Below are 115,343 nucleotides of genomic sequence, written 5' to 3'. Positions count from 1 at the left end.
GGACGACGGAGTAGGGGCGGCGGCGCACACGTTCGGTGAGCTGCCCGGCCTCGTCGTAGCCGACGTACCCCGGGGGTGCCCCGACCAACCGGCTCACGGTGTGCCGTTCGCCGAACTCGCTCATGTCGAAGCGGATCATCGCGTCCTGCTCGCCGAACAGCGAGGTCGCGAGCGCCCGTGCCAGCTCCGTCTTGCCCACGCCCGTGGGGCCCAGGAAGAGGAACGATCCCACGGGCCGGCCCGCGTCGCTCATGCCGGCACGGCTGCGGCGGACCGCCTTCGCGACGGCGGACACGGCGTCGTCCTGGCCGATGACCTGCTCGTGCAGTTCCGCTTCGAGCCCGGCCAGCCGCTGCCGGTCGTCCTGTGTGAGTCGTGCGACGGGCACCCCGGTCGCCCGGGAGACGACGTCTGCGATCTGGTCCTCGTCGACGACGAGGACGTCACCGGACGCTGCGGTTCCGCTGTCCGATTCCGCGCCCGAGGCCGTGTCCGCTCCCGAGACGGCACCCGCTCCCGAGGCCGTGCCCGCTCCCGAGACGGCACCCGCTCCCGAGGCCGTATCCGCACCCGAGACGGCACCCGTTCCCGAGGCCGCACCCGAGGCCGCACCCGAGGCCGGGGCCCGGGCTGCGGAGATCTCCTCCTGGACCGCGACGATCTCGTCGCGGATGCGGGCGGCCTCCTCGTAGACCTCTTCCGCGACGGCCGCGTCCTTCGCGGATTCGAGGGCGGCCTCCTTCTCCTTGAGTGCGGCGATGTCGACCTTCGGTGCGCGGGTGAGGCTCACGCGCGCACCCGCCTGGTCGAGCAGGTCGATCGCCTTGTCCGGCAGGAAGCGGTCCGTGATGTAGCGCGACGACATGTCGACGGCGGCGCGCACGGCCTCGTCCGTGTAGCGGACCTCGTGGTGCTCCTCGTAGCGGGCCTTGAGTCCCGTGAGGATCGACACCGCGTCCTCGCGGGACGGTTCCTTGACCGTCACCGGCTGGAAGCGACGTGCGAACGCGGGATCCTTCTCCACGCGACGGAACTCGTCCAGCGTGGTCGCACCGATGAGGCGGAGCTCTCCGCGGGCCAGGCGCGGCTTGAGGATGTTCCCCGCGTCCATGCCGCCGGAATCCCCTCCGCCACCGGCGCCCAGCACCATGTGCACCTCGTCGATGAACACGATGAAGTCGCCTTCGCCGTCACTGATCTCCTCGAGCAGCGTCGTGAAGCGCTCCTCGAAGTCTCCCCGGTACTTCGTGCCCGCGACCATGGCGGGCAGGTCCAGCGAGATGACGCGCTTGCCGCGCAGCTGCCCCGGCACCTCGTCGGCGACGATCGCCTGGGCGAGGCCTTCGACGACCGCCGTCTTGCCGACGCCGGCCTCACCGATGAGCACGGGGTTGTTCTTGGTGCGCCGGGCGAGGATCTCGATGGTCTCCTCGATCTCCTCCGCGCGCCCGATCACCGGGTCCAGTCCGTTCTCGCGGGCTGCCTCCGTGAGGTCGTACCCGAACTGGTCGAGCATCGGGGTGTCCGAGTCGTCCACGATGTCAGCATCGGTCTGACCGATGACGTGGCCGGATTCGGCCGCCTGGGCAGCCGCCTGCTGCAGCGACTGCGGGGTGACGCCGGCACTCGCCAGCAGCTGCCCGACGGAGGATTCCTGGTTCAGCACGAAGGCGAGGAACACGTGCTCCGGGTCGATGTAGGTGGATCCGAAACCGCGCGCCACCTGGTAGGCGTCGAGCAGGGACTTCTGAGTCGCCTGTGTGAGCGACACCTGTCCGGGCACGCGGGACTCCGCAGGTTCCGGCAGGCGGGCCTCCGCCGCCTTCTTGAGCCCGTCCGGATCAGCACCGGTCGCGACGATCTGCGCCCGGATCTGGTCGTGCTCCATCATGGCCCGGAGGAGGTGGAGGACGTCGACTTCCGTGTGCCCGTGTTCGGCGGCGAATGTGCCGGCGGCACCCAGCAGTTCGTGGGTGCGGCGCGTCAGCAGCCGCGTGATGTCGACGGGCCGACGGGCGTGGCCCTGATTCTGCAGTAGACGTGCGAGGAACTCCTCGAAGGAGTCGCCGCCCGCACCGGACGAACCGAAGAAGGTTGCCAATTGAACTCCCAAAAGATTGAGTGGCGTACGCTCAAGTCAACGCATGAGCGGGCCAGATATTCCCGTCCGGGGCACCCTAGGCGGGACCGTGCGGAACACGAGTCGCAGCGAGCTGCTCAGTCGTCGTCGGAGGTGCGCAGGCGCGTGCCCACGGACAGCAGCTCGACCTCCGGCCGCATCGCGACGAGCCGCTCGATGTCGTCGAGCACCTGCACGACACGCGCGCGGTCCGCGGCGACGACGGCGGCACCGATCCCCGCGCGCCGGTACTCGTCGAGGTGCGTTGTCTCCGCAGCGCTCACCTGGAAGCGACGCTGGATCTCCGCGACGATCGGCCGCACGACGGAGCGCTTCTGCTTGCGGGAGTGCACGTCCCCCAGGCGCAGGTCGCATTCGATCCATCCGATCCACATGTCTCCACCCTCCCAGTCCCCCACCACGACGGCCAGTGATCCACCGTCGCCCTCCCACCCCGCGAACGGCCGAGGCCCCGGTCGCCGGCAAGCGATCGGGGCCTCGGGCTGCGGGTGAGCGCAGAAGGTGTCAGAGGATCAGTCCTCCTCTTCCTCCTGCTTCTCCACGACGAGCGTTTCGGTCGTGAGCACCAGGGCCGCGATCGAGGCCGCGTTCCGCAGTGCGGAGCGGGTGACCTTGACCGGGTCGATGATGCCTGCGCCCATGAGGTCGCCGAACTCGCCGGTGACGGCGTTGTAGCCCTGACCGGCCTCCAGGTCCGTGACCTTCGCGGCGACGACGAAGCCGTCCTGGCCCGCGTTGTCCGCGATCCAGCGCAGCGGCTGCACGACGCCCTTGCGGACGATGTTCACGCCGGTGGCCGCATCGCCCGTGAGGCCGAGGTCCGTGCCGTCCAGCGCCTTGGCTGCATGGATGAGCGCGGAGCCGCCGCCGGGGACGATGCCCTCTTCGATCGCCGCACGGGTGGCGGACACTGCGTCCTCCACACGGTGCTTGCGCTCCTTGAGCTCGACCTCCGTGGCTGCGCCGACCTTGATGACGGCCACGCCGCCGGCCAGCTTCGCCAGACGCTCCTGGAGCTTCTCGCGATCCCAGTCCGAATCGGTGTTCTCCACCTCGGCGCGGATCTGCGCGACGCGTCCTGCGACGTCCTCGTCCGCTCCGGCGCCGTCGACGACGGTCGTGGCGTCCTTCGTGACGGTGACGGTGCGTGCGGAGCCCAGCTGCTCCAGGTTGACCTGGTCCAGCTTGATGCCGATGTCGGGGGTGATGACCTCGCCACCGGTGAGGACTGCCAGGTCCTCGAGGATCGCCTTGCGGCGGTCGCCAAACCCGGGCGCCTTGACCGCGGCGACATTGAGGATGCCGCGGATCTTGTTGACGACGAGGGTCGACAGTGCTTCACCCTCGATGTCCTCGGCCACGATGAACAGCGGCTTGCCGGCCTGCTGCACCTTCTCGAGCACCGGGAGCAGGTCCTGGATGTTCGAGATCTTGCCCTGGTTGATGAGGATGTAGGGATCCGCCAGGACCGCTTCCTGACGGTCTGCGTCCGTCACGAAGTACGGGGACAGGAATCCCTTGTCGAACTGCATGCCTTCGGCGAATTCGAGCTCCACCGAGGATGCCTGCGACTCGTCGATCGTGATGACGCCGTCCTTGCCGACCTTGTCGAAGGCATCGGCGATGAGCTTGCCGATCTCCTGCGACTGGGCGGACAGGGCCGCGACGTGCGCGATCTCCGCCGAACCGTCGACTTCGCGTGCGTTCTCACGCAGACGTGCCTCCACAGCCTCGACGGCTGCTTCGATGCCGGCCTTGAGTTCGCTGGGTGCCGCGCCGGCCGCCACGTTGCGGAGGCCTTCGTGGACCAGCGCCTGTGCCAGCACGGTGGCGGTGGTGGTGCCGTCGCCTGCGACGTCATTCGTCTTCGTGGCGACTTCCTTGGCGAGCTGAGCGCCGAGGTTCTCGTACGGGTCGTCGAGCTCGACCTCACGGGCGATGGTCACGCCGTCGTTCGTGATGGTCGGTGCGCCCCACGCCTTGTCGAGGACGACGTTGCGGCCGCGCGGGCCCAGCGTCACCTTGACGGTGTCGGCCAGGACGTTCACGCCGCGCTCGAGGGCCTTGCGGGCCTCGTCGTCGAACTGAAGGGTCTTTGCCATGTGTGTCTTCTTCCCTCTGAAGTGTGTGTCTGTCAGCGAATGTGCTGCGATGCGCGCCGTGGGCGCGCGAGGGAGTCAGGAGATGACTGCGAGGACGTCACGAGCGGACAGGACGAGGTACTCGTCGCCGCCGTGCTTGAGCTCCGTGCCGCCGTACTTCGAGTAGACGACCTTGTCGCCCACCTGGACGTCCAGCGGGATGCGCGTGCCGTTGTCGGCGACGCGGCCGGGGCCCACTGCCACGACCTCGCCCTCCTGGGGCTTCTCCTTGGCGGTGTCAGGGATGACCAGGCCGGAAGCGGTAGTCTGCTCTGCTTCGACCTGGCGGACGACGATGCGATCCTCGAGCGGCTTGATGGAGACCGACATGCGGACACTCTCCTTAGTAGATATGTCGTGACTGCGTGCGCCGGAACGGCACGTCCGTGAGGACGTTCGTCGCGGCCCGTCGTCGCGGGTGCCGGGCTGCGATGCCGAGTGCGCACTCTTAGCACTCACGTGGTGCGTGTGCTAACTCGAACTCTAGTAACGCGCTGGCACTCGGTCAACCCGAGTGCCAATACAGTAGGACGTCGCGCCGCAGTTCACTCGCTCCGACAGCCGTGCGCTGCGCCGCGATGGCTGTCAGCCCTCCGGGGCTTCCTCGAACGCCTCACGCAGCAGATCGCCCAGTCGTGCGGCGCCGTGCTGCGACATGACGACGGTGTAGTGGTTGAGGCCTTCGAGCCGTCGGTGGTCGATCGCGGGACTATCCGCCAGCAGTGTGTCAATGTACTCAGGAGCGTACAGGCCGGGCTCTTCGTCCTGCAGCCCCCGCGGCACGGTGTAGAACCGGACCGTACGCTCAGGTCCGCCCACAAGACGCGCGAGTGCGGCGGGGAGTGTCGCGCCGGTGTGGAGGTCGAACGTGTCCTCGATCGTCGTCCGGAGACTGGTCGATGGGTGCAGGCCCGTGTCCGCGGGCACCAGGTCGTACGCGAAGTACTCCTCCACCTCGTCGCTCCAGGCGTCCTGGAACGCAGGGTGGTCTCGCCAGAAGTCGAGGTAGTCCTCGACGTCCGCGAACTGCATGGACAGGCGTTCCGCTGTCGGACCCAGGATCGCGTGGACCAGCTGCTCCGGAGCGAGGTCGGTCGACGCCGGCAGATCGAACGGCAGCCCGCCGTCGACGAGCACGAGGTGCGACACGCGGGCAGGCGCGGCATCGGCGAGCACCACGGCGACGAAGGCGCCCATCGAGTGCCCCACGACGGCGGCGGTCTCCGCACCGCAGGCGTCGAGGACCGCGAGCATGTCCTGCGCGTGGGTGCTCATGCTCGACGCACCGCCGACGTGCCGGCTGCCCCCGCGACCGCGGAGGTCCGGTGCGATGAGCCGGTGTCCCGGCAGCTGTTCGACGACGAAGGGCCATGCCAGGTGGGAGGCGGTCACACCGTGGATGAGCAGCGCGGTCGGGACGTCCGCCCCCTCCCCGGGCTCCACCGGATCCCAGATCCCCACACGGAGCGTGCCCCCGTCGGACGGGCCGTCGTCGGGTCCTGCCCCGGTCCCGCTACCGGCAGGCTCTGCCACGAACGAACCGTCGTCAGGTCCTGCCCCGGACCGGTCGCCTGTGGGTTCCGCACCCTTCACCGCGACATCGATCGTGCGGTACGTGTGAGTCCTCACCGGCTCAGCCGACCCCGACCATCCCGGCGCACTCCCACTGGCTCCAGCCGTAGCGCTCCTGGAGGATCTTGGCGCGCAGGAACTGCTCCTGCGGGCTCGCGTCGGCCGGGTTGCCGCTGCCGCCCACACCCTGCCAGGTGGGGACGCCGAACTGGAAGAGGCCGAAGTACTTGTTGTTCTGCCGGTTGACGGCTCGCGGGTTGAACTCCGATTCGCACTGCACGATCTTGTACCAGGGGCTGCCGGGGCCGCCCAGCATCTCCTTGATCGCGTCGGTCGACATGGCTGTGCCGTCGTCGGGCGGGACTTCGTAGCTGTCCGGGTCGTTCGGGTCGCCGGTGCCCACGAGCACGACTTCCGTGACGGGCTCTTCGAGGATCTCCTCGGACTTCTCGACGCGGCTCACTTCCGTGCCGTCCACGGTGCCGACCTCGTAGACGACCTTCCGCGTGCCGTCCTTGCCTTTCTCCTCGACCTTCGTCTTGCCGTCGAGCAGCTTGTCCGTCTTCTTCTTCTCGACGGGCCTCTTCACCGTCTCCTCGACCTCTTCGGTCGTCGTCGCGGTGCGCATCACGTCGATGTTCTGGCCCGTGACGACGGGTGCGCTGAGCGGTGCGGTCACGAAGTCCGTGTCCGCCACGTCGACGCCCGCGTGGGCGAGGACTTCCGCGACCGAGGCCGCGGTCGCCTCGACGGGGATCGTCTCCCCGTCCGCTCTGACCGTCAAGGTCTTGGGGGTGACGACCGTGAGTCCGGTCGATCCGCCCCCTTCCAGGGGCGTGTCGAGCCCCGGGGACACTTCTGCCCCTGCAGGGTCGATGCCGAGGTCCGCGAGGGCCTGCGCCACCGTGTGCGCGGTGGTCGTCTCCGTCGATGCGATGCCGTCGACCGACAGGTCGATGTCCTTCGCCGTGTTCACGACGATGTCTATGCCGCGGGAGAGGTCCGCGTCGACTCCGGGGCTGACCTCGTCGCCCGCTGCCACCTGTACGCCCTCTGCCGCGAGCGCGTCGGCGACTGTGTGACCGAAGGTGCGGGTGGAGACGGCCTGCCCGTCGACGGTGAGGTCGACCGGTGTGCTGAGTCCGACGAAGGCGCCCGTGCCCGCGACGAGTGCGGAGATCACGACGGCCTGCCCGACGACCTGGAGGGTGCGGACGCGGGACCTCGGGGCCTTCGCCTCGGTCGCCGAATGCGCGCTGCCCACCGTGGCCGTGTTCGCGACCGGCGCCGCCGGTGCGGGCGCTGCGGTCATCTGTGCCGTGGCCCGTTCCCGGGCGAGTGCTTCACGACGGGTCAGCGGAGGGTGATCCGCCACGACGGCCGACACCGCCGATGCGGTGGCGGCTGACGCGGACGGCGCCGAGGCCGTCGTGACGGGTACTGCTGAGCCTCCGGTGGGCTGGACGCCCCCGTGCAGCTCGTGGGTGTCGCGCTGCCTCACGCGCAGGCCCACTGGCCCCAGCCAGCGCGCTCCTGCAGGATCTTCGCGCGCTTGAACTGCTCACGGGGGTGTGCGTCGACCGGGTTGCCGGAGCCACCCACCGACTGCCACGTGGCGAGCTTGAACTGGAACAGTCCGAAGTGCGCGTTGTTCTGCTTGTTGACGGCCTTCGGGTTGAACTCCGACTCGCACTGCACGATCTTGTACCAGCGGCTGCCGGGGCCGCCCAGCATCTGCTGGATCTCTGCCTTCGACATCGGGCTGCGATCCCCGTTGTCCTCCGTGCCGCCGGAGTCACCGGAATCGCCGGAATCACCCGATCCGCCGGAGTCACCGCCGTTGTCGCTGTTGTCTTCAGGAGCCGGAGCAGGTTCGGGCTTCTTCGTGCCGATGAGCACGACTTCGTCCTTCGCCTCCGCGACGACCTTCTCCGACTTCTTCTCCTTCTTGACCTCCGCGCCGTTGACGGTGGTGACGGCGTAGACGACTTCGCGCTCACCGTCCTTGCCCTCTGTCTCCACCTTCTTCTCGCCGCGCGGCAGGGAGGAGTCGTTCTTCTCCGTGACCTTCTTCTTGATGGCCTCTGTCTCCGTCTTGTCCTCCGTGTTCTTGCGGAGGACCTCCACGACGGCCCCGTCGGAGATCGGAGCGGACAGCGGAGTGGAGACGGTGTCCTGGTCGCCCAGCTCGATGCCGGCCTCGTCGATCACTTCCTGTGCGGTCGCGGCGGTGAGGTCCACAGCGGTGCTCTCACCGTCGGCCACGACGGTCACGGTCTTGGGTGTGACGACGGTGAAGGCGGTGTTCTGGACGTCGGCCAGCGACGCGTCGAGGTCCGCGGAGATCTCCGCCCCTGCCGGATCGATGCCGAGGTCCGCGAGGGCTTCCGCCACGGTGTTGCCGGTCGTCGACTCTTCGGACGCGATGCCGTCGAGCGTGAGGTCCACGTCCTTGACGGTGTTGACGATGATGTCCATGCCGCGCGTGACCTCCGCGTCCGCGCCGGGCTGCACCTGGTCGCCTTCTGCGACGTCGACGTCGTTCGCGTCGAGGACGTCCGACACGGAATCCGCGAAGGTGCGGACCTGCTGGGTCTCACCGTCGACGGTGAGATCGACCTGCTTGTTGAGTCCGACGAAGGCGGCCGTGCCACCCACCAGAGCGGTGATGACGACGGTCTGGCCGGCGATCTGCACCTTACGGTTGCGCAGAGCAGAGAACACAGATGTTCCAATCGATCGAGAAGATGACGACTGCATGAGTGTAACCGGTTCGTTATCTTCCGGGCAATCCCTGTTACATTCCCGTCGCAAACGTCACAGGTGCCCCTGCGACGGCCGGTCGTGCGGCCTGATCACAGCTCCCAGCGCCCGAACACGCCCTCCGCGTTCGCGACGACCGCTTCGCACATCTGGGCGAGATCCTCCCCGCGCAGGTCAGCGAGCAGCCGCGCCGTGACCGCGGTGAGATACGGGCCGCCGGGACGACCACGATGGGGGTGCGGGGTGAGGAACGGGGCGTCCGTCTCCGTGAGCAGCAGCTCCTGCGGCACGAGCGCAGCAGCCTCCCGCAGTCCCTTCGCGTTCTTGAAGGTGACGTTCCCGGCGAACGACATGAAGTAGCCGCGGGAGGCGCATTCGCGGGCCATCTCCGCGTCACCGCTGAAGCAGTGGAACACGGTGAGCTCCGGCGCACCCTCTTCCCGCAGCACCCGCAGGACGTCGTCGTGGGCTTCGCGGTCGTGGATCTCCAGCGCCAGGCCCAGCCTCTTCGCGATCTCGATGTGCGCGCGGAACGATTCCTCCTGGAACCCGCGCGCCGTGTCAGCGGGGACGGGCACCCCGTCGACCTCCGCCTGCTCGAGCCGGAACCAGTCGAGCCCGGTCTCCCCCACGACACGCATGCGGTCGCGGCGGCACAGCTGCTCGATCTCCGTGAGGGATTCGTCGAGCACCCCTGCCGCACCCAGTCGGGGTGCCTCGTTCGGGTGGATCGCAGCCCCGCCCAGCATCCAGTCGCGACCGGCGGCGGCCTCGGCGGCGACGAGGTCCGCGGTCCAGCGGGCGGCTCCCATCTCACAGCCGATCTGCACGATGCGGGTCACACCGGCGGCCAGCGCCGTCTCGTGGAAGAAGGACACCGGCGGGAACGACTCGTCCTCACCGGGCCCCATCTGGGGCTTCGGCTCACGGGCCCGCAGCGGACCGCGTGCACCCGTGCAGATGTCGAGGTGTGTGTGGGTGTCGACGATCGGGTACGGCAGCGGCTCCGGGATCGCCGGGTACTCGCCGGCCGCCCGCGACCCCGCCATCAGGCGCCCTCCGCGACCGGCTCCACGTGCTTGGGGAACACCGGTGCGGGTGCCGGCAGCTGTGTGCCCGGCGCCACCGGCGTCCCGAGGTCCGCGAACGTCCGCGCGCCCTCGTCGACGCCCAGCAGGTCGAGGATGCGGGTGGTGGATTCGGGCATGACCGGCTGGACCAGCAGCGTGACGATCCGCACGACCTCCAGCACGACGGCGAGCACGGTGCTCATCCGTGCCGGGTCCGTCTTCTTGAGCTTCCACGGCTCCTGCGCGCTGATGTAGCGGTTCGCCGCGGACAGGACCTTCCACGCGTCGCCCAGGTAGAGGTGGAGGTTCTGCAGGCGCACGTGCTCCCGCACGACCGGCAGGAGCCCGCGGGCGGACGCCAGCAGCTCCTCGTCCTCGGCCGTGAGGTCCGCAAGCTCCGGCATCCGGCCGTCGAGGTTCTTCGCGACCATCGACAGCGACCGCTGGGCGAGGTTGCCGTACTCGTTCGCAAGATCCGTGTTCTTCCGCGTGATGATCCCGTCCGCGGAGTACGAGCCGTCCTGGCCGTAGGAGATCTCGCGCAGCACGAAGTAGCGCAGCGTGTCCAGACCGAACGATTCGACGAGGTCGTAGGGGTCGACGACGTTGCCGACGGACTTCGACATCTTCTCGCCCTTGTTGAAGAGGAAGCCGTGCGCGTGGACGCGCTTCGGCACCTCGAGCCCTGCGCTCATGAGGAACGCGGGCCAGTAGACGGCGTGGAAGCGGGAGATGTCCTTGCCGATGATGTGGACGTCCGCCGGCCACAGCTGCTGGAACCGCGCCGAGTCGACGTCCGGGAAGCCGGCGCCGGTGAGGTAGTTCGTGAGCGCGTCGACCCACACGTACATGACGTGGCGCTCGTCGCCGGGGACGGGGATGCCCCAGTCGAACGTGGTCCGGGAGATCGACAGGTCGTTGAGGCCGCCGGCCACGAAGGAGGCGACTTCGTTCCGCCGCACGTCCGGTCCCACGAATTCGGGGTGCTCGCGGTAGAGCTCCAGCAGGCGGTCCTGGTAGGAGGACAGGCGGAAGAAGTAGGACTCCTCCTCCGTCCACGTGACGGGGGTGCCGGTCGTGATCGAGCGGCGCTCCCCGTCGACCAGCTCTGTCTCGTCCTCCTGGTAGAACGCCTCGTCGCGGACCGAGTACCAGCCGGAGTAGGCGTCCAGGTAGATGTCGCCGGACGCTTTCATCCGCTCCCAGATCGCCTGCGAGGCCGCCTTGTGGTCCGCGTCCGTCGTACGGATGAACCGGTCGTAGGAGGAGCCCAGGAAGTCCTGAAGCTGCTGGAAGGCCTTGGCGTTCTTGTCCGCGAGTTCGCGCGGGGTCACGCCTTCCTTCTCCGCCGTCTGCTGCATCTTCAGTCCGTGCTCGTCCGTGCCGGTCATGAAGTAGACGTCTTCGCCGTCCAGACGGTGGAAGCGCGCGAGCGTGTCCGCCGCGATGTATTCGTACGCGTGGCCGATGTGCGGGGTTCCGTTGGGGTACGCGATCGCGGTGGTGATGTAGAAGGTCATAATGACGCCAGTCTACGACGGGCGCGACACTGCGCTTCACGGGCCACACGCGTCGCCGCCCGCGGCTCACCGGCCATTCATGGCCGCGGGGTCACTCCGCGTGGAGGTACGCCTCGTAGACCTCCCGGGTGCGCAGGCCGTGGGCGGCGGCGACCTGTGCGGCCGCCGCCTTCGCCCGGAGCCCTTCGCGGGTGAGGCGGGCGACGTCGTCGACCACCGCCTCGGGCGCGGGGGCGGCACGGACGGGGGCGGGGCCCAGCACGATGCAGATCTCCCCGCGCAGTCCGTCCGCTGCGGCCCGGGCGAGGTCGTCCAGCGTGCCGCGCAGCACCTCCTCGTGGAGCTTGGTGAGCTCCCGGCAGACGACGGCGGGACGGTCCGGCCCGCACGCGTCCCGCATGTCCGCGAGCGCGTCGCCCACGCGGTGCGGGCTCTCGTAGAAGACGAGGGTGCGGCGCTCGTCGGCCAGCTCTGCCAGCAGGCGGCGGCGCTCGCCGGGCTTGCGGGGCAGGAACCCCTCGAACGCCCACCGGTCGCTGGGCAGTCCGGACACGGCCAGTGCCGTCACCGCCGCCGAGGCCCCGGGCACCGACGTGACGGGCAGTCCCCTCCCGGCGACCTCCTTCACGACCCGGTAGCCGGGGTCGGACACCGCGGGCATGCCGGCGTCGGACACCAGGACGACGGTCTCGCCCGCCGCGACGGCGTCGGCGAGGTCGTGGGCGCGGTCGGCCTCGTTGTGGTCGTGGACGCTGAGGACGCGGGCCGTGGGCGTGAGGTCGAGCCGGTCGCAGAGTGCGCGGAAGCGGCGCGTGTCCTCCGCGGCGACGAGGTGGGCGGTGAGGATCACGTCCCGCATGCGGGGGCTCGCATCGCCCAGGTTGCCGATGGGGGTGCCGACGAGCACGAGCTCCCCCTCACCGGGGGTGGGTGGGTTCGGGGTGGAGGTGGTGGAATCGGCAGGGCTGGCCTTGCCGGGAGTGGGGCGGGGTGCGCCCGGGGTCGAGGTGGTCACGGCGCGCTCAGGCGGCTGCCGCGACGAAGATGCCCAGGAAGAGGAGGTAGCCGACGAATACCAGGACCCACAGTCCGATGAGCCCGTATCCCGTGAGGAGTCCGGCCAGGGCCAGGCCGGCCCCCTGCTCGCCCGTCCGCTTGATCTGGTTGCGCGCGATGTGCCCCAGGATGATGCCCACGATGCACGTGACACCGGAGGTGACCAGCCCTGCCAGCGAGAAGACGAGCGACAGGATCGCCATCGTGTTCGTGGCGTTCGAGGAGGCGACCGTCGACGGGTAGGCGCCCGCGTAGGGGTCCATGGTCTGCGGAGCGCCGTACGGATGCGCCTGCGCGTACGGATCGGACTGACCGTAGGGATCCGCCTGGCCGTAGGTGTAGGACTGGCTGTAGGGGGCTGGCTGCCCGTAGGAAGTGGGCGATGCCGGCACCATGTGCGAGGAGTCGCCGTATGGCCCGCCGGTCGACGGGATGCTCGAGGACCCGGACGTGAAGGGGCTCGACGAGTACGGCGTCGACCCGGGCGACGACGGGGACCCGAAGGCGGACACTCCGCTGCCGTACCCGTAGTCCGCGGAGGATCCGGAGCCCGGCCCGTACCCGTCCTGACCGATGCCACTCATCAGCTGCCTCCTCGTGAACGCCATGGGCGCGCACCATGGACCTCCGCACCTCCGAGCGGACTGCTCGTGTGCTCCCTTCACGCTACTCGCTGGGCGTTGCGCCTTTCAACGAAAGCGTGTGACGGTCCCGTTACACTTGCGGCTGTGACCGCCCCTCCGACCAGCCGCCGCGCCCCCGCAGCCGCCGCACCCGCTGCCGCACTGCCGTGGAGTGCGCGCCTCTCACCCCGCCTCCTGGGCTGGCTGGTCCCCGCACTCATCGCCGCCCTGGGCGGAGTGCTCCGCTTCCTCCGTCTGGGCCACCCGAACACCCTCATCTTCGACGAGACGTACTACGTGAAGGAGGGCTGGTCGCTCGCACAGTTCGGCTACGAGCGCGACTGGCCGGAGGAACCCAACCCGTCCTTCGAGGCCGGCGACCCGTGGGTCGTGCTCGACACCGGCGACTTCGTCGTCCACCCGCCCCTGGGCAAATGGCTCATCGGGTGGGGCATCGACCTGTTCGGGCAGGCCGACAGCTTCAGCTGGCGGTTCGCCGCCGCCCTGTTCGGCACCCTGTCGATCTTCGTCGTCGGGATCATCGCGTGGCGGATGTTCAGCTCCGTGTGGCTCGCCGCGATCGCCTCCCTGCTGCTGGCGGTGGACGGTGAGCACCTGGTCCACTCGCGCACATCCCTGCTCGACATCTTCCTCATGTTCTTCGTGCTCGTGGCGTTCGGGCTGCTCGTCGAGGACCGGATCAGGACGCGACGCCGCATCGACCGCGCGCTCACCGCAGCCGGACCCGGCGCGCCTCCGGAGAGCCTGCGCGCGCACCTGGGGGCCCGGTCCGCCTGGTTCACACCCTCCGCGTGGGGCCCGTCTCTGGGCCTGCGCCCGTACCGGCTGGCGGCCGGGATCGCACTGGGCTGCGCGATGGGCGTGAAGTGGTCCGGTCTCTACGCGCTGGCCGTGTTCGGACTGCTCACCGTCGCGTGGGACTGGGGCCACCGGCGCCGCATGGGGGTGCGCCGGCCATGGCTGGCAGCACTCGTGAAGGACGCTCCCCCGGCATTCGTGTCCCTGGTGCCCGTCGCCGTCGTCGTCTACGTGCTGTGCTGGTCCGGCTGGATCTTCACCCGCGGCGGCTACTACCGCGACTGGGCGGAGTCGAACTCCGGCTGGTGGGACGTCCTGCCGGGGTGGCTGCCCAGCCTCGCGAAGTACCACCAGTCCGCCTACGAATTCCATGTGGGCCTGTCGTCCGAGCACACCTACATGTCGAACCCGTGGGGCTGGATCGTCCAGTGGCGGCCCACGAGCTTCTACTACCAGACCGCCGGGCCGGGAGAGCACGGCTGCACGGTCGAGCAGTGCTCCGCCGCGATCACGTCCGTCGGCAACCCCGTCATCTGGGGACTCGCCCCCATCGCCGTCATCGTGCTGGCCTTCGCGTGGGTGCTGCGCCGCGACTGGCGTGCCGGTGCGCTGCTCGCCACGCTCATCGCGACGTGGGGCCCCTGGTTCACCTACCAGGAGCGGACGATCTTCACGTTCTACACGATCGTCATGGTGCCCTTCACCGTGCTCGCGCTCACCTACGCGCTGGGGTTGGTCTGGGGCCGCAGTGGGGGTCGCGGCAGCGCGGGCCATGGCCTGGGTCGCGGCAGCGACGGCGACAGCGTGTCAGGGCGTCGCCACAGCACCTCCGGTCTGCAGGCGAGGCGTCTCGCAGTCGGTGTTGTCCTCGCCCTGGCGGTGCTCGCGTGCGCGTTCTTCTGGCCCGTCTGGACCGCCACCTACATCCCGCGCGAGGCGTGGGAGCTGCGCATGTGGAACCCCACCTGGATCTGACGACCCTCTGGCTGTTCTCTCCCCCACCCAACCCTCGAAACCGCTCCCCCGCCTGTGCGTTTCGCCACAGAACGAGACGTCCGAGTACCGTTGGTCGCTTATTCACCTTCCGTACATCACCGGCTGTCTATAGTCGTGGCCTATGACCACTTCTCGACCGCCCGCCGTCGCCATCATCCCCGCACGGGGAGGCTCGAAGGGCATCCCGCTCAAGAACCTCCAGAAGGTCGGCGGCCGCACGCTCCTGGCACGTGCGATCGACGCAGCCCGCGGCGCGCACGGCATCGGCCGCGTCGTCGTCTCGACGGACCACGACGGCATCGCGCAGGAGGCGGAACGCGCCGGCGCCCAGGTGGTCCATCGCCCCGACGACATCTCCGGCGACACCGCCAGCAGCGAATCGGCTCTGATCCACGCCCTCGACGCCCTGGGCACGGACGCGGAGATCACCGTCTTCCTCCAGTGCACGTCCCCCTTCATCGACTCCGCATCGCTCGACAGCGCGATCAGCCGTGTGAAGGACGATCACGCGGACGTCGTCTTCTCCGCGGTCGAGGACCACTCGTTCCTGTGGAAGCTCGACCCAGCCGCACATGCGGAAGCCGTCGGCCACGACGCCGCCTTCCGCCCCCGCCGCCAGGACCGGGACCCCCACTTCAACGAGACGGGCGCGTTCTACGTCATGCGCACGGAGGGGCTCCGCGCGTCGGGGCATCGCTTCTTCGGCCGGATCGAGATCGAGGAGGTCCCGCTCGAGCAGTCACGCGAGATCGACTCGATGTCCGACCTCACACTGGTCCGGGCGATCGCCGCGAGCCAGGAGGACACGCACGTCCTCGACGTGGATGCGCTCGTGACGGACTTCGACGGTGTCCACACGGACGATTCCGCGTTCGTCGACCAGGACGGCCGTGAGTTCGTCCGCGTGCACCGCGGCGACGGCATGGGGGTCGGTCGGCTCGCCGATGCGGGCTTCCCGTTCCTCATCCTGTCGAAGGAGCGCAACCCCGTCGTCACCCGCCGTGCGGAGAAGCTGCGCGTCGACGTCCTCCAGGGCATCGACGAGAAGGCCGGTGCGCTCGCGGCGTGGATCGCAGAGCGGGGATTGGACCCGGAGCGGGTCGCCTACGTCGGCAACGACATCAACGACCTCGCGGCGTTCAGCGTCGTCGGGTGGCCGATCGCCGTGGCGGACGCGCACCCCAAGGTGCTCGCCGCTGCGCGCTTCGTCCTCCACCGCGAAGGCGGGCAGGGCGCGGTCCGTGAAGTGTGCGATTTGATACCCGCCAGTACCCTCGCGAAGCACGCCGCGCCATAATGGTCATATCCGGCAATCGAACTTTCAGCCCGCCTCACTACACCCGTGCACGGCTCCCGTCCCATGCCGTGCTGCCACATGCAACCCAGGAGAAGAGGATTCTCATGACTGACGCCACGATCGCCCCCGCCTCGACGATCACCCCCGTCGCATTCGGCGATCTTTCCGTCGGCCCGGGCGAACCGGTCTACATGATCGGTGAGATCGGCATCAATCACAACGGTGATGTCGACATCACGAAGAAGCTCATGGACGTCGCTGTGGAGGCCGGCGCCCAGTCGGTGAAGTTCCAGAAGCGCAATCCGGACGTCGCGGTGCCTGAGGCGCAGAAGTCGAAGATGCGCGACACACCCTGGGGCACCATGACCTACCTGGACTACAAGTACCGGGTGGAGTTCGAGAAGGAGCAGTACAAGGAGATCGACGCGTACGCCAAGGAGAAGGGCCTGCAGTGGTTCGCGTCTCCGTGGGACATCGATTCGGTCGAGTTCCTGGAGAACGAGTTCGACGCCCTTACCTACAAGGTGGCATCCGCGACACTCACGGACATCCCGCTGCTCAAGGCTATGGCGGACACCGGCAAGCCGATCCTCTGCTCGTCCGGCATGAGCGACTGGGCGATCCTGGACGCGGCGGTGGAGGTCTTCGACCGCGACAGGCTGGTGCTCATGCACTCGACGTCGACCTACCCGCTGCCCGTCGAAGAGGCCAACCTGCGGGCGATCCCCGCGATGCAGGACCGCTACGGGGTGCCGGTGGGCTATTCCGGGCATGAGACCGGCACGGAGATCTCCCTGGCCGCGGTCGCCCTGGGTGCGGTGACGGTGGAGCGCCACATCACCCTCGACTCGTCCATGTGGGGCTCGGACCAGTCCGCGTCGATGGAGCCGAACGACTTCATCGAGCTGTGCCGCGGCGTCCGCGTCCTGGAGAAGGCGCTGGGCGACGGCGTGAAGCGCATCATGCCCGGTGAGGAATCGAAGATCGGCTCGCTCCGCAAGTGACCTGATCCATGGGAGGTGGGCGGTGGACAGTGTTCGCCGCCCACCTTCATTCATCCTGCGCACTCATCCTGAGGAAGGCCCTGTGCCCCATTCGCCCCGACTGTCCGTCATCGTGCCCGCCAAGGACGCTGCCCCCTACCTCCCGACGATGTTCCGCTCTCTCGCACTGCAGTTCGATGACCCCGCCGACCTCGAAGTCGTCTTCGTCAATGACGGTTCGAGCGACGACACCCCCGCGGTGCTCGAAGAGTACGGCCCCCGCTTCCCCCATTTCGAGGTCGTCACCCACGCCACCGCGCAGGGGTTGGCGAACGGCCGCAACGCCGGCCTGGCGAGGGCGCAGGCGGAGCGGATCGTGTTCCTCGACGGCGATGACTGGCTGGCCCCCGGGCACCTGCCCGTCATCGACCGCGCCCTGAGCGACCTGGGCGTCGACTTCGTCCGGTGCGATCACACGACGGTGACGGGGGCCGTGAGGTCCTTCAAGCACGCGCCCATGAGCGTGCGGGGTCTTGCGCTGGACCCGCGGGCCGGCATCCTCCCGGACTACGAATCGACGATGGTCGACTACCCGTACGCGTGGGCCGGCGGCTTCCACCGGCGTCTGCTGGATCGGGGTCTGCTGCCCTTCCCCGCGGACTTCCAGACGGCGGAGGACCGCTCGTGGATCTGGAACCTGCACCTGCACGCGGAGTCCTTCGCGGTCGTCGATGCACCGGGGATCCGGTATCGCCGCGGCGTCGCCACCTCGCTCACGCAGATCTACGACCGGCGTCAACTGGATTTCATCCGCGCGTTCGAGGGGATCTTCGCGCTGGTCGAGGCGGACCGCGATGCGGAGCTCCTGTGGCCCAAGGCCGCCCGGAACTGGCTGGCGATCCTCCACCACCACGCCGGTCGGTCCGCCGCGATGGACGGGGACGTCCGCTCCGACCTCACAGCGGGAGCCGTGCGGGCGAGCGCACGCATCCCGGAGGCGGTCCTGAGCCGCCAGCTCCGGGAGGCGTCGCGCAACCGGTTCGCCGCTGTCCTGCCGTACATGCCCCGCCGGTTCGCACACGTCACGGAGGCCGTCCAGTGAAGCAGATCTTCCTCGCGTCCACGTTCTTCCAGGTGGTGAGCCTCGCCGCCGCGATCGATGCGGGCACCACGGACGTCCCCGCCTACCCGGCGGCCGTCCTCGCACCGGAGAGCCTCCCCGCAGCTCACGTGAGCGAACGGATCCTGCTCGCCAGCAATCACGCGCAGGCTCTCGAGCTCACCGCACGGCTGCAGGACAACCGCGCGCTGGCACCGGCTCTGCGGCGCTTCGACCGCGTCATCGACCTCAACGACACGCTGCACCCCCAGCACCCCACGTCGTGGAGGCCCGCGCACGAGGACCTGCCCCTGCTCGAGGAGGCCCTGCGGACCCGCTGGGGTCTGGGCGACGGGCCGGTCGAGCTGGTCGTGGAGTCGCCGCAGGTGAACCCAGCGATCGCGCTGGGACGCGTCTTCCGGTCCGCGTTCATCCGCGTGCACTCCGACGGCCTCATGAGCTATGGCCCCACGCGCAGCACGATCCCCCTCGCCAACGGGCAGCGGATGACGGCGCTGCACCACCTGCCGCTGGTCGAAGGGCTCACCCCGCGTCTGCTCGTCGAGTACGGGATCGCACCGCGCCCCACCCCGCTCCGCGCGTTCACCGCGATCGTCGACGAGATCGCGGCGGATCAGGCCGATCTCCTCGCCCCGCTGCTCGACGACCTGGACGGTGCCACGACCGGGCTGGCGTTCGGCCAGTACCTCGCAGCGCTGGGCCTCATGACGGAGGACGAGGAGAGTGCGCTGCACCGCCGGATGGTCCTGACCGCGGCGGAACGGGGGCTCGCGGCACTCGCCTTCAAACCACACCCGGCGGCACCGCCGTCACGGCTGGACGACATCGCCTCCGCAGCACGCGAGGCCGGCATCCGCCTGCGGGTGCTGGACACCCCGGTGTTCGCCGAGGCGATCGTGGCACGCCTGCGACCGGCCGTGGTCATCGGGTCGTTCTCGACCGCGCTGGCGACCGCCCGCGCGGCATACGGGATCCCGATCGCCGTGCTGGGCACCGGTCCCCTGCTGGAGACGATCGCCCCCTACCAGAACAGCAACCGCGTCCCGGTGACGATCATGCATGAGCTGGCAGCGGTGGGGCCGGCCGCGCCCCTCACAGCGCAGCAGTCGGGCGACCTGCAGGTGATCGTCGACACAGTGTCCTACTGCATGCAGCCGTCGCTCCTCGCCGCATTCCGCGAACGGGCCTCCGCGTTCCTCGACTCCCCCGCAGGTCCTGCGCACCGCCTGCACTTCAAGCGCAGGAGACTCACGCGGCTGGGTCTGCCGGGCGCGCTGCCGAAGAGCCGCAGACCCCGCACCGTCGCGGCGCGGGCCGCGCGCACGGCAGCGACGTTCACGCGGATCTACGGTGAGCGCTGGACGGGACGGAAGCTCCTCCCATGAACGCGACCCTCGCCCGCTCGTCCTCAGACAGCGTCTCCCACGCCCGGCGGCAGCACGCGTTCGTGGAGTCGCCGTTCCAGTTCCTGTCCGGGCTCGAGGCGGTGGCGCCGCACGCGTCCGCCGTCCTCCACTGGCGTGCGGATGCGAAGGGGATGCGTGCCTTCGTCGACGCGTTCGATCCCGCGTGGCTGCCGGCGGGGGTGAGCCTCAGCGCGGGGATCCCCGAAGCGCTCCACGGCGCAGCCCCCGACTGCGAGCCGGAGGAGATCCTCGTGGGCGACCTCGCCTCCGGGCGGATCCAGCGGATGCTGTCCGACGCGTATCTCACGCGCTACTTGCCGCCTGTCACGGTCATCGACGACGGGCTGTCGACTCCGGCGGTCATCCGTCAGCTCATGACCACGCAGACGCCGATCCACCGTCCCCGGCACCTGCCGACTCCCCTGCGCCTGCCGCTGGCGGCCTACGTCTCCTCCCGCCTGCGCGGTCTTGCGCGCAAGGGCCGGCTCACCTGGTTCACGGCGCTGCTGGACGATCCGGACCTGCAGGGGCGCGTCGAAGCGTCGGGCATCCGCGTGCGCACCCACCGTTTCGAGCACCTGCACACCCTCGATGCGTGTGAGCGGCCGGACACCCCCGGTGTCGTCATCGGTTCCGCGATGGCCGCGGACGGGCTCATCGATCCGGAGGCGTACACGGCGTGGGTGCGGGGCGTCGCCCGGTCCCAGCCGGTCACGTACTACCCGCACCGGCGGGAGTCCGCGGACTTCCTCGACACGCTCGCGCGTCTTCCCGGAGTCCGTGTGGCACCCCTGGGGCTTCCCCTCGAACTGCGGCTGTCGACGCTGCCGGACGGCGTGCGGGTGCATTCCCTGCCGTCCACGGCGGCGTTCAGCCTCTCGCTCCTCAACCCCGGGTCGCGGGTCGCGGTCACCGCGATCCCCACCGCATGGTGGCGGCCCCGCGCGTCTGCGGCGTTCCGACGCGAGATCGACGCGTTCGCCGCAGGCTTCCGGCGGTTCAGTCACGTGGAGGGCACGCCATGACCGCTGCGACCGCGTCGCGTCCGCCGTCCGTCCTCGCGATCGCGGACAGCGAGTCGTATCTCAAGTGGGCCGCTCAGCTGCTGGATTCCCTCGACGGGTTCACGACCCGGCTGGCGCTGGTGCGCACGCCCATCCTCCCCACCCCGTCGCAGATCGAGGGGGCTCTGGCAGGGTCCGGCAGGCAGCCGCGGGACGTCCCCGTCCTCGACCGGCGCGGCATCGCGGACACGATCCGCGCCTCGGGCTGCGACGTCGTCCTGGCCGCTGCGACCGGACCGGTGGTCCAACAGGTCTACGGCTCCGCCGCCCGGATGGATCCGCGGCCCGCGCTGGTCTCCGGGCTGCCCGGGGTCGGTCTGCCGGCCACGCGCAAGGGCCAGCGGTATCGCCGGCTGGGCGATGCCTTCCTCACCCATTCCCACCGCGAGGCCCGCGAATACCGGCGGGTGATGGCGGCACTGCGGATTCCCGCCGAGGTCGTCGTCACCCGCCTGCCCATGCTCCGGTCGGAGGGACCGCCCGTATGCACGACGGCGCCCGGTCAGGTGCGCAGCCTCGTCTTCGCACCGCAGGCGAAGGTCCCGCCCGAGGCCGCGGACCGGATCCGCATCGTCCGGACCCTGTCCGCCTGGGCGGAGGCTGCGGACGACCGGGAGGTCGTCATCAAGCTGCGGTCGCGCGAGGGTGAGCAGGAGACCCACCACGACGCGCACCCCTACCGCGACCTCGTCGCCCAGCTGCGGGAGGAGGGGACGCTCTCCTCCCGTGTGCGGCTGGCGTACGGCCCGATGTCGGACTACCTCGTCGCAGGGGCGGGGCTCGTGACCGTGTCTTCGACTGCGGCGCTCGAATCGTTGGACCGTGGGCTGCCCACCGCGATCATCTCGGATTTCGGGGTGGGGCCGGGCATGCTCAACGAGGCCTTCGCCGGGTCCGGCACGGAGCGCACCCTCGCGCAGATCGCCGCCGATGACATGCCCTTCCCCACTGCGACGTGGCTCGAGCAGAACTACTTCCATCCGCGCTCGACGGATTGTGCTGATGCGCTGCGGCTGCTCGCGGTGCGGGCCCGGGAGCGTCAGCTGCCGGACCTGAGCCGGGAGTCCCGTCGGCAGGACCTGCGGCGCATCCGGGCGGAGCTGCGGACCGCGGCACCCGCCCCGGTCGTCCGGGGATACCGGCTGCTCAGCGGGAGGTGTGGTCGAAGCCGTCGGTGACGACGACCTCGGCGGCGGGGTCCTGTTCACTGCGGTCGGGGAAGACCCAGGTGCGGTACGCCCAGAAGCGGAAGATCATCGCCAGGCCGATGCCGATGACGTTGGTCGAGATGTTGTAGGACACCGGGTCGTGGAGGCCCAGCAGGTACCAGGTGACACCCAGCGGCGCGACGACGATGACCATGCCGATGAGGTTGACGACGATGAACTTCCACATGCCCGCCAGAGCGGACCCGGAATTGCGCTGCCCGTAGGTGAGGAAGCGGTTGCCCACCCAGGCGACCGCCATCGACACGATGGTCGACACGACCTTCGCCTTGACGGGACTGGCCACCAAAAGCGCGGGGACGCCCAGGAACCCGAAGAGCAGGACGTTGGACAGCCCCACGTCCACGAGGTACGCGACACCGCCCACGGAGAGGAAGGAGAGGACTTCGCGGAACAGGCGGCGGCGGTCGGCCCAGTGTTCGGACCACGTGGCCCGCAGCCCCTTCCCGGGTGCGTCCACGCGTGCGCGTCGCCGTTCCAACATGCAAGTCCTCTGTCGTCCAGTCGCCCTCCGACCGCAGTGGTGACCGGGGAGCGCGTACCGCAGCACTCTACGCCTTTCGGGTGTGCGGACACACGCAGGCACGCGCGGTCTCAGTGTCTGTTCGGCCTGCGTTCACCCGGCGGGAGGAACGCGGTGGCCGTCGTCGCGATCCGCTTCGCCGGCACTGCGACGGCTCGGTGCACGGGGCGCAGCGCCAGAAGATGTGCGATTCCCAGCGCGGCGCACGCGCAGAGGACCACTGCCCCGATCTGGATCGCGTGGCCGTAGCCTCCGTCGAACAGTTCCGTGAGGGTGGGGGCCAGAGCGATCACCGCGAATCCATGGAGGAGGTAGATGGAGAGCGACCTCTCCCCCATGACCGCGAGCGCGTTCCGTGCGTCGGGCAGGACGGCGGCGAGCGCGAAGATCGCCAGCAGTGCGATGGCGATGAGACAGAAGCGGATGAGCAGTCCCTGGAGTGCCGGGGTGTCGAGGTAGTCGAAGTTCTTGCTGCCGTACAGCCAGCCCCGGCTGATGTCCGCGATGAACAGCGTGAGCATCGGAACGAGTGCAACAGCGCAGAGGCCCACCCCCGTCCAGGTGGGGAGCAGGGTGGTCCTCTTGAGCAGGCGTGGGCCCGCGACTCGCCCCAAGACGAAGAAGGGCCAGAAGACGAGCATCCGTGACAGTGAGAACTCGTAGTCCGCGAAGGGGGCCAGACCCGCACTGATGCTGACCGCCACGGAAACGATGGCGAGTGTGCGCGGGAACCGTTCGACGAGTGGGACGGTGAGCGTCCACCCGATCATGCCCAGCAGGAACCACAGGATCCAGTGCGGGGTCGTCCACGACCAGGCGAAGGGGTCGCCCGCCCACAGCTCCGCCAGGTAGTAGAGGCACTGGAACGTCACGAGCAGCACGGCGAAGGTGAGCAACCGTTCGAGGAGGCGCTTCGACTTGGCTGTCACACCGGCGAGGAACACGAACGCCGGCATGTGGAACGCGTAGATGCACGTGAGGGTGAGCCGGACGAGGCCGTCTTCCCATTCGCCGTCCAGTCCCTCGAGGAGGTGGCCCAAGACCACGAGCACGATGAGGACGCCCTTCGCCCCGTCCAGGCGGTTGTCCCTCACGATGCCTCGCATTTGCGCATGAGGAAGGATTCTCCAGCACGTCGACGAGCCTGTCGAACCGGGAGGGAAAAGATCAGCACGACCAGGGTCAGCAGAGCTCCAATCAGAAGAGCCCTGAGATCGTGCCGTCCTCCGCCACATCGATACGGTAGGCCGCCGGTGACTTGGGCAGCCCGGGCATCGTCATGATGTCGCCGCAGATGACCACGATGAAGCCCGCACCGGCGGACAGCCGCACGTCGCGCACCGTGAGTTCGTGGCCCTCCGGCGCTCCCCTGAGCGTGGGGTCGGAGCTCAGCGAGTACTGCGTCTTCGCGATGCAGACGGGCAGCCCGCCGTATCCCTCTTCGATGTACCGGTCCAGCTTGCGGCGGACGGCGGTCGGGACCTGCACGGAGCCTGCCCGGTAGATCGTGGTGGCGAGCGCTTCGATCTTCTCGAACGGAGAGGCGTCGAGCTCGTAGGGGTGTCGTTGTCCCCCGGCGCCGTCCGCGTCCCGTTCCTCGGCAGCGGCGATGACAGCGTCTGCGAGGTCGAGGGCCCCCTCTCCTCCGTGAGCCCAGTGCTCCGCGGACACCGCACGGACGCCCTGTGCGGCGAGGTGTTCGACCGCCGCTTCCACTTCTGCATCCGTGTCGGACGGGAAGCGGTTGAGGCTCACGACCGGGGTGAGGCCGTAGACGTCCCGGAGCACACCCAGGTGGTGTTCGAGGTTCGTCATCCCCGCAAGCATCGCGTCGACGTCCGCCTGCTCGAGGGCATCCTTCGCAATGCCGCCGTGGTACTTGAGCGCGCGGATGGTCGCGACGACGCAGACGATGTCCGGCCAGATGCCGGTGGCGCGGCACTTGATGTCGAGGAATTTCTCCGCACCCAGATCCGCGCCGAACCCGGCTTCCGTGATCGCCCAGTCGCCCAGGGCCAGAGCGGACCGTGTGGCGAGCGCGCTGTTGCAGCCGTGGGCGATGTTCGCGAACGGGCCTCCGTGGATGAACGCGGGGGTGTGCTCCAGTGTCTGGACGAGGTTGGGCGACAGTGCGTCGCGCAGCAGGGCCGTCATGGCTCCGGCGGCACCGATGTCGTCGACGGTGACGGGCGTACGGTCGCGGGTGTGCGCGACGACGATGCGGGCCAGCCGTGCTCTCAGGTCTGCCACGCTGGTGGACAGGCAGAAGACGGCCATGACCTCACTGGCGACGACGATGTCGAAGTGGTCTTCGCGGGGCACCCCGCCGTTCAGCCCGCCCAGACCGATCGTCACGTTCCGCAGTGCGCGGTCGTTGAGGTCCATGACGCGGTTGATGTGGATGCGACGCGGGTCGATGTCGAGTGCGTTGCCGTGGTGGATGTGGTTGTCGAGCATGGTGGCGGCGAGGTTGTTTGCCAGCGCGATCGCGTTGAAGTCACCTGTGAAGTGGAGGTTGATGTCCTCCATGGGAACGACTTGGGCGTGTCCGCCGCCGGCAGCGCCGCCCTTCATGCCGAAGACCGGTCCCAGGCTGGGTTCCCGCAGGGCGAGGACCGCCTGCCCGGTGGGGTCCTCCCCTGCGGCGAGCCGCCGGCGGTTGCGTTCGTTGAGACCGTCGGCCAGACCGATGCTGGTGGTCGTCTTCCCCTCACCTGCGGGCGTGGGGCTCATCGCGGTGACGAGGATCAGCCGGCCGGGTTTCGTCTCCCCTTCGATGCGTTCAAGGACGGACACAGGCACCTTCGCCTTCGTCCATCCGTACGGGATGAGATCGTCCGCGGTCAGACCCACCGTGTCCGCGATGTCCGTGATCCGCCTCAGCTGCGCTGCCTGGGCGATCTCGAGATCGATGTTCATGGGCCCATTGTGCCTGAGAACACAGTCAGGCGGGGGCTGCACCTCGGCTCATCATCAGCCTCGCCTGTCCGCTGTGATCGCTGATTCCACGATGTCTTCAAGGCGGAACTCAGCCTTCCACGACAGCTCTGCTGCAATACGGCTCACGTCGGCCACGAGCTTCGGCGGATCGCCGGCGCGACGCTCTCCCCTGATCGGGACGATCTCCTGGTTCAATCCGCTCGCCATCGCGTCGATCACCTCTGCGACAGATGCGCCCTCACCGGTCCCCACATTGAACGTTGATTGCGATGCCTCTCCGGTGGCGAGGTAATCCAACGCAGCGATGTGAGCCTCGGCGAGGTCCTTCACATGGATGTAGTCCCGGATGCAGGTCCCGTCGGGAGTGTCGTAATCACTGCCGAAGATGACTGGCTGCTCGCCACGCTTCACCCGGTCGAGCACGATGGGAATGAGGTTCATGACGGCGGTGTCGGCAAGATCTGGCCACCCGGCTCCCGCAACATTGAAGTACCGAAGTTTCACAGCTTTGAGGTTTGTCGCGATCCGCGCGTTGTCGATCATCCATTCGCCGATCAGCTTCGTCTGACCGTAGGGGTTGATCGGCCGGCAGTCGATGTCCTCTTCCACCAGGTTGACGTCTGGGATCCCGTACACCGCTGCCGATGAAGAGAACACAAGACGATCAACACCCTGGCGGTCGATTGCGGCGAGCAGGTTCGCGAGACCGTTCACGTTCTGCCGGTAGTACCAGACCGGCCTCTCCACGGACTCGCCCACCTGCTTCTTCGCCGCGAAGTGGATGACGGCTTCCACGTCGTGCCGCCGCATGACTGAGACGAGAGAATCTTCCGCGTCCGAGGCCGCGAGGTCGATCTCTTCGACCGAATGTCCGCTGACGCGGGATGCGATGCCGTTGGACATGTCGTCGACGATCACGACCTCGTCTCCACGCTCGGCGAGGAGACGCACGACGTGGGATCCGATATATCCCGCGCCGCCAGTTACCAGGACTGTCATGAGGTTCCCTTCACGTGTACGAAAGCCGCGAGCGACGGGAGCCGCGGCGGCGTATCACATTCTTCATCGTCGAGGATACCGACGCACTCGCCTCGTCGAGGACCGCGGGACGCTCACCCACTCTGAGCTCAGACGCTCGAAGGGCGTCGCGAGATCGACATCCCGTGGAGAGCCTTCCCTGTTTCGCTCGAGAGATCCCACGCAGAACCAAGGATTAGAAGGGGTACCCAGCACTGCAGACGTGACGGAGAATGGATCGGGAAAGGTTTAGGCCCGATGGGTCGCGCCGCAGAGTTCGTTCTGTTTCGCGCTCGCTACGTTTTCGAGAGGCATGAATGTTCCGCCGCCCGCCACTGCTCCCCGAAGGACGTCTCTACGGTCTTCTCTGGGGCATCCCCCAGGAGTTCGGCGGCATGACCAGCGCAGCGTTGCAACGAGCGTCACAATTCGCCGAGGTTGATAAGCGCGTTGTCGAGATCCTCACTCTTTCTCCCCAGATGGATCCGAAGCGAAGACGGGCGGCTCTGCTGGCTTCGAAGAAGATCGGTCGTCGAGTGCGCATTCGCAATCTGTGGACTGATCTTCGAAGGATGACCGACAAGCAGATATCCAGACTTCAAGGGACGGCGAAACGACCGATCACCCACGTTGGGGAACAGCTCCCCACCACTGGGACTGCGGAACCCATGAGATCGGACGACAGCGGGAACATCCTCCAGGTCGATCGATACCGCAGGGACGGGTCTCTGCTCGCCATCGATCGCCGGGATGCCCGACGGAGAGGACACCTTGGAGGGCGACGGATCACAGTCTTCGACCGGAAGGGCAATGCCTCAGCGCAATGGGAGGCCGAAGCGGACTTCTACCATTCATGGATCGACTGGGTCGTCGACGACCGCCCCGCCACGATCATCTCCGACTCCAGCCCGATCGGAGGGATGATGCACGGCTACCGCCGGGACAACGTCATCCTCATCCAGGTATTGCACAACCCCCACCTCAAAGACCCCACCGGGTCCCCGTATGGTCTCCTCCCCCCGGCGAAGAAGGAGATCCTCACCCACCTCGACCGGTATGACTTGGTTACGACGCTCACAGAAGGACAGCGGAGAGACATGCTCGATTCCTGTTTGGCCGTCGGCAAGATCCAAACTGTCTCCAACATGTATGACGGTCCGATCGCCGAACGGATAGGACCACGCCCAACAGGACGAGGGGTGATGGTCGGCCGTCTCGTCCGACAGAAGCGGGTCGAGCATGCGATCGAAGCGATGGCGCTGGTGCATGAAACACACCCCACTGCCGTGCTGGACATCTTCGGTGACGGCATACACCGACAGCGACTGGCTTCACTCATCAACGACCTGGAAATCGGGGACGCTGTCCGCCTACATGGTTACGATGCCGACGCGAGAGCACAGTTCGAGCACGCGTCCTTCAGCATCCTCTCCAGCCGCTTCGAAGGCCAGGGTCTGGTGCTCCTCGAAAGCCTGGCGGCCGGCTGTATCCCGATCGCATACGACGTCCCATACGGTCCTTCCGACATCATCACGCATGGGGTGAACGGGTTCCTCGTGCCAGCCGGGGATACGACGGAACTGGCGGCTACGGTCAAACACGTCATCTCGCTCGGCAACCAAGAACTGACCGGTATGCGAGAGGCCGCGCTGAGCCGCGTGGCGGATTTCGCGCCGAACGTCATCACTCGACGGTGGCGCGATGTCCTCTGCGAAGCTGCGGCAGCAAAGACAGCTGACAAGGAGTTCCGCGTTCGAGCCATCCTCCGCGATGCATATGCGACCGATCAGGGGATCCACCTCGCGCTCGAAGTCGTACTCGACACCTGGGACGCGCTCGACCGTGCACTGGTCGCCTGGGTGGGCCGAAAGACACCGGCGTACGGCCGGGTGCTGGCCTCCATAGAGACCGAAGCGCAGACCAGCCGCGTGCACGCAGTACTCCCCTACGATCGGTTCACGGCAGCTGGTAAAGGCCTGCTCGATGTCTTCTTGGATGTCAGCGTTGCCGGGACTTTACGAAGAGTCCGCATCACCGCCGCAGGCCTCGAACAGGCGGTCGGGAGTGGCCCCGCCGAGATCTACGCTACTCAGCATGGCAACGCGAGCATCCGGCTCCACACTGGCCGCGGCCGCACAGCCGATCAGGGCATCACTCGCGCTATTTGAGGCATCGGCTCATTCCGCAGGTCTATCACCGCGTCGAAGTCGACGTCACCGAACAGACGCCTCCAGTCGCGTGTGAGTGCAGCGTCGAGCCTGAGTTGCTCCATTGCGGTCAGAGAATGCTCGTAGTTTGGCCCGTCGGACCGCCGACCCAGTTGACGCGCTCTCTCGATAAGATCAGCCTCTTCGCTCGTGACTACTCTCGCCCCGGCGGTCGGGAGCAGTCGGCAATGGTCTTCGAGGCTCTGCATAGTCTGCAGTGCGATCTCGTCCTTCGAAGGAGGGAAAGACAGCGTGATGTCGCAGTCTTCGAGATGCGATTGCCGCACAACATTGATGACATCGCGCCCGACCGTTGGGTCCTTAAGTGAGCGTGACCGCACCAGTATGCGTTTGCGCTCGGGATCGCGAAGCGTGACGAGTCGAGTATCGGCAGTTTTCTCTCGGAAGACGGTGTCCACCACTCTCTGTGTGATCGCAGTGTCGGAGTATGGCACATGCGTCGTCGCCCAGTCGCGTCTGCGAGCGACGATCTCTGCCGACTGTGTTCCTTGCACGGCCCTCTGGACAGCGGCGAGAAGCTCATCCTCGCAATCTGAACATTCTCCCGGAAGGGAGTCAAGGGAATAGTACAGGCCTCTTCCATCCTGATATTCTGCACTGTCAGGGACATAAAAGACCAGAGGCCTATCCTCGGCGAGATAGTCGAAGAATACGCTCGAATAATCGGTGATTAGAACATCCACAGCCGCAAGGAGCTCGTTCGTATTGACGTCGTTAGGCACCAAGGCGTCCGCCAGCTCGGGGTCGTCGATTCCCTGCTTGTAAACGAACTGGTGAACCTTGAGCAGCACGTCGCAGCCTTCGCCTAACGACTCGCGCAGCGAGTGCACCACTGATCGGAGGCTTCCGACATCGTTCTCAGGCTTGTTAGTCGATTCTCCTCTCCACGTGGGAGCGAAGAGGACTAGCGATCGGCCCTCACGAACACGCAACCCACGGTTTCGCAGAGAGCGCCGTACGGAGTAGGGGTCGACTGCCGCCTGGCCCGCCATACGTGGAAGACCCGTCTCGATAACAGTGCCTTGATACAAGCCACCGAGCTGAAACGCATCTCGATACATGGTCTGAGTCATCGAAGGCCCCGATGAGAGGAGATAGTCAGCAGCCAGGAATGTCCGCACGACATTACGAGTGCCGACCGCCCCACCTGGCAGGTCGTATCCCATCGTTTTGAGTGGGATTCCGTGCCATGTATTCACATAGACTTGCCCCGCTGGCTTCGAGTACTCCAGAGGGAACGCCGAGTTTGAAATCACGTATTGAGCGGTAAGGAGACGATGAAAGTACTCGACAGTTCCGCGTCTGACGAACACCAAATTCGGGAGCGACTCGCACCGCTTCCGGAAGCCGTCATGCTCGGGTCCGCTCTGCAGGACCCAGACATGTTCGTAATCATGGAACGCGGGGTCAGCGACGAGATGCTCGAACATCGACCGCGGGTTGCACAACGCGCCATTCCCACCGAACGATTCATAAAAAATAGTGCGCGGCTTCACCGGCGCGGCAGCACAGCGAGCGATGTCTGCCAGCTTCTTGGCCCGTGCGGCCTTCTTCCGGTCAGACGGGCTGGACGTTTGTGGAGCGGCTTTTCGTGGAGCAGAGGTTGGACGCCTGCGAGCCGCGGTCTTGCCTCGCGCACGTCTCAGGCGAGCGGCGAGCGGTGCTGGAATCCTTGCCATTACGGCACTTTTGAATCCCATCGTGGAAGTCCTTCTCCTAGCCTCGAAACTTCGTGGGGAGCCGATCCATCGCAACCGGGCTCTCCAAGCGCTCTATACCCACTGATCTTTGCACACGGTAGAGCCCAACCCCACGTGACGCTGCGGATACGGTTATTCCGCCTGCGACTACTCATCCCCTCCTCCAAATACTCGCCATGACCAAACTACGTGCCCGGCTACTGGGCCGAGACTGGCTACCTCCCACGATCGCGGAGAGCGAGCCAGATCAGTTGCCACCTGAATTTGCATCAGTCCCCGTCGAGTTGACATCGAGACGTCCTTGTCGGTCGTGCCCTATCGCGGTGGCGCCTGGCGTGTGCGGGGAAGGGTTCGCGGGAAAATGTGTGAGGCGCGGCCCTGGTGCTCGCGGAGACTTTCCATGAGTCTCGTCGCCACCTTGATACGATGAAGCGCATCGAGGAGACTAGCGGCAAACTGGCAGAGCACCATCCGAAGAGCCCGTCTCACTAGAAGCCCGCCTCAGCTGAGCGCTCTGCCCAGCCCCATCCGCCCTCCACCCTCCGCATCACTCACTACGACGAGGCGCTTTGAGAAGACGAGCACGCACCCTTCCCGACGTTCCGATTTATCATTTGCTCTGGACCATTCCGGAATCTTTCGGCGGAATGACCACAGTGGCTCTGCGACGCGCTTCAATCTTTGCGGACACAAGTCGACGGCGGATGGACATTCTGACCCTCGCCCCGGACTTTTCACCACGCACCAGACAACGCGAACTGTATCGAGACGGGAGCATCAGTCGCAGAGTCCGCGTGCGAAACCTCTGGTCCGAACTGAGGCGAGCCGGTGATACGCCTATTGTGCGGCTGGGGGAGAACACTCGCATGACCGGACACTCGGACGATTCACGTACACCCACACGCGGAAGCGAGGACTTCGAGCTCACGAACGACGCTGGCGAGGTGGTCCAGATTGCCCGGTTCCGCGCGGATGGGAGCCTCCTCCTGACCGACCGACAGGACGTCGACACCCCCGGCTCGCGCGGCGGTCGGCGGCTGACCCTGTATTCTCGTAACGGCGTCCCGGTCGGTCAGTGGCGGACCGCCAAAGCATTCTACCAGCAATGGCTCAAAATGGTCGTCGGAAAGAAGAAATCAATCGTCGTCAGCGACTCTGCATTCGTCGGCGGCATGATGCACTCATTCTCAAGTCCGCACGCATCATTAGTGCACGCGCTCCACTCGCATCACCAGAATGAGACGAGGCGTACAACTGGGCTCCTGGTCGAGAGAAACTTCCTGGTTCTCTCAAACGCTGACAATTTTGACCGCTTGGCGATACTGACCAAGCGGCAACGCGACGATCTGATTCGGGACAATATCGGTTCCGACAATCTCGTAGCGATTCCCAATCCATTCCATGGCGAACCCATCAGATCAATAAAGCCGCGGCGACGTGAGCGCGGAGTCACTGTTGCGCGGCTCTCCGGAATCAAACGTTTGGACCACGCCGTCCAGGCCCTCGCCGCAACCACGCACCCCACGCCTCCGACACTCGATATATACGGGGAGGGGAACGATCGGCGCCAAATCGAAAACAAAATCGCAGAACTCGGACTCAATGAATCTGTGCGATTGCACGGCCATGACGCAAAAGCTCGCGAACAGTTCGCAACGTCCTCTTTCAGCCTTCTCACCAGTCGATCCGAGGGGCAGTCACTCATGCTTATAGAGAGCATGGCGAGCGGGTGCATTCCGATCGCATATGACATTGACTACGGCCCCTCAGACATCATCACAAACGGAGTCGATGGCTTCTTGGTCACCGCGGGTGATCCGCTTGCTCTTGCAGGAGCGCTCAGTCGCTTTCTCAAAATGGATGAAGAAGACGTCATGGCCATGAGGGCAGCCGCGGTAGAAACTTCCAAAAGATTTTCGGCCGAGGCCGTCACAGCTCGATGGGGGAAAGTCTTCTACGAGCTTACGAGTGCTCCGCCGGCCCCCCGTCGAGGAGTGACCGCAAATGTTTCCGCGCAACTGGTCGCAGCAGAGGTCACCGACGGGAATATCGAGTTGTCCATTCGTCTGGAGATCGGGGAAACAGAGGAAGCCTCCTGGGCAAAGCTCACGTGGATCGGCAGACGAAAAGATGTGTACTTGCGTGCCGCGATGCGTCAATCTCAGAGCGACGGCTACCTGCTCTTCACGGGCACGCTGCCGGTTGATCAGCTAATCCTTGGCCCCTCGGGATTCCTGGATCTATTCGTGGACGCTCGGGTCGGCGGAACACGACTACGAAAGCGAGTCGCGGTCGAGCCCACCGTCACCCCGGTCGCTTTCGGTGACCTCGAACTGTATGCCACGGCCCACGGAAACGCCAGTATCCGCCGTCTTGCAAATCCAGCCACCCGGCCCGTGTGAACGTTACAGCTGCATGTTGCCTACCGACACACTTCATCTGATAACTGGATCTTCGGAGTTGAGTGTGGGTACGCCGATCGGGCCGGGGTGGCGGGGGTAGACGTCGAGGTCCCATCCTACGTGCCCAAGCTCGACGTCTTTCGGCCGATGCAGCCGCTGTGATTTTCTCCTTGGCCTACCCAGCCTGCACCTCATCGATGCAGACGCCACCGACGAGCCTGTGGTCCTCGATGTCGAGGCCTGTGACCCGCTGACCGGTTGCCCCGGATGCGGCGTCTGGATCGCCCCGGGTCTGTCAGAGAGCCGGTTCTAGCACGCCAGCCTCAACCGACTGGCTCACCCGAGTGCAATACAACTCCTCGAAATCAAAAGGCGCAATGTCATTGGATGCGGAATGAATGCGACTATTATTACACCAATGCGCCCATTCCATCACCGTGCACTCTACAGAACCACGGCCCAACCAAGGCTCTTCTCGCCACACAACCTCCTTCTTGAACAATTTGTTCAGCGCTTCCGCGACAGCATTATCTTATGAGTCCGGTCGACCCGACCGGCGACTCAATGCCAGCCTCGACCAGACGCTTCGCGTACGCAATCGATGTATAGTGCGAACCCTTGTCGGAATAATGAATGACACCACGAGCAGATTGATCGCGTCGACCCCTCTCCCGCATCGCATGCTCCAACGCATTCAACGCCAGGTTCGTGCGCAAAAAAGTATCCACGCTCCACCCGACAATCGCACGCGAATACAGATCCATCACGAAAGCGACGCATACGAAGCGCGACCACGTCGACACATACGTGATTATCCGCGACCCATTTCTCATTCGGCGGATCCACCGTGAAGTCTCTCTCGAGTTTGTCCCCGGGATGGGATGCACCCCGGGCACGCCGGGTCGTTCGGGTCGTACACTCGTTCCCGACTCCCGCAAGCCCCAGCGCTCGCATTCGACGCTCAACAGTGCACCTGGCGGCCCGACCCTCCGGATACAGAGTCCCCAAGGCCTCCACATCTTCCGCGCCCCATACAGCCCTCGATTCGCGGAATAGGTGTCCAGGATCCGCGCATCCCATTTCGCATCGGACTGACTCCGCGCTGCCAGGTTTCGATCCTTCCGCGCATAATACGAGCTTGCAGCGATCCGCACTCCTGACTCCGTCAGGTGGCAACAGACCGGCTCGACTCCAAACTCGTCTCGACAAGAATCGATGAACGCATCGATATCTGTCAGCGGCGGTCGAGCTCCGCCTGCACGAAAGGCGCGCTCGCTTTCCGCAAGATCTCATTCGCTCGCCGCAACTCGTGGTTCTCTTTATCCAGCTCGAGAACGCGTTGCTTCTCGTCCGTCGTCACACCGGGCGTCTCCCCGGTATCGACGTGATTCTGCTTGACCCAGTTCTGGACCGTGTTCTTGTCGATTCCCACGTACTCACCGATCAGCCTGCAGGCAGTCGCGGCGGGCATGCCGGGATTCTCGTTGAGCTTGTCGTTGACCATGCGCACAGTGCGCTCACGGGCGTCTGCGGGGTACTTGTGTGGTGCGGGCACGAGCCCACCCTTTGTTGGATGAGACTCTCTACAAACCCCGAGGCAATCCAAGGAGGTAGATTGCACGATGCGGCCTTGGGTGAGAGACGAGTTGAGGAACTTCCATCTTCACCCAACGCCCGCTTCTCATTCGCTATGGGACAGCCCAGTCGGGGGCCCTGTCACGCACTCTGAAACCGGAAGAGCCACTTAGCCTGGTGCACGCTGCGGGTCAGACCACCGGCGGGCGTCCGTGCACGGCCATGGCGAGAAGACCGCGCCCAGACAGTTTGCGGCGCGCTTCCTCATCAGCCCACGGCTCGTCTCTCCATCCATCGCGCCAGCCGGTGAACCACGTCCGCAGCTGGTCAGGCCTATTCGCCCAACGCAGACACTGCACGGCGGTCCACGAGCCCACGTACGCCCAGCTGAATGGGAAGGGCAGGTTGCGCCGGGCCAGCCACACTCTGTTCCGTGCGTTCATGTAGTAATACTCGTCATGGCGTTTGGGGTCGATCACCGGGTGTGCGACCGAGAGGTCACCCATGTACCAGACCTGGTAGCCAGCATCCCAGACGCGCCATGCGAGCTCGATGCCTTCGTGCGCGTACCAGAACGGTGCCGGCCAGCCGCCGCTTTCGTCGAAGGCCCGCCGTTGAAGTGCGACAGCACCTTCCCATACGGAGAAGACGTTAGACGAATGCTCTGCCGACCCCTTTTTGAGGCGAGGGATCCACCGAGTCGGAGCGTCCTCCCGCGATGGATCGACGACGCGTGGCTGGATCAGGCCGATCCGTGGCTGCGTACGCATCCGTTGCGCCATCCGCATGAGCGTCGTGTCATCAGGGAGCCACGCATCGTCATCGAGGAAGAAGAGGAACTCTCCACTCACGTGTGGGACGCCTTCGTTGCGACCGGCGGGAATTCCGACGTTCTTCGGGAGCGCCAGCGAACGCACTCCGTTCGGGAGACCGGTGGGCTCCCACCCGTTGCCTACGCACAAGATGTCAAGGTCGACTCCCCGCTGGGCCAGCAGCGAATCGAGCCCGCGCCGGAGGTCATCAGGGCGCTTCCCCTGCGTCAACACCACGACTCCATACCCGTAGCGACGGCGTGTAGCCGGGCTGAACAGGGGACCGCCGGACAGTCGGGTCGGCCCAGACGAAGGGTCTCCGTCCGTCGGCCTCGGAGCAGTCTGCTGGCGGAACTGCGACGTGGCAGGCGCACCGGGTGCAGTAGGCGGAGCGAGCTCGAAGGTCTGCTCACCGTCCAGAGTCCGGCCCGCATCCAGGACATGGGCATCGCGGCGCAGATGCGCGTCCCGGTCCCACGCCTCGGGATGATCCGGCAGATCAAATGGGCCGTCGTTCTGCGGACCCTGGTGTGCTCGCGCTGGATCGGTCGTCAGAAGCCGCCGTTTGCGACGGGGGTCTGTCATGAGAGCCTCCGGGATGCCACGATCGCGATGAAATGCCCCACGACGGACACCGCACACAGAATCGCCAGTGCCACGATGAGCACGCGATCCGCCGTGAGTCCAATGGCTGGAACGAGGCCGACGATGCCTGCAACAACAGCCAGCAGCGCCATCTCGACGGAGTGGTAGATGCGATGGAACGGAACGAACCGCACGATTCGCTTGAGTGTCGCGAGGAGTCCTCGGGGGATACCCGTGGCAGCTGCCGTGTCGGGCAGCCTGCCGAGTCCGTTGAACGCGCGGGCCACATGAACCATGTCGTTGAGCGCCTTGTTGAGGAGTACGAACCATCCCAGGACGAGGCCTGCCACGATGAAGGGATATGCCTGCCCAGGGTCAGTGCGCACCAGCGAAAGATCACCTACTGCGCGTATCCCCAGCGCGACCGCGACTGCGCCCTCGGTGGTGTAGTGCCCCACCTTGTCAAGGAACACTCCCGCGGCTGAGGTGGTGCCGCGCCACCTGGCCACCTCGCCATCGCAGCAGTCGAAGTACAGCTGCAACTGCGAGAAGAACAGCGCGAGCAGCGCTCCCCAGATTCCGGGTATCAGCAATGCTCCCGCGACGGCCCAGCCAGAAAGGATCATCAGTGCGGTGACGCCATTCGCAGTGATGGGGGTACGCACGAGAACGGCTGTGAGGTAGATCGAGATGTGCCGGAGGTAGAGTTCAGCAGTCCAATGCTCGGCGTTCTTGCGTGACCGAACCTCGGGTGGCTGCGCGATCGCACGGAGCTGATCGAGAGTCGGCGAGCCGGGACGTGATTCGTCGCCCATCAGGTCTCCCGCCTCCCGGTGCGCGGATAAGGATTCGGTGGAGGTCATCGATCTGAACTCTAGCTCTGTTCCATGGAGTTTCGCTCAATGTTCACCTTGGCGCTTCGCTTCTCGCCAGAGCGGTCGGGCACGAAGAGCGAGTCGACGACACGCTCAGCAGCATGTCCATCCTCATACGGTGCGAACCGTTCGAGGAAGCCCTCTCTCGCTGCGAGACCGTCAGATTCCTCACGGCGGAGAGCGGGTGCGAGCTCGCCGAGCTCCGTCGCGACCGGTCCCGGCAGGTGGTCCGGATAGTCGAGGTAGAAGCCGCGGAGCTGATCTTGGTATTCCTCGAGGTCATACGGGAAGAAGACGATGGGGCGGCCAAGTGGCGCATAGTCGAAAAACAGCGACGAGTAGTCCGTGATCAACGCGTCGCTTGCGACGAACAGCTCATTGAGATCAGCATGGTTCGTCACGTCGATGACGCGGTCTTCGAACCCCTCAGCGACAGCCAGCCGATTCCTGATGAGCACGTGGAGACGGACCAGAAGGACTGTGTCTTCTCCGAGTGCTTCAGCCATCTCTCCGATTCTGAAAGGTGGTTTGAACCAGAACCGGCCTCTGCCGGCCGGCAGATTGTCCCGGAAGGTGGGTGCATACAGGACCGCCCTTTTCCCGTCCGGAACCCCCAGCTGTTCACGGACTCGCACACGCACACTTTCTGCACTGTCCGAGTGAAGCGAGTCATTGCGCGGGTAGCCGAGCTCCAGCACTTCCGCGTCGTGACGGAAGGCGGAGGCGAATGACTCTGTGGCGAACGGACTGGGTGAGAGCAGGTGAGACCACTGGGCGATGGCCTTCGTGACACGCGCCTTGTACCCGTCGTCGCGACCATAGACCGTCTCGAGATCATGGAACATGCGTTTCAGTGGAGTGCCGTGCCATGTCTGCAGGTACACCCCATCCGGTCTGCGCGTGATGTAGTGAGGAAGGTTCTGGTTGCTCACCCAGTACTTGGCGCGGGCGAGATACCAGAAGTACTCGGGAGAGTTCTTCTTCACCACCCGAGTGTGGGAATCGGCCACATGCGGCTTCCGGTTGTACACCCAAACCTTCGTCCGGGTGTCGCCACGTCGCAGCAACTCGTCGTAGATCGCCTTCGGGCTGTCGTTCATCTGACGGCCCAGACCCGCTTCGAACACGATCAGATCGTCGGACACGGGCAACCGCTTGAAGACGCCGTACACGCGACGCATCACCGGCAAGTACTGCTTACGACGGCGAGCGACCCGGATTGCCGACTGCAGGAGCTCCCCGTACTTCTCCTGCATTGAGTTCTTACGATGGTGAGCCCGCATGGAGATGTCGAAGATCCGCTCGGAATTCTGAGTGTCCCGGTGGGCGATGAGCTGGTCAGCTTGTGAAGCGTAGTCAGGAGAAATCGCCCCACCGCGCTGAAGCGCCTCGTCGACCCGTGAGATGAGGGTGTCGAGGGCAGAGACACGGGGGCCGGGAAGCTCCGTGTCGAGATCGATGTGGGCACCGTCGCGAAGGAACCGTCCTGCATCGAACTGGTAGTAGACGACTGACTTCCCGAGGAAGCTGAAGTCCGCACCCACGCTGGAGTAGTCCGTGACCAGCACCGCGCTCTGCTTGAGCATCCGCTGCACTGATTCCTCGCCCTGTTCCACGATCCGAACATGGGGCGCCGAGAAGTGCTCGGCGAACATCCGCATGTTGGGGTGCAGGTGGAAGACGGCTTCCGCCCCGTGGTCCGTGAGGACCTGCTGGAAGCGTTCGGAATGGAGCAGCTCCGTCCAGCGGTGCAAGTACTCAGAGTCCAGGAAGACGACCTCGTTCTGCAACCACTCACGCCACGTCGGCATAATGAGGACCTGTCCCGGCCGTGGTGCTTCTCGCCCATCGAACAGAGTGTCGAAACGAGCGAGGCCCGTGACTGCAACCTCCTCCGGCCGGTATCCGAGGTCATCGACGATGATCTGCTTCTCACGCTCAGAGCTCACGAGGAACAGGTCCGTGTCGAACCCTTCGACGGAACGGCCGTAGAGCGGATCCACGCGTCGGATGGCGATCACACCGTGCTGCAGGAAGACCTTCACCGGGTCGACCATACGGTTGAACGTGCGCGAACGACTGGGGTACAAGTACTCGGGATGATGCGTGCCGAGCACCTTTTCGGCACGGAACATCAGCTCAAGATGCTCCATCGAGCGGTAGTCCACCACATGGTCCAACCCGGACAGGTTCTCGCGGTCGGATGCAGTCCGATCGATCACGTAATACGCGTCGATTTCCCGATGGTGTGTGCGCATGTACCGGAAGAATGCGAGCCCATTGTCTTGGGCCTTGAAACTCTGCTCGCCGATCAGCCAGACCGGAGCAGGGACAGATCCGCCCTCTGTCCTCATTCCGGCAGCAGCCTCGACCGCTTTCGGCCCTGCCAACATCGCATGCAGGACTTCTGTCGCGTAGTACTCGACCCGAATCGAGAGCTTCTTGGCTTTGAACGTGTAATACGGGCTCACGAGCACCGCCAGGCCGTCCCGCTCGGCAGTCGCCTCGTTGGCTCGCCGCCGCACGAGGTACCGTGAACGTCCCACACGAGCTCGGTACTCGTAGTCAGACTGCTTGGAACGGCTGACTACATGCACGTCGAAGACGTCATCGCGAGCGCTGACCGCACTCGCAAGGTCATCGCCGAGGAAGTCTTCGTGCAGGAGGTCTGCGAGCGGGAAAGACCCTCGCAGGTCGTACCGATGATGGCCCCGATGTGCCTCAGCGAAACCGGGGGTCGTCTCGAAGAAGAGGGGAATCGACAGTATTGCCCCGGTATCGCGCCCCTCGAGCAGCAACACGGCGTCGTCGAGCTCCCCATGGCGTGTGTACATGCGTCCGCGGAAGACGAAGGCACCTTCCGTGATGCGAGCCTCATCGATGTGCACACGACCGTAGTCCTTCGGCAAGTAGCCGGATGCGATGACAAGATTCCCGTAACGGGTGGGGTAGATCAGCGCCTTGTGCTCGGCGGACAAGGGCACAGGCACTGCACCTGTGACGACCGTCCGGTCGAATCGTCCCAGCGCGATGAGACCAGTCGTTCCGCGTCGAGGCGCCCGAGCGATCTCTTCAGCCTCCGGAACCTCGTCGATAGCTTGCCGTTTCTCTCCCAAGCGCCATGCGGGTGCGGTCACCTCAACAAACAAGTTGAACCGCTCGCCGATCTCCGGTGAGTCGAGTGCCGCACTGGCATCAGTCCGCGCGTGGTCTGCCGCAGCCCCCAACCACCCGGCGATCTTTGTGTCGGAGAGGGACACGAGCGCCTCGAAGCCACGCGTCCCCGGCATGACACCGCCGCCAGCCGGCGACAGCACAGCCAGCTCATGCAGGTCGCCGCGGCTGGAACGCGCCCACAACCGCCGCGCAACCGCGTCGGCCGCAACTTCCAGTCGGATGCATACATGGTCACCCTCCTGCCGATATTCCAGCCTCGCTCGCAATGGCACGTCCTCATACGGGCCGGCTCTTTCGCCGCGCGGCAAGAGCACTCCGCGAAGGTTATGTCCGAGCGTGTTGAGCAGGTTCATGGCGAAGAGTTTCCTTAGCGGGTATAGACCAGAGGATGAGACCGAGTAGAACCGCACCACCAAGGATCCGGCCCAGGGCGCTGTGCGCGGTCAGACGGGCACGGCCGATCAGACGGTTCCGAGGTCGCTCTTGATCCGCGTCGTGGAGATCTCTGGGGTGCGCGGCAGATAGATGACGTCGACCTTGTCCTTCAGGAAGTCGAACTCTCCTGTCCAGTCATCACCCATGACGAAAGTGTCGATGTGGTACTTTTCCATGTCCGAAACCTTCTGCTCCCATGTCTCCTCAGGGATGACGAGGTCCACGAAGCGGATCGCCTCGAGCATGTTCTTTCGATCTTCATACGAGAAGTAGCACTTCTTGCCCTTACCGGCGTTGAACTCATCAGTCGAGAGCGCAACGATCAGGTAGTCGCCCTGTGCCTTGCACCGCTGCAGGAGGCGGATGTGCCCGTAGTGCAGCAAGTCGAATGTGCCGTAGGTGATCACTCGGCGCATATCAGTCTCCTTTTGCTTCTGTGACTAGTCGTCATATCCCACGCCTGAAAGAACTGTCGGTCAACCGCTCGAAGCTTGATGCAACGGGGAACCGATCAGCAAGAAAATCCTTCACTTCTTCGGCAATGCGGCTCTCAGCATCTGAAGGCACGCTGGTCTCATTGAGACACAGAACGTCAAGATCTTGACGTCGGCGCGCTCTGTCGAGCCGTAGGCCCAGATCGTTGCTTGCCAGATCAATGAACTGGTAGGAAAGCTGACCTTCGACCGCTTTTCCGCGGACGTACGCCTCGAGATGGTGGAGCGACGAGGCAATGGAGAGGTCGTCCACATGGCGGAAACTCGAAGCCGCAACCGACGCGAACACGCCCGGAGCATCGGCCTCCATCGCCTCCAGCACACTTTTCACCTGCGGGTGCGGCGTGTGCTTGAACCGGTGAGTGACCGAACGCTGATTCCTCTCCTCCAGGTATTCGCGACCCCGCTTCGCTGCTGTCATTACCGGAAGATCACCGTCAGTGACTGCCCGGATGTCCAGCGGCACGATCGAGGGGAAGAACTTGGCCAAGCCGTTCCCCTCGAAGAAGAGCTCGGGATCAGTGGGACGCATGAAGAAGACGTCATCGTTGAGGTACACGTAGCGATCAGTGAGCCCGGCTATGTGGTGAAGCTGGGATTCGATCGCATGCGAGTTGAAGACTGGCAGCGCTGCGGTGTCTGCGAAGATCTCCTTGTGGTCGACCACCGTGAGCTTCGGATGGTTGAGGTCGAGCCAGTCAGGTACCTGTCCATCTGTGACCAGGTAGATGTGGTTGAACCACGACGCGTAGTACTCGACTGAGCGAAGTGAGAACCTGAGTTCGTCCCGGGACGTAAAGCGCGATTCGGCGGTTGCCGACTCTTCCACCGCAGCTGGATCAACATCGTCGCGCTCCGCGAGCATGCGTGCACGCCATGCGGGGTCAGTCCCGTCCACCCAGGTGTAGACGAGGTCGATCGGCTCGGTCACCCTGCGAATGTGCGGCGCCGGAAGCTCGATACGCGAGTCACAGCTGTCGATCGCCCGCCGCCAGACTTCCGGGGAGAGGTACTCCACGAGGGTGTTTCTCGTGCTGTGGCGTCGACGGAGCGTGCCCGCAGGATACGAGGCACCGTCGGCGTTCGAAGACCCGCTGGGCAGCTCTTCCCACAATTCGACGGCCACAGCCTCTGCGGGTGTACTGAGGTAGCGACCGTTGGGAGCCTTCACCGTACGAAGGCAGAGCACCGTGGCTACGTTCTCCGGATGCTTCTTCGCGGCCTGCTGTCTCATTCGTGCCCCACGCGCATCGAGTGGCCGGACATCCCACACGTCTTCACGGGATAGCCCACCGAGTGCACCCAGCACCCGACCTGCATCGTCGCTTCGCGCGACAAGAATGGGGCGGAAGAGGCTCAGCCGTGGCAGTTCGACGAATTCGACACCTGCTTCCGCCAGCGACGACCGGACCTTGCGGAGGCTGATGCCTTGTTCACCACGCGCGTCATAAGGGCCCTCGCCCGTGTCTCGCGGTGCTGACGACCGTGCGGGGGGTGCAGCCCTCTTCGTCGTAGCACTTCGCGCACGCAGTTCTCCGTGCCGAAGCCGGGAGAGCCAACGCTTCTGTTGAGGAGACAACCGTCCTGCCAGCGCCGCACGCACAGCAGAGGATGACGTCCGCAACACTTGCACGCTCCTCAGTCGATCAACAGGTCAAGGCACTCGTCTCCGGAACATCGTAACCCTCTACATTCAGCGCCTGGCCATCTGTGTGTCGCCCATCATCCATCCTGTGACAGGATGCGCTCCCTCTGATCGACGACGTGGCGGATGGCCTGCGTGAACCGGTGTATCTGCGCGCCGGGTTCCGTGTCTCCGAGGTAGTAGTGCGACGCCTCCGCTAGCAGAAGCTGTTCACGCGCTCCGGCATCGCCTGAGTTGTCTGAATCGTTCTTCACGACGTCGCCCAGGACGGAGTTGAGTGTGCCGAGCACGGTGATGACGGCCTCGGGCGCGACCGTCGGCAGGAATGACGGGACTCGGCTGAACAGACCACCCGGGACGATGTCCGCCCGCCCATCAGCAGGACGGATGAGTGCCAGGGGTTTGCCCGTGGAGAGCCAATCGAAGGCGATGGCCGACATCTCAGCGATACAGGCATCTGCCGCCGTGAACTGCCAACCGATGTCTGTGGTCGTGTCGACGAAACCGCCTGCTCCTTCGACAAGGGCACGCAGTTCATCATCCGCTGCACGGAACTGCGGATCGAGGAAACCTGTCCGTGGATGAGGACGATAGATGATCTGCGCGTCTGCAGAGATCAGCGTCCGCGCGAGCCGCGGGCCGCTCACCGGCAAGGTCCCGTACGCCATCGAGGGGGAATCGCCCTCCCATGTGGGTGCCCAGAAGACCACACGGCGCGAGTCCTTGCTCTCGTCTGATGTCGCAGCGAGGTGCTCCGTCCATTTCTGTGGCACGGCAGAGGGGCCGTCGAGCTGAGGCCTGCCCACGTCGATCATGCGGTCGTCCGCGAACCCGATGAGTTGCGATGCGATCCGTTCCCGCGCGGCCGTGCCTGCCGTGAACACATAGTCATAGGCCTTCAGCTGATTCGTCACCATCGACGACTTCTCGCTCTCGCCGTGCGACATATGGATGTGAGCGGGACGCGGGTATCGGAGGGCATGGAAGTTGAGCGGCGACTGGTTCACGTAGAGAACGCAACGGACTTCGTTGCCACCCAACACAGCGTCGAGGTCCGCCATCCTTCTGCCGAAGCGGACCGGCAGAGTGGTCTGCGCGGCCAGTACCCGAGCGGTCCGCGCGCTCCGACAGAGGATCCCGACATCCAGGTACTGAGCCAGTTGCTCCAGAGGCCACCGCCACTGCTCGAGCTGGTATGCGGAGGCACTGTCCCCCGCGAAGTGGACAACCACAGCAAAGGAGTCTTCAGGGTGGGGACCCAGGTCACGATGTGCGGAAGCCGCGACCGCGCGATCAGCCACGATGTCCGCGGCCCGCCGTGTCACGTGGACTGCACGCTTGACGGGCCCGGGCAGGCGCACACCCACACGCGCACGCCGTGACGAAGATTTCCGCGGAACCTCCTGTGCCGTCGCTCCATTTCGTCCCCTCGGCACACCGACAGCGGGATCGAAGGAACTTGCTTCAGGCGTGGGTGCGGGATCGATACTGCGGGTCATGGGGACACAGTAGCGGTGGAGACACCCACCATGGATGGGATCCTCACCGAATCGTCCGCATCTCGGCCAGTAGACGCCTCGCGTATTACTATGTGACCGCTCCGAAACACTCGATCGCACAGCACGCGACCTGGTCTGCGATCAAACCCGCCGATTCATGCGGTCGCGTCCGTCCCGGTTGATATAAGGAGGTATGACCCTCACGTCGCGCCGGTCCCGGCTTCACGCCGCCGCACTGTGCGCTGCCTTCGCCCTCTTGGCCTCCGCCTGTTCGGCGCCCGACGATGCTGTCAGTGATGTGACGCCATCGGAAACTCCAGGCCCCACTGCCGCGTGGGGCGAGTGGGCGGACGTGGACGAACTCGTCGCGCCCGTCGGATCGACGGAGGACAGAGTCATCCTGTCCGGCCTCGATGCTCCGACGGTCATCGCGCTCGACCGCACCACCGGCGAAGAATCGTGGCGCCTAGGAGAATCACCAGAGAGCACGTCGGAGGACCCCGACGGTGAGGCGATCGACGAAGACGACTGGGGCGACTCATGGGACTCCCCCGGCTGGGAGCACGGGCTCGTTCTGCACGACGACCGCCACGTCTACACCCAACGCGAGTCAGGCGACGGATCCTTGGTCGCCTACGACATGGACGACGGCCACGAGGTCTGGCGCGCTTCCCCCGGCACGATCGACCCCTGCGCCCCAGCAGACGGTTGGCGACTGTCACCATCCCGCACACAGTCGTATGAGACGGGAGAACAGGACCTGCTCATCATGTCGCACCCGGACATGGCAGATCTGTCCTGCCACGACGGGCCCAGCGCCACCCATCCAGGGAAACTCGCGATGGCCGTCATCGACACGGCGACCGGTGACATCGTCGGAGAGCCGGTGAAGGTCGCGGGCAACGCGATCCCGGGGATCGCGATGCCGGACATCACCGGCCAGTTCATCGACACGCCGTACGAACTGCAGGGCAGCGTGAACGTCATCCGACACGACCTCACATCCGGCGAAGCCCGGTGGGCGATGCTCGACTACCCCCAGGACTTCTCTCGATTGGAGTCCTCCCCCGTCGTCTCTGACATGGGTGGCGAGCGCTTCCTCATCACGTACCAGGGCGGAGAGTCCGTCCAAGCGACGGTGGACGATTGGTCGCCCGATCACATGGAGACGGGCGACGTCTCCACTGACGAACTCGGATACGAGGTCCCCTGCGAGTACCGCACCCTTCGCAGCAGCGACGGGACACCGTACTGCCTGATCCTCACCTCCTCCCCGAACCCCGGATACACACCGAAGTTCATCGCGGACGAGTTCGAGGCGTCGACGGGCACAACGACCGGCGGTCAGCTCGAATCTCACGTGCCGGCAAGCGTCTTCGAAACCGACGAGTACTACGGAGTCGTCCACGACCGCGACACGGTCGAGAACGACGCATACATTCCTCCGGCCACGTGGGACACGGAGTACGGAGCTCTCGTCCTCCCGTCCGATACCGGACTCACCGCCGTCGGGCTCGGGACTGAGGACTCCCGGTGGTCCTGGGATTCTGGCGAAGGCCCCGCCGTCGGCGCGCACGTGGTCCCCGGCGTGGACGAAGCGGTGATCGGCCTTGACCGTCGGACCGTGGGCCTCGATGTCCGCACCGGCGAACAGCTGTGGGAAACGCCGTCGGACGGCCCCGTCTTCGGCGTGGGCGACGTCGTCGTGATCGCCGACTACATGTCCTCGACCACCCAGGTGCGGACCACCCTCCCATTAGGCTGAGACCAGTCCCACCGAACACTCCGGTCGCGTATGCGCGGCAGAAAGGCGGCGATCATGGAATACCGCTACCTGGGCCATTCCGGCTTCAAGGTCTCCGAGGTCACTTACGGAAACTGGCTCACCCACGGTTCGCAAGTGGAGAACGACATCGCGACGCAGTGCGTGCACGCCGCACTGGAAGCCGGCATCACGACGTTCGACACCGCAGACGTCTACGCGAACACGAAGGCGGAGCAGGTCCTGGGCGACGCTCTCAAGGGGCAGCGCCGTGAGTCGCTGGAGATCTTCACGAAGGTCTACAACCCCACAGGCCCCAAGGGACCCAACGACAGCGGCCTGTCGCGCAAACACATCATGGAATCGATCAACGGCTCCCTGCGCCGCCTGGGCACCGACTACGTCGATCTGTATCAGGCACACCGCTACGACTACGAAACGCCACTCGAAGAGACGATGCAGGCCTTCGCGGACATCGTCCGTCAGGGCAAGGCCCTCTACATCGGCGTCTCCGAATGGCGGGCAGAAGAGATCCGTGCCGCCCACACGCTGTCGAAGGAACTGGGCATCCAGCTCATCTCGAACCAGCCGCAGTACAACATGCTGTGGCGGGTCATCGAAGAAGAAGTGATCCCCACGTCACAGGAACTGGGCCTGTCCCAGATCGTCTGGTCGCCCATCGCGCAGGGCGTGCTCACCGGCAAGTACAAGAAGGGACAGGACCTGCCTGCCGGTTCCCGCGCCACGGACCAGTCGGGCGGTGCCCGCGCGGTTGAGCGCTACCTGACGGACGACTACCTCGACGCGGTTGCTCAGCTGGAGCCCATCGCCGCAGGCCTCGACCTCACGATGGCGCAGCTCGCGATCGCCTGGGTGCTGTCGAACGACAACGTCGCCTCCGCGCTGGTCGGTGCATCCCGCCCCGAACAGATCGAGTCGAACGCCAAGGCCGCGGGCGTGAAGCTCGAAGCCGACGTCCTCGCACAGATCGACGCGGCAATCGGCCACCTGGCGGAGCGCGACCCGGCGAAGACCGTCTCCCCCGCGACGCGCCCCAGCTGAGACTCGCTGCACCCCGTGCCCGTCACGGAAGCACTCACTGCCTCGTCATCCTGTTGACCGCTGGGTGACGAGGCAGTGAACTCTGGGGGCAAGTGCCGTGCCAGACCCCTCTCCGTCGCAATGGGCCCCTAGGCTCGCCGGAGCCCACCGAAACGGTCTGGGCTCTTCCGACGAAGCATCGAGGGCTCCCATGCGAATAGTGTTGATCGGCGACATCGGGTGGACGAACTTCTACCACTTGGGCGACGAGGCGATGACAGAATTCGCCCTTGAAGCACTGCACGCACGGGGTGCCTCGCACGTCACGCTCATCGCAGGGAATCCCTCTCACGCCGCAGAGCTCTACGGGGTCGACACCCTGCCGCGCATCGGCTTCACGCCGGGACGACCCGCCAATCGGAGGCGCCGCGACCAGGTGCTCGCTACGGCTTCCGGCGCTACAGACGCACTGCCTGCCCATGATCCTGCCCACGCCATCATCACCGCGGTTCGGGACGCAGACGCGGTGCTCATCGCGGGCGGCGGCAACCTCAACTCGATGTTCGCTCACCACCTCTACGAACGGTCGACGCTCGCGGCGCTCGCCCGCCTGTTCGGGAAACCGTATGCGCTCACGAGCCAGACGGTGGGCCCCCTGGTCTACGACGATGATCGCGACCTGCTCGACGAACTCTTCACGCACGCGCAGCTCGTGGGCTGCCGCGAAGCCCACACCCTCGCCCTCGTCGCAGACCTCACCGCCGGCCGCGCGCGGACCGCACCGCAGATGGACGATGCGTATTCACTCGCAGCGGGCCCGGACGATCACCGTGCCGTCGAAGCGTACGCCCGCGAGCCGTTCATCCTCGCAAGCTTCGCCGAACGCGGGTCCTCCCCCACTCTGACCGATCACCGCTACCGCACGACTCTCATCGACGCCACACGGGAAATCGCCGACCGCACAGGCATGCCTGTGCTCCTCGCCCCGCACGGCGGTGCACTGCCCCCGGCCCCGGAGACCCGCGACCAGCACACCGATCGCGTCATCGCAGAGGCCGTGAGCCGTCCCGGTGTCACCCCGCTGCCGATGCTCACGGCACGTCAGGTCGTCGCACTCACGTCTGCGGCCAGCGCAGTGTTCGGCACCCGCTACCACGCCGGCATCTTCGCAGCCGCCGCAGGCGTTCCCTCCGTCTCCCTCGCCCCCAACCTGTACTCGTCCGTGCGGATGCGTGGCGCAGCAGCGAACGTCGGGATGCAGGAGTTCGTCCTGCCGTTCCACGCACCGGCTCGGATTGTGAACACGGTCGTCGGTGCTGCCGATGACACAGAAACCCGCTCTGCCCTCACCCGCACGGCGAGCGTGCGCCACGTCGAACACCGTGCGTGGTGGGACTTCGTGATCGCTTCCATGATGGAGGCGCCTACGCACACAGACACGGAAGACTCCACGGCTCCCGCTCACATGGCCGCGCCCGTGATCGCGAACAGGCACATCGATGACGTCGAGGTCGCCCACGCGCAGCTGGACACCGTCGAAGACGTGGGCCGTGTCTCCGCGCAGTACGACCGTCGGGCGGTCCTGGCCGATCGAGACCGTCACATCCTTCGTGCGCGTGTCGAAGAACTCGAAGCGCACAAGGCACGGCTCTTGCCGGAGAAGAGCGAGGCACCTTCAGCACTCGAGCAGAGAGTCACGGACCTGGAGCGGCAGACAGCGCGCCTGCGGACCCTTTCCGCACAGCTCGGAAAGGTGGAGCGGACGGTCTCACGCGCCGCTCGTTCGACGCTCCGCCGAGTACTCGCCCGATAAGCCCGCGAGCGCCCCGTGATGCGGAGCTGATCGTTCAGGGCTCATCGCGCAGTGCTGCACGTGCACATATCCAGGAGTGCCCCGAACTCACTGCTGGTACTGGAGGTACCCGCGCAGGGTCCTCCGCAGCTGCTTCATCGGTTCTGCTGAGACGCCGCCGTCCATCGTTCCCAGGTACACCGCGCCGATGAGGTTCATGATCCACTGAGCGCCGGCCTTCGCATCGAGGTCAGTGCCTATCTCCCCGCCCTCGATCGCACGAGTGAGCAGTTCTTCGATACCTGCCCGCTCTTCGTCGTCCACTTCTTCGAGTGTGGTCCGCACGTCCTCATCACGGTGTGCCTGCAACATCGCTTCGAGGACTAGCTGCGACACAAGAGGGTGCTCCGTCGCAGGGTGCGCAAGATGTTCGACGAACAGGATCAATGCCTCAAGCGGCCGATCACTATCGCGCAGGCTCTCCAGCTTCTCACCGGTCTCGTCACGATCATCCGTGAGGACCGCTATGAAGAGCTGCTTCTTGCCGGTGAAGTGATGATAGAGCCCACCCGGACTCGTGCCCGCCGCTTCGCAGATCATCGCCGTGGTCGTCCGCTCGAACCCGTGTTCCGCGAAGAGTACCGCAGCTGCGTCGATGATCCGCTTGCGCATGGCAGCCCGCTTCACCGGATCGACAGTCCGAGCCACCAGTCCTCCTTCGGCAGTACGTGAAAGCGGCGATCTGCGGCTTCTTCCACCAGCGTATCCGATTCACAGACTGACCGCTCGGTTATATACTTGAGATGCGCTGGCCCCTCCACCTCGAACACAAGGGACCCCCTGACCGCCACCTCACGTCGTCACCTCTGGAGCCCACCGATGAGTACCTCCTCGACCACAATCACACTCGACCGCCGCTTCACCCCCGCTTTCATCGGTGTGGGAGCAGTTGCAGGCCTCGCTCTCGCACTCATCGCGGGCCCGCTCACCGCATGGCTGCTGGGGCGGCTGGACTCCGCCCCCGTCGCCCTGCGGATCATCGCGGAGTTCCCCCTCGTCGTGTCAGCACCAGTGCTGACCGTCGCTGGCGCAGTGGCAGGCTGGTTCGTCTTCGCCATCTGGGAGGGCGAAGTGGGAACCGTGACGATCGACGGGGACAGCGTCCTCATTGCGCACGAGAAGACCGCGACCCGATTCGCTGCGGAATTGCGCACGAGAAGACCGCGACCCGATTCGCTGCGGAAGAGGTGGCTGAAGCATTCATCGACGGGGACCAGCTGGTACTCGTTGATCACACCGCACGCGAGCTGTCCCGCACCACGACGGAGGCCAGCCTTGAATCCGGTCTGCGAGCCGCCTTCGAATCCCACGGATACGACTGGTACGGCAGGGCGGATCCGCGCGAAGCCGCGTTCATCCCCTGGGTCGACCGCGATGCGCACTGTGGGGCGGACGACCATGCGCTGCTGCGCGCCCGACAGCGCGCGCTCACGGACAGGCGAACCGGTGAGGCTGCGACGCTGCGCGACGAATTGAGTGCGCGCGGCATCGTCGTCCGTGACAGAGGCGGGGCTCAGCAGATCCGCCTCCTCGGCGAGTGAGCTGCTCCCTCTACCTCTGCGCGGCAGAGTCGACAATCCGCCCGGAAACCGGAGAGCGCTCCCCCCGGGTCGGCGGTCAGGAGCCCTTCACGTACTTGTCGCGGAACGACCTTTCGGCATGGCGGTCTCCCAGCAGCACCAGGCTGCTGATCTCCCGACTCTCCAGATGTTCGGGGTCGACCACCAGGTCGCCCTCCGAGTCGAGCCCGCCGATGATGTGACACCCCGTCGCGTCATGCACCTTCTCGTCCCGGAGGACGATACGGGTGAGGGACCGCGGACGCGGCACGGAGAACAGTTCGTTCCCTTCCGCGATGACGACGCGATGGGCGCGTCCCAGCTTGTTCCACAGCGAAGTCGCCCCGATCGTGGCGTACGACAGCACGCTGTCCGCCCCCGCACGGTACAGAGTGGCCACGTTGCGTTCCGACGTGGCGCGGGAAACGATCTGCAGATCCGGCTTCAACCGTCGGCAGTACAGCGTGAGGTAGACATTGAAGTCGTCGTCCCGCGACGTGACGACGACCGCGGAGGCGCTGTCCAGTCCCGCAGTCTGCAGGACGTCGATATCAGCGGCATCACCTTCGACCACCGTCAGGTGAGACGGTGTGCGCCCGGCGACCTTCTCGACGATCGTCGACCGCACCCCGGATTCGTCGAGTGCTTCCGCGACAGCCCTCCCCACCCGGCCCCCGCCGAGGATCAGAACCGGGTCCTCACTCCCCAACAGGCTCTGGAACTGGTGGTCGAAGGACGACAGGTCTTCCTGGGTTCCCGCGAGGATCAGCACGGCCCGCTCGTCGATCCTGGTCTCCGGCTTCGTCGCGCGCAGCCGCCCGCGCTGCATGACCGCAATGATGCGGACGCCACCCTCGATATGATCCTTCGCCTGCCCCAGCGTCAGTCCCACCAACGACGCGGTGCGCACCGCCGCTTCAGCGATGAGGGTGCGCCCGATGGAACCCACGACGTGAGCGCGACCGCGCGTGCCGAGCGCCCGGTTGGCCAGTTCGCGCCCCAGGGTGGAGCTGAGTTCGAGCACGTAGTCCGCGCCGGCCAGCTCCAGCACGTCGACAGAGGCGTCCTTGGCAGCCGTCACCGCGATCTTCACGGACTTGTTGGCCTGACGAACGGTGAAGGCGACGTTGGTGTTCGTCGTGTCAGCGTGCGTCGATACGACCATCGCCGCGCGCTCTACTGCGGCCTTCCGGTATGTCACCGGCGAGTCAAGGGGTCCGACCATCACGTGGTAGCCCTCGTCGAGGAGCCTCGCGGCTTCCGCTGAATCCTCGACGAGCACGACCGCAGGGGTTCGAGCTCTCTTCGCTCGCGCGATCAGAGTCTGGGTCACCGTGCCGAATCCCACCAGGATGACGTGTCCGCGCATGGAGTCCGGGACTCTGCGCGGTGTTCTCGCCTTCTCCCGCTGCTCCATCCACGGAGACACGACGAACCTCACGAACAGGAAGGGCAGGAGGATGAGGATGAGCAGGACACCACTGGCGGTGACGAACATGGAGAACAGCCGCCCGAGGTCGGACGTGAAGGTGACATCCCCATAACCAAGCGTCGACATCGTCGTCAACGTCCAGTAGAGGGCATCGATCCAGCCGTGCGACTGCCCCTCCCGTGCCATGAGAGCACGGAAGATCGCGCTGTATGCAGTCAGCAGAACGGCAGCACCCAGCAGCATCCACAGCGCAAGCTGCACCCGACGGCGGATCTTCCTGACATTTGTCGTGCCGGATTCATCCGAAACGTGCCTCATCGTGCGCTCCGCTCCCGCTCTCTCCATCACCCGGCTCACACACGGCCGTCGACGCGATGTCCGGCGATCATGCGGCACCGCTCACGAAACGGAGTCCGTGCATGTGTCTGACGGATCAGCTTAGTCGCAGTGTTCGATGCGACCGCTCAGAGAACCCCGCTGCGTCGCGTGCTGTGCCGTACTATGTGACCGTGGAGTAACTCCACGCTTCTCACACTTCTCGTGACTCCAACTGCTGTTTTCTTCTCACCCTCGGGCAGCACAAAGAATGCGATGCTCCAGGTCAAGCCGGGCTCGAAACGGAAGACAGTCAAGACGGTCAACGTCAAGAAGGGCAAAGCCTTCTACACCGTGAAGTCCTCGAAGGCGAAGAGCTACCGCTTCATCGTCGACAAGTTGAGCTGAGGGATGACGGCCGCGTCGCAGACCGCGAAGACGTGACCTCACTCTCGCGGGAGGCCGCCACCCCGGACCCCCGCTGAAGCCAAGGCGAATTGTGTTCACTAGCGAATCGCGCTAAAATGACAGCTTATTCTATTTTAGTCTCGAAACACTTGGAGTGTCATGGCGCTACGCGGCATCAGCAGTATCGGTCACACCGGCGCAGATGCCTTAGGCGCGAAGAGTCGCAGTTCGCGACGCCAGCTGATGAAGACTGCTGCATGGGCAGCACCTGTTGCGACAGTCGCAACCGCAGTCCCCGCCCTTGCCGCCAGCCAATGCGAAGAAGCGACTTTCACAGCCCAGGCGCCAATAGGAAGCGGTCCGAACGCCACCGCCGCGCGCACAACCGACTTCACGGTCCCCGTAGGAGTCACGTCCATCACATTCGAAGTAGTCGGTGGAACCGGCGGTACCAGTTCGATATACACCACGGCTCAGCCCGGTCGGGTGCGCGGTGAACTTGCCGTCACGCCAGGCGAAATGCTCAGGCTTACAGTGGGTCAGGGCGGCTACAAGGCGGGAGAGCACGTCGGTTTCACTGGTGCCGCTGGCGGCGGCGGGTACGGACCGGGCGGCGACACCAGCTACTCCCCTGTGAACGGACCAGGGGCGAACACTATGGTCGCCGCTGGGTCTGGTGGTGGAGGATCCGTCATCCTTTCGGGCACGACACCGCTGATCGTTGCCCCGGGCGGAGGAGGGCAAGGACAGTCGACTCACAGCAAACCGGCAAACCAACCCGCTTTCGGTTACACAGCTACCGGAACGGCCTTCAACACTCTTGAACAGGGCAACCTTGGCCGGAAGGTGTGGGTGAGCAACGGAGGCGTCGCATCAGCCGATACTCCCGGCTCAGGGGGAGATCTCAGCGGAGCAACAGCCTCCGGTGGATCACCGTGGGCCCGCGAGAGCCTCGGTCAGAATGGAGCTGCAAGACCTGGCGGCAGCGGCGGGGACGGCGTCTACGAGTGGAACTCGTACACGAGAACAAACGGCACTGTTCTGCGCAATCACGTGGTATCGGCTGGCGGCGGTGGCGGATACGCTGGAGGGGGCTCCGGCGGAGTGTCGCGAGCCCGGTGGGACGCCGCCCCGAACACATTGGTGTCCGCCGGTGGTGATGGCGGCCGCGGCAGTAACTACATCTCAGCTTCTAGGGTCAGCAATAACACTGCCGATACGCTCAGCGGTCAGGGTGCAGCTGATCGGCGGACTCCGGGGCGGATCGTCCTCACCTACACCGTGTGTCCCTGATGTGAAGCACGCCCCGTCCTACAAACCGGGGTGCTGCTCGACAACTGAACGTCCCCCAGCACGCTCTCTACGCCTGCGCGAACCTCGCCGCTGCGAACAGAGCGCCTTCCGCGAGCGTCTGGTTCGCCGCGTCGAGCATCCGCCCGAAGTGGACGTACGAATGCAGGACCCCCGGCACCTCCCGGTGGTCGTGCTCCTGCCCCGCACGTCGCAGCACCTCCGCGAACGCCGTCGAATCATCAGCCAGCGGATCCAGTTCCGCTGACCGCAGGAACACGGGTGGCAGACCGCGCACGTCCGCGTCGAGCGGGTTGACGTACACGCTGCGGGCATCCGCGGGATCTTCGTAGAGCGCGTCCATGAACCCGGACAGGTCGTCCATCTTCATGCCGTCCCAGTCGCCGCCCCACAGCCGCCGGGCCGCGGAGTCCCGCAGGCCGAACCCGCCGTAGATGAGGATGAGGGACCGCAGCCGCGCGAACACGTCCGGCGCTTCGTCCCGCAGCATGAGCGCCCCGGCGATCGACAGTCCCGACCCCGCGGAGTCCCCCGCGAAGGCCAGCCTGCTGCCGTCCAGTCCCCACTCCGCACCGTTCTGCGCGACATGTGCGGCGACGCCCACGCATTCGCGCAGCGCCTGCGGATACTTCACCTCGGGCGACAGCGAGTAGTCGACCGCGACGACGGCGGCACCGCTGTGGTGGGCGAGCATCCGCTGGATCCGGTCGTGCGTGTCCAAGTCACCCAGCGTGAAGCCGCCGCCGTGGAAGAACAGGATGACGGGCAGGCCCGCATCCGCGGACCCCACCGCGCCCGAGGCCGCCGTCACCGGCCGGTGGATCCGCACCGGGACGTCCACCCCCGCCGCCTGCACGGTGGTGTCCTCCGTCGATGCCATGACCGGGCCGCCCTCGTTCCAGAAGGCGCGCTCCTCGCGGTAGTCGAGCCGCGCGGCCTCCCACGGGTCGTCCGGCAGGTCCAGCCGCTGCCGCCGGTGCACCTCCTCCACCAGCTGGTGGTGCAGCACCGCCCACATCTGCGGGGTGAGCTTCTCCTTGAGATATGTGGGCAGATCCTCGACCGGCGAACGTGCCGTCATCGGTGTCTCCTTCCGAACAGTGTTGCGCGCGAATGGTGTCACTGCCGCCGATGGCCCGACCACGCAGGTCGGGCCATCGGCGGCAGCAGGGGTCGGACGTACCGACTCAGAGCTGCGGGATGTCCTCCAGCAGCGCCTTCGTGTAGGCGTGCGTGGGGTTCTCCAGGACCTCGTCGACGGTCCCCCGGTCCACGATCACACCCTTGTTGAGCACGGCGATGTGGTCGGACACGTGCCGGGCCAGCGTGATGTTGTGGGTGACGAAGAGGATCGACAGTCCCCTCTCCACCCGCAGAGTGCCCAGCAGGCCCACGATGGACGCCTGCACGGACACGTCGAGCGCACTCGTGATCTCGTCGCAGACCAGCACGCTGGGCGCGTTGACCAGTGCACGGGCGATCGCGGCACGCTGCCGCTCACCACCGGACAGGTCACCCGGTCGGCGATCGTAGAACGACCGGCCCAGCCGGACCGCGTCGAGCGCGTCCTCGACCGTCGCGCGGTGCTCGCTGCGCGGCAGGCGGCGGCTCATCTCCAGCGGCACCGTGAGCGATTCGCCGATCGTGCGCCGCGGGTTGAGCGACGAGAACGGCGACTGGAAGACGTACTGGACCTCCTGCCGGTGGGCAAGGCTCCGCTTCCGGGTAGACGGTGCCAGTTCCTCCCCGCGCAGTCGCACGGACCCCGTGTATCCGTCGATCAGTCCGGCGATGCACCGCGACAGGGTCGTCTTGCCGGACCCGGATTCGCCCAGGAGCATGAGGGACTCCCCCGGCTGCAGCGTCATGTCGATGCCGTTCAGCACAGTGTTCGACCCGTACCGCATGCCCAGGTCCTTCACGTCGAGCAGGAAGCCGTCCTGCCCGGCCGCGCCCGCCGTCGAATCCGACGCGCCCAGTCCGGTGCTGCTCTCCGTCGCCGCGGATGCCACGACAGACGCATCTGCGGCCGCACCGGTCTCCCCGGTCTTGTCCGCGGACACCTCCGCGAGCGCTTCCTGCACCTGCGAGATGCTGCCCGTCGCCAGGGAGAGGTCCTTGCGCCCGGGCAGGTCCGGGACGGCGGCCAGCAGACGGGAGGTGTACTCGTGCTGGGGGCGGGCCAGCACCTCGGCGGCGGGGCCCTCCTCCACGACGTCACCGCGCAGCATGACGGCCACACGGTCCGCGAGCTCCGCGACGACCGCCAGGTCGTGCGTGATGTAGAGGCTCGCAACATCGTGCTTGCGGGTCATGTCGCGGATCGTGTCGAGCACGTGGGCCTGCGTGGACACGTCCAGGCCCGTCGTCGGCTCATCGAGCACCAGCACGTCGGGGAACATCGCGAACGCCATCGCGATGCCGATCCGCTGCTGCTGACCACCCGACAGCTGGTGCGGCCAGCGGCGCTGGTACTCCGCGGACGACGGCAGCCCCACGTCCTCGAGCGCCTCCGCCACACGGGCGGCGCGCTCCTGCGGGGATTCCCCGAACCCGTGGACGTCCAGCACCTCACGGATCTGCTCACCCACCCGGATCGCCGGGTTGAGCGACAGCGCGGGGGCCTGCGGGATGTAGGCGATGCGGTGACCGCGCAGCAGGCGCCTGCCGTCCGGGGTGAGGCTGGACAGCGTGAACGGGTCCGCATCGCGGGGGAAGATCTCGATATCGCCCCCGGTGTGGACGAGCCCGTCACGATAGTGGCCCAGGCACGCCAGGCCGGCGGTCGTCTTGCCGGAACCGGATTCGCCCACGAGCCCCAGGATGCGGCCGCGATACAGCTCGAGCGAGATCCCGTGCAGGATCTCCGCCCCACCCACGGCGCTCACGCGCAGGTCGTCGATCCGCAGGACGGTGGACAGCTCCGTCTCAGCCGGTGCAGGTGCGGTGGTCATGCGTTCCCCACATTCGTCGAGGCGTTCGCGCGTGCGATCGCGTCCGCCAACAGGTTGGTCCCGATCGTCAGCACGGCGATCGCCGCGACGGGCAGGATGACGCCCCACGGCTGGACGCTCAGCGCGATCCGGTTCTCGTTGATCATGAGGCCCCAGTCAGCGGCCGGCGGCTGCATGCCCAGCCCCAGGAAGGACAGGGATGCGATCGAGCCGATCGAGTACGTGAGCCTCAGCCCCGCCTCGACGCTCAGCGGCCCCGTGATGTTCGGGATGATCTCGCGGAAGATGATCCGGGATCTGGGCATCGCGTACATCTCCGCCGCACGGATGTAGTCCTCGTTGATGACGCTCAGGGTCGCAGCCCTGGCCACCCGCGCGATGCGGGGTGCGTGCGTGAGCCCGATGACCAGGATGAGCACCCAGCCCTGCGGCCCCAGCACCACGATCGCGAGCATCGCGAACACCAGCTGCGGGATGGCCAGCAGGACGTCGTTCACCCGCATGATGACCGCGTCGACCGTACCGCCCGTATAGGCGGCGACGATGCCGAACACCGCACCCGCGACCATGCCGATGACGGTCGCGGCGACGGAGTAGAGGACCAGCAGCGTGCCGCCGGCCATGAACCGGGAGGCGACGGAGCGGCCCAGGTCATCCGTGCCGAACGGGCCGGTGGGCTGGAAGGGACGGTCCGCGAACTCCGTGGGGCTGTAGCCGGTCACCAGCGGTGCCAGCAGGGGCCCCAGGAACGCGAGCAGGACGATGATCGCGGTGAGGATGATGCCCACGCGACCCTCCGACTGCCCCCACACGCGCCGCATGAGGGAACGCGGCTTCGACGCGGACTGCTTGATGTCGGTGCCGGCGCCCTTCTCACCGTCCGGCCCGACGGCCGAACCGGGGGCACCCGGCTGTCCGGGCGCGGTCGCCCCGGCGCCGCCCAGCCCGCCTGACAGAGTGTTCTCGCTCATGCTGCGCTCCTCAGCTTCGGGTTGGCCATGATGCCGACGATGTCCGCCAGCAGGTTCACGACCACGTAGACGACTGCGACGATCATCGACACGGCCTGCACGACCTGCACGTCGCGGAAGGTCACGGCGTCGATGAGTGCCTGGCCGATGCCCGGGTAGCGGAAGAGGAACTCCACGACCACGACACCGCCGGCCAGCCATGCCAGCTGGATCGCGATGACCTGCGCGACCGGGCCGATCGCGTGCGGCACCGCGTGGCGCAGGATGACCTGGCGTTCGGGGACGCCCTTGAGCCGGGCCATCTCCACGTAGCCGGAGTCCAGCACGTCGATCATCGTCGCGCGCATCATGCGGGCGATGTAGGGCGCGACGACCAGCGCCAGGGTGATCGTCGGCAGGATCAGCTGCGACGGGATCGTCCACACGGGGGTGCCCGGTGGAGCCATCGTCACAGCAGGCAGGATCTGGACGACGGAGGTCGCGAAGATCGTCACGAGCGCGATGCCGATGACGAATTCGGGCAGCGCGGCGAGCGTGAGGCTCACCCACGTGACCGACTTGTCGCGCTTGCCGCCGCGGTGCAGGGCGGACCAGATGCCGAAGCCCAGTCCCAGCGGGATGGACACGATTGCGGCGAGCACCATGAGCACGAGGCTCGCGCTGATGCGGTCTCCCAGCAGCTCGCTCACGGGACCGCCGAACGAGGTGGACGTGCCGAAGTCACCCATGAACAGTCCGCCCAGCCACAGGAAGTAGCGGACGACTGCGGGCTGGTCGAGGTTGAGCTGAGAGCTGAGCGCTGCGACGCGCTCGGGGGTCGCCTGCTGTCCCAGGATCGCCCGGGCGGGGTCGCCGGGAAGCAACAGCGTCGCGGCGAAGACCAGGATGGACACTGCGAGCAGGATGAAGACCGACAGGACGAGCCTGCGGACGACGAGTTTCATCATGATGCGATCTCTCCCATCCAGTTGCGGCGGAACGTGTAGCCGGACAGAGGCAGACCTGTCGAGTTCTCCACGAACCCGCCCACGTAGTTCTGATACGCGTCCACCTGATTGCCGAAGCCCCAGATGATGTACCCGCCTTCTTCGTAGAGCTGGTGCTGCGCTTGCCGGATGAGCTCGCCCCGCGCCGTGGGGTTCAATTCGCGGCGGATCCGGTTGATCCGGTCGTCGAACTCTTCGTCGATGTACTGGGTCTCGTTGAGGTGCGCCTGCTCAGTCACACAGGAAACCGCTTGGGGAACGAAGTTGCGGGTGTACCAGAAGCTCTGCGCGAAGTCCCACTGGAGATAGTTCTCACCGAAGAACGTCGTGGTGTCCACTCGCCGGATGTCCACCGTGATCCCGGCGGCACTGGCCTGCTCGGCGAAGACCTGCGCTGCTTCGACAGCGCCGGACTGGATGGGAGCGGTGACGAGTTCGACGGTGAGGCCATCGGGATACCCTGCCTCCGCCAGCAGCCGCTTCGCCTCCTCGATGTCCTGCTCGCGCTGCGGCAGGTCGTCCGGGTAGTCGGGGTCCATGACGGAGAACATGTCGTTGCCCACGGAGCCGAAGCCGGAGAACACCTGTTCGATCATTCCCTCGCGATCGACCGCGAGCCGCATCGCCTGCCGTACGCGGACGTCGTCGAAGGGCTCTTTGTCGACGCGCATCGTGAACGGCAACCACATGCCGGTCTCCGAATTGAGGATGTTCATCCGCTCGTCCGCACCGATCACGTCGACCAGGGCCAACGGGATCTGACCGACGCAGTCCACCTGGCTGGACAGCAGCGCGTTGATGACAGCGTCCGTATCCGTGAAATTCAGCAGATGCAGTTCGTCCAGGTACGGGCCTTCGTCCCAGTAGTCGTGGTTCGCCTCGAGCACCGCGGACTGGCCCGGGTCGAATGACTTCAGCTTGAATGGCCCCGTGCCGATCGGCTTCTCCGGGTCGTAGCCGCGCGGCACCACACCGTTCGCGTACTGGCCGACTGAATCGTCCAGCACACTGTTGGCTTCGTTGAGTCGGAACTCGACCGTGTGGTCGTCGATCGCGACCACTTCATCAAGCATGACGAGACCCGCCGCACCCGATTTCGGGTCGTCGGGGTCGGTGATCCGCTCGAATGTGTGGACGACGTCGTCGGCCGTGAGCGGCTTCCCGTCGTGGAAGACGACGCCCTGGCGCAGCTTCGCTGTCCACACGGTCGCATCATCGTTCGGTTCGAAGGTCTCCGCCAACCGGTACTCGAGCTGGTAGTCGTCACCACGGATCAGCAGCGTGTCGTAGATGTTGAGGACGCGGGCGGAGTCGCCGGAGTTCACCGGGATGTGTGCGTCGACGGTGTCTGCCGACGACCCGCCGGTCAGTCCGACCCGCAGCACCCCTCCGTCCCGCGGTCCTCCGCTCATGTCGACCTGCGCAGCGGGGCTGCCCCCGCATGCGGCAAGAAGGCTCAGGGAGCCCACTCCGACAGAACCTCCCAGGAGCCTCCTTCGGGTGAGCGCACTGCTCACCCTGGGCGATCTGGATCGGATTCTCATCGTGTCTTCCCTTTCGTTTCCTCCGCGCAGCGTGCGCGCATGCAGTGTCGGTGGGCCGCCATCGGCCCACTCGTGTCGTGTCAGCGGTGTCAGACCCGGACGGACCTCCCGACCCATGCGGGCGGCTCCACCCGGTGCTCCGCCGCCGAGGCGCGGGTCGCCTCCGGCAGGACCGTCGCCCGGCCGTCCCCCTGGTCGACGTGGATCCCGAGGATCTCCTCTGTCGCGACCAGGTCGTCGCCCACGTACATCTCGTGGGCGAGGTGCAGCTTCTTCTCCGCGTCGCCCACGAGCAGGGTGCGCACGCTCAGGCGCGCGTCACCGTCCACCTCTTGGAGGTAGCGGACGTGTGCTTCGACGGTGTAGAGCGAGCAGCCGGTCGTCTCGCGGTAGTCGGCGCCCAGCCCCAGGACGTCCATCGCGGTGTCCGTCGCGAACCCGAACACCAGGACGTAGTAGGCCTCGGACAGGTGCCCGTTGTAGTCGATCCAGTCCTCGCGGACCGGAGTCTGATACGTGGAGAGCGTCGTGGTCTCCGAGGGTTTCGTGGTCTCCGACGGTGTCGAGTCGCTCATGCGGCGCTCCCGTCCGACTGCGCGCCGGTTCCGTCGCGCTCGACGGCGCCGGGGAGGGTCGAGCGCAGCTCGCCCACCAGCCGGCGGATGTCGATGATCGCCGCATCACGGGCGGTGACGAGGTCCTGGAAGGACCGGCCGTCCGCTTCGTCGTCGCACCCCGCGACCACGGCGTCACGCAGCTGCTGGGTGAGTTCCGGGGCGTCGAGTCGCGTCCACGGCGACAGAAGCGACGGACCGAAGTGGTCGAGCATGTGGGCCATGCCGCCTTCGCCTCCGGCCAGCGCGAACGTGAGCATCGGCCCCTGGATCGGCCAGCGCAGACCCGGCCCGTCCGTGATGGCACGGTCGATCTGCTCGACCGTCGCCTCCCCCTCGTTCACCATGTGCAGCGCCTCGCGCCACAGCGCCTCCTGCAGGCGGTTCGCGATGAAGCCGGGGACCTCGCGGTCCATCTTGATGACGGACTTCCCGATGAACCGGAACCAGTCAGCGGCCCAGTCGACGGCCTCGGGCGCGGTGCGCTCACCACCGACGACCTCGACGAGAGGGATGAGGTACGGCGGGTTGAAGGGGTGCCCCACCACCAGACGGTCGGCCAGCCCCTCCTCCGCGGCGAGCGCAGCCATGTCCGTCATCGGGTAGCCGGAGGTCGACGAGGAGATGACCACGTCCTCGGCTGCGGCCCGGGCGACCCCAGCAAGAAGCTCCTGCTTCATCGTGAGGTCCTCCGGAGCGGACTCCTGGACGAAGCCAGCGCCGTCCAGCGCCTCGGCGAGGTCCGTGTGGATGCTCCACGCATCCTTGTCCGCGCCGTCGGCCAGGCCCAGGCGGGTGAGCGCCGGCCAAGCCGTCTCGATGAGGCGGCTCAGCTTCTCAGCGGCGACGGGGCTGGGGTCCCAGACACGGACCCGCAGGCCGCGGGCCAGGAAGTAGGCGACCCAGCCGCCGCCGATCGTGCCCGCGCCCACGCAGGCGACGGTGTCGATCGAGTCGATAGGGCGAAGCTGCATGTCTCAGGCCTCCTGGGCGAGTGCGGGGTGGGTGGCGTGTGCGCTGGCGCGCTTGTCGACCTCGACCGGCAGGCCGAGCATCTGACGCGCCTCGTCCGGTGTGGCGACAGCCGCACCCATGTTCTCGATGATGCTCGCGGCACGCTCCGTCAGCTGCGCGTTCGTGGCCTTCACACCCCTCGACAGGTAGAGGTTGTCCTCCAGCCCCACACGCACGTGACCACCGGCCAGCACCGCCTGCGCGACCCACGGCAGCTGGTTGCGGCCGATCGCGAACGCCGTGAACTCTGCCGTCTTCGGCAGCATGTTCACCATCGCGGTGAGCAGGCCCGTGTCCACCGGGGCGCCATACGGGATGCCCTGGCACAGCTGGTAGAACGGCGGATCGTCCAGCAGACCCTCTTCGTACATGACGTTCGCGAACCACAGGTTGCCGGTGTCGAAGATCTCCAGCTCCGGCTTCACACCCAGCTCACGGATGCGTGCCGCACCGGCGCGCATCATGTCCGGGGTGGAGATGTACGTGTTCGACCCCTCACCGAAGTTGAGGGTGCCGCAGTCCAGCGTGCAGATCTCTGGGCGCAGGACCTCCACGTGCTTGAGGCGCTCCGCCTGGCTCACCAGGTCGGTGCCCTCGAGCTGCCGCGTGGGCTCCTCCGGGTCGACGACCAGGTCGCCGCCCATGCCGGCCGTCATGTTGATGACGGGATCGACGTCGGAGGCGCGGATGAGACGCGCGACCTCCGCGTAGAGCTCCGTGTCCCGCGAACCCTGCTTGGTCTGCGGGTCACGGACGTGGATGTGGATGATCGACGCCCCGGCCCGCGCCGCAGCGATGCCCGAATCGGCGATCTCCTGCGGAGTGACGGGAACGTGCTCGCTCCTGCCGGCGGTGTCGCCGGCGCCTGTGAGGGCACACGTGAGGATGACATGACGGTTCATGGCGAAGTCCTTTCAAGCTGGTCGCCGGCGGCACTGCCACCGGCACGGGGTGTTGCGATGTCGTGGGGTTCGGGTACGTCGTCGTGCGGTTCTGCTGGGTCGTGGCGTCCTGGTGGGCCGTGGCGTCCTGGTGGGTCGTGCGATTCAGCTGGGTCGTGGCGTCCTGGTGGGCCGTGCGGTTCAGCGACGAGGTGGTCGTCGATGTGGTCGAGGACAGTAGCGCGCATGTCCGCCGAGGACAGCAGCCCCGACAGGACGCGGATGCCCAGTCCGTCGATGAGACCCGTGAGGGTCAGCACCGTCGACTCCAGCGGCATCGGACGGAACGCTCCCGCCTCGATGCACTCCGCGACGACGTCGCGGACGGTCCGCTCCCAGCGGCTGTAGCTGTTCGCGTGTTCCGCCTGAGCGGCCTCACTGGTCGCGGCCGCCGCCCACATCTGGACCCAGATGGACCACTCCTTGCGCTCGACCTCCGCATGCGGCATCTGCATCTGCACGAGCGCCCGCAGCCGTTCGACCGGGTCAGCGATCTCACCCAGTTCGGCCAGCTGGCGGTCGTACGCGAGTTTGACGCTGTAGCGCATGGATTCGACGAAGATCTCCCACTTGCTGGTGAAGTGGTAGTTCACGGCAGGTGCGGACACGTCCGCGGCCTGCGCGATGTCGGCCATGCGCACGTGGTCGTAGCCGCGTTCGGCGAAGAGGTTCCAGGCCTCCTCGATGATGCGGCGGCGCCTCAGCCCGCGATCCGCCGGAGCGTTCGGCACCTTGGCGGGCAGAGCGGCCGCCGCCGGCGCCGCGGTGAGCTCCCCGTCCGAATCCGTGCCGGTGAGCAGCCAGCTCACCGTCACACCCGTGACGGTCGCGAAGGTGAAGAGCTCGTCCGGCTGGAACCTGCGCGCACCGGACAGGGACTTCGACAGTTTCGTCTCGTCCATGCCGATCGCACGGGCGACGTCCCGCTGGGCCATGCCGGAACCCTGCACGGCCGTGCGGAAGCGTGCGGACAGTTCAGGTGCCCGGATCACCGGTGCCACTCGCCGCGTTTTCACGCTCTCCTGATCGTCCACAACACTCGAGCGTACGGGCGTCTTGCGCCAATCGCAAGTCACTAATTCAGGTTCAGGTCACATCGCAAGTTCCGCGCAGCCCGATCATTCCCTGTGAATCCGCTGGTCACCCTGCCGATACTCAGAAGTAGCTTCAGCCCTCTTCGCCAGTGGATCTCACCGCCCGGCGACGAGGTCCCCACACCCGCCACCTACGTCCGCGTACAGGGCCGCTCCACGCGCTTGGACCGGTCCTGTACGCGGACGTAGGTACCAGACACCGGTGAGCGGGCGCCGCTCGGCTGACTTTGCTGGGCAGGCGCCGGTGGGCAGGCGTTGCTGGGCAGGCATCGCTAGGCTGGAACGCATGCCCTTCCCCCCTCTGAGCGCCCGGATGCGGGGTGCCCTGCTCCTGCTGGGAGCGATCATCGCCGAGGTCTCCGGATCCCTCTCCCTCAAGGGTGCCCTCGAGGTCCCCGCGCTCTACGCCGTGGTCGCCGTGGGCTACACCGGGGCCTTCACGCTGCTCGCCCTCGTCCTGCGCACGGGCATGCCACTGGGCGTCGCCTACGGAGTGTGGGCGGCGTCCGGAGTCGCGCTCACCGCGCTCCTGTCACTCGTGCTGTTCGACGAACCGCTCACACCGGTCATGGGGCTGGGGATCATCGTCGTCATGGCCGGTGTGCTGTGCGTCGAGGTCGGGTCGCAGGCAGCGCAGCGGCGGACAGGCGCACAGTGCCGACAGGACGCCGAGGGCGAAGCCGCCGTACGTCCAGACCCCACGACCGGGGAGGGTTCCTCATGACAGCGTGGCTGTTCCTCATCGGCGCGATCGTGTGCGAGGTGTCCGGCACTCTGAGCCTGCGCCTCGCGATGGAGAAGAAGCGCTGGTACGCGGGAGTGGTGGGCGGTTACACGGCCGCTTTCATGCTGCTGGCGCTCACACTGGTCCACGGCATGCCACTGGGGGTCGCGTACGGCATCTGGGCCGCCGTGGGCGTGGCCCTCACCGCAGTGCTGAGCACACTTCTCTTCCGCGAACCCCTCACCTGGCTCATGGGCCTGGGCATCGTCCTCATCGCAGGCGGCGTACTCCTCATCGAGGTCGGCAGCCTCTGAGAGGACTGCCATAGCCCCTGTCTGCCTGTTCACGCGGGGTGGGGGCTCCCGTCGTCAGGGCATCTGCCATGATGGAAGAGCATTCGCGGTGGGGTGACCGAATGGCTAGGTCACGGCTTGCAACGTCGTGCATGCAGGTTCGAATCCTGCCCCCACCTCCACCGGCCGGACCTGCGCCCACCCCCACGGCCTCTGTCCTCCCACCCATGGTCCACGGGCGTCCTCCCATAGTTCACGGGCGTCCTACCACCCATGGCTCACGCTCAGTCCGCCATCGAGTGAGTTCGAATCGTCCCTGCTGACCGCACAGCGGGCCGAATTCAACTCACTCGCCGCAGCCAGCGCGCGGGCGTCCTACCACCCATGGCTCACGCACGCTCCACCACCGAGTGAGTTCGAATCGTCCCTGCTGACCGCACAGCGGGCCGAATTCAACTCACTCGCCGCAGCCAGCGCGCGGGCGTCCTACCACCCATGGCTCACGCACGCTCCACCACCGAGTGAGTTCGAATCGTCCCTGCTGACCGCACAGCGGGCCGAATTCAACTCACTCGCCGCAGCCAGCGCGCGCCCGTCTCCACAGGCAGGGCCCGCACCCTCCTCCACAGGCCGGGCCGGGCTCCTCCTCCACCGGCCGGACCTGCGCCCACCTCCGCAGGCGGGGGCTGCCCCCGCCCTTACAGGCTGGGCCTGCGCAGGTGGTGCTCGGTGAGCTCCTCGAACGCCTGGGCCGCCAGCAGCAGCTCCACGTCCTTCCCGGGCGCCGCCACGAGCTGCACTCCCACCGGCAGCCCGTCGCGGGTGAACCCGGCAGGCACGGACACGGACGGGCAGCCGGTCGCAGAAATGATCGTCGCGGCCCGCATCCATTCGAGGTAGTCGTCCATCGGCTCCCCGTCGATGTCCGTCGGGTACTCGAGGTCCTTGTCGAACGGGGCCACCTGGCTGGCGGTGAGCACCAGCAGGTCGTGGTGGGCGAAGTACGTCTCGATCGCGCCCTGCAGGCGACCGCGTGCCGCCTCTGCGGACACGAGTTCGTCCACGGTGAGGTTGAGCCCCATCTCCGTGTTCCAGACGACGGCCTCCTTCACGCGGTCCGGGTTGTCCCGCACGGTGGTGCCGTAGGTCGCCGCGAAGTCGTAGGCGCGGGTGACGCGGAAGACTTCGTCCGCGTCCCTGAGATCCGGCACCAGGCCGTCGACGTGACCGCCACCGATGGTGAGGGAGTCCGCGGTGCGGTCGACGACCTCGGCGACGGCGGACTCGACCCGGATGAGACCGCCCAGGTCCGTCGAGAAGCCGATCCGCATGCCCCGCAGTCCCGCCCCGGGACGGTGGTCGTAGGGGTAGCGGAACTCCGGACGGTCGAACACGGAGCCCGGCTCCTGCAGGGAGGCCGGTGCCCCCGCCGTCGGACCGCAGCCCGCGGACATGAGCAGGGCGACGTCCGCCACCGTGCGCGCCATGAAGCCGGACTGTCCCAGCCACGCCCACGGCCTGCCGGGCAGCGCGTGCGGGATCCGCCCGTTGGTCGGCCGCATGCCGACGATGTTGTTGAACGACCCGGGGGTGCGCAGCGATCCGCCCATGTCGGAACCGTCGCCGGACGCCTGGACGCCCGCCGCGATCGCAGCCGCGGCGCCACCGGACGACCCGGCGGCGGACTTCGTCGTGTCGTACGGGTTCACGGTCGTGCCGAACAGCGGGTTGTACGTGTGCGAGCCGGCCGCGAACTCTGGCACGTTCGACTTGCCGGTCGTCACAACACCCGCCGCGCGGAGGCGGGCGATGACGAGCGCGTCGCGGATCGGCACGTTGTCGGCCAGCAGCGGCGAGCCGTACGTCGTGCGCATGCCCGCCGTGTCGTGCGTGTCCTTGTGGGTCATGGGCACGCCGTGCAGCGGTGTCAGGCGCTCACCCCGGGCGTAGGCGCGGTCCGCGGCGTCCGCTTCCGCGTAGGCGCGGTCGTCGTCGCGGGTGACGACGGCGTTGAGGGTGGAGTTCACCGCGTCCAGCCGCGCCAGGTGGTCGGCCAGCGCTTCCCGCGCGGACACCTGCCCGGACGCGATCTTCGACGCCAGCTGGCGCGTGCTCAGCCACGTGAGCTCGGATTCGTAGGCGGACCCCGCCGCCGAGGTGTCGGTCACCGACGACCCGATCACGCCGTCCGCGGATGGCGCGGATCCGACGGCCGGTTGGGAGCGAGGCGCCTGCGGCGCGCCGCCCGTCACTTCCCCACCCGCGTGAACAGGGCGGTGAGACCCGCGCGGACTCCAGTGGTCAGTGTCGTGGGGACGTCGTCGGGGCCGAAGAACGGCGAGTGGTTCCCACCGGGAACGCCCCTCTCCACGGTCTGTTCGGCGTATCCGCCGAAGAACCAGTAGACGCCGGGCACCCCCAGCGAATCCGCGAAGACACCGAAGTCCTCGCTGCCCGTCACGGCTGCTGTCTGCCTCACGTGGTCCTCTCCCAGTTCTGCGGTGAGCGCGGCGAGGATCGCCTGCGCCTCCGTCTCGTCGTTGAAGCAGCGGGGGAAGCGGTACATCTCGTCGATGTCCGGTTCCGGCGCGCCCGCGGCCTGCGCCTCACCGCTGATGATGCGGCGGACGGCGGTGAGCACGCGCTCCCGCACGTCCGTTTCGAAGGTGCGGATGTTAAGCTCGAAGACCGCCCTCGCGGGGATGATGTTCTCCTTCGTCCCCGCGTGGAACGTCCCGACGGTGAGCACCGCCATGTCGGATCCCGCGATCTCCCGGGACACGACGGTCTGGAGGCGGGTGACCATGGAGGCGCCCAGCACGATCGGGTCGATCGCGTTCTCCGGCTGCGAACCGTGCGCCTGCCTGCCGTGGACCGTCACGCGCAGGGAGTCCGCCATCGCCATCGCGGTGCCGACCGCCAGGTTGACGGTGCCCGCCACCCCCGGCCACACGTGCTGGCCGTAGACCGCCTCCGGGTTCGGCACGCGGTCCCACAGGCCGTCCTCCACCATGGCGACGGCTCCGGCCGCGGTCTCCTCGCCGGGCTGGAACAGCATGACGACGGTGCCGGCCCACGCCTCGCGATGAGTGGTGAGGAGGCGGGCGATCTCCAGGCCCGCGCTGATGTGCGTGTCGTGCCCGCAGCCGTGCATGACCGGGGTGACCGTGCCGTCGGGCAGCGTTCCCGTGGCGGTCGAGGCGTAGTCCAGGCCGGTCGCCTCTTCGATCGGGAGCCCGTCGGTGTCCGCGCGGAACGCGACGACGGGGCCGTCACCGTTCTCGATGACAGCGACGACACCGGTGCCGCCCACGCTCACCGGCTCCAGGCCGTACGACTGCAGGTGGGAGGTGATCGCCTCCGCGGTGCGGTGCTCCTGCATCGACAGTTCCGGGGTGGCGTGGAACTCGCGGTAGAGCCCGACGAGCGTGTCGAGGCCCTCCTCGAGGCTCGCGGTGATCTCGGAGGGAAGACCCATGCTGTTCCTTTCATACCGATGCCGGTCGCGCCGTGATCACCGCAGATGCACTGCGCGCCGTCACGAGACCCCTCTCACGGTAACGCGAATCGCAAGGATTCGACAGGACTGTCCGCGCCCACCTGTTGCCAACCCGTCACACGCCCGGCACATCGCCCACACACGGCCGGGATGGAATGGAGGACACCACCGCACCCGAGGGACGAGGAGAGGCGATCCGTGCAGCCCTACCGCCACCCGCACGGCCCCCACCCGTCGGCAGACGACGGACGGCCCGTCGACCTGTACGGCCTGCCGGTGCTGCCGCCGGATGAGCCGGTCCCCCGGCCCGCTCCCTGGCGGCCCGCCTCCCCCACACCCCGTCGCCGAGGCCCCCACGACTCCGAAGACCGCGTCCCCTTCCCGGACCGCCGCGTGCCTGCCCGTGCCCGAGTCGTTGACCGCCGTGTGCCTGCCCGTACCCGAATCGTGTGGCTGGGAGTGGCGGGAGGGGTGGTGGTGACGGCGGCCTCGGCGGCGGTGGGGGCGATGGCGGCCCAAGCGGTCGCCGGCCTGCTCTGACCACAGGGCGGAGCGGGCAGGAGTGTGGTCGGGCGTGGGAGCCGGCCCGGGGGGCAGCAGGTCAGGCGGTGCGCAGCGTGAGCGCGGGGACGACCGCGTGCCGGGTGAGCGGCGCGATCGTGAGTCCGGGCGAATCGTCCGGCAGCGCGTCCGGGGCGAACCACGCGACCGATTCGATCTCCGCCTGCGGCGCGATGCCGTCGAAGTCGAAGCCGGCAGGCATCCCCCGGTGGACGAAGACGTCGCCGCACACGCGGTGACCCGCTTCGTTCGCGGCGGGCGCCTCGAACGTGCCGAGCTCCTCGAGGTCCGCACGAGCGACGCGGAGACCCAACTCCTCCGCGACCTCACGGATGATCGTGTCGACCGGGGTCTCCCCCGCCTCCGGCTTGCCGCCGGGCAGCATGTACGCCGTCGTCCCCCGCTTCCGCACCATGAGCATCGCGTCATCCCGCAGCAGCACGAGCGCACTCACCCGGATGGCAGGGGTACCAGGGTCGCGTTCAGGGATCGACATGCCGGCGGGCCGTCCTCACATCGTCGGGAACTGTTCCGTGTCTCGGAGCAGACCGTCTCCCCATGGCGGATGATGCGGATCTGCAACGCGTTCACCATAGGGGTTCTGCGGACCCCTCGCTATTGTGGGAGGAGAACGCCACATCACAGAGCCGCTCACATCAGCGGTAGTGTGGCGCACCGTGAGCAGAGCGCCCCCAAGCGGCCCTGCAGCACGTCGCCTCTGCAGCACGCACGCGCATCCACGATCTGGGAGAGAACAATGACCAACGGCAATCCTCCGACAGACCCGGCGCAGGGCGGGCAGAGCCCGTACGGATCGGGACCCTACGGCTCCGGCCCCTACTCCGGGGCGCCGCAGCAGGGAAGCGGACAGCCGCCCTACGGCCAGCAGCCCTACGGCCAGCAGCCGGGCCAGCAGCCCTACGGCTCGCAACAGCCCCCGCAGTACGGATCCCCGCAGAGCGGATCCCCCTACGGTTCGCCGCAGACCGGCTCCCCACACCTCGCGCCCCAGGGCGGCGCGGCACCGTACGGGTCGCAGCAGGGCGGCGCAGCACCGTACGGCGCAGGCGACCCCGGTGCCACCCCCTACGGCGCACCCCAGGACGGGACCCCGTACGGCGCTCCCCCACAGGCAGGATCCCCCTACGGCGGCGCCTACGGTGCACCGATGGGCGCGGCCTCGACGACGACCGTCGTGCCCGACGGCCCGCAGGCCCTGGGCCCCGACGGGGAGCCGGCGCTCAGCCAGCCCCTCTACGGTGCGACCTTCATGCAGGCGACGAAGCGGTTCTTCAAGAAGTACGCGCGCTTCTCCGGCTACGCCTCGCTGAGCGAGTACTGGTGGTCGTACCTCGCGTACAGCCTCATCATGATCGTCGCATCGATCCCGTTGATCATCGGCTACGTCATGCTGATCGCGAGCGTCGCCACGATGGACCCCTACGCGTCCTCCGCACCCTCCGGCATGGGAGCCGCAGGAGTGATCGCGCTGATCGGCGGCATCCTGATGCTCGTCGTCTCCCTCGCCCTCATCGTGCCCAGCCTGTCCGCCCAGGCGCGACGTCTGCACGATGCCGGCTACCCGGCGACGCTCCTGCTGATCCACCTCGCCAACCTCATCACCGGTGGCCTCGGATCGCTCGTGGTCCTCATCTTCATGTTCCTGCCGACGAAGGTCGAAGCACGCAGGCCCGAATGGGACGACGTCAGGGGTGACTGACTTCGCACCACACTGCGCGTGATTCACGAAACCGCGCGCGGTTCGCAGACGTCTCCACGAAGACCGTCTCCACGAAGACCGTCTCCACGAAGACCGTCTCCACGAGCAGCAGGGCCCCGGATCATCCGATCCGGGGCCCTGCTGCTGTGCGATGTCAGTTGCGCGATATCAGCTGTGCGTCAACTGCTGGTCAGCTCTTCTTCTTGAAGATCAGCTGCTTGTTGACGAACTCGTCCATCGCCAGCGGCCCCAGCTCACGTCCCACGCCGGAACGCTTCACACCACCGAACGGCAGGTACTCACGCGAACCCTCCGGCGAGTTCAGGAACACCATGCCCGCCTCGATCTTCGACCCCACACGCTCCGCACGCTCCAGATCATCCGAGAACACCGCAGAACCCAGACCGAACGGGGTATCGTTCGCAAGCTTCACGGCCTCCTCGTCACTGCCGACCTTGAACAGCATGAACGCCGGACCGAACAGCTCCTCGTGATAGCCGCGCATCCCCGGCTTCACACCCTCGAACACGACAGGCTGCACATAGGAGCCCGGGGTGTCGTAGTGCTCACCACCGGCCAGCACCGTCGCGCCACCGGCCTTCACCGCATCGACCTGCTCCATGAACCGCTCACGCGCCGCAGGCGAGGACAGCGGCGACAGACCCGTGTCACCGGCCGTCGGATCAGCCGGGATCGCGGACTTCGCAAGGCTCGTGAGCTCTTCACGGAACTCGTCGTAGATGTCGTCCATGACGATCATCCGCTTGGGCGAGTTGCACGCCTGACCCGTGTTGCCCATCCGCGCCTGGAAGAACGTCTTCGCAGACTTCTTCACATCGGAGGAATCCAGCAGGACGTACGGGTCCGACCCGCCCATCTCCAGCACGACCTTCTTGAGGTTCTTGCCCGCCTCCGCAGCCACAGCGGAACCGGCACGCTCCGAACCCGTCACGGACACGCCCTGGTTCAGAGGCGAGGGCAGGATGATGTCCGCGACCTGCTCGTTCGTCGCGTAGATGTTGATGTACGCGTCCTTCGGCACACCCGCCTCATGGAAGATCTCCTCCATCACGGCCGAGGACTTCGGATCCTGCGGAGCGTGCTTGAGCAGGATCGTGTTGCCCAGCGCCAGGTTCGGCGCCGCGAAGCGGGCCACCTGGTAGTAGGGGAAGTTCCAGGGCATGATGCCCAGCAGCGAGCCGACCGGCCGACGACGCACGAACGCCTCTTCGTCCTCGCTGGTGCCGCGCAGCTGCTCGTCCTCCATGAACTTCGCCGCGTGGTCCGCGAAGTAGCGGTAGATCAGCTGGCACAGCTTGATCTCGCCCTTCGCCTCCGGGATGGCCTTGCCCATCTCCATGTTGATGATCTCTGCGAGCTCATCCGCCCGCTCGCCGTAGATGTCGGCAACCTTCGTAAGAATCGCCGCGCGCTCTTCGACCGTGGTCTCCGACCACGAGCTGAACGCCGCCGCGCTGCGCTCCTGTGCATCGACGATCTGCTCGTCGGTAGCGGTGGGATATGTCTCCACGACTTCGCCGGTTGCCGGGTTGAGGACCTGATAGATCGACATTGACTGCTCCTCTTCGTGGGGTACGAGCACAATCGGCGAAAACGCCGACTAGTGTGGTTCCCACGTTAGGCGGGTCACACGCGCGTGGCAAAAGGCACTGTCTGAATATGGACGCCTGTCTCGCCGCGATGATCCGGCACCCGCCCTGCACCCCACGACCGCGGAGGACACATGTCACGCACCGAAGATCTGGCACGCCACTACTACACGGTCGTCGATTCCGGCGACGCAGATGCGACGGTGGCGCTGTTCGCCCCGGACGCCACGTACGACCGTCCCGGCTATGACACGCTCACCGGTCCGCAGGTCGGCGAGTTCTACCGCGGGGAGCGCGTCATCGTGTCCGGCGCGCACACGGTCACGGAGATCGTCGCCGACGGGCGGCGGGCGGCGATCCGCGGCACGTTCGACGGTGAGCTGAAGGACGGGTCGACCGCCCATGAGGGCTTCGCGGATTTCATGGAGTTCGACGACCAGGACCGCATCAGCCGGCGCACCACCTACTTCTACCGCGCGGCGGTCTGACCCGCACTCCGGGCCCGGATCATCGCCTGCGAGAGTTTCTCGGACGACTCCGGGAGACGTCGGGGGACGCCGGAGGGGCGTCCCCCGGTTCAGCGCCTGTGCCCCGGGTCAGCGCCTGCGCTTCGGTTCACTCGCCGCGGCTCCTCAGCCGGAGGATCTCCTCCTGCACCCGGTCGCGCTCACGCGCGATCTCCGGGCTGGGCGGCAGGCCGTACGCGTCGTCGGCCTGGTCGAAGACGTCCGCCATCCCCGCCTCCGACAGGTCCGGCTCGTGGAGATCGATCTGCGCGAACGACGGACCGATGTGCCGCATGAAGCCGCGCAGGCCGTCCGCTCCCCCTCCCAGGTGCATCCCCTCGAGCGGCCCCACGGCGGCCCACCGCAGTCCCAGTGACCGCTTCACGACGTCGTCGAACCCCGCCGCGTCGATGACCCCGCTCTGCACCAGGTGGACCGCCTCCCGCAGGATCGCGTTCTGCAGGCGATTGCCCACGAACCCGCGGGTCTCCCGTGCGAGCGCCACGGGCTCGCGTCCGTAGGCGCGGTAGACCTCCAGCGCCCGGTCGACGGACTCCTGTGCCGTCCGCTCTCCCGGCACCACCTCGACGAGAGGCATGATGTGCGGCGGGTTGAACGGGTGACCGATGAGCATGCGCGCAGCGGCGTCGTCGTCCAACCGTCCCGCGATCCGCGTCGGCAGGATCGCGGACGAGGAGGAGACCAGCAGGGCGTCGCCGGCCGCGGCCTCGGCGAGCTCCACGAAGAGGGAGGCTTTCGCCTCCGGATCCTCCGGACCGCTCTCCTGCACGAAAGCGGCATCCAGTGCGGCCTCGGCGGCGGATCCTGCGACGTCGACCGCGTCCGGGCTCACCCCGGCGGATGCGACGACGGCGCTCAACGCCTCGGCAAGATCCGGCCGGGGATCGTACACGGTGACGTGCGAACCGTGGGTGGCGAAGAGCCGCACCCACGACAGTCCGATCGTGCCGGCTCCGATGACGGCCACACGGACGGGGGCAGAGGCTGCTGTCGATGCGGTGTCGTCCATGCACCCACAGTACGACGACGGGGCCGCCCCGATTGTGTCCCGCGCACACACAGCGCGCTCACCGGCAGGTCCGTGTCCACAGGGCACTGCCGCCGCCTGCGGTCGGTGGCACAATGGGGTCATGGAGACGCACGCCACACCCTCGCAGGAGCTCCTCATCGCGGCGGAGAACCAGCTGCGGGAGGCCCTCGACAGCGCGCAGATCGACGTGCGGATCATCGACTCCGCACAGGCCGCGGCGGACGCCTCCCTGCTGCTGGACGAGGTGTGGAGCGTGACGGGGTCCGGAACCACGGTGCTGGAACCCAGCCTCTTCATCGCACTCGCCCACGCGAAGAACTACACCGCGGCGGCGTACGACCGGGCAAGCGGCGACATGCTGGGCGTGACCGTCGGGTTCTTCGCCGCACCCGTCGGGAAGTCGATGCACTCCCACGTCGCGGGTGTCCGCCACGAGGCGGTGGGCCGCGGCATCGGTGCGGCGATGAAGCTGCACCAGCGCCTGTGGTGCCTGGAGCGCGGACTCACCCACATGACGTGGACCTTCGACCCGCTGGTCGCCCGGAACGCCTACTTCAACATCGCGCGCCTGGGGGCACTGCCGGTCGAGTACCACGCGGACTTCTACGGGCAGATGCGCGACGGGGTGAACGCCGGGCAGGCCTCCGACCGTGTCTTCGTCGAATGGGACCTCACCGCACCCGCACCGGCGTCACGCCCCTCCCACGAGCACGCATCACGCGACGGGGACGGCACACCGGCGACGGACCCCGAAGACGCAGTGCCTGCAGTGCGGATCGATCCCAGCGGCAGGCCCCTCGAACTCGACGTCCCCCGGGAGGCGGACCTCGTGTGCATCGAGATGCCCAGCGACATCGAGACGCTGCGCGGAACGGACCCGGAACTCGCCGGCCTCTGGCGGGAAGCGGTGCGCAGAGCGTTCGTCGAACTGCTGGACGACGGGTGGAAGGTCACCGGGTTCCGCCGCAGCGGCGCCTACCTCCTCACCCACCCCTGAGGGTGTCCCTCGCCAGTGGGGGCTTACCTCCCCCTGAGGGTGTCCCGCACCAGTGGGGGTGTCCCGCACCGGTGGGGGCTTCCCGCGCCTCTGAGGACTTCCTTCACCCGTGAGGGTGTCCCGCACCCCTGACGCCCCGAACGGGGGTTCGGGTTCCCGGCGCTCAACGCGTAAGAGTGCACGGTCCGTGCGCAGTTGAGGGCCGGGTTCGCCGAGTGAGTGCAAAATGGCCCGGATCGGCACCCACAGGGCCGAATCGCACTCACTCGAGGTCAGCCCCACCAGGTCTGCGGACGCTCGTCAGTCCGCCAACGAGATGAAGAGGTCCGTGCGCAGGTCCGCAGGGTCCATGTCCGGGTGTGGTTCGGTCGTGTAGACCTCCCAGAACGGCATCGCGACAGTCACGCCCTGAACCTCGAGGGCACCCAGGAACGTCTGCCACGCATCCCCCAGCCCGTCGTAGCCGCCCAGGTGCGCAGCGGTCGCGATCCGTCCGCCCGGCAGAGCGGACGACTGCGCGACGAGGGCGAAGGACGTGCCACCGGGCACCTCGATCGCGCCGAGGTCCACCGCACCTTCCAGCACGCGGTCCACCGGGATGCCCACCTCGAGGTCGGCCGTCTCCCCCGGGATCCCCGTGTACAGGGCGAACGCCGCCCCGACCGGCTGCGCGCCTGCCTGCCCCAGCGCGGGGAACAGACGGGTGAACACACCGTCGAACAGGATCGGCATGTGCGCGGTGGGGAAGCCCTCCACCCGCACCACCGCGGTGACCTGCTCCAAGGCATCGGTCACCGCGGGCTGGGAAGGCGTCGGGACGTCGCCGGATGCCCCAGGACCCGACGCCCCGGGACCCGACATCCCAGGACCCGACGCCCCGGGACTGGAAGGCGTCGGGACCTCGCCCGACGCCCCGGGGCCCACCGGAGTGGGGGTGTCCCCACTCATCACGCGTCCTCGCCCAGGTGCTGGGTGCGCAGCACCTTCTTGTCGAGCTTGCCGACGGAGGTGCGGGGCAGCTCTGCGACGAATTCGACGACGTCCGGCAGCTGCCACTTCGCGAACTTCGTGAGCAGCCCCTCACGGAGGTCGTCCGCGGTCGCCGTCTCACCGTCGCGCAGCACGACGTAGGCGACGGGCCTCTCGTCCCACTTCTCGTCCGGCACCGCGATGACCGCGGCTTCGTAGACCCGCGAGTCGTCCATGATGGCGTTCTCCATGTCGATGGAGGAGATCCATTCGCCGCCGGACTTGATGACGTCCTTGAGCCGGTCCGTGAGCTTCACGTATCCGGACTCGTTGATGACCGCGACGTCGCCGGAGCGCCACCAGTCGCCGTCGAACCGCTCCGCGTTGTCGTCCAGCTTGTGGTAGGCCGTCGCGATCCAGGGGCCGCGGATCAGCAGCTCGCCCATCGAGCTCCCGTCGCGGGGCAGCTCTTCGCCGCTGGGATCGACGACCTTCACCTCGACACCGGCGACCGGCACGCCCTGCGAGCGCTTGAGGTCCCACTGCGCGTCCTCGTCCAGTTCGCCCAGCTCCGGCTTGATCTGCCAGTTGACGGTCACGACGGGGGTGGTCTCCGACGCGCCGTAGGCGTGGATGACCTCTGCACCGGTGAGGTCGCGGAAGCCCTTCATGAGGGACACGGGCGGTTCCGTCGAACCGCTCACCAGACGTGCGCGGGACAGGTCCGGCGTCTCGTCCTGGGCGCGGATGTACTCGAGGAGCCCCGCGAAGATGGCCGGCGCACCGTTGGCGACCGTCACCTCCTCGTCGACGAACGCCTTGGCGATCGCACCCATGTCGTCGGCGGAGAACCGTCCCGGCAGCACGACCTTCGCCCCGGTCCCCGCCGCAGCCTGCGGGAATCCCCACGACAGGACGTGGAACATCGGGGTGATCGGCATGATGACGTCCGTGTAGCCGACCTTGAGGCCCGCCGTGATCGCCATCGTGTGCAGGTAGGACGCGCGGTTCGAGTAGTACACGCCCTTCGGCTTGCCGGTCGTGCCCGTCGTGTAGCCGGCGTACGCCGCGGTGGTCTCCTCGACCTGCTCGAAGTCGTACTCGTCCGGCTGATCGCTCATGAGGTCTTCGAGGAACACGACGTTCTCGAGCGTCGTCTCGATCTGCGACGACGGAGTGTCGGCGGCGACGATCCACTGCTTCACGTAGGAGCCTGCCGCCAGCTTCTCCGCGATCGGCAGGAGTGATTCGTCGACGACCACGTACTGCGTCTGCGAGTGGTTGACGACGTACCCCAGGTCGGCCTCGCCCAGGCGCAGGTTGAGCTGCACCATCGTCGCGCCCAGCCCGGGCACGGCGTAGTACAGCTCGAAGTGCCGCCGCGAGTTCCAGTCGAGCACGCCCACGGTGTTCCCGGGCCCCACCCCCAGGGAGGACAGGGCGTGTGCCATGCGGGACACGCGGCGCCATTCCTCCGCGTAGGTGCTGCGGCCCCACTCACCGTCGGACCGGCGGTGGACGACCTCCGTCCGCGGGAAGTTCACTGCGGCATGACGCAGCAGTGAGAGGACGTTGAGCTGGTAGTCGTCGCCCATCGTGGACGGGATACCTCGAAGCATGGGCACCTCCGGTGAGTGCGTGAGAAGCGGGAACAGAACGCGCGTGTGAGACCGGCCCGTCTGTGAGGCCGGTCTCACACGCGCGGATGTGACTCAGAATACGGTGTAACCGCCGTCGATCACCAACTGCTGCCCGTTGACGAACGAGGAGCCGTCCCCGGTGAGGAACACGGCCGCCTGTTCGAAGTCGTCCGGTGTGCCCCAGGTGCGGAACGGGACGCGGGAGATCACCTTGTCGGTGAACTTCTGGCTGTTCACGGAGTTCTGCGTCATCTCCGTCTCGATCCAGCCGGGGAGGATCGCGTTCGTGCGGATCCCCTCCCGCGCGTACTCGGTAGCGAGCCCGCGCATGATCGACAGGACCGCTCCCTTCGTCGCCCCGTAGAGGGTGTTCCGGGTGGGCGCCTCGATGCCTGCCAGCGAGGACACGAGGACGAGCGATCCGCCCTCACCCTGCTCCATGAGCTGCCGCACCGCTGCCTGGCAGCTGAGGATGACGCCCTCGACGTTGACACCGGAGACGCGCCGCCAGTCGTCGATCGACAGTTCGTGCAGGCGGCCGTAGGCGCCGGACACGCCCGCGTTCGCGATGAGCGTGTCGAGCCGGCCGAACCGCTCGAGGGTCTGGGCCATCGCCCGCGTCACGTCCTCCTCCTGGGACACGTCCGCGGCGAAGGCTGCGGCCTCGCCCCCGCCCAGCGCCTGCAGCTCGTCGACCGCGGCGGCGTTGACGGTCTCGTTGCGTCCCCACACGGCGACGGAGGCGCCGGCCTTGACGAGGCCGCGGGCCATGCCCAGCCCGATCCCCCGGTTGCCGCCGGTGACGACGACGACCTTGCCGGTGAGGTCGGAACCCGCCGCGCCCGAGGTCCCGGTCACCTCTGCCGGTCCGTGTCCGTCCGTCATCGTCAGGCCTCCTTCTTCACTTCGAGGAGCACCTTGCCGCGCACGGCGCGGGTCTCCAGCTGCTTGATCGCCTCGCCCGCCTCCTCCAGCGAGTAGGTCCCGTGGATGACGGGGTCGAGCTTGCCGGCGACGAGGTGGTCCCACATCGCCTCCCACTGGCGGGCGATGAGACCGCGGTCCTTCGCGAACGCAGCACCCCAGCCCACGCCGGCCACGCCGACGTTGTTGAGCAGGAGCCGGTTGACCTTCACCTGCGGGATGTCACCGGCGGTGAAGCCCAGCACCAGCACGGTGCCGAAGGTGGAGAGGCAGCGCAGCGAATCTGTGAAGCGGTCCCCGTCCTTCGGGTTGCCCACCGGGTCCGCGACGAGGTCGACGCCGCCCGGCGCGATCTCCTTCACCGCGTCCTTGAAGCCATCGCTCATGACGGCGTGGGCGGCACCGAGCGAGCGGACGGTCTCCGCCTTCTCCTCCGTGGAGACGACGCCGATGACCGTCGCGCCCATCGCGACGGCGACCTGGACGAGTGCGGTGCCCAGACCTCCGGCGGCACCGTGGACCAGGACGGTCTGGCCCGCTTCCAGCCGCCCGCGCACGCGCAGCGCGAAGTCGGCGGTGAGGAGGTTCATGGGCATGCCCGCAGCGGCGGACAGCGACACGGAGTCGGGGAGCTTCACGGTGGCGTTCGCGGGTGCGGTCATCACCTCGGCGAATGCGCCCTTGCCCGCGATGGTGGCGACACGGTCGCCCACCGCGAACCCGGTGACGGACTCACCGATCGCGGCCACGACGCCGGCGGCTTCGGAGCCCAGCGTGAACGGGAGGTCGTGCTTGACCTGGTAGAGGCCTCGGGACTGGAGCAGTTCCGGGAAGGTGACGCCGGCGTAGGCGACGTCTATGAGGACCTCGTCCGGTCCGGGAACGGGTGTGTCGATGTCTGCGACGGACAGTGAGTCCGGTCCTTCGAGCACGGTGACCTGTACGGCTTTCATGATGTCCCTTCGTTGCGGATAGTGCTGTGCGGATGGAGCTGTGCGGATGGAGCTCTCTGCGTGGAGAGCGGGGAGGGCGCTGTCAGGCGCCGGTGTACTTCGGTGCGCGCTTCTCGCGGAACGCGGTGGCACCCTCCTGCGCATCCGACGTCGCCAGCAGGCTGGTCTGTCCGACGACCTCACGGTCGAGGTCCGAGCGCAGTGTGGGCAGCGCGATCGTGTTGATCGCCTGACGGGTCGCAGCGATCGACAGCGGCGGGCCGCCGGCGAAGGTCGCAGCGACCTCCTGCGCGCGGGCCAGCTGGGTCCCGGAATCCACGAGCTCGCTCGCCAGTCCCCAGTCCAGCGCCTGCGCGCCGTGGACGCGCTCGGCCGTCAGCGCCATGCGCATCGCACGGTGGCGGCCGGCGGACGCGGCGACCAGGGCCGTGGCGCCGCCGTCGGGCATGAGGCCGATCTTCGTGAACGCGAGCATGAAGAACGACTTGTCGTCCACGACGACGTAGTCGCAGGCGAGCGCCAGCGAGCAGCCCACACCCGCAGCGGCGCCGGACACCGCGGCGACGGTGGGGACGGCGGAGTCGCGCAGCAGCATGATGATCTCGTTGACGTCGTCCAGGAGGCTCCCGGACTCCTCCCCCTCCACCTTCGCCTGGAGATCCGCGCCGGAGCTGAACGAGCGGTCGTCGCCCGTGAGGACGATCGCCCGGACGGAGTCGTCCGTCTGTGCGTCCTCGAGCGCCTTCCGCACCGCGGCGACGCTCGCGAGGATCAGTGCGTTGAGCCGGTGGGGGCGGTTGAGGCGGATCGTCATGACGCCCTGGGCGTCGGTGTCGATGAGGACGGGGGACTCAGCGGTGTCGGTCATGCTGACTTCCTTTCGAAGGGGGATGGTCTGTGCTGTTCAGTCTGTGCTGTTCAGTCTGTGCTGGTCGAGGGGATCACACGCTGACGCTCGCGCACCGCCGCCCTCAGGTGCGGGCGAGGCTGGGGTCGAGCTTCCTCTTCACCAGTTTGCCGGCGGCCGTCCAGCCATTCCCGCACGTCCGCGCCCAGATCCTGCGTCGGGGCCACGTGGTCCTCCGGCTCCAGGTAGGCGACGACGACCTCGCCCAGCTCGTCGTCCGGTTCGCCCACGACCGCGACGTCGCGGACGTCCGGGTGGAGGGCGAGCGCGTTCTCGATCTCCTGCGGGTAGATGTTCACGCCGCCGGTGATGATGAGGAAGCTCGTGCGGTCGGCGAGGAACAGGTAGCGCTCCTCGTCGATCCACCCCATGTCGCCGGTGGTGACCCAGGTGGGGTGGTTCGGGTGGCGGGAGTCCGAGGTCTTCGCCGGATCGCCGAAGTACTCGAAGGGCCTGCGCCCCTCCTCCACCTCGAAGTAGACGAGGCCGGTCTCCCCCACCGGGAGCTCTTCACCGCCGGGGCCGCACACGTGGACGGTGCCCATGTACCCGTCGCGCCCCACGGATCCCGGCTTCCGCAGCGCCTCCTCCGAATTGATGAGGGTGAGTCCCGCGCTCTCCGTCGACGCGTAGTACTCGTAGACGACGGGTCCCCACCACTCGATCATCTTCCGCTTCACGTCGGCGGGGCAGGGGGCGGCGGCATGGATCGCGTACCGCATGGAGGACACGTCGTAGGAGTCGCGGACCTCCTGCGGCAGCTTGAGGAGGCGGATGAACATCGTCGGCACCCACTGGGAGTGCGTGACGCGGTGCTTCTGGATGAGGGCGAGCGCCTCCTCCGCGTCGAAGCGCGGCATGATGACGGCGGTCCCGCCGCGCGCGTGGGTCGTCATGACGTAGCGCAGGGGCGCCGCATGGTAGAGCGGGGCGGGTGACAGGTACACGGAGTCCGAGTCGAAGCCGTAGATCTGCGTGAACAGCTGCACGATGGGGACGTTCGGGTCCTCGACGGGCTGGTTCCGCGGTTCCGGCAGGATCCCCTTGGGGCGTCCGGTGGTCCCTGACGAGTACAGCATGTCGTCGCCGCGGGGCTCGTAGTCCGGCTTCACGTCGCTGGCGCCTGCCAGGACCTCTTCGTAGGGATCGAACCCGTCCAGGGGCTCACCGATCCAGATCCTGTGGTCGATGTCCGCGCAGAGCCGCGCCAGCTCCTCCGCCTGCTCCAGCTTCCCGGACAGCAGCACGACCTGCGCCTGGCAGTCGTGGACGATGTACGACGCCTCGTCCGGCGTGAGGTGGCGGTTCACGGCGGTGATGAGGGTGCCCGAGCGCAGTGCGGCCCACATCGCCTCGACGATCTCGAACCGGTTCTCCGCGACGATCGCCACGTGATCGCCCGTCTTCAGCCCCAGGGCGCGGAAGTGGTTGGCGAGCCTCAGGGACCGCTCTTCGAGCTGCGCGTACGTGAGGACGTCGTCCGTGTCCGCCATGATGAGTGCGGGCTTGTCCGGTCGGGCGTCTGCATGGGCTCCTGGATACATCGTGATCACTTCCCTGTGATGGTTCGATGCGCTGCGCGCGATTTTCGGTCCGATGCGCTGTTCGCGGCTCTGCGTGAGGCTACACTCCGAGTGAGTGAACGTTTGCTAAGTACACTATCGGGATCAGGATCGACAGACAAGGAACGCATGGGACAGCACTCCCCCTTCGCGGAGCATTCGACGCGTCTCACCCGCTCTCTGGCGCACGCGCTGGTGAGTGAGCGCGACGACGCGGCGCTGGCGCAGAAGGTCCGCGCGCTCGCGGCACAGCTGCTCGAGGCCGCCGATGACCCGGCGGCCGTCACGGTCGAAGACCCTCACCCGGTGAGCGGCAGCTTCCGTGTGGACCGCACACCCATCACCTCCGCAGTGAATGCGCTGGCCCCGCCGCTGGCGATCCGGACGGTGGACGGCGAGTCCGTGAGCGACACCGCCCTCCCCCTCCAGTACCAGGGGCCGCCCGGACGCGTGCACGGCGGGATCGTCGCCCTCATGCTCGATCAGGTGCTGGGCAACGCCGCGCACGCCACGGGCCTGCCGCCGTCGTTCACCCGCGAGCTCACGATCACGTACGACGCGGCGACACCCCTGGACCAGCCCATCCGTGTCGTCGGTCGGATCGATCGGGTCGAGGGACGCAAGCGGTTCATGTCCGGCGAGATCCTGGTCGACGGGGTCACCAGCGCCCGCGCCCGCGGCCTGTGGATCAGCCCGCGGGAGCTGCAGGACCAGGCCCCTTCCCCGCAGTGACCTGATCACTCAGAGCGCGCTTGTTGATCTTGCCGACCGCGGTCTGCGGGAGGCTGTCGACGAACAGCACCTGCTTGGGCGCCTGCACGGCCCCCTTGAGGTCCTTCACGTGCGCGACGAGCCCGCCTTCGTCGATCGCATGGCCCTCCCGCAGCACGACGGCGGCGGTGACCTGCTCGCCCCACTTCTCGTCGGGCACTCCGAACACGGCCGACTGGGCGACGGACGGGTGGGCGGCCAGTGCGTCCTCGACCTCCCGCGGGTAGACGTTGAACCCGCCGGAGATGATCATGTCCTTCTTCCGGTCGACGATGTAGAGGTACCCCTCCTCGTCCATCCGCGCGATGTCACCGGTGTGCAGCCAGCCGTCGACGATGGTCTCCGCGGTGAGGTCCTCGCGCTGCCAGTACCCGTCCATCGCCCCGCGACCGCGGATGCACAGCTCCCCGGACTCTCCCCGGGCGACCTCCTCGCCCATCGGGTCGAGGATCCGCACGTCGACGGACTGCACGGGCTTGCCGCACGACAGCAGCCGGTCCGGGTTCCGATGGTCCTCCCGCGACAGGACGGAGATGGGATAGCACTCCGTCTGGCCGTAGAGCTGCGCGAAGACGGGTCCGATCCGCTCCAGACCCTCCCGCAGGCGCGACTCCGACATGGGCGAGGCGCCGTACAGCACGTATTCGAGGCTCGACGTGTCCCGCACCTCCAGGTCGGGATGGTCGAGCAGGGCGTAGATCATGGTGGGGACGAACAGCGTGAAGCTGATCCGCTCCCGTTCGATCGTCTCCAGCACGGCGGCCGGGTCGAACCCGTTCATGAGGTGCACCGTGCCGCCCCTCGACAGGGTCGGTCCGATCTTGGTGCCCGCCACATGGCTCATGGGAGGGATCAGCAGGTAGCGGGGCGTGGCCGGGAGCTCGAAGTCGGCGAGGATGTCGGCACTCGACGGTCCCACGTTGAACTGTCTGCGCGTCACCCCCTTGGGCCGCCCCGTCGTCCCGCCGGTGTAGTTGATGATGGCGCGGTCGTCGTGGCGTCCGTCGTCGCGGAATGTCTGCGGGCCCACCTGCGCCGCTGCGGTCTCCAGGTCGCCGGCGAACTCTGCAGGGCCGAAGGTCCAGACGGGGAGCCCCGCACCCGTCGCGACGTCGATGAGCTCACGGCTGCGCTCCGGATGATTCGTCTCGTCGACGACCAGAGCGGCCGCGCGGGAGTCCTCGATCTGGTAGACCTGGTCCGCCGCTCCTCCCATCGGGTGAAGCCACGTGACGTAGAGCCCCAGCGACTGCACTGCGACACCCAGCGCCCAGACCTCGAACCGGTTGGCGCCCAGGGCGGCGATCCCGTCGCCGCGGCGCAGCCCCGCCTGGGAGAGGACCGCCTGGTAGCGGCAGATCAGGTCGAGGACCTGGGCGTACGTCGTCTCCCCGCGCTCCTCCTTGAACGCGACCCGGTCCGGATGGCGCTCGAGGATGCGTCGGATCTGCGCACCGATGGTCGGTCCCGTGAGGTGCTGTGCGATCTCCATTGATTGCTCCGTCTCGTGGTGGATGGTTCCTGATGGGGCGCGGTGCTCAGCGCGGGAGGAACACCGCCGTCCAGGTGTCGAGCATCGGCTCCGTGCGGTGGTCGCGGCCGGAGAACGTGTAGGTGAGCGCCATCCCGCGCATGCTCGTGAACACGAGGTCCAGGGTGCGGGGGAACTCCGGCCGCGAGGCGACGGGATCACCGAACGACCGTGCAGAACTCTCCCGCACCCGCTTGAGCACCCGCTTCTCGTGGTCGACGAGGTCCGCGGCGAGCTCCGGGTCCGTCCGCGCCGCGATCCACGTCTCCATGGCAGCCCAGAAGTTGTCCGCGAAGAACGTCTCCCACATCCGCTGCACCGCCCAGCGGACGCGGGCGGGCTGATCGTCCTCCGCCGGAGCACCGGCGAAGTCGGAGTGCCGTGCGGCATCCAGCCGCTCCTCCATGAGCCGCTTGACTGCGGAGGCGAGCAGCACCTGCTTCGACGGGAAGTGGTGCAGCAGCTTGCCGCGCGACACCCCCGCCCGCTGCTGGACCGCCAGCGTCGTCGTCGCCGCGTACCCGTCCTCCAGCAGGCAGTCGATCGCCGCAGTGAGGATCGCGTCCTTCGCGATCCGCCCCCGCTCCTGCCCCCCGCCGGACGGGGGACCACCGCCGAGGCCCCGGTCGGGGGAGGCGGGGACGCCCACCTTCCCGACCACGGCCTCGGCGGCGGTGTCGTTCGTCGTGTCGATCGTCGCGCCGATCAGCGCGGGGCCATGCGGATGGCGCCGTCCAGACGGATCGTCTCCCCGTTGAGCATGGGGTTCTCGACGATCTGGGCGGCCATGAGGCCGAACTCCGCCGGCACGCCCAGGCGCGACGGGTGCGGCACCTGCTCGCCCAGCGACTTGAGCGTCTCCTCCGACGCTCCCAGCATGAGCGGCGTGTGGAAGATGCCCGGAGCCACCGTCATGACACGGATGAGCGACGACGCGAGGTCACGGGCGATCGGCAGCGTCATGCCGACGATGCCGCCCTTCGACGCGGAGTACGCGGCCTGACCGATCTGCCCGTCGAATGCGGCCGCGGACGCCGTGTTGACGATGACGCCGCGCTCCTCGCCCACCGGGTCGATGCCCTGCATGTGTGCGGCCGCGAGCCGGATGACGTTGAACGTGCCGATGAGGTTGACGGTCACGATCTTCGTGAAGTCCCCCAGCGGGAAGACGCCCTTGCGACCCGACACGCGCTGCGAACCGCCGATGCCGGCGCAGTTGACGACGATGCGGAGGTCACCCAGTTCGCTGGTGCGCTCGATGGCCGCCTGCACCTGTGCCTCATCCGTCACGTCACCTTCCACGAAGGTGACGGAGTCTCCCAGTGCGGCGACCTCGTCCGACCCCTTGAGGTCGAAGGCGACGGCCTTACCGCCGCGCGACACGATCTCCTGCACCGTCGCGAGTCCCAGTCCGGATGCGCCTCCTGTGACGAAGGCGACCTGATCCTTGATCTGCATGCTGCTCCTTCTCCGAGCCGTGGCCCGTCGGTGTGGGGATTACCAGTCCATATTGACTGGTTTTGGCTCATATGTGAAGCTGGGCACACAATCACCGAACATTCGTTCAGCAGGAGAAGCCATGACCGATGCAGTCATCGTCGCCGCACGCCGCACACCGACCGGGAAGCGCGAGGGCGTCCTGTCCGGCGTCCACCCGGCGGACCTGTCCGCCCACGTCCTCGAGGACCTCGTGAAGACCGCGGGCGTCGACCCGGCGCTCGTCGAAGACGTCATCTGGGGCTGTGTCACCCAAGCCGGCGAGCAGACGGGCGACATCGCCCGCACCGCGGCGCTGTCCGCAGGCTTCCCCGAATCCGTCACCGGCGTCACCGTCGACCGCCAGTGCGGCTCCTCGCAGCAGGCCGTCCACTTCGCGGCCGCGGGCATCATCGCCGGCCAGTACGACATCGTGATCGCCGGTGGCGTCGAGTCGATGTCCCGCAACCCCATGGGATCGTCCTCGATGGGGAAGAACCCGTACGGCGACCGCTTCATGGACCGCTATGACGGTGTGAAGCCCAACCAGGGCGTGGGTGCGGAGATGATCGGTGAGCAGTGGGGCTTCTCCCGCGCGCAGGTCGACGAGTTCGCACTGGAGTCGCACGCACGTGCCGCCGCAGCGACGGATGCGGGCGCCTTCGCGTCGCAGATCGCACCCGTCCAGACGGAGCACGGCCTCATCTCCGCAGATGAAGGCATCCGCCGCGGAGGCACCGCGGAGGGCCTCGGCAAGCTCAAGACCGTGTTCAAGGAGGATGGCATCGTCACCGCCGGCAACTCCTCGCAGATCTCCGACGGCTCCGCCGCCCTCCTCATGATGAGCGGGGAGCGCGCGAAGGAGCTGGGCCTCAAGCCGATCGCACGCGTCCACACCGCGGTCCTCGCCGGCTCGGACCCCGTCATCATGCTCACGGCACCGATCCCGGCCACCCAGAAGGCGCTCAAGAAGTCCGGTCTCAGCATCGCCGACATCGGCGTCTTCGAGGTGAACGAGGCGTTCGCGACCGTCCCCCTCGCATGGCAGCAGGAACTGGGCGCGGACTTCTCCACGATCAACCCGAACGGCGGTGCCATCGCGATGGGTCACCCGCTGGGCGGATCCGGCGCGCGCCTCATGACGACGATGGTCCACCACATGCAGGACAAGGGCATCAAGTACGGCCTGCAGACCATGTGCGAAGGCGGCGGCCAGGCCAATGCGACCATCCTCGAACTGCTCTGACCCGAACACCCCGACAGCAGACCCCAGTGCACGGACAGGAGTGACACGGTGAAGAGAGAGCTCTACGACGAGGACCATGAGGACTTCCGCCGGACAGTGGCGGCGTTCTTCGACAAGGAAGTGGTGCCCCACCAGGACCGCTGGGAGGAACAGGGCGTCGTCGACCGCTCGATGTGGAAGGCGGCGGCCGAAGCCGGCGTCATCGGCTTCTCGCTGCCGGAGAAGTACGGCGGCGGGGGCGTCACCGACTACCGGTTCGAGATGATCCGCGGGGAGGAGTCAGCACGCCGCGGCATCGCCTCCTCCGTCAGCGGGTGGGGTGTCTCCGACGGCATCGTGCCCGGCTACCTCACCGGCTTCGGCAGCGAGCACCTGCAGGACAAGTACCTCCCGGGACTGGCCGCCGGCGACCTCATCGGGGCCATCGCGATGACGGAGCCCGGTGCGGGATCGGACCTCCAGAACATCCGCACCCGCGCTGTGAAGGACGGCGACGACTGGGTGATCGACGGATCGAAGACGTTCATCACGAACGGCCAGACCTGCGATTTCGTCATCGTCGTCGCGAGGACGGACCCCGACGCCCCCGGCTCCCGCGGCACGTCGCTCTTCATCGTCGACGAGGGGACTCCCGGCTTCACGAAGGGGCGCAACCTCGACAAGGTGGGGCTGGCCGCCCAGGACACCTCCGAACTGTCCTTCGAGAGCGTCCGGGTGCCGGACTCCCAGCTGCTGGGCCAGCTCAACGAAGGGTTCATCCACCTCATGATGAACCTGCCGTACGAGCGGATGGGCATCGCCTCCGGCGGTCTGGCGGGAGCGCGTGCCGCGTTCCGGTGGACCGCGGAATACGTGTTCTCCCGACAGGCCTACGGCGGCACGATCGGCGACCTCCAGGCGACCCAGTTCGAACTCGCAGAGCTGGAAGCGCGCATCGACATGCTCGAGGCGTACGTCGACCGCTGCGCCCTCGCCCTGAACGCGGGCACGCTCACGGCGATCGAGGCGTCGAAGGCGAAGATGCTCGCAGCGGACCTCCAGATCGAGGTCGTCAGCAGGGGCCTCCAGCTGCACGGAGGCTACGGCTACATGCTGGAGTACCCCATCGCGCGGGCGTTCCGCGACAGCCGCATCCAGTCGATCTACGGCGGCACGTCCGAAGTCATGAAGCACATCATCGGCAAGGACATCCGGTCCCGATACCGGCAGGATCGGTGACTGAGCGCCACTGACGGCGCGGGCAGGCGGAAGGGGACGGGCTCACGAGCCCGTCCCCTTCCGCGTGAGCTCCCATTTCCGCATGACACGTCCTCCACGTGAGATCACGCCCGGGTGGAGCAGCGCTCCACATGAGACACACCTGCCTCGCGACAGGCTCGTGTGGGAGGGTCGCGGCATGCGCCGTGGTTCGTACCCCAGGTCACGAATTGAGCAAGGCCTCGAGTTTTTCTCATTTCCCCTTGCACTCTGGGTGATCAATCGATAAGTTCAACCGCGAGGTCGGCACTGCTCGGATCCGAAACGGCGAAGAAGCAAGCTCCGTGATCCGATCTCCGATCCGAGACCCACAGGACGGCGGGGCACCCGCCCCTCCTCCCGATGAAGACGAAGGTGACTTCAATGACTCGAGTGAACGCAGGCCTGGACAAGGTGCTGTCCGTGCTGACCGCGATCGCTGTCGTGGCGATGATGCTGCACGTGGTCCTGCACGCACTGATGCGCTTCTTCCTCAACTCCCCCCTCTACGGCACGAACGAGATCGTGTCCTACTGGTACCTGCCGGTCGTGGCCCTGCTGGGCATCCCCGCCGCGCACCTGCAGAACGAACACATCACCGTCGTGCTGCTGGTGGAGAACCTGAGCAAGAAGATCCGCAACATCTTCATGGTCTTCGCCTGCTTCATGGCCGCCCTGGTCAGCATCGGCTTCATGATCTACGGCTTCCGGGAAGCCATGGACAAGATGGGCATGGGCGCCACCGCCGGCGTCACGGACATCATCACCTGGCCGGTCTACTTCCTCGTGCCCCTGGTGTTCTTCGTCATGGCGGCCCTCTACATCCTGGAGATCATCGTCGTCTTCCGCACCGGTGATCCCGACATCGACGTCCGCACCGGCGAGAAACTCGAATCCGACCCCATCGAAGAGGCCGCGCTGTGAACCGCACCCGCCCCCACACAGCGAGCCACCTCCTGACTCTTCTGGCGAAGGACCTCCTCTCATGACAGCTTCGAACCTCACCACAGACGGCAACAACATGCCCGAGGACAACTCCCCAGACAACGACGCCGCCACGAACGCGAGCGCCGGGCAGCCGACGCTGACCCCGGGCGCCCTGCTGCCCAGCGGCAATCGCCGCAAACCCGGCAGGATTGCCGTCATCGTGTGCTTCGTCCTGCTGGCAGTGTGCCTGGGCGGCTTCTTCACCAGCTCGTCGGGACCCGTGGCCGGCATGTGGTGCGTGGCGATGATGATCCTGCTGATGTTCATGTCCGTGCCCGTCGCGTTCGCCCTGGCGATCCCCAGCCTCATCGGCGTCTACGGGCTCTCCGGCGTGCCGGCCATGACGAACATCCTGGCCACCTCCCCCTTCAACGCGGTGTCGTCCTGGACGTACTCCGTCCTGCCGATGTTCATCTTCATGGGCATGCTCCTGGCACAGTCCGGGATGGCCACCCGCATCTACCGGGCCACCGACCGCTGGTTCTCCTGGCTGCCCGGCGGCATCGGCATCGGCACCACCGCGGCCGGTGCGGGGCTGGCCTCCGTGTCCGGCTCCACCATCGGCATGACCTACACACTCGGCCGCGCAGGCATCCCCGAAATGCTGCGGGCAGGCTACGACAAGCGCGTCGCCGTGGGCACCGTCATCGTCTCCGGGCTGCCCGGCAACCTCATCCCACCCTCGATCCTGCTGGTCGTCTACGCCGGCATCGCCTCCGTGCCCGTGGGCCCCCAGCTCATGGCCGGCGCCGTGCCCGGCATCCTCGTCGCCTTCAGCTTCGCTCTCTTCATCTTCTGCCTCGGCATCCTCTTCCCCCACCTCGTGGGCCGGGGCAAGCACGCCGTCGGTGAGAAGGAGACCGTCACCTGGGCACAGCGCTTCCAGTCTCTGGGTGAGATCTGGGGCTTCCCGCTCATCATGCTCGTCCTCTTCGGCGGCATGTTCTCCGGCGCGTTCACCCCCACCGAAGCCGGTGCCGCCGCCGCTCTGACCGCGATGATCCTGACCCTGTGGTACACGCGGAAGAACAACCCGATCGGCAACGTGTCCCGTGCCGCGGTGTCCACCGTGTCCTCCACCGCCGCGATCTTCTTCATCATCATCGGTGCTGAAATGCTCACGAAGCTGCTGGCGATCACCGGGCTGGCCCCGGTCATCACCGAGTTCATCACCGGAATGGGACTCAACCGGGTCGGCTTCCTGCTGGTCCTCGTCCTCCTCTACCTGGTCATGGGCATGTTCTTCGACACCCTGTCGATGATGCTGCTGACCATCCCGATCCTGCTGCCGACGCTTGCGGAGATGGACGTCAGCGCCCTGTGGTTCGGTGTGTTCGTCGTGCTGCTGGGCGAGCTGGGCATGATCACCCCGCCGGTGGGGATCCTGTCCTTCATCGTGCACAACATCGCGAAGAACCCCGAGGTGAATCTGGGTCAGACGATCACGCTGAAGGACATCTTCGTGTCCCTGCTGTGGTTCCTGCCCGTGGCGGTCCTGTTCCTCGTCCTCATGATCTTCGTGCCGGAGATGACGGAATGGCTGCCCGACCTCCTCGAACGCACAGCCGGCAGCACAGCCACCCAATAACCCGGCCACCCAGTCACCCTTCACCCACGCAGTAAGTTCATCAGCCATCCAATAGTTCATCAGCCATCCACGAGCCTGCCGGGCCTCACCGGCCCGGCAGGCTTGCCCGCACACCCCAGCTCTCCCCCTTGCACACCCCCTCAGAAAGAAAGTGAGACCGCCTTGGTCCTCTCCGCAGCGCGCACGAAGCGCATGAACAGGCTTGCGCCCGCCGTCGCCGGAGCGAGCGCCCTCGCCTTCGCCCTCACCGCGTGCGCCGGATCCGCCGGAACCGGTGGCGGTGGCGGCGGGTCGGAGGACTCCGGAGCCTTCGACGCCGGTGCGAGCCAGGAGGAGGTCGACGCGGCTCTTGCCGACCTCGACCCTGTGGAGATCACCTACCAGCCGTCCGCGGCCTCGCAGGAGTCCGTGCAGTCGCCGTCCGGCACCGTCCTCGCAGAGGCGATCGAAGAGCGGTCCGGCGGGAAGATCTCCGTCGACCTGGTCTGGGGACAGGCGGTCGCCGGGTACTCGGAGGTCCACGACGCCCTGGGCGACGGTCGCGTCGACCTCGCCTACACGCTGCCCGTCTACGACCCGGCGCAGTTCCCCGCCGTGAACGCCCTGGGCGACGCGCTGGGCGGACTCGACCCGTCACCCTACGTCGGGGAGATGGTGACGAACGCGGTCGCCACCGACGTCGCCTGGCAGACACCGGAGATCGTCGAGGAGTACGAGGACCTGGGGATCCAGCCGATCGCACCGACCGTCGCCTCCGGCGGTTACTACTCCATCTGCAACACCCCCGGTGTGGAGGAGGAGGACTACGACGGCAGGCAGATCCGCATCGCCTCGAAGACCCAGGGCGAACTCATGAGCAGCATCGGAGCCTCCCCCGTGTCGATGGAGTACACGGAGACCTTCGAGGCGCTCCAGCGCAACACCGTCGACTGCACGCTCGGACAGCTCGTGCCGTCGGCTGAGGCCGGCATCTTCGAAGTGGCCCCGCACGTCGGGTACATGACGGAGACGAGCATCTCCCGCAGCCCCGGCGCCCTTCTCGCCGGCTCCAAGTTCGCGGACCTCCCACTCGGGTACCAGCAGGTGATCTTCGATGCGTACACGGACTACTTCCACGGCCAGATGATGACGACCATCAACGGCAACGCAGTGGCGATCGGCATGGCCAAGGAGGCCGGCGGAGAGATCGAGCAGTTCCCCGAGGAGTTCCAAGAGGACATCGCGGAGTTCAGTGAGGACAAGCGCGCGGAGCTCGCCGAATCCGGCGTGGCCGGCGGCGAACTGCAGACCCGCGTCGAGGAATCCGCTCAGAAGTGGGCGGACCGCGCCGAGGAACTGGGCTTCACCGATGAGGGAACGACCGAGGACTTCGACGAGTGGTTCGACGAGGACACCGACTTCCGTCCTCTCGGACAGGCGATCTTCGACGAGGTGATCCTCCCTCACCGACCATCCTGACCATCCTGACCACCCATGATTCCCCACCCACCGGGCGACAGTCGCTCGGTCGACTCAAAGGAGAGCCGAAGATGAGGAAACGATCGATTGGCCGTCTGCCCCGGGCAGCGACTGCGACTGCAGCGTTCGGCGTGTGCGCTCTGGCACTGAGCGCCTGCGCGGGCTCCGCCGCCGGCGGTGGCAGCGGGGCCGACGGCGAGGCCGGAGAGGGCTTCGCGTACGACGCGCCCCAGGAGGAGGTCGACGAAGCGCTGGAGGACCTGGATCCGGTGACGATCAAGTTCCAGCCGTCGTCGGCGTCACCCGACTCCGTCATGGCGCCCGCGGGCACCGTGTTCAAGGAGCTCGTCGAAGAGCGGTCCGGTGGGAAGATCACCGTCGAGATCATCTGGGGACAGGCGATCGCAAGTTATGCGGAAGTACACGACGCACTGGGCGACGGCCGCCTGGACGTCGCGTACACCCTGCCGGTCTATGACCCGGCACAGTTCGCCGCGGTCAACGACCTCGGCACTGTCATGGCCGCGGTCAAGCCCTCTCCCTTCCAGGGCGAGCTGGTCGCGAACGCGGTCGGCAACGAGCTCGGGTGGAACAACGAGTCGGTGCTGGACACGTACGAGGAACTCGGGCTCACGCCGCTGACCCCGTTCGCCGCGTCAGGCGGCTACTACTCGGTGTGCAACTCCGTGGTCGACTCGGAAGATGACTGGGACGGCCTCCAAGTCCGCATCGCCTCGACCGCACAGGCGGCGCAGGTGAAGCACCTGGGTGCCACTCCCGTGTCGATGGAGTACGCAGAGACCTTCGAGGCGCTGCAGCGCGGCACCGTCGACTGCACGCTCGGACAGCTCGTACCGTCGGCTGAGTCCGGGATCTTCGAGGTCGCCCCGAACCTGGGCTACACGACGGAGAACTCGTTCTCGCGCAGCCCTGGTGCGTACCTCGCCGGTTCCGGGTTCAAGGACCTGCCCCTGGCCTACCAGCAGATCATCTTCGACTCGAACGCGCTCGCGGCAGAAGGCGGCCTGGAGGCCGTCATCGGCGGCAACGCGGACGCTGTGCGACAGGCGAAGGAAGCCGGCGGCGAGGTCGAGCCGTTCGACGAGAACCTGCAGAGCGCGATCAGCGAGTACTCGGAGGAGCTCTCCGAGGCCGCGCTGGAGAACGGTCTGATCGACGAGAACATCCTCGACAACATCGCCGCGTCGGAAGAGGAGTGGACGAAGCGCTTCGAGGAGCTGGGCTACGTCGATGACGGGACCGTGAGCGACTTCGACGAGTGGTTCGACGAGGACACGGACTTCTCCGGCTACGCGAAGGCCGTGTACGAAGAGGGCACCGCGCAGGAGCACCGCCCCAGCTGACCCACACGGCTGAGGCGCGGCTGCCGCATCCAGCAGCAGAAGGGGCCCGGGTCCGACGGTCAGGAAGACCGTCGGACCCGGGCCCACTTCTGTGTCGCAGCGCGACGACCGTCTGCGCGGTCCCCGTCAGGCGGAACGGTCAGTAGCGGAACGTCGCGATGGCGTCCGCGGACCACTCCCAGTCCGCCCATGTCCGAACGCTGCCGCTGGCCCGCACCGTCGCGATGATCGCCTCGTCCGCCAGCGCGGACGCGTCGGGTGAGCTGAGACGCTGCTCGTCCCGCGGGAGGAAGAGCGTGTCGACACGCCCCTCCTTCGCCGAGGCCGCGATCTCCGCCAGATCGAACGATCCGCGGCCGTTGTGGGCCTGGGTGAGTGCCTTCTCCGACTCCGCCTTCTCCTGCGCCGCAGACCGAGCGCTCAGCTTCCTCCACGCCGCCGACCGCAGGTCGTCAGGCGTGGTGTGCTCCGGGTTGCCCGCGATCACCTCGTCGTGGATGACCGGGTAGGGGCACACCTCCTTGAAGGTCGACAGGTATTCGGCGACCGACGCCAGCACCAGCGGCTGGGACCGGGCGGTGCCCAGCTCCTTCGCCACGGCCTCCCCCACCGCCCGCAGGAACTTCTGCGTGAGCATCGTGTCCGTCTCGTCCGCACCGCCGTGCCCGTGGAACGCCGCCTGTCCCCCGCCGATGGGGCGATGCTGCAGCTGCGGTTCCGGCAGCTCCCCGATGACGTCCTCGAAGTCCTCCGGGATGTTTCCCTGCGGAAGCTGCTCGATGCTGTTGCGGGTCGCGTCGAACAGTCGGACGGAGTTCTTCGCGAGCGCCAGCACATAGGTCCGCCCGCTGTTCTCCACGACCGGCACGACCGGGCGGACATGGAAGTGATCCGCGACGATGACCGCGTCGGCCACCTCGATCGGGATGCGCGTCGCCACGAAGAAGTCCTGTGCGGCGAACACCACCAGACCGCGGCTCTGCTGACGCCAGTACGTCGAATCGGAGGTGAGTTCGCGCACCGGGGCGAGCACCGCCTCGGTGGCGGCCTCACTCAGTCCCTCCTCACGGAGGCGCGCTGCGGCCGTCTTGAGCTGGTTGCTGAGGATAGCGGCGGATCGACCGGCGGTCGTCGTCTGGACTTCGGTGGGGACGTAGAAGGTGACCTTGGGACCTGACTGCGCGTCTGCTTCGACGACTGTGTCGAAGTCGAGTGTGTCAACGATTCCCTGCGGGTTGGTCGTCATCTGCGATGACCTCCTTGAAGGCAGCTCGTCTACCAGAGGTAGCTTGCCCCTCCCACCCTAATCGAGACGCGCGCCGCACGGCCCGCGCTCTACGCCTGCACGGCGTCCAGCGCGGCCCGGATGTCGTCCCACAGGTCCTCGACGTCCTCGATGCCGACGCTCAGACGGATGAGGCCCTCCGGCACCGTCTCCGGTTCCGCCGTGTGACGACGGCGCCGCTCCAGCAGGCTCTCGACTCCGCCCAGGCTCGTGGCCGGCGTCCACAGCTCACAGTGATCGACGACCTGGTCGGCCGCCTCCGTGGACCCCACGTCGATCGAGATGATCGCACCGAACCCGTCCATCTGCGCGGCGGCCCGCTCATGTCCGGGGTCGCCCCGCAGCCCCGGGTAGCGGATGGCCCGCACCGCAGGATGGGCTTCGAGCCGCTCCGCGAGGACCAGCGCGTTGTCGCCGGACCGTTCGACCCGCAGCGCCAGGGTGCGCAGCCCGCGCAGACCCAGCCACGCCTCGAAGGGGCCCGCGATCGCACCCTGGATCGACCGATGGTGCAGCAGCCCCTCCCGGACGGGCGCCTCCGCCGGCACACAGGCACCCAGGACCACGTCGGAATGCCCCGCGAGGTACTTCGTGACGGAGTGGACGACCACGTCCGCGCCGATCTCCAGCGGACGCTGGAGGAGCGGGGTGGCGAACGTGTTGTCGACGACCACGAACGCGCCGCTCGCCTTCGCCGCCTCCACGAGCGTCGGCAGGTCCGCGACTTCGAGCATGGGATTCGTGGGGGATTCGATCCACAGCAGCACCGGACGCTCGTGTGTGAGGGACGCCGTGTCCTCGGCCGCCTTCCGCACCGCGGCGATGACATCCTGGGTGTCCGCGATGTCGACGGTCACGAGGTCGAAGCGGCCCGTCCGTGCCGTCTCCTGCGCCCCCAGCAGCGCACCCTGGTAGGTGTGCGCGGGCATGACGACCGTGCCGCCCGGTGCGACGAGGTCCAGCGCGGACGCGATCGCGGCCAGACCGGACCCGTAGAGGAGTGCGGGCACATCCGCGCCCTCGAGGCGGGCCAGTGCGTCCTCGAACGGATCCCACGTGGGATTGGAGTACCGCCCGTACGCGCGGGCACCGCTCGCGACCTCCCCCGTCCCCACATACGTGGACGAGATCGTGATGGGCGGATTCACCGGTGCATCGTCCCCGCGGTGGGGACGACCAAGATCGACGACACGGGTGGCGGGACGGTGGGCGCGCGGCGAGGGCTGTGACATGGGACCACAGTAACCCCGCGGTCCTGGGCGGAGGGCTCCGGGATGCGTCACACGGTCACAATGCTGACCGGCGGCTGAGCGTCCGCTAGGCTACCCACCGGCGCTCGCGACGCAGCCGCCTCCGCGTCGGCATTCCCGGGCGCGATGGGGGGCCCGCCGATACCGCTCCCCCGACGACTCCCCTCGAGGAACCATGACTGCTCAGATCATCGCCCTGGCGATCTTCATCGCCCTGTTCGCACTGGGCGCCATCCGCGGCGTGCACATCGGCGTGCTCATGTTCGCGGGTGCCGCCGGCACCGCGCTGCTGCTCACCGACATGCCTCTCGAGGACGTCGTGAACGGGTTCCCGCTCTCCATCATGGTCCTCCTGGCAGGCGTCACACTGTTCTTCGCGATCGCCCAGCTCAACGGCACGATCGACAAGCTCATCGACCGCGCGCTGGCGAAGGTCGGCTCGAATGCGCTCCTGCTGCCGTTCGTCTTCTTCGTCCTCACCGGCGCGATCGCGTCCATGGGGGCGCCGCTGGCCGGGCTCGTCATGATGCCCGTCGGCATGCAGGTCGCCCGCCGCTACGGGATCGACTACGCACTCATAGGGCTGTCCATGTGCTTCGCGATCGGGGCAGGCGGCTTCGCACCCACCAGCCTCTACGGCATCGTCACGTACTCGACAGCACACGGGGCGGGCATCGACCTCAACCCGTTCCTCCTGTTCGCCATCGCGGTCGTCACCTACCTCCTCATGCTCGGCTTCTCCTACTTCGTGTGGGGTCGCAGGACCGTCGTCCACGAGCCCGAGGCCGTCGCCGCCGGGTCCGTCGCGTTCACCCGCGGCAGCGCGTCGACGGCGTCCGTGGAGTTCGGTGAGGGTGATGACGACGATGCACGCTTCAGCGCCGACGACGTGAGCGGCGACCGCTCCCAGATGTCCGCGACCGACCCGTTCACGTTCGAGCAGCTCGCCACGGTCATCGCGATCATCGTGCTCCTGGGATCCGTCGTCCTCGTCGCGGCGCTGGGCGGCGACCCGGACATCGGCATCCTGTGCTTCGGCCTGTCCGCTCTGCTGCTCCTCCTCAAGCCGTCGCGCGGCAAGGAGGCGGTCGTCCGCATCGACTGGTCGACCGTGCTGCTGGTGGGCGGCATCATCACGTTCGTGGGTGTGCTCGAGGAGATGGGCGCCGTCGACCTCCTGGGCGAGGGCGCGAAGGCGCTGGGCTCACCGCTCATCGCCGCGTTCGCACTCTGCCTGGTGGGCGGCCTGGTGTCCGCGTTCGCCTCGACGACCGGCATCCTCGCGGCGCTCGTGCCGCTCGCGCTGCCCCTCGTCGCCGACGGCAGCCTGCCCGGCTGGGCCCTCATCGCAGCGCTGGGCGTCTGCTCCGCGGTCGTCGACGTGTCGCCGTTCTCCACCCTGGGAGCGACCGTCGTCGCCACGGCCCCCGAAGAGGACAAGCCGCGCCTCACCAGCATCCTCCTGCGCTTCGGCCTGTCCATGGTCGTCGTGGGCCCCGTCCTGCTGGTGGGCGGCCTGGTCATCCCCGCGATGCTGGTGGGCTGAGCCGGGGTCGATCAGACCTGGCATGCTGTGCGCATGCCCAGCACTCCCTCAATCCCCCGGTCGGCATGGTTCACGGTGATCGTCGCTGCGATCGCCCTTGGCGGGTGTTCCGAGTCGACACCTCCGGACGCAGATACCGAGTCCCCCGCAGCTTCGTATGTGCGGACGAGCGACTGGGGCGAAGGGGACGCGGCACTTCTCGAAGGAACTGTGGCACTCGAGAACGGGTGCTTCACCGTAGTCGACGATGCCGGCCAGGTCATCGTGCCGATATTCCCGACCGACTTCAGGTGGAACGTTGAGTCCCGCAGCCTCTCTGGATTCGGTCACACCTTCTCCGAGGGAGATTCGGTCTCCCTGGGCGGCGGATTCACCGGATCACCGCCCTCCGTTGCTGAACACGTTCCGAGCAGCTGCGACGGCAGTGAGTTCTTCATCGTGGCCTCTGACTGACAGACAGGGGCCCAGCGGCGCTCTGCACTACCCCCCCCGAACACTGCACACCGGAAGGAGATGAATAGCCGGGCGAGGTGTCCACGAGTACCTGCATCTCAGCGTGGGCGTGCGCTTCCAGGCGCCTTTCGGACAGTGAGCGGAGTCCAGCACATGTCATCCATCGTGATGCAGCGGCGCGAGACGATCATCAGGATGAGGGCAAGCGTCGCGACGGGAAGTGTGGAAGTCGCGGCAAGCAGCGCAGCTCGATAGGCGGCGTCGAGACCGTCGACGGAAGCCATCGAGTAGGGAATGGCGATTGCGGCGGCAGTCGATACCGATAGCGCCGAAGCATCAATCGCCCAACCCGGAACTACGCGGCTGAGCGCTGCTCGGAGGGTGAAGCCGACCACCACAAGCGTGGCGAGTTGCAGGAACCAATACCAGGTAGCAAACAATCCCGGGCCAGAGAACAGTATGACGCCGACGACTGCCATGCTCATGATCAGTGCGATCACTGATCGGAGCAGCTCGAAAAGAATCAATCTCATACGTCACCCCATATCGTGAGCCGATCCAGTAGGCGCGCTCACCCTATCCACATCCCGCGCGGATCCGGTCAGGCAGGCGTGTCGCCGACAGGCTGTGGGGTGAGCTGCTTCTCCAGCACCACGAATTCGAGGTCGTCGCGCTGCGGCAGCCCGAACTGCTCCTGCCCGTAGGGGAAGGGCTCGCTCTCCCCCGTGAGCGCGAAGCCGCGCCGCTCGTAGAAGCTGATGAGCTCCGCCCGCTGCCGGATGACGGTCATCCGCATCGTCGTCGCACCCCAGCGCTCCGTGACAGCCTGCTCCGCGGCCAGCATCACGAGCTTCCCGATCCCACTCCCCTGCATCTGCGGTGCGACAGCGAACGTCCCGAAGTAGGCGACGCCATCGCCCTTGTCCTCCAGCTGCACGCACGCCACCGGCGGGATCGAGTCGCCACCCGCCTGACCGCCGACCGTCAGTGCATCGGCGCCCTCACCACTCCAGAAGAGCAGAACCAGGCTGCCCGGTGTCGCGAGGAGCTCACGGCCCATCTCGAGGTCCATCCGCTGGCCTCCCAGCAGATCCGCCTCCGTCGTCCACCCGGCACGGGAACCGTCCCCGCGGTACGCGGATTCCACGAGTTCGACGAAGGTGGGCACGTCGTCCTCACGTGCTTCTCTCCAGGTGAGCTGGTCAGTCATGGGCGAGTCCTCTCCGAGCGATGTGCGTTCACCCATTCTTCCTCTGTCCACGGAGGAAGTCCGCGAGCACGAGCGCATGGTTCTCTTCTTCGTCCTTCGCAGCGTAGAGCAGGACGAGGAGATCCTCCTTCGAATCAGAGAATCTCTCGAGCAGCTCCTGAGGTGCGTCGGACTCCCGCAGCTCCTTCTCATAGGCCTGCGAGAAGTTGTAGAAGGTGAGATCGCCGCCGTGGAATCGACGGCGCAACTCGTCCGACGGTGCGACGTCCTTGCCCCACTCGTCGTGGTCGAGGTCCGCCTTCGCCACCCCTCGCGGCCAGATCCGGTCGACGAGGACGCGATACCCGTCCTTGGGCTGGTCGTGCCGGTACAGGCGGACTGCGGCGATGCCGCCTGTCGTGTCGATGGTCGGCTGACCGTCGCTGCCGCCGGCCTTGTCGCTGCCGTCCCTCTTCCCCTGGTTCTTCGTCGTGTCGCTCATGCAACCACGCTACTCCTCCGCCCGGAGGACGGGCCAGGAGTGCCGTCCGCTGACGGGCCGATCCGTGCGAACGAGGCGTGGACAGGTCGTGAGACGGCATCGAACTGTGTGGCCCACGGCACGTAGACTGTCATCCGTCCGGGACTCATTGTCCATACGAGGAGGAGACGCCGTGGATCTGGCCCCGATCATCGAAAAGCTCAATACAGGATTGTTCATCAACGGACAGTGGCGAGACGCCGAAGGCGGGCGCACGCTGGAAGTCCGCAACCCCGCGAACGGATCGGTCATCACGACGATCGCGGACGGGTCCGAAGCAGATGCGCTCGACGCGATCCACGCAGCGCGCGACGCACAGGCAGGCTGGGCTGCGACACCTCCGCGTGAGCGCGCAGAGATCCTCCGCCGCGCCTTCGACCTGCTCCACGAGCGTGCTGACGACATCGCCGCGATCATGACAGCGGAGATGGGCAAGCCGTTCGCCGAATCGAAGGGCGAGGTCACCTACGGTGCCGAGTTCTTCCGCTGGTTCTCAGAGGAGGCCGTGCGCATCAGCGGCGACTTCACCCAGTCGACCGACGGCAAGAACCGCCTCATGATCTCCCGCGAACCCGTGGGACCCTGCATCCTCATCACCCCGTGGAACTTCCCTCTGGCGATGGGCACCCGCAAGATCGGCCCCGCGATCGCGGCAGGCTGCACGATGGTGCTGAAGCCCGCACAGCTCACCCCGCTCACATCCTTCATGCTCGTCGACGCCCTGCGGGAGGCAGGACTGCCGGACGGCGTCCTCAACGTCGTCACCTCGTCCTCCGCACGTCGTGTCGTCACGCCGTGGATGGAATCGGGTATCGCCCGGAAGATCTCGTTCACGGGATCCACCGAGGTGGGCGTCAACCTCATGAAGCAGGCCGCGGACACGGTCATGAAGACGTCGATGGAGCTGGGCGGCAACGCACCGCTGCTCGTCATGGACGACGCGGACATCGATGTCGCTGTCGAAGGCGCACTGCTCGCGAAGATGCGCAACAACGGCGAAGCCTGCACCGCGGCGAACCGCATCTACGTGCAGAAGCCTGTGGCAGAGGAGTTCTCGAAGAAGCTCGCGGAGCGGATCGGCGCCATGAAGGTGGGCGACGGTCTCCTCGAGGACACCCAGGTGGGACCGCTGGTCGACCAGGACCAGCTCGACAAGGTCGCAGAGCTCGTCGACCAGGCGGTCGACGCCGGGGCCACCGTCCTCACCGGTGGCAAGAAGATCGAGGGCGACGGCTACTTCTTCGCGCCCACGGTCCTCACGGACATCCCGGAGAACGCGACGCTGCGGGTCGAGGAGATCTTCGGCCCCGTCGCCCCCATCGTCACGTTCGAGACCGATGACGAAGCGATCGAACTGGCCAACGGCACGGAGTATGGGCTGGCGTCCTACCTCTTCTGCACGGACCTCCAGCGGTCGCTGGGCCTGGCGGAGCGGATCGAATCCGGCATGGTCGGCCTCAATACCGGCCTCGTGTCGAACCCCGCCGCTCCGTTCGGCGGTGTCAAGCAGTCCGGGCTGGGCCGTGAAGGCGGTTCGACCGGCATCGACGAGTACCTCGAGACGAAGTACGTCGCCGTTCCCCGCGCCAACGCGCAGTGATGTCTCACTCCCCACAGTGACGGGTCACCGCGTTCGCACGCTATGACACGGTGAAGCACAGCAGAAGGCCCCCACCGATCGGTGGGGGCCTTCTGCTGTGTGGGGGTGTGCGCTCAGGCGCGACGGCGGGCGAGGATGTCGCCCAGCTGGGCCGGTGCATCCTCCGTGCCGCGGCGGGCGCTGCGGGACTGCGCGCTGCCGCTGCCCGTGATCGCCGTGCGACCGTGGCTCAGCGGCCCATCGGAGCCGGTGGCCTTCTCCCGGGATGGCGGGGCGGCCTGCTCGGCGTGCTCCCGTGCCGCGTCGGTGAGAGCGGGACGGTATCCAAGCTCCTCGGCGAACTGTTCGGCCAGTGATTCCCTGTTGGCCGGTGTGAGCGAGTACGACGACGCTTCAGCGGTGACGGGCTCCGGTGCCTCCCGTTCCGCGACAGGGGCGTCGACATACCGGGGCGTGGGCAGGACGGCCGGCGTCCACTCCCCCGGTGCACGGCGGCGTGCGAGCGATTCCGCGACCGACGGACCGTCCGTCTGTGCTGAGGCCGCGAAGATCGATCGTGTGCGCGTGGACGCAGTGTGGGCGGCGGACGTGCCCTCAGCGGCTGCGCCTGCGTCTGTGGCTGCGGCTGCGCCTGCGTTTGTGGCTGTCTCGCCGACAGGAGCCTCGTCTGACGGAGTGCTCTCTTCCGTGCGAGTCGAGGGTTCGATCCCCACCGCATCGTCCGCTGCGGCGGGATCCTCGCGGACGATCGGGAGGTCAGCGGTGATCAGTTCGTCGACATCGACCACCGCACGCGTGGCGACGACTTCGCGCGATCCCCGGGCAGCGGGCGCCTGATCACCCGTGTCCTGCGCACCGGCGCGCTTCCGGACGACCGCGGGCGCGGATGTGCGGCCCGCAGCAGACGTGCGAGTGGCAGAGGCCCGTTCCGCGGGTCGGCGGGTATCCGCAGAGGGGCGAGGGGCTGCGGGGCCGGCCGGGGCCTCGGCGGCACCTCTGCGCAGCGCGCGGATCTCCTTGTTGAGACCGCGGACCAGGCCCAGCGAAGCCGCGGCCAGCGCGGCGGTGACGACGGGCACGCCCCACGGCATGGATCCGAAGACGACGAATCCGGTGAAGACCACGGTGAGAAGAGCGAGCCCGACGACGGCCAGCCCGCAGAACGGCAGCACCGCACGCAGGGTGCGGACCCGCTTGCGCGACGCCGCGTCCATCGTCGGACGGGCGGGAGCCGGGCGCCTGCGCTCAGCCGACGACGACCCGTGGTGGACGTGCGGGCGGCCCTGCCCGCCGGACGGACCGGACGACGCCCCGCGTCCCGGGCCCCCTGCGGACTGCTGTGCCAGCCGTGCCCGGACGTCAGCCGGCAGCGCGGTCGGCATGCGTTCGGCGGCATCGGCCACGCGACGATGAGCGGTGCGGTGCGAGGAAGTCATGGAAGGGTCCATCGTTTCGGGATCGGCGGAACCGGCGGACGCGACGAGCGTCGCATGCGCCGGGGCGAAGGCGAGGACGTCCGCCGTGCCAGAGGCACTGCGGACGGCGGTGAGGTGCGACGAACGGAGATCGAGCGGAGCAGTCTGCCCTGCCGCCATCGGCAGGGCTTCGGCTTCGACGTCCTCCTCGTCCCAGCCCGGGGGCGCACCCCGGTCCGGTGCGGACGTGCGGTCGCCGTCCACCACCTCGAGCGTGGGACGGCTGGTCCGCAGACTGAGCTGCGGGGCGGTCGGCACGGTTTCGACAGCAGGGGCCGGCAGGTCGATCTGGGCAGGATGAGATGCGTCGCGCAGCAGCCGCGGGCGCGAATCATCCGTCGCGCAGCGCGGGGCGCGGTCGACGTCAACGGTCCGCACGCGATCCGGAAGCACCTCTTCATCCCGCTCGGCACTCCGCTTCAGCACTGTGGGCACGATGACGACGAACAGCACTGCTGCAAGTAGCAAGAAGGCGATGCTCGTGTCCACAACACAACCTTAGGTTCGCAAGCACCTTCCCGACCGGACCACCACACGCGTGTCTCGATCGAATTGCCTGAAAGAGTCGCAGTCTCAGTCGAAACCGACGGTGCGTCAGGTGCTCCCGGGCCCTTCTGCGTCATCGGACGCTCCGACGTCACTCCGCCCAGCCCGGTCCGACACTCCGCCTGAGAAGGCCTCATCGGCCGCCGCGGTGGCCTGCGCGCGTCCGGCGCTCAGTCCGTACTCGTGGGTGTACCAGTCCATGAGCCCGAACGGCACGTCTTCAGTCAACAGGCTGAAGATCCGATGGTCCCGCCAATCGCCGTCGATGTGCATGTAGCGCTCACGGACACCCTCGTCCCGGAACCCCAGCTTCTCGACCACGCGGAGGCTGGGCGCGTTCTCCGGCCGGATCGCCACCTCCATCCGGTGCAGTCCCGCCGCGAAGCAGTGGTCGGTCGCCAGTGCCACCGCGACGGGAGTGTGCCCCTCACCGGCGACCCGGCGGTCGATCCAGTAGCCCAGGTTCGCGCTGGCAAGCGATCCCCATTGGAATCCGGAGACGGTGAGCTGCCCCCGGAACCGCTCCCCCACCTGGATCGCGAACGGCAGGGAACGGCCCTCCCGTCCCGCACGCGCGAACTGGGCGCGCATCTCCGAGAAGCCCGGAGTCCGCCACGTGGGGTCCGGCACCGTCGCCTCCCAGGGCCGCAGCCACGACACGTTCTCCTTGCGGACCTCGTTGTACTCTCTGCGGTCGCTGCGGCGCAGGGGACGCAGTGTGAGCGTCCCCCATGTCAGTTCCGCAGGCCACAGGCGAGCACCGGTCATCAGCGGCTGCCCTCAGTCGTCGAGGTCGGCAACGAACTCCTTCAGCCACGCGCGCAGGTCTGCACCCAGGTCGTCGCGGCGGCTCGCCAGCTGGATGACCGCCTGGATGTAGGCGAGCTTGTCGCCCGTGTCATAGCGCTCACCGGAGAACACGACCCCGTACACGCCCTTGCCCTGGCCGTTCGCACATTCCTTGAGAGCGTCCGTCAGCTGGATCTCATTGCCGCGGCCGGGCGCCGTGTCGTGGAGCACCGGGAAGATCTCCGGCCCCAGCACGTAGCGGCCGATGATCGCCAGGTTGGACGGCGCGTCCTCCGGGTCCGGCTTCTCGACCAGATCCGTGATCTTCACGACGCCGTCCTCGTCCGTCTGCTCGATCGCGGCGCAGCCGTACATGTTGATCGATTCGTGCGGCACCTCCATGAGCGCGACGACGCAGCCGCCGGTCTTCTCGTACACGTCGATCATCGTGGGGAGGATGGGGCTGCGCTCGTCGATGAGGTCATCGCCCAGCAGCACCGCGAAGGGTTCGTTCCCCACGTGCTGCTCGCCCTTGAGCACCGCATGTCCCAGACCCAGCGGGTCGCCCTGACGCACGAAGTGGATGTCCGCCAGTTCGGACGACTCCTGGATCAGCTCGAGCTTCTTGTGGTCGCCTTTCGCCCGCAGCGCCGCCTCCAGGCCGTCCACCCGGTCGAAGTGGTCCTCGAGCGGCCGCTTGTTGCGCCCGGTGACCATGAGGATGTCGGTGAGGCCGGCGTGCACCGCCTCTTCGACGACGTACTGGATCGCCGGCTTGTCGACGACGGGGAGCATCTCCTTGGGGGTCGCCTTCGTCGCGGGCAGGAATCGTGTGCCCAGACCCGCGACGGGGACCACTGCCTTGCGCACTGAGGCGTGTTCGTTCTTCGACATGCCGGTCATTCTATGCTTGGCACAATGAATACAGGTGAAGCAGTTCCAAAAGCGCAGTTGCGCGCGGATGTGCGGGCGCGTCGCGCTTCGCATCTCGAGGCGCCGGACACCGCACGTCGCACGGCACAGGACGCCTTGACAGCGCAGGTGTCCGCGCTGGTCGACGCGAGGCAGCCGGCCGTCGTGGTCGGGTATGCGTCGCTGCCCGGAGAACCCAGCCTCGACACAGCGCTGGAACGGCTCATCGACGCACGCGTGCCGGTGCTGCTGCCCACCACTCGCAAGGGCGAGCCGCTGCTGCTGGGGCAGGTCACTGGCCCGCTGGACGAGCTGCCGCGGGGCACGTGGGACATCCGGGAGCCCCATTACCCCCTCACCACGCCCGAGGCGCTGGCCGACTCCCCCGCACACGGCACCTTCCTCGTCCTGGTCCCCGGCCTCGCCTATGACGCCCACGGCGTGCGGCTGGGCAACGGGGGCGGCTTCTACGACCGCACCTTCGGCCCCCAGGGACTCCTCGCGGACACCCGGCACGCCGCGCTGCGGGCGCGGCTGGAGTTCGTGGGCGTCTGCTGGGACGCGGAGCGGACCGGCACGCTGCCGCGGGCGGACTGGGACCTCGCCGTCGGGTCTGTGCTCACGGAGACCGGTCTGCACACCGTGAGTTCGACCACCTGACGCACCCGCACGAGCACCGGCCCCCTATCATTCAGGAGGCCCCCGGCGCGATGTCCGGGCGGCCCCGGAAGGGAAAGGTCACCATGCCCACGTATTCGTACCGCTGCAAGAACTGCGATCACGCCTTCGACATCCACCAGGCGTTCACCGACGACGCGCTGAAGACCTGCCCGTCGTGTGGTGAGGAGCGGCTGCGCAAGGTGTTCGGCTCCGTCGGGGTCAGCTTCAAGGGCTCCGGCTTCTACGCCACCGATTCGCGGTCCAGCTCCAGTGCGAGCGCACCAGCCGCATCGTCCGACTCCTCGTCGTCCGATTCGTCGTCGGGATCCTCGTCGTCGGACTCGTCGTCATCGGGGTCGTCGGACTCCGGCGGGTCGAGCGCTCAGCCCGCAGCAGCGTCCGCTCCCGCTGCCGGCTGAGCACAGGATCGGTCGGCCTCCCACTTGAGGTCACAGGACACGCCACGAAGCGTCGTCTGTCCACAGGTGCGCCCCACCCCTGGCGAACCCAGACGGGCCGAGGCACAGTCTCCCCATGGACGTCTTCGCCTCGATCCGCCGCGCACTCGCCCGCCCGCGCGCGCTGCTCTCCCGCATTCCCGCCCGCCCGGCCGGTGTCGCCCTGCTCTGCCTCGCGACGGTGCTCGCCGCCTGGACGATCGTCCCCCGCACGGGAACGGAACCGGTGCTGGTCGCAGCACAGGACCTCGCCCCCGGCACGGAGCTAACCACGGAGGCGCTGCGCACAGCCCACTACCCTCCCGGCCTGGCTCCGGACGACGCCCTTGCCGACGCGGCTGACGCACGCGGCGCCGTGACCGGTGGGGCGATCGCGGCCGGCACCCCGCTCACCCACACGTCGCTCATCGGGCCCGACACCGGGCTCCGGCCGGAGGGATCCGTCCTGGTCCCCACCGTGTTCGGCGATGCACAGGCCGTCTCCGTCATCCGGCCCGGCCACAGGCTCCGGGTCTTCACCGCTGAATCCGCCGGCGCGGACGCTGCGGACGAGGCCGACGACGAGGGTGAGGTCTTTCCGGGCCTGCCCACGGCCTCGGGTGCTCTGCTCGAGGACGCAGCAGTCACCGCAGTGCAGGCGCCTTCGGGAGGTCTGGGCCAGGGGACGACGGTCGTGACCCTCGCCGTCACGGAAGAGGAAGCGGCAGCACTGGCACGGGAGGCCGGCTCCTACCTCAGCTTCGCGCTGCTCAACTGAGGTGCTCGTGTCGCGTGGTACAGAGGTTGATAATCCGCATACACTGCAGAACTGTAATAGTGGATATCTCCCCACAGGACACGGCTGCCCCACTTCTTCCGGGCCGCGGCCGCGAAAGGACTACTCGACATGTTCCAGGGCTTCCGGGACTTCATCCTCCGAGGCAACGTCATCGAGCTGGCCACCGCGGTCATCATCGGCGGCGCCTTCACCGCGATCGTCACGGCGATCTCCGACAAGGTCATCAACCCCCTCATCGCTGCTGTCGGGTCTCCCGACATGGGCGGTCTGGGCTTCTACGTCCGTCCCGACGTCGAAGCGACCTTCATCGACATCGGAGCGGTCATCACCGCGGCGATCAACTTCCTCATCATCGCCGCCGTCGTGTACTTCGTCATCGTCATGCCGATGAACAAGCTCTCCGAAATGCGCAAACGGGGTGCTGACGAAGACGACATCCCGCCGACGGCGGAAGAGCTGCTCGCAGAGATCCGCGACATCATGTCGGAGGGTCAGCAGCAGCAGGTCCCGGACAAGCGGATCGACGGCGACGACGACATCCAGCCGCGACACTGACAGCTTCGCGTCTCAGGGGCGTGGAAGACGACGATGGTCGTCTTCCACGCCCCTGATGCGTTCGGGAAGGTCTTCAGAAGTCCGCGTCTTCAGAGGTCTGCGCGACCGTCAGGAATCCTCGTGTGGGAACGGCTCCTCGGTGCGTGGCGGTGCCTCGGTGCGTGGCGGGGTCTCCCTGCGGGGCGGGGTCTCCCTGCGGGGCGGCGCCCAATGCGGTGGTCTGTCCGCGAGGTGCCGGTCCAGATCGCTGCGACCCCCGTCCGGATTGTCATCGGCTGTCTCCGCATCGGACACGTTGCCCATGAGGCGTCGGTAACGTGCGATCGCCGCTTGCGCGGCCGGGCTCAGACGCTTCTGCCCTTTGGGCGTGGGGTCGCCTGTGGCACCCATCGGCGTCAGTCCCTGTCGTGCGACGACGATGCGCCGGGCTCGTCACCTGAGGCGTCCTCGTCACCCGGCGCGTCCTCGGCAGCAGATGATTCCTCGGCTGCAGATGCTCCGCCGGTCGTGGATGTGGCCCCGGTTGCAGATGCGTCATCGGCAGGGATTTCGTCCCCTGTTGCGGCTGGGTCCGCGGTCGCAGGTCCGTCGAGAGGCCCGCGGCCGTCCTCCGGCTCTTCGGACGTCTCGGCATCGGCAGTCGGCACGTCGCCAGACGGGTCGGATGCGCCGGACTCCTCTGCCGGGGTTCCTGACGCCCGGGCAGCGGTCGACGCTGCGGAACCGTCGCCTGCGTCGTGTGCTGCGGAGTCCTCCGCTGTGTCCGAGGCCGAGGGGCCGGTGCTGGTGCCGGTCGTGGCCCCGTGGCGCGGCCCGTTGTCACGCAGGCCCGCGTACCGCAGTTCCGCGTGACGGAGGCTGTCCGTGTCGTAGGACGGGATGATCTGGTCCGCAGGGATGACCCGAGGCTCGTTCGCCACCGCATCGTCGTCATCGACGACGGTGCCCGCAGACGCGCCGTCAGACGATTCGCCTGCTGCGGCTGCTGCCTTCGCAGCGGCCTCCGCGGCGGCCTTCCGCGCAGCACGCCTCTCCGCACGTGTGCGGGGCTGCTGCGCCGCATCGGCAGCGGAGGCGGTGTCCCCCTGGTCGGTGGAGTCCGCCGAGGCGTGGGTCGCGCTGCGCTTCGACGCTGCGACCCAGGCCCGGTAGGCAGCGACCGCACTGTCGAGGGCCGCTTCCGTCCGTGCCGATCGCAGCTTCTGCGCCAGTCCGGCGCGCAGCTGCTCCTTGAGCTCCGTGTCGGAGCGGGAGACACCGTCGGACTGGATCCACTCGAGCATCGCGATGAGCTGCTCGTCGGAGTACATGTGCATCGGCAGACCCGACGCGACACGGGGGCGGCTGCCCTGCCGGTCGACAACGACCGCCGCGGCGCGCGCCGCGTTGAGCAGCGCCTGCGGGGACAGGTCCTCGACCGTCTCCTTCCACACCTCGAACAGGCGGTTCGCCTGGCGCTGCGGGTCGACGAAGGCGTCGGTCGTCCAGATGCGCACGGAGCGCCATCCGCGGCGGGCGAGCTGTTCGGGGCGCAGACGTTCACGCTGCCGGATGCTGGACGTCCCTGCGTAGAGCGGGCCGTCGGATTCGACCGCGACCACCATGCCGTGCAGTGCGTCCGCGGAGTTCGCGATCGCCAGGTCGATCCCCTGGTAGTCGAGGTGGGCGAGCACGCCCTTGCGGCTCAGCCTCTCCGCGAGGTCCGTCACGATCGGGTCGCCCAGCTCCGCAGCCGGTTCCGTCGCGATCCGGTCCGCGTCCTCACGGTCGCTGCGCACCATCGCGCCGGTGCCGGTCACAGCACCGTAGGTGCGCTCCGTCGGTTCGCCGCCGGAGGCGATCTCCGACAGCAGATCCGGCAGCAGCGCGGCACCGTGCTCCAGCCGGGCCGGGTCGAAATCGTCGGCTTCGAACGCGGACACGACCGTGAGTCGACGGCGTGCGCGAGTGACGGCGGCGGCCAGCAGGCGTTCGCCGCCCGGCTGGGACAGCGGACCGAACGCGTGGATGACGCGTCCGTGGCGCGTGCGGCCGTACCCCAGCGACAGGATGACGGCGTCGCGGTCCATGCCCTGGATCTGCTCGCAGTCGGTGACGACGAACGGTTCCTTGTCCGGGTCGTCGAAGAAGGAGGCGACGTAGGGGTACTGGCGGATCGCTTTCTGGATCGCGGCGGCGACGCGCTGGGCGTGCCACGGGGTGAGCGTGATGACCGCGAGCGACTGGCGGGAGCGCGTGCGGGCGTGGCGGACGACCAAGTCGACGACCTTGTCCACCTCGACGTCCAGGCTCTCGACCTGGCCGGTGGCGGTGTCCGGGGAACCCAGGGCGTCGGGGACGTACGCGAATTCGAGACCGCTGCCCTCGCCCGTGAGCGCCGTAGGAACGGTCCGGATGTGCTCGTCGTAGAAGTGGCGGTTGGCGAGCTCCACGAGTTCCAGCGGGGACACCCGGTAGCTGGTGTGCAGGCGGTGGCGCGGCAGGAATGCGGCGAGGTCCTCCCAGACGCTCGACGGGGTGTCCTCCGCTGTCTGCATCCGCCGGTCGACGGTGACGCTGAAGTCGCGGGGGCCGGGCAGCCTCATGTCGCCCAGGGCGATGACCTGCTTGGCGCGCGCAAGTGCGGGCAGCACTTCCGCGGTCGTGAGCCGGCCGGCGTCCGCGATCACCACGGTGTCGAACAGCGGTGCGTCCGCGAACAGCTCCGGCACCTGGAACGGTGTCACCATCCAGACGGGGGCCAGTGTCGTCATGACGTCCGGTGCGCGGGACGTGAGCTCTGCGACGGTCGGCCGGTCCGAACGCAGAGCGTCGCGGACGACCTGGGCCTGTTCGCGCTCGTCCGCGATGGCACGCTTCCAGCGGCGGGCATGCCCGTAGCGCAGCCGGGACGCTCCCGCGGCGACGTACTGGCGGTCGGCGACCCGGTAGTCCGCGGCGATGCGGTGGAGGACGGATCCGTCGTGGGCGCCGATGAGGGCGTCGGCGCCGGCGAGGTCCTGGAGGATCGTCGCCCAGAGCGCCAGGTCGAATTCGAGTCCCACGACCTCGTGGGGGACGCGCCGGTCCCGCAGGTCGTCGAGCAGTTCACCCAGGCCCGCATCCCGCAGTGCGTCGTCCGTGCGTGTGCGTGTGGGCAGGTCGCTCAGGGACGCGTTGTCCTCGGCAAGGGCCTGGAGGCGCGCTTCGAGCTCCTCGACCAGCATGCTCTCCAGGTCGCCGCCGTCCGGGGTGGTGTCGAGGACGGGACGGAGTGCGTCGAGCTCTGCGGACAGGGCGCGGTATTCCGCGACCGCTTCGGGGATGCCGCGGGGGACGCGCGGGCGGATGTCCCCGCCGGCGAGCTCCTTGAGCTCCTGCCGCTGCGTCGACGCGGCGAGCAGGCCGTCGTGCATGTCGGTGACCTGCGCGCCGGGGCGCAGGAATTCGCGTGCCGCCTTCTTGAGGCGGTTGCGCTCGAAGAGACCCATGTCGCGGCCCACCGACGCCCGGTAGTCCGCGGTCCCGGTGGCGGCGATGAGGTCGCCCAGGTTGTGCTCGAACACCTCCGGCGAGAACACGTCGAGGGTCTTGCGGATCTCCTGGAGCAGCAGGAGGGATCGGCCCCACGCCCCCACGGTGCGTTCCGGGTTGAGACCGGATTCGCGCAGCACGGGCAGCGAGACGCGGGAGAATTCGGGGACGAGTCCGACAGCGCGGCGTGCACGGTCCTGCGCACGTGTCACCTCGTCGGAGGAGTCGACGCGGGCACCGAACCAGACGGTGTCGCTCACCTCCATCGTGAAGGCACCCATGCGGGACAGTTCGAGGAGCTGCTCCCGCACGTCTGCGCGGTCCTCCGGGGACAGTTCGAGGACAGCGGGAGCGAACCGGACACTGGTCGACGGCCCGGGCCGCACGGAGGTGAGTGCGGCGAGTCGCTGCATCACCTCGTAGGCGGACACACCCCAGGGATCGCGGATGCGGTGGAGGGATTCCGCGTGCTCGCGCAGTGCTGCGCGCTGGTCGGTGAGGCGGTCGACGAGGCCCGTGAGTTCCGGCTGGGGTGACTTCTCTGCCGATGTGATGAGCCGGATGAGGCTGGTGCGCAGCGATTCGCTGTCGCCGCGGCCGTCGACGGTGAACCCGTCGAGTCCCGTGCGTGCCATGCGCTGCGTGAAGTCGCCCAGTTCGTCCTCGTCCTGCGCGACGAACAGGACGCTGCGTCCCGCATGCGTGAGGGAGGTCGAAAGGGCCACGGCCAGTTGTGTGGCCCCGGTGCCGGGCGGCGTGTCGACGACGATCGACCCGCCGTCCAGTGCCGCGTCGACCACCGCCTGCTGGTCACCGTCGACGTCGATCGCGAGGAACTCTTCGTGCGGGGCCCGGTCCTGGAGCTCCCGCGGGCCCAGGTCCGCGGGATCCGACGTGTCGATGCGCTGGGTCGGTTCGCCGTCGTCGTCGCCAACCGTGGAGTCGTCGCCAACCGTGGAGTCGTCGCCAACCGTGGAGTCCGGGACTTCCTCCGCGCCCGAGGCGCCGGCTGGGTCCTCGTCCCCCGCCGCCGGGGTGCCGGGCAGGCGGAAGCCGACCCGCGCCTCGGCGTCGCCTGCCAGCGCCCGCAGGATCGGGTGCTCCGCAGGGAGGGTCTCCGCCGTGTACGGGGAGGTGAGGTTCGCGAAGGTCGACACGATGAGCCGCTCGTTCACGAGCATGCCCACGACAGGGTGGGTGAGTGCGCGCAGCCGGTTGAAGACGGGTGCCGGGTCGAAGCCGTGGGCCAGACCGGTCGCCGCCACCCATTCGTCGACGTCCACAGTGACGTCGTGCTCCTGGCGCAGGTAGTCGACGAGAGCCGGGTTGATGCTCACTTCGTCGGACAGGCGGATCTCATAGTCCTCGACGCTCGCACCGCGCGGCAGCAGCCGCACGTGGCGGAGGATGACGGGGGCGTTGAAGTCCTCACGGCGGGCGTCGGACGTGCGGGTCCACGACGCGAAGCCGATCGCCAGCTGCGCGGCGGCGATGCCGCGCTGACGCTGGAGCTGATCGGCCTTGCTGCGGATCGACCGGGCACGCCTGCGGGCGTCGGCCAGGTGGTCGGGATCGCGCAGCAGGCTCGAGAGCCGGGTCGCACGACCCGCCAGCAGTTGGGCCAGGCCGGAGGGGTGGGCGCCCGTCAGATCGATCGAACCATCACGCGACTCACGGAAATGGAGCATGGTGTCGCGACCGCCGATCCGGGCAGCCTGAGCCCTCCAGTCGGCGAAGACATCGTCGACCGACGGGGGAAGAGCGGATTCTGGAAGTGACACGGCTCCGACACTACCGGTTCGACCGTGGCGGCCCATGGCGGCGCACCGGACCAGTGCGAAAAATCCGGTGGGACCGACGAGTTCGCACTGCGGGCGCGAGGCAGTAGTATGGCGACGTCCACGCGCACGCTCCCGCGAGAGCACGCTCAGTGGGCACGCCCCCGTAGCTCAGGGGATAGAGCACCGCTCTCCTAAAGCGGGTGCCGCGAGTTCGAATCTCGCCGGGGGCGCACTGATCGACCAGGGACGGCAGCAGCCGTCTGGTCACTCCACGTCGGGCCACTCGCTCGTCAGGTACGCCTCCACCGCTCGGTGGCGGAAACTGTAGAGCGCACCTCGTTCGATGATGCCGCGGACGATGTCGAGCATCCCGCCAGCCGAGCGTCACGTGCTCACCTGTGATGATGCTGCCCGCCCTGCGCGCGGCTTCGCGGGCAGGAGCGTTGATAAAGTTATCAACGGCGACCGGTGTTGATGAAGTTGTCAGTCGTGTTCCATGTCGAGGATCTCGCCCGACTCCTTGTCGACCTTGACCTCGATGCGGCCCTCGTCGCTGTCCTTGACCTCCACTTCCCAAGCGGGTGTCCCGCGGAAGTCGTCGTCCTCGACGCCGATCACCTCACCGCCGTACTCATCGGTGACGATCTTCCCGGCTTCGTCCAGGGAGATCGAGCCGGAGTCGTCGTTCGATCCTTCGTCGCCCGACCCGTCGTCACTGTCGCTGTCGGCGTTGTCGTCACCGCTGTCGTCACCGGCGGGCTGCGTGTCCGCCGAATCCGCCGGCTGGGACTCCTCGGTGTCCTGGGGCGAGTCGTCGTCCGCCTGTCCGCATCCCCCGAGGGCGAGCGCGGCGGCCATCGCGACTGCTGCGTAGGTTCGTGAGCGCATCGGACTGCCTCCTACTGTTGGCTGTCGTCCCGGTCTATCACCCGGGCGCCCCTGTGACAAGGGTCCTTCCTGTTCGCAGCACCGCGGTCCTTGCCAGGCCGATCCGTCTCAGACCGTGTAGCCGGCGGGGAACGGGTCGGCGGGATCCAGCAGGTACTGGCCCATCGCTGTGAGCCACGACCTGCCCGTCACGGTGGGCACCACCGCGTCGAGGCCGCCCACGGTCGTCGTGTCGATGAGACGACCCGTGAACGACGTGCCGATGAAGGACTCGTTCACGAAGTCCGTGTCCAGGCCCAGTTCGACCTGCCCGTGCAGCTGGGCCATCTTCGCGCTGGTTCCCGTTCCGCCCGGTGACCGGTCCAGCCAGCCGGGGTGGTTGATGAGGACGTGACGGGTGCGGCGCGCGTCCGACCCGGGCGCGCGGAACACCACGTGGTTGCAACCGGAGAACCCCGACACCGGGTGGACGGGCGGGGCGTGCTCATTCACGGCCGCCATGATCGCCTTCCCTGCCTCCTCGATCCGGCCCCGCGACTCGGGTGCGAACGGGATCCCCAGGTCGTCGAGGTCGACGAACGCATAGAAGTTGCCACCGAACGCCACGTCGTAGGTGACCTCCCCGTAGCCGGGGACGTCCACGGTCGACCCGTAGGAGTGCGCGAAGGACGGGACGTTCTCGATCGTCACCGACTCCGCCCTGCCGTCCTGCACTCGCACCGTCGCGGTGATGACACCGATCGGCACGTCCAGCCGGATCGTGGTGTACGGCTCCTCCACCTCGACCATCCCCGTCTCGACGAGCACGGTCGCCACCGCCATCGTGCCCGCACCGCACATCGGCAGGACACCCGTCACCTCGATGAAGAGGACTCCCCAGTCCGCGTCGTCACGCGTGGACGGCTGGAGGATCGCGCCGGACAGTGATCCGTGGCCGCGCGGCTCGCACATGAGCAGGGTGCGGAGGTCGTCGGAGTTCTCGATGAACCACTGTCGCCGCTCCTCCATCGTCTCCCCCGGCATCGGCGGGACGCCCCCTGTCACGACACGGACGGGCAGACCTTCGCAGTGCGCGTCGACGGCGGGGATGATGCGTCGGGCTCTCATGATGTTCCTTCCTCAGAACGGTCGGCAGCGGCGGTGCGGGTGAGCGTGTCGAAGACGTGCGCGGGAACTGCGATCTGTGCACGGCGCTCCTTGCAGCGACCGAAGTCCGCGCCGTGCTCCGCCGCCACCCGCTGAAGATGCGCCTCTGCGCGGTGGGTGAAGTCCGGATCGAAGGCTGTGGGGTCGATCGCGAGGGCGAAGAGACCCACCTGCGGCGGCTCGTCTCCGCTGTCGAACGCCGGCGCTTCCAGGGAGAACGACCCTCCGGAGATCGCCGCGAGCAGCTCGATCATGAACGCGATGTTCCCGGCCTTCGCTCCCCCGAACGGAAGCAGGGCGCCGGCCAGTCCGGCCGCCGCGTCGGTGGTGGGGTCCCCGTCCGGGTCGATCGCCCACCCCTCGGGGATCTGCTCGCCCCTGTCCGCGGCGTCGCGGATGTTCACCCACGCCGTCGCACTCGCCGCCTGGTCGAACATCCGTGGCCCCTCCGGGTGGGGCAGCGCGAACGACAGCGGATTCGTCCCCGTCACGGCGGTCTTCGCGCCGAACGCGGACAGGAGAGCGGGCGAGTTCGATCCGGCGATCGCGACCAGCCCCTGCTCCGCGATCCGAGTCGTGTAATGGCCGATCTCACCCGCCGTGAAGCATCGGTGGATGCTGAGGAGGGCGATGCCACAATCGCGGGCACGGCGCCCCAGGTCGTCGGACACCAGGTCGAAGGCGGCCTGTGCTGTGCCGTTCGCCGCGTCGACGCTCAGGGCACCGGCCCGTGCGGTGACCACCCGTGGTCGCGCCGTCCCATCCAAGCGTCCCGCACGCAGAGCGTCGAGGTAGTCGAGCAGGTGTACCGCCCCGACCTCGGCCCGTCCGCGTTCTTCCGCCGCAACCGTGGCGCGGGCCAGAGAATGCGCGGCGCCCGTACGTGCGCCGACTGCTTCTAGAG

At 67.3% G+C, this 115,343-nt stretch carries 96 protein-coding genes, 2 tRNA genes, 1 pseudogene and 1 other annotated feature (2 of these 100 only partly in view); of the genes and pseudogenes, 37 read left to right on the top strand and 62 right to left on the bottom strand.

The genetic code is table 11. The features are described from left to right. The 11 genes from JFC09_RS11955 to JFC09_RS11905 all read right to left on the bottom strand — a co-directional run. Nucleotides 1-2,101: the 5' portion of an ATP-dependent Clp protease ATP-binding subunit gene (locus JFC09_RS11955; protein WP_198394254.1), read on the bottom strand. Its footprint begins 632 nt before the window's first position; 2,101 of the gene's 2,733 nt are visible here — the first part of the coding sequence; the start codon lies at nt 2,099-2,101; its stop codon lies beyond the left edge, outside the window. Between the two features lie 116 nt (nt 2,102-2,217). Next, nucleotides 2,218-2,514, bottom strand: coding sequence for a DUF503 domain-containing protein (locus JFC09_RS11950; protein WP_198394253.1), 297 nt, complete (start codon nt 2,512-2,514; stop codon nt 2,218-2,220). 138 nt (nt 2,515-2,652) lie between these two features. Beyond that, the gene (gene groL, locus JFC09_RS11945; RefSeq protein ID WP_198394252.1) at nt 2,653-4,242 is read right to left on the bottom strand and encodes a chaperonin GroEL; all 1,590 of its coding nucleotides are present in this window, start codon (nt 4,240-4,242) and stop codon (nt 2,653-2,655) included. A gap of 75 nt (nt 4,243-4,317) precedes the next feature. Continuing rightward, nucleotides 4,318-4,611, bottom strand: a complete 294-nt coding sequence (gene groES, locus JFC09_RS11940; protein ID WP_198394251.1) for a co-chaperone GroES — start codon at nt 4,609-4,611, stop codon at nt 4,318-4,320. Between the two features lie 255 nt (nt 4,612-4,866). After that, nucleotides 4,867-5,910, bottom strand: a complete 1,044-nt coding sequence (locus JFC09_RS11935) for an alpha/beta fold hydrolase (protein ID WP_332839753.1) — start codon at nt 5,908-5,910, stop codon at nt 4,867-4,869. A gap of 4 nt (nt 5,911-5,914) precedes the next feature. After that, nucleotides 5,915-7,354: a ubiquitin-like domain-containing protein gene (locus JFC09_RS11930; RefSeq protein WP_332839752.1), complete on the bottom strand. Its 1,440-nt coding sequence runs from the start codon at nt 7,352-7,354 to the stop codon at nt 5,915-5,917. Beyond that, on the bottom strand, nt 7,351-8,577 hold the full coding sequence (locus tag JFC09_RS11925) for a ubiquitin-like domain-containing protein (protein WP_198394250.1): 1,227 nt from the start codon (nt 8,575-8,577) through the stop codon (nt 7,351-7,353). The genes JFC09_RS11930 and JFC09_RS11925 overlap by 4 nt, the downstream gene beginning before the upstream one ends. 131 nt (nt 8,578-8,708) lie before the next feature. Continuing rightward, nucleotides 8,709-9,665 (bottom strand): TatD family hydrolase, encoded by a 957-nt coding sequence (locus tag JFC09_RS11920; protein ID WP_198394249.1) that lies wholly within the window; start codon nt 9,663-9,665, stop codon nt 8,709-8,711. After that, on the bottom strand, nt 9,665-11,206 hold the full coding sequence (gene metG, locus JFC09_RS11915; RefSeq protein ID WP_198394248.1) for a methionine--tRNA ligase: 1,542 nt from the start codon (nt 11,204-11,206) through the stop codon (nt 9,665-9,667). Before metG ends, JFC09_RS11920 begins: the two co-directional genes overlap by 1 nt. Nucleotides 11,207-11,297: 91 nt before the next feature. Further along, nucleotides 11,298-12,221, bottom strand: a complete 924-nt coding sequence (gene rsmI / locus JFC09_RS11910) for a 16S rRNA (cytidine(1402)-2'-O)-methyltransferase (protein ID WP_198394247.1) — start codon at nt 12,219-12,221, stop codon at nt 11,298-11,300. A 7-nt stretch (nt 12,222-12,228) separates the two neighbouring features. After that, nucleotides 12,229-12,846 carry a DUF4190 domain-containing protein gene (locus tag JFC09_RS11905; RefSeq protein WP_198394246.1) on the bottom strand — a complete coding sequence of 206 codons (618 nt, stop codon included), beginning with the start codon at nt 12,844-12,846 and terminating at the stop codon, nt 12,229-12,231. Between the two features lie 144 nt (nt 12,847-12,990). Here JFC09_RS11905 and JFC09_RS11900 point away from each other — a divergent pair, with 144 nt between their 5' ends. From JFC09_RS11900 to JFC09_RS11870, 7 genes are all read left to right on the top strand, one after another. Continuing rightward, nucleotides 12,991-14,679, top strand: a complete 1,689-nt coding sequence (locus JFC09_RS11900; RefSeq protein WP_198394245.1) for a dolichyl-phosphate-mannose--protein mannosyltransferase — start codon at nt 12,991-12,993, stop codon at nt 14,677-14,679. A 142-nt stretch (nt 14,680-14,821) separates the two neighbouring features. Next, entirely contained in the window at nt 14,822-15,997 is a 1,176-nt protein-coding gene (locus JFC09_RS11895; protein ID WP_198394244.1) for an acylneuraminate cytidylyltransferase, read from the top strand. 104 nt (nt 15,998-16,101) lie between these two features. Then, nucleotides 16,102-17,001, top strand: a complete 900-nt coding sequence (locus JFC09_RS11890) for an N-acetylneuraminate synthase family protein (protein WP_198394243.1) — start codon at nt 16,102-16,104, stop codon at nt 16,999-17,001. Between the two features lie 82 nt (nt 17,002-17,083). Next, complete coding sequence (locus JFC09_RS11885; RefSeq protein WP_198394242.1) at nt 17,084-18,082, top strand: glycosyltransferase family 2 protein; 999 nt, start codon at nt 17,084-17,086, stop codon at nt 18,080-18,082. Next, nucleotides 18,079-19,485, top strand: a complete 1,407-nt coding sequence (locus JFC09_RS11880; protein WP_198394241.1) for a polysialyltransferase family glycosyltransferase — start codon at nt 18,079-18,081, stop codon at nt 19,483-19,485. The genes JFC09_RS11885 and JFC09_RS11880 overlap by 4 nt, the downstream gene beginning before the upstream one ends. Then, nucleotides 19,482-20,531 carry a hypothetical protein gene (locus JFC09_RS11875; RefSeq protein WP_198394240.1) on the top strand — a complete coding sequence of 350 codons (1,050 nt, stop codon included), beginning with the start codon at nt 19,482-19,484 and terminating at the stop codon, nt 20,529-20,531. Before JFC09_RS11880 ends, JFC09_RS11875 begins: the two co-directional genes overlap by 4 nt. After that, nucleotides 20,528-21,748, top strand: a complete 1,221-nt coding sequence (locus JFC09_RS11870; protein WP_198394239.1) for a DUF6716 putative glycosyltransferase — start codon at nt 20,528-20,530, stop codon at nt 21,746-21,748. Before JFC09_RS11875 ends, JFC09_RS11870 begins: the two co-directional genes overlap by 4 nt. On the opposite strand, the gene JFC09_RS11865 is transcribed toward JFC09_RS11870, so the two are convergent. The 4 genes from JFC09_RS11865 to galE all read right to left on the bottom strand — a co-directional run bounded on the left by JFC09_RS11865 (nt 21,717) and on the right by galE (nt 26,258). Next, nucleotides 21,717-22,280 (bottom strand): GtrA family protein, encoded by a 564-nt coding sequence (locus tag JFC09_RS11865; RefSeq protein ID WP_232483498.1) that lies wholly within the window; start codon nt 22,278-22,280, stop codon nt 21,717-21,719. The two genes, JFC09_RS11870 and JFC09_RS11865, sit on opposite strands and share 32 nt — an antisense overlap. Nucleotides 22,281-22,390: 110 nt before the next feature. Then, nucleotides 22,391-23,413 (bottom strand): acyltransferase family protein, encoded by a 1,023-nt coding sequence (locus JFC09_RS11860; protein ID WP_198394238.1) that lies wholly within the window; start codon nt 23,411-23,413, stop codon nt 22,391-22,393. A 103-nt stretch (nt 23,414-23,516) separates the two neighbouring features. Further along, nucleotides 23,517-25,238: a formate--tetrahydrofolate ligase gene (locus JFC09_RS11855; RefSeq protein WP_198394237.1), complete on the bottom strand. Its 1,722-nt coding sequence runs from the start codon at nt 25,236-25,238 to the stop codon at nt 23,517-23,519. A gap of 54 nt (nt 25,239-25,292) precedes the next feature. Then, nucleotides 25,293-26,258, bottom strand: coding sequence for a UDP-glucose 4-epimerase GalE (galE, locus tag JFC09_RS11850; protein WP_198394236.1), 966 nt, complete (start codon nt 26,256-26,258; stop codon nt 25,293-25,295). A 413-nt stretch (nt 26,259-26,671) separates the two neighbouring features. Between galE and JFC09_RS11845 the strand changes: the two genes are divergently transcribed. Then, the gene (locus JFC09_RS11845; protein WP_198394235.1) at nt 26,672-28,444 is read left to right on the top strand and encodes a glycosyltransferase; all 1,773 of its coding nucleotides are present in this window, start codon (nt 26,672-26,674) and stop codon (nt 28,442-28,444) included. Here the strand turns inward: JFC09_RS11845 and JFC09_RS11840 are convergent. After that, nucleotides 28,420-30,183: a CDP-glycerol glycerophosphotransferase family protein gene (locus JFC09_RS11840; RefSeq protein ID WP_232483537.1), complete on the bottom strand. Its 1,764-nt coding sequence runs from the start codon at nt 30,181-30,183 to the stop codon at nt 28,420-28,422. The two genes, JFC09_RS11845 and JFC09_RS11840, sit on opposite strands and share 25 nt — an antisense overlap. Nucleotides 30,184-31,070: 887 nt before the next feature. Here JFC09_RS11840 and JFC09_RS11835 point away from each other — a divergent pair. Next, the gene (locus JFC09_RS11835) at nt 31,071-32,606 is read left to right on the top strand and encodes a glycosyltransferase (protein ID WP_198394233.1); all 1,536 of its coding nucleotides are present in this window, start codon (nt 31,071-31,073) and stop codon (nt 32,604-32,606) included. A 527-nt stretch (nt 32,607-33,133) separates the two neighbouring features. Here JFC09_RS11835 and JFC09_RS17085 read toward each other — a convergent pair. The 8 genes from JFC09_RS17085 to JFC09_RS11795 form a co-directional block, all read right to left on the bottom strand. Next, a complete protein-coding gene (locus JFC09_RS17085; RefSeq protein WP_408610968.1) occupies nt 33,134-33,439 on the bottom strand; it encodes a DDE-type integrase/transposase/recombinase in 306 nt (101 codons plus the stop codon). 306 nt (nt 33,440-33,745) lie between these two features. Beyond that, nucleotides 33,746-33,877 (bottom strand) — a sequence feature (AL1L pseudoknot). Next, on the bottom strand, nt 33,841-34,110 hold the full coding sequence (locus tag JFC09_RS11825) for a hypothetical protein (protein WP_198394231.1): 270 nt from the start codon (nt 34,108-34,110) through the stop codon (nt 33,841-33,843). It overlaps the preceding feature by 37 nt. Nucleotides 34,111-34,372: 262 nt before the next feature. Beyond that, nucleotides 34,373-35,230 (bottom strand): glycosyltransferase family 2 protein, encoded by an 858-nt coding sequence (locus tag JFC09_RS11820; protein ID WP_332839751.1) that lies wholly within the window; start codon nt 35,228-35,230, stop codon nt 34,373-34,375. A 344-nt stretch (nt 35,231-35,574) separates the two neighbouring features. Further along, a complete protein-coding gene (locus tag JFC09_RS11815; RefSeq protein WP_198394331.1) occupies nt 35,575-36,393 on the bottom strand; it encodes a CDP-alcohol phosphatidyltransferase family protein in 819 nt (272 codons plus the stop codon). A 59-nt stretch (nt 36,394-36,452) separates the two neighbouring features. After that, complete coding sequence (locus tag JFC09_RS11810) at nt 36,453-39,983, bottom strand: CDP-glycerol glycerophosphotransferase family protein (protein ID WP_198394229.1); 3,531 nt, start codon at nt 39,981-39,983, stop codon at nt 36,453-36,455. 108 nt (nt 39,984-40,091) lie between these two features. After that, nucleotides 40,092-40,481, bottom strand: a complete 390-nt coding sequence (gene tagD / locus JFC09_RS11805) for a glycerol-3-phosphate cytidylyltransferase (RefSeq protein WP_198394228.1) — start codon at nt 40,479-40,481, stop codon at nt 40,092-40,094. Between the two features lie 31 nt (nt 40,482-40,512). Further along, nucleotides 40,513-41,793 (bottom strand): stealth family protein, encoded by a 1,281-nt coding sequence (locus JFC09_RS11800; protein WP_198394227.1) that lies wholly within the window; start codon nt 41,791-41,793, stop codon nt 40,513-40,515. 488 nt (nt 41,794-42,281) lie between these two features. After that, the gene (locus JFC09_RS11795) at nt 42,282-43,436 is read right to left on the bottom strand and encodes a CDP-glycerol glycerophosphotransferase family protein (RefSeq protein WP_198394226.1); all 1,155 of its coding nucleotides are present in this window, start codon (nt 43,434-43,436) and stop codon (nt 42,282-42,284) included. 565 nt (nt 43,437-44,001) lie between these two features. On the opposite strand from JFC09_RS11795, the gene JFC09_RS11790 reads away from it, so the two are divergent. The 3 genes from JFC09_RS11790 to JFC09_RS11780 all read left to right on the top strand — a co-directional run bounded on the left by JFC09_RS11790 (nt 44,002) and on the right by JFC09_RS11780 (nt 48,319). After that, entirely contained in the window at nt 44,002-45,468 is a 1,467-nt protein-coding gene (locus tag JFC09_RS11790) for an outer membrane protein assembly factor BamB family protein (protein WP_198394225.1), read from the top strand. A gap of 54 nt (nt 45,469-45,522) precedes the next feature. After that, complete coding sequence (locus JFC09_RS11785; protein WP_198394330.1) at nt 45,523-46,527, top strand: aldo/keto reductase family protein; 1,005 nt, start codon at nt 45,523-45,525, stop codon at nt 46,525-46,527. Nucleotides 46,528-46,717: 190 nt separating this feature from the next. Further along, nucleotides 46,718-48,319 carry a polysaccharide pyruvyl transferase family protein gene (locus JFC09_RS11780; RefSeq protein ID WP_198394224.1) on the top strand — a complete coding sequence of 534 codons (1,602 nt, stop codon included), beginning with the start codon at nt 46,718-46,720 and terminating at the stop codon, nt 48,317-48,319. Nucleotides 48,320-48,406: 87 nt separating this feature from the next. Here JFC09_RS11780 and JFC09_RS11775 read toward each other — a convergent pair whose 3' ends face one another. After that, entirely contained in the window at nt 48,407-49,006 is a 600-nt protein-coding gene (locus JFC09_RS11775; protein WP_198394223.1) for a TetR/AcrR family transcriptional regulator, read from the bottom strand. Between the two features lie 171 nt (nt 49,007-49,177). Between JFC09_RS11775 and JFC09_RS17130 the strand changes: the two are divergent. Together JFC09_RS17130 and JFC09_RS11770 are read left to right on the top strand one after the other, a co-directional pair. Then, a pseudogene (locus JFC09_RS17130) lies at nt 49,178-49,489 on the top strand (YqeB family protein); the annotation flags it as partial. A gap of 56 nt (nt 49,490-49,545) precedes the next feature. Next, complete coding sequence (locus JFC09_RS11770) at nt 49,546-49,899, top strand: CysS/YqeB C-terminal domain-containing protein (protein ID WP_198394222.1); 354 nt, start codon at nt 49,546-49,548, stop codon at nt 49,897-49,899. Between the two features lie 76 nt (nt 49,900-49,975). Here JFC09_RS11770 and JFC09_RS11765 read toward each other — a convergent pair whose 3' ends face one another. Further along, a complete protein-coding gene (locus JFC09_RS11765; protein WP_198394221.1) occupies nt 49,976-51,667 on the bottom strand; it encodes a potassium channel family protein in 1,692 nt (563 codons plus the stop codon). Between the two features lie 222 nt (nt 51,668-51,889). Between JFC09_RS11765 and JFC09_RS11760 the strand changes: the two genes are divergently transcribed. Next, complete coding sequence (locus JFC09_RS11760) at nt 51,890-52,072, top strand: hypothetical protein (protein ID WP_198394220.1); 183 nt, start codon at nt 51,890-51,892, stop codon at nt 52,070-52,072. Between the two features lie 1,360 nt (nt 52,073-53,432). Here the strand turns inward: JFC09_RS11760 and JFC09_RS11755 are convergent. The 9 genes from JFC09_RS11755 to JFC09_RS16485 form a co-directional block, all read right to left on the bottom strand. Then, on the bottom strand, nt 53,433-54,464 hold the full coding sequence (locus JFC09_RS11755) for an alpha/beta hydrolase fold domain-containing protein (protein ID WP_198394219.1): 1,032 nt from the start codon (nt 54,462-54,464) through the stop codon (nt 53,433-53,435). A gap of 106 nt (nt 54,465-54,570) precedes the next feature. Next, nucleotides 54,571-56,337 carry an ABC transporter ATP-binding protein gene (locus JFC09_RS11750; protein WP_198394218.1) on the bottom strand — a complete coding sequence of 589 codons (1,767 nt, stop codon included), beginning with the start codon at nt 56,335-56,337 and terminating at the stop codon, nt 54,571-54,573. Next, a complete protein-coding gene (locus tag JFC09_RS11745; protein ID WP_198394329.1) occupies nt 56,334-57,158 on the bottom strand; it encodes an ABC transporter permease in 825 nt (274 codons plus the stop codon). Before JFC09_RS11745 ends, JFC09_RS11750 begins: the two co-directional genes overlap by 4 nt. 146 nt (nt 57,159-57,304) lie before the next feature. Continuing rightward, nucleotides 57,305-58,255, bottom strand: a complete 951-nt coding sequence (locus JFC09_RS11740) for an ABC transporter permease (protein WP_198394217.1) — start codon at nt 58,253-58,255, stop codon at nt 57,305-57,307. Beyond that, nucleotides 58,252-59,706, bottom strand: a complete 1,455-nt coding sequence (locus JFC09_RS11735; protein ID WP_232483494.1) for an ABC transporter substrate-binding protein — start codon at nt 59,704-59,706, stop codon at nt 58,252-58,254. Before JFC09_RS11735 ends, JFC09_RS11740 begins: the two co-directional genes overlap by 4 nt. A gap of 221 nt (nt 59,707-59,927) precedes the next feature. Then, entirely contained in the window at nt 59,928-60,413 is a 486-nt protein-coding gene (locus JFC09_RS11730; protein ID WP_198394215.1) for a thioesterase family protein, read from the bottom strand. Further along, a complete protein-coding gene (locus JFC09_RS11725) occupies nt 60,410-61,426 on the bottom strand; it encodes a 3-hydroxyacyl-CoA dehydrogenase NAD-binding domain-containing protein (protein ID WP_198394214.1) in 1,017 nt (338 codons plus the stop codon). The genes JFC09_RS11730 and JFC09_RS11725 overlap by 4 nt, the downstream gene beginning before the upstream one ends. Nucleotides 61,427-61,429: 3 nt before the next feature. After that, nucleotides 61,430-62,368, bottom strand: coding sequence for a BKACE family enzyme (locus JFC09_RS11720; protein ID WP_198394213.1), 939 nt, complete (start codon nt 62,366-62,368; stop codon nt 61,430-61,432). Next, nucleotides 62,365-63,423: a TetR family transcriptional regulator C-terminal domain-containing protein gene (locus JFC09_RS16485; protein WP_198394212.1), complete on the bottom strand. Its 1,059-nt coding sequence runs from the start codon at nt 63,421-63,423 to the stop codon at nt 62,365-62,367. The genes JFC09_RS11720 and JFC09_RS16485 overlap by 4 nt, the downstream gene beginning before the upstream one ends. A 364-nt stretch (nt 63,424-63,787) precedes the next feature. Here JFC09_RS16485 and JFC09_RS11710 point away from each other — a divergent pair, with 364 nt between their 5' ends. The 3 genes from JFC09_RS11710 to JFC09_RS11700 all read left to right on the top strand — a co-directional run bounded on the left by JFC09_RS11710 (nt 63,788) and on the right by JFC09_RS11700 (nt 64,700). Next, nucleotides 63,788-64,225 carry a DMT family transporter gene (locus JFC09_RS11710; protein ID WP_332839750.1) on the top strand — a complete coding sequence of 146 codons (438 nt, stop codon included), beginning with the start codon at nt 63,788-63,790 and terminating at the stop codon, nt 64,223-64,225. After that, on the top strand, nt 64,222-64,539 hold the full coding sequence (locus tag JFC09_RS11705; protein ID WP_198394211.1) for a DMT family transporter: 318 nt from the start codon (nt 64,222-64,224) through the stop codon (nt 64,537-64,539). Before JFC09_RS11710 ends, JFC09_RS11705 begins: the two co-directional genes overlap by 4 nt. Nucleotides 64,540-64,626: 87 nt before the next feature. Beyond that, nucleotides 64,627-64,700 (top strand) — tRNA-Cys (locus JFC09_RS11700). A gap of 516 nt (nt 64,701-65,216) precedes the next feature. On the opposite strand, the gene JFC09_RS11695 is transcribed toward JFC09_RS11700, so the two are convergent. Both JFC09_RS11695 and JFC09_RS11690 read right to left on the bottom strand, forming a co-directional pair. Next, nucleotides 65,217-66,686, bottom strand: coding sequence for an amidase (locus tag JFC09_RS11695; RefSeq protein ID WP_198394210.1), 1,470 nt, complete (start codon nt 66,684-66,686; stop codon nt 65,217-65,219). 80 nt (nt 66,687-66,766) lie between these two features. Continuing rightward, entirely contained in the window at nt 66,767-67,996 is a 1,230-nt protein-coding gene (locus JFC09_RS11690) for an amidohydrolase (protein WP_198394209.1), read from the bottom strand. Nucleotides 67,997-68,215: 219 nt separating this feature from the next. Between JFC09_RS11690 and JFC09_RS11685 the strand changes: the two genes are divergently transcribed. Next, nucleotides 68,216-68,557, top strand: coding sequence for a hypothetical protein (locus JFC09_RS11685; RefSeq protein ID WP_198394208.1), 342 nt, complete (start codon nt 68,216-68,218; stop codon nt 68,555-68,557). A gap of 61 nt (nt 68,558-68,618) precedes the next feature. On the opposite strand, the gene JFC09_RS11680 is transcribed toward JFC09_RS11685, so the two are convergent. Continuing rightward, on the bottom strand, nt 68,619-69,074 hold the full coding sequence (locus JFC09_RS11680) for an NUDIX hydrolase (protein WP_198394207.1): 456 nt from the start codon (nt 69,072-69,074) through the stop codon (nt 68,619-68,621). A gap of 261 nt (nt 69,075-69,335) precedes the next feature. Between JFC09_RS11680 and JFC09_RS11675 the strand changes: the two genes are divergently transcribed. Further along, nucleotides 69,336-70,298, top strand: a complete 963-nt coding sequence (locus JFC09_RS11675) for a DUF805 domain-containing protein (protein ID WP_198394206.1) — start codon at nt 69,336-69,338, stop codon at nt 70,296-70,298. Between the two features lie 190 nt (nt 70,299-70,488). On the opposite strand, the gene JFC09_RS11670 is transcribed toward JFC09_RS11675, so the two are convergent. Beyond that, complete coding sequence (locus JFC09_RS11670) at nt 70,489-71,871, bottom strand: NAD-dependent succinate-semialdehyde dehydrogenase (RefSeq protein WP_198394205.1); 1,383 nt, start codon at nt 71,869-71,871, stop codon at nt 70,489-70,491. A gap of 171 nt (nt 71,872-72,042) precedes the next feature. Between JFC09_RS11670 and JFC09_RS11665 the strand changes: the two genes are divergently transcribed. Beyond that, nucleotides 72,043-72,396, top strand: a complete 354-nt coding sequence (locus JFC09_RS11665) for a nuclear transport factor 2 family protein (RefSeq protein WP_198394204.1) — start codon at nt 72,043-72,045, stop codon at nt 72,394-72,396. Nucleotides 72,397-72,523: 127 nt separating this feature from the next. Here JFC09_RS11665 and JFC09_RS11660 read toward each other — a convergent pair whose 3' ends face one another. Further along, nucleotides 72,524-73,444 (bottom strand): 3-hydroxyacyl-CoA dehydrogenase NAD-binding domain-containing protein, encoded by a 921-nt coding sequence (locus tag JFC09_RS11660; protein ID WP_198394203.1) that lies wholly within the window; start codon nt 73,442-73,444, stop codon nt 72,524-72,526. A gap of 121 nt (nt 73,445-73,565) precedes the next feature. On the opposite strand from JFC09_RS11660, the gene JFC09_RS11655 reads away from it, so the two are divergent. Next, a complete protein-coding gene (locus tag JFC09_RS11655) occupies nt 73,566-74,462 on the top strand; it encodes a hypothetical protein (protein ID WP_198394202.1) in 897 nt (298 codons plus the stop codon). 300 nt (nt 74,463-74,762) lie between these two features. Here the strand turns inward: JFC09_RS11655 and JFC09_RS11650 are convergent, their stop codons facing one another. From JFC09_RS11650 to JFC09_RS11625, 6 genes are all read right to left on the bottom strand, one after another. After that, nucleotides 74,763-75,257: a GyrI-like domain-containing protein gene (locus tag JFC09_RS11650; RefSeq protein WP_332839749.1), complete on the bottom strand. Its 495-nt coding sequence runs from the start codon at nt 75,255-75,257 to the stop codon at nt 74,763-74,765. Nucleotides 75,258-75,409: 152 nt separating this feature from the next. Further along, nucleotides 75,410-77,050, bottom strand: a complete 1,641-nt coding sequence (locus JFC09_RS11645; RefSeq protein WP_198394200.1) for a long-chain-fatty-acid--CoA ligase — start codon at nt 77,048-77,050, stop codon at nt 75,410-75,412. A 93-nt stretch (nt 77,051-77,143) separates the two neighbouring features. Beyond that, the gene (locus tag JFC09_RS11640; protein ID WP_198394199.1) at nt 77,144-77,956 is read right to left on the bottom strand and encodes an SDR family NAD(P)-dependent oxidoreductase; all 813 of its coding nucleotides are present in this window, start codon (nt 77,954-77,956) and stop codon (nt 77,144-77,146) included. Between the two features lie 2 nt (nt 77,957-77,958). Then, the gene (locus JFC09_RS11635; RefSeq protein ID WP_198394198.1) at nt 77,959-78,948 is read right to left on the bottom strand and encodes an NADPH:quinone oxidoreductase family protein; all 990 of its coding nucleotides are present in this window, start codon (nt 78,946-78,948) and stop codon (nt 77,959-77,961) included. 82 nt (nt 78,949-79,030) lie between these two features. Then, entirely contained in the window at nt 79,031-79,816 is a 786-nt protein-coding gene (locus JFC09_RS11630; protein ID WP_198394197.1) for an enoyl-CoA hydratase-related protein, read from the bottom strand. 50 nt (nt 79,817-79,866) lie between these two features. Then, entirely contained in the window at nt 79,867-81,399 is a 1,533-nt protein-coding gene (locus JFC09_RS11625) for an AMP-binding protein (RefSeq protein ID WP_198394196.1), read from the bottom strand. 147 nt (nt 81,400-81,546) lie between these two features. Here JFC09_RS11625 and JFC09_RS11620 point away from each other — a divergent pair, with 147 nt between their 5' ends. Beyond that, nucleotides 81,547-82,149 carry a PaaI family thioesterase gene (locus JFC09_RS11620; RefSeq protein ID WP_198394195.1) on the top strand — a complete coding sequence of 201 codons (603 nt, stop codon included), beginning with the start codon at nt 81,547-81,549 and terminating at the stop codon, nt 82,147-82,149. On the opposite strand, the gene JFC09_RS11615 is transcribed toward JFC09_RS11620, so the two are convergent. The 3 genes from JFC09_RS11615 to JFC09_RS11605 are packed head-to-tail and all read right to left on the bottom strand — an operon-like array spanning nt 82,106 to nt 85,177. Next, entirely contained in the window at nt 82,106-83,680 is a 1,575-nt protein-coding gene (locus JFC09_RS11615; RefSeq protein ID WP_198394194.1) for an AMP-binding protein, read from the bottom strand. The genes JFC09_RS11620 and JFC09_RS11615 overlap by 44 nt on opposite strands. Before the next feature lie 46 nt (nt 83,681-83,726). Beyond that, nucleotides 83,727-84,380 (bottom strand): TetR/AcrR family transcriptional regulator, encoded by a 654-nt coding sequence (locus tag JFC09_RS11610; RefSeq protein ID WP_198394193.1) that lies wholly within the window; start codon nt 84,378-84,380, stop codon nt 83,727-83,729. A 44-nt stretch (nt 84,381-84,424) separates the two neighbouring features. Then, entirely contained in the window at nt 84,425-85,177 is a 753-nt protein-coding gene (locus tag JFC09_RS11605) for an SDR family NAD(P)-dependent oxidoreductase (protein ID WP_198394192.1), read from the bottom strand. A gap of 121 nt (nt 85,178-85,298) precedes the next feature. Between JFC09_RS11605 and JFC09_RS11600 the strand changes: the two genes are divergently transcribed. The 6 genes from JFC09_RS11600 to JFC09_RS11575 all read left to right on the top strand — a co-directional run bounded on the left by JFC09_RS11600 (nt 85,299) and on the right by JFC09_RS11575 (nt 93,074). Next, nucleotides 85,299-86,441 (top strand): thiolase family protein, encoded by a 1,143-nt coding sequence (locus JFC09_RS11600; protein ID WP_198394191.1) that lies wholly within the window; start codon nt 85,299-85,301, stop codon nt 86,439-86,441. 48 nt (nt 86,442-86,489) lie between these two features. Next, nucleotides 86,490-87,659 carry an acyl-CoA dehydrogenase family protein gene (locus JFC09_RS11595; protein ID WP_198394190.1) on the top strand — a complete coding sequence of 390 codons (1,170 nt, stop codon included), beginning with the start codon at nt 86,490-86,492 and terminating at the stop codon, nt 87,657-87,659. Nucleotides 87,660-88,061: 402 nt separating this feature from the next. Beyond that, nucleotides 88,062-88,601, top strand: coding sequence for a TRAP transporter small permease (locus JFC09_RS11590; protein ID WP_232483493.1), 540 nt, complete (start codon nt 88,062-88,064; stop codon nt 88,599-88,601). A gap of 61 nt (nt 88,602-88,662) precedes the next feature. Next, nucleotides 88,663-90,252, top strand: a complete 1,590-nt coding sequence (locus JFC09_RS11585; protein WP_232483492.1) for a TRAP transporter large permease — start codon at nt 88,663-88,665, stop codon at nt 90,250-90,252. Between the two features lie 192 nt (nt 90,253-90,444). Further along, a complete protein-coding gene (locus JFC09_RS11580; RefSeq protein WP_198394189.1) occupies nt 90,445-91,710 on the top strand; it encodes a type 2 periplasmic-binding domain-containing protein in 1,266 nt (421 codons plus the stop codon). Between the two features lie 71 nt (nt 91,711-91,781). Next, nucleotides 91,782-93,074: a type 2 periplasmic-binding domain-containing protein gene (locus JFC09_RS11575; protein ID WP_198394188.1), complete on the top strand. Its 1,293-nt coding sequence runs from the start codon at nt 91,782-91,784 to the stop codon at nt 93,072-93,074. Nucleotides 93,075-93,213: 139 nt separating this feature from the next. Here the strand turns inward: JFC09_RS11575 and JFC09_RS11570 are convergent, their stop codons facing one another. Both JFC09_RS11570 and JFC09_RS11565 read right to left on the bottom strand, forming a co-directional pair. Next, entirely contained in the window at nt 93,214-94,320 is a 1,107-nt protein-coding gene (locus tag JFC09_RS11570; protein WP_198394187.1) for a baeRF3 domain-containing protein, read from the bottom strand. Nucleotides 94,321-94,409: 89 nt separating this feature from the next. After that, nucleotides 94,410-95,591 carry a trans-sulfuration enzyme family protein gene (locus tag JFC09_RS11565; RefSeq protein ID WP_198394186.1) on the bottom strand — a complete coding sequence of 394 codons (1,182 nt, stop codon included), beginning with the start codon at nt 95,589-95,591 and terminating at the stop codon, nt 94,410-94,412. A 193-nt stretch (nt 95,592-95,784) separates the two neighbouring features. Between JFC09_RS11565 and JFC09_RS11560 the strand changes: the two genes are divergently transcribed. Beyond that, a complete protein-coding gene (locus tag JFC09_RS11560) occupies nt 95,785-97,155 on the top strand; it encodes an SLC13 family permease (RefSeq protein WP_198394185.1) in 1,371 nt (456 codons plus the stop codon). A gap of 33 nt (nt 97,156-97,188) precedes the next feature. Then, the gene (locus JFC09_RS11555) at nt 97,189-97,608 is read left to right on the top strand and encodes a hypothetical protein (RefSeq protein WP_198394184.1); all 420 of its coding nucleotides are present in this window, start codon (nt 97,189-97,191) and stop codon (nt 97,606-97,608) included. A gap of 98 nt (nt 97,609-97,706) precedes the next feature. Here JFC09_RS11555 and JFC09_RS11550 read toward each other — a convergent pair whose 3' ends face one another. From JFC09_RS11550 to JFC09_RS11540, 3 genes are all read right to left on the bottom strand, one after another. Further along, nucleotides 97,707-98,141, bottom strand: coding sequence for a hypothetical protein (locus JFC09_RS11550; RefSeq protein WP_198394183.1), 435 nt, complete (start codon nt 98,139-98,141; stop codon nt 97,707-97,709). A gap of 68 nt (nt 98,142-98,209) precedes the next feature. Beyond that, entirely contained in the window at nt 98,210-98,818 is a 609-nt protein-coding gene (locus tag JFC09_RS11545; protein WP_198394182.1) for a GNAT family N-acetyltransferase, read from the bottom strand. Between the two features lie 28 nt (nt 98,819-98,846). Continuing rightward, the gene (locus JFC09_RS11540) at nt 98,847-99,299 is read right to left on the bottom strand and encodes a DUF488 domain-containing protein (protein WP_198394181.1); all 453 of its coding nucleotides are present in this window, start codon (nt 99,297-99,299) and stop codon (nt 98,847-98,849) included. Nucleotides 99,300-99,471: 172 nt separating this feature from the next. Here JFC09_RS11540 and JFC09_RS11535 point away from each other — a divergent pair, with 172 nt between their 5' ends. Continuing rightward, nucleotides 99,472-100,938 carry an NAD-dependent succinate-semialdehyde dehydrogenase gene (locus tag JFC09_RS11535; protein ID WP_198394180.1) on the top strand — a complete coding sequence of 489 codons (1,467 nt, stop codon included), beginning with the start codon at nt 99,472-99,474 and terminating at the stop codon, nt 100,936-100,938. Nucleotides 100,939-101,051: 113 nt separating this feature from the next. On the opposite strand, the gene JFC09_RS11530 is transcribed toward JFC09_RS11535, so the two are convergent. From JFC09_RS11530 to galU, 3 genes are all read right to left on the bottom strand, one after another. Next, complete coding sequence (locus JFC09_RS11530; RefSeq protein WP_198394179.1) at nt 101,052-102,902, bottom strand: hypothetical protein; 1,851 nt, start codon at nt 102,900-102,902, stop codon at nt 101,052-101,054. 105 nt (nt 102,903-103,007) lie between these two features. Then, a complete protein-coding gene (locus tag JFC09_RS11525; protein ID WP_198394178.1) occupies nt 103,008-103,727 on the bottom strand; it encodes a GNAT family N-acetyltransferase in 720 nt (239 codons plus the stop codon). Between the two features lie 12 nt (nt 103,728-103,739). Further along, nucleotides 103,740-104,651 (bottom strand): UTP--glucose-1-phosphate uridylyltransferase GalU, encoded by a 912-nt coding sequence (galU, locus tag JFC09_RS11520; protein ID WP_198394177.1) that lies wholly within the window; start codon nt 104,649-104,651, stop codon nt 103,740-103,742. A 15-nt stretch (nt 104,652-104,666) separates the two neighbouring features. Here galU and JFC09_RS11515 point away from each other — a divergent pair, with 15 nt between their 5' ends. From JFC09_RS11515 to mscL, 4 genes are all read left to right on the top strand, one after another. Further along, a complete protein-coding gene (locus JFC09_RS11515) occupies nt 104,667-105,320 on the top strand; it encodes a 5-formyltetrahydrofolate cyclo-ligase (RefSeq protein ID WP_198394176.1) in 654 nt (217 codons plus the stop codon). A gap of 83 nt (nt 105,321-105,403) precedes the next feature. Beyond that, nucleotides 105,404-105,739 carry an FmdB family zinc ribbon protein gene (locus JFC09_RS11510; protein ID WP_198394175.1) on the top strand — a complete coding sequence of 112 codons (336 nt, stop codon included), beginning with the start codon at nt 105,404-105,406 and terminating at the stop codon, nt 105,737-105,739. A 115-nt stretch (nt 105,740-105,854) separates the two neighbouring features. Then, the gene (locus tag JFC09_RS11505; RefSeq protein ID WP_198394174.1) at nt 105,855-106,535 is read left to right on the top strand and encodes an SAF domain-containing protein; all 681 of its coding nucleotides are present in this window, start codon (nt 105,855-105,857) and stop codon (nt 106,533-106,535) included. A gap of 129 nt (nt 106,536-106,664) precedes the next feature. Then, entirely contained in the window at nt 106,665-107,111 is a 447-nt protein-coding gene (mscL, locus tag JFC09_RS11500) for a large conductance mechanosensitive channel protein MscL (RefSeq protein ID WP_198394173.1), read from the top strand. 108 nt (nt 107,112-107,219) lie between these two features. Here the strand turns inward: mscL and JFC09_RS11495 are convergent, their stop codons facing one another. Together JFC09_RS11495 and JFC09_RS11490 are read right to left on the bottom strand one after the other, a co-directional pair. Continuing rightward, nucleotides 107,220-107,501 (bottom strand): hypothetical protein, encoded by a 282-nt coding sequence (locus JFC09_RS11495; RefSeq protein ID WP_198394172.1) that lies wholly within the window; start codon nt 107,499-107,501, stop codon nt 107,220-107,222. Between the two features lie 5 nt (nt 107,502-107,506). Beyond that, on the bottom strand, nt 107,507-112,405 hold the full coding sequence (locus JFC09_RS11490; protein WP_198394171.1) for a DUF4011 domain-containing protein: 4,899 nt from the start codon (nt 112,403-112,405) through the stop codon (nt 107,507-107,509). A 157-nt stretch (nt 112,406-112,562) separates the two neighbouring features. On the opposite strand from JFC09_RS11490, the gene JFC09_RS11485 reads away from it, so the two are divergent. Beyond that, nucleotides 112,563-112,635: transfer RNA gene (locus JFC09_RS11485), tRNA-Arg, on the top strand. Nucleotides 112,636-112,888: 253 nt separating this feature from the next. Here JFC09_RS11485 and JFC09_RS11480 read toward each other — a convergent pair. The 3 genes from JFC09_RS11480 to JFC09_RS11470 all read right to left on the bottom strand — a co-directional run. After that, nucleotides 112,889-113,293, bottom strand: a complete 405-nt coding sequence (locus JFC09_RS11480) for a PepSY domain-containing protein (RefSeq protein WP_198394170.1) — start codon at nt 113,291-113,293, stop codon at nt 112,889-112,891. A 108-nt stretch (nt 113,294-113,401) separates the two neighbouring features. Next, on the bottom strand, nt 113,402-114,400 hold the full coding sequence (locus JFC09_RS11475) for a proline racemase family protein (RefSeq protein ID WP_198394169.1): 999 nt from the start codon (nt 114,398-114,400) through the stop codon (nt 113,402-113,404). Continuing rightward, a protein-coding gene (locus JFC09_RS11470; RefSeq protein WP_198394168.1) for an Ldh family oxidoreductase crosses the window boundary here: on the bottom strand, nt 114,397-115,343 show its 3' portion. Its footprint extends 70 nt past the window's final position; only the last 947 of its 1,017 coding nucleotides appear in the window; its start codon lies beyond the right edge, outside the window; the stop codon is at nt 114,397-114,399. Before JFC09_RS11470 ends, JFC09_RS11475 begins: the two co-directional genes overlap by 4 nt.

Origin of the sequence: Brevibacterium yomogidense (assembly GCF_016107685.1) — a bacterium.
Lineage (GTDB): Bacteria > Actinomycetota > Actinomycetes > Actinomycetales > Brevibacteriaceae > Brevibacterium > Brevibacterium yomogidense.
Note: the sequence above shows the minus strand (reverse complement) of the source record. Positions and strands in the feature narration are given on the sequence as shown.

What these genes read in the sequence shown, in the direction of transcription:
- JFC09_RS11950 (WP_198394253.1), bottom strand. Translation starts at nt 2,514, where the DNA reads ATGTGGATCGGATGGATCGAATGCGACCTGCGCCTGGGGGACGTGCAC.
- groL (WP_198394252.1), bottom strand. Translation starts at nt 4,242, where the DNA reads ATGGCAAAGACCCTTCAGTTCGACGACGAGGCCCGCAAGGCCCTCGAG.
- groES (WP_198394251.1), bottom strand. Translation starts at nt 4,611, where the DNA reads ATGTCGGTCTCCATCAAGCCGCTCGAGGATCGCATCGTCGTCCGCCAG.
- JFC09_RS11920 (WP_198394249.1), bottom strand. Translation starts at nt 9,665, where the DNA reads ATGGCGGGGTCGCGGGCGGCCGGCGAGTACCCGGCGATCCCGGAGCCG.
- metG (WP_198394248.1), bottom strand. Translation starts at nt 11,206, where the DNA reads ATGACCTTCTACATCACCACCGCGATCGCGTACCCCAACGGAACCCCG.
- JFC09_RS11905 (WP_198394246.1), bottom strand. Translation starts at nt 12,846, where the DNA reads ATGAGTGGCATCGGTCAGGACGGGTACGGGCCGGGCTCCGGATCCTCC.
- JFC09_RS11895 (WP_198394244.1), top strand. Translation starts at nt 14,822, where the DNA reads ATGACCACTTCTCGACCGCCCGCCGTCGCCATCATCCCCGCACGGGGA.
- JFC09_RS11890 (WP_198394243.1), top strand. Translation starts at nt 16,102, where the DNA reads ATGACTGACGCCACGATCGCCCCCGCCTCGACGATCACCCCCGTCGCA.
- JFC09_RS11875 (WP_198394240.1), top strand. Translation starts at nt 19,482, where the DNA reads ATGAACGCGACCCTCGCCCGCTCGTCCTCAGACAGCGTCTCCCACGCC.
- JFC09_RS11870 (WP_198394239.1), top strand. Translation starts at nt 20,528, where the DNA reads ATGACCGCTGCGACCGCGTCGCGTCCGCCGTCCGTCCTCGCGATCGCG.
- JFC09_RS11865 (WP_232483498.1), bottom strand. Translation starts at nt 22,280, where the DNA reads ATGTTGGAACGGCGACGCGCACGCGTGGACGCACCCGGGAAGGGGCTG.
- JFC09_RS11855 (WP_198394237.1), bottom strand. Translation starts at nt 25,238, where the DNA reads ATGAACATCGATCTCGAGATCGCCCAGGCAGCGCAGCTGAGGCGGATC.
- galE (WP_198394236.1), bottom strand. Translation starts at nt 26,258, where the DNA reads ATGACAGTCCTGGTAACTGGCGGCGCGGGATATATCGGATCCCACGTC.
- JFC09_RS11845 (WP_198394235.1), top strand. Translation starts at nt 26,672, where the DNA reads ATGACCAGCGCAGCGTTGCAACGAGCGTCACAATTCGCCGAGGTTGAT.
- JFC09_RS11840 (WP_232483537.1), bottom strand. Translation starts at nt 30,183, where the DNA reads ATGGCAAGGATTCCAGCACCGCTCGCCGCTCGCCTGAGACGTGCGCGA.
- JFC09_RS11835 (WP_198394233.1), top strand. Translation starts at nt 31,071, where the DNA reads ATGACCGGACACTCGGACGATTCACGTACACCCACACGCGGAAGCGAG.
- JFC09_RS17085 (WP_408610968.1), bottom strand. Translation starts at nt 33,439, where the DNA reads ATGAGAAATGGGTCGCGGATAATCACGTATGTGTCGACGTGGTCGCGC.
- JFC09_RS11825 (WP_198394231.1), bottom strand. Translation starts at nt 34,110, where the DNA reads ATGGTCAACGACAAGCTCAACGAGAATCCCGGCATGCCCGCCGCGACT.
- JFC09_RS11815 (WP_198394331.1), bottom strand. Translation starts at nt 36,393, where the DNA reads ATGGGCGACGAATCACGTCCCGGCTCGCCGACTCTCGATCAGCTCCGT.
- JFC09_RS11810 (WP_198394229.1), bottom strand. Translation starts at nt 39,983, where the DNA reads ATGAACCTGCTCAACACGCTCGGACATAACCTTCGCGGAGTGCTCTTG.
- tagD (WP_198394228.1), bottom strand. Translation starts at nt 40,481, where the DNA reads ATGCGCCGAGTGATCACCTACGGCACATTCGACTTGCTGCACTACGGG.
- JFC09_RS11800 (WP_198394227.1), bottom strand. Translation starts at nt 41,793, where the DNA reads ATGAGACAGCAGGCCGCGAAGAAGCATCCGGAGAACGTAGCCACGGTG.
- JFC09_RS11785 (WP_198394330.1), top strand. Translation starts at nt 45,523, where the DNA reads ATGGAATACCGCTACCTGGGCCATTCCGGCTTCAAGGTCTCCGAGGTC.
- JFC09_RS11780 (WP_198394224.1), top strand. Translation starts at nt 46,718, where the DNA reads ATGCGAATAGTGTTGATCGGCGACATCGGGTGGACGAACTTCTACCAC.
- JFC09_RS11765 (WP_198394221.1), bottom strand. Translation starts at nt 51,667, where the DNA reads ATGAGGCACGTTTCGGATGAATCCGGCACGACAAATGTCAGGAAGATC.
- JFC09_RS11755 (WP_198394219.1), bottom strand. Translation starts at nt 54,464, where the DNA reads ATGACGGCACGTTCGCCGGTCGAGGATCTGCCCACATATCTCAAGGAG.
- JFC09_RS11750 (WP_198394218.1), bottom strand. Translation starts at nt 56,337, where the DNA reads ATGACCACCGCACCTGCACCGGCTGAGACGGAGCTGTCCACCGTCCTG.
- JFC09_RS11745 (WP_198394329.1), bottom strand. Translation starts at nt 57,158, where the DNA reads ATGCGGCGCGTGTGGGGGCAGTCGGAGGGTCGCGTGGGCATCATCCTC.
- JFC09_RS11740 (WP_198394217.1), bottom strand. Translation starts at nt 58,255, where the DNA reads ATGATGAAACTCGTCGTCCGCAGGCTCGTCCTGTCGGTCTTCATCCTG.
- JFC09_RS11735 (WP_232483494.1), bottom strand. Translation starts at nt 59,706, where the DNA reads ATGAGCGGAGGACCGCGGGACGGAGGGGTGCTGCGGGTCGGACTGACC.
- JFC09_RS11730 (WP_198394215.1), bottom strand. Translation starts at nt 60,413, where the DNA reads ATGAGCGACTCGACACCGTCGGAGACCACGAAACCCTCGGAGACCACG.
- JFC09_RS11725 (WP_198394214.1), bottom strand. Translation starts at nt 61,426, where the DNA reads ATGCAGCTTCGCCCTATCGACTCGATCGACACCGTCGCCTGCGTGGGC.
- JFC09_RS11720 (WP_198394213.1), bottom strand. Translation starts at nt 62,368, where the DNA reads ATGAACCGTCATGTCATCCTCACGTGTGCCCTCACAGGCGCCGGCGAC.
- JFC09_RS11710 (WP_332839750.1), top strand. Translation starts at nt 63,788, where the DNA reads ATGCCCTTCCCCCCTCTGAGCGCCCGGATGCGGGGTGCCCTGCTCCTG.
- JFC09_RS11705 (WP_198394211.1), top strand. Translation starts at nt 64,222, where the DNA reads ATGACAGCGTGGCTGTTCCTCATCGGCGCGATCGTGTGCGAGGTGTCC.
- JFC09_RS11690 (WP_198394209.1), bottom strand. Translation starts at nt 67,996, where the DNA reads ATGGGTCTTCCCTCCGAGATCACCGCGAGCCTCGAGGAGGGCCTCGAC.
- JFC09_RS11680 (WP_198394207.1), bottom strand. Translation starts at nt 69,074, where the DNA reads ATGTCGATCCCTGAACGCGACCCTGGTACCCCTGCCATCCGGGTGAGT.
- JFC09_RS11675 (WP_198394206.1), top strand. Translation starts at nt 69,336, where the DNA reads ATGACCAACGGCAATCCTCCGACAGACCCGGCGCAGGGCGGGCAGAGC.
- JFC09_RS11670 (WP_198394205.1), bottom strand. Translation starts at nt 71,871, where the DNA reads ATGTCGATCTATCAGGTCCTCAACCCGGCAACCGGCGAAGTCGTGGAG.
- JFC09_RS11665 (WP_198394204.1), top strand. Translation starts at nt 72,043, where the DNA reads ATGTCACGCACCGAAGATCTGGCACGCCACTACTACACGGTCGTCGAT.
- JFC09_RS11660 (WP_198394203.1), bottom strand. Translation starts at nt 73,444, where the DNA reads ATGGACGACACCGCATCGACAGCAGCCTCTGCCCCCGTCCGTGTGGCC.
- JFC09_RS11655 (WP_198394202.1), top strand. Translation starts at nt 73,566, where the DNA reads ATGGAGACGCACGCCACACCCTCGCAGGAGCTCCTCATCGCGGCGGAG.
- JFC09_RS11645 (WP_198394200.1), bottom strand. Translation starts at nt 77,050, where the DNA reads ATGCTTCGAGGTATCCCGTCCACGATGGGCGACGACTACCAGCTCAAC.
- JFC09_RS11640 (WP_198394199.1), bottom strand. Translation starts at nt 77,956, where the DNA reads ATGACGGACGGACACGGACCGGCAGAGGTGACCGGGACCTCGGGCGCG.
- JFC09_RS11635 (WP_198394198.1), bottom strand. Translation starts at nt 78,948, where the DNA reads ATGAAAGCCGTACAGGTCACCGTGCTCGAAGGACCGGACTCACTGTCC.
- JFC09_RS11630 (WP_198394197.1), bottom strand. Translation starts at nt 79,816, where the DNA reads ATGACCGACACCGCTGAGTCCCCCGTCCTCATCGACACCGACGCCCAG.
- JFC09_RS11625 (WP_198394196.1), bottom strand. Translation starts at nt 81,399, where the DNA reads ATGTATCCAGGAGCCCATGCAGACGCCCGACCGGACAAGCCCGCACTC.
- JFC09_RS11620 (WP_198394195.1), top strand. Translation starts at nt 81,547, where the DNA reads ATGGGACAGCACTCCCCCTTCGCGGAGCATTCGACGCGTCTCACCCGC.
- JFC09_RS11615 (WP_198394194.1), bottom strand. Translation starts at nt 83,680, where the DNA reads ATGGAGATCGCACAGCACCTCACGGGACCGACCATCGGTGCGCAGATC.
- JFC09_RS11605 (WP_198394192.1), bottom strand. Translation starts at nt 85,177, where the DNA reads ATGCAGATCAAGGATCAGGTCGCCTTCGTCACAGGAGGCGCATCCGGA.
- JFC09_RS11600 (WP_198394191.1), top strand. Translation starts at nt 85,299, where the DNA reads ATGACCGATGCAGTCATCGTCGCCGCACGCCGCACACCGACCGGGAAG.
- JFC09_RS11590 (WP_232483493.1), top strand. Translation starts at nt 88,062, where the DNA reads ATGACTCGAGTGAACGCAGGCCTGGACAAGGTGCTGTCCGTGCTGACC.
- JFC09_RS11585 (WP_232483492.1), top strand. Translation starts at nt 88,663, where the DNA reads ATGACAGCTTCGAACCTCACCACAGACGGCAACAACATGCCCGAGGAC.
- JFC09_RS11580 (WP_198394189.1), top strand. Translation starts at nt 90,445, where the DNA reads ATGAACAGGCTTGCGCCCGCCGTCGCCGGAGCGAGCGCCCTCGCCTTC.
- JFC09_RS11575 (WP_198394188.1), top strand. Translation starts at nt 91,782, where the DNA reads ATGAGGAAACGATCGATTGGCCGTCTGCCCCGGGCAGCGACTGCGACT.
- JFC09_RS11570 (WP_198394187.1), bottom strand. Translation starts at nt 94,320, where the DNA reads ATGACGACCAACCCGCAGGGAATCGTTGACACACTCGACTTCGACACA.
- JFC09_RS11565 (WP_198394186.1), bottom strand. Translation starts at nt 95,591, where the DNA reads ATGTCACAGCCCTCGCCGCGCGCCCACCGTCCCGCCACCCGTGTCGTC.
- JFC09_RS11560 (WP_198394185.1), top strand. Translation starts at nt 95,785, where the DNA reads ATGACTGCTCAGATCATCGCCCTGGCGATCTTCATCGCCCTGTTCGCA.
- JFC09_RS11555 (WP_198394184.1), top strand. Translation starts at nt 97,189, where the DNA reads ATGCCCAGCACTCCCTCAATCCCCCGGTCGGCATGGTTCACGGTGATC.
- JFC09_RS11550 (WP_198394183.1), bottom strand. Translation starts at nt 98,141, where the DNA reads ATGAGATTGATTCTTTTCGAGCTGCTCCGATCAGTGATCGCACTGATC.
- JFC09_RS11545 (WP_198394182.1), bottom strand. Translation starts at nt 98,818, where the DNA reads ATGACTGACCAGCTCACCTGGAGAGAAGCACGTGAGGACGACGTGCCC.
- JFC09_RS11540 (WP_198394181.1), bottom strand. Translation starts at nt 99,299, where the DNA reads ATGAGCGACACGACGAAGAACCAGGGGAAGAGGGACGGCAGCGACAAG.
- JFC09_RS11525 (WP_198394178.1), bottom strand. Translation starts at nt 103,727, where the DNA reads ATGACCGGTGCTCGCCTGTGGCCTGCGGAACTGACATGGGGGACGCTC.
- galU (WP_198394177.1), bottom strand. Translation starts at nt 104,651, where the DNA reads ATGACCGGCATGTCGAAGAACGAACACGCCTCAGTGCGCAAGGCAGTG.
- JFC09_RS11515 (WP_198394176.1), top strand. Translation starts at nt 104,667, where the DNA reads ATGAATACAGGTGAAGCAGTTCCAAAAGCGCAGTTGCGCGCGGATGTG.
- JFC09_RS11510 (WP_198394175.1), top strand. Translation starts at nt 105,404, where the DNA reads ATGCCCACGTATTCGTACCGCTGCAAGAACTGCGATCACGCCTTCGAC.
- JFC09_RS11505 (WP_198394174.1), top strand. Translation starts at nt 105,855, where the DNA reads ATGGACGTCTTCGCCTCGATCCGCCGCGCACTCGCCCGCCCGCGCGCG.
- mscL (WP_198394173.1), top strand. Translation starts at nt 106,665, where the DNA reads ATGTTCCAGGGCTTCCGGGACTTCATCCTCCGAGGCAACGTCATCGAG.
- JFC09_RS11495 (WP_198394172.1), bottom strand. Translation starts at nt 107,501, where the DNA reads ATGGGTGCCACAGGCGACCCCACGCCCAAAGGGCAGAAGCGTCTGAGC.
- JFC09_RS11480 (WP_198394170.1), bottom strand. Translation starts at nt 113,293, where the DNA reads ATGCGCTCACGAACCTACGCAGCAGTCGCGATGGCCGCCGCGCTCGCC.
- JFC09_RS11475 (WP_198394169.1), bottom strand. Translation starts at nt 114,400, where the DNA reads ATGAGAGCCCGACGCATCATCCCCGCCGTCGACGCGCACTGCGAAGGT.